Source organism: Dysgonomonas termitidis (assembly GCF_054657735.1).
Genome location: NZ_BAAHYD010000001.1, coordinates 173,015 through 288,357 on the forward strand (window position 1 = coordinate 173,015; position 115,343 = coordinate 288,357).

At 38.1% G+C, this 115,343-nt stretch carries 83 protein-coding genes and 8 pseudogenes; 57 read left to right on the forward strand and 34 right to left on the reverse strand.

The window, feature by feature from the left end; genetic code table 11:
- Positions 1 to 143: 143 nt before the first annotated feature.
- The 14 genes from ACYQ3L_RS00775 to ACYQ3L_RS00840 all read left to right on the forward strand — a co-directional run bounded on the left by ACYQ3L_RS00775 (position 144) and on the right by ACYQ3L_RS00840 (position 8,170).
- Complete coding sequence (locus ACYQ3L_RS00775; protein WP_379994575.1) at positions 144 to 623, forward strand: VOC family protein; 480 nt, start codon at positions 144 to 146, stop codon at positions 621 to 623.
- Positions 620 to 928 (forward strand): chorismate mutase, encoded by a 309-nt coding sequence (locus tag ACYQ3L_RS00780; protein ID WP_379994574.1) that lies wholly within the window; start codon positions 620 to 622, stop codon positions 926 to 928. Before ACYQ3L_RS00775 ends, ACYQ3L_RS00780 begins: the two co-directional genes overlap by 4 nt.
- Positions 929 to 983: 55 nt before the next feature.
- Positions 984 to 1,586 (forward strand): NAD(P)H-dependent oxidoreductase, encoded by a 603-nt coding sequence (locus tag ACYQ3L_RS00785; RefSeq protein ID WP_379994573.1) that lies wholly within the window; start codon positions 984 to 986, stop codon positions 1,584 to 1,586.
- On the forward strand, positions 1,587 to 2,069 hold the full coding sequence (locus ACYQ3L_RS00790; RefSeq protein ID WP_379994572.1) for a GNAT family N-acetyltransferase: 483 nt from the start codon (positions 1,587 to 1,589) through the stop codon (positions 2,067 to 2,069).
- Positions 2,062 to 2,832 (forward strand): class I SAM-dependent methyltransferase, encoded by a 771-nt coding sequence (locus tag ACYQ3L_RS00795; protein ID WP_379994571.1) that lies wholly within the window; start codon positions 2,062 to 2,064, stop codon positions 2,830 to 2,832. Before ACYQ3L_RS00790 ends, ACYQ3L_RS00795 begins: the two co-directional genes overlap by 8 nt.
- On the forward strand, positions 2,829 to 3,146 hold the full coding sequence (locus ACYQ3L_RS00800; protein ID WP_379994570.1) for a cupin domain-containing protein: 318 nt from the start codon (positions 2,829 to 2,831) through the stop codon (positions 3,144 to 3,146). Before ACYQ3L_RS00795 ends, ACYQ3L_RS00800 begins: the two co-directional genes overlap by 4 nt.
- Positions 3,147 to 3,313: 167 nt before the next feature.
- A complete protein-coding gene (locus tag ACYQ3L_RS00805) occupies positions 3,314 to 3,772 on the forward strand; it encodes a GNAT family N-acetyltransferase (protein ID WP_379994569.1) in 459 nt (152 codons plus the stop codon).
- A 237-nt stretch (positions 3,773 to 4,009) separates the two neighbouring features.
- Positions 4,010 to 4,597: a DJ-1/PfpI family protein gene (locus tag ACYQ3L_RS00810; protein WP_379994568.1), complete on the forward strand. Its 588-nt coding sequence runs from the start codon at positions 4,010 to 4,012 to the stop codon at positions 4,595 to 4,597.
- Between the two features lie 29 nt (positions 4,598 to 4,626).
- Positions 4,627 to 5,460, forward strand: a complete 834-nt coding sequence (locus ACYQ3L_RS00815; RefSeq protein WP_379994567.1) for a class I SAM-dependent methyltransferase — start codon at positions 4,627 to 4,629, stop codon at positions 5,458 to 5,460.
- Positions 5,461 to 5,605: 145 nt separating this feature from the next.
- Complete coding sequence (locus tag ACYQ3L_RS00820) at positions 5,606 to 6,172, forward strand: GNAT family N-acetyltransferase (protein ID WP_379994566.1); 567 nt, start codon at positions 5,606 to 5,608, stop codon at positions 6,170 to 6,172.
- Entirely contained in the window at positions 6,162 to 6,650 is a 489-nt protein-coding gene (locus ACYQ3L_RS00825; protein WP_379994565.1) for a GNAT family N-acetyltransferase, read from the forward strand. The genes ACYQ3L_RS00820 and ACYQ3L_RS00825 overlap by 11 nt, the downstream gene beginning before the upstream one ends.
- 112 nt (positions 6,651 to 6,762) lie before the next feature.
- A complete protein-coding gene (locus tag ACYQ3L_RS00830; RefSeq protein WP_379994564.1) occupies positions 6,763 to 7,269 on the forward strand; it encodes an RNA polymerase sigma factor in 507 nt (168 codons plus the stop codon).
- On the forward strand, positions 7,259 to 7,711 hold the full coding sequence (locus ACYQ3L_RS00835; protein ID WP_379994562.1) for a hypothetical protein: 453 nt from the start codon (positions 7,259 to 7,261) through the stop codon (positions 7,709 to 7,711). Before ACYQ3L_RS00830 ends, ACYQ3L_RS00835 begins: the two co-directional genes overlap by 11 nt.
- A gap of 48 nt (positions 7,712 to 7,759) precedes the next feature.
- On the forward strand, positions 7,760 to 8,170 hold the full coding sequence (locus tag ACYQ3L_RS00840) for a DUF5024 domain-containing protein (protein WP_379994561.1): 411 nt from the start codon (positions 7,760 to 7,762) through the stop codon (positions 8,168 to 8,170).
- A 115-nt stretch (positions 8,171 to 8,285) separates the two neighbouring features.
- Here ACYQ3L_RS00840 and ACYQ3L_RS00845 read toward each other — a convergent pair whose 3' ends face one another.
- Complete coding sequence (locus ACYQ3L_RS00845; protein ID WP_459952247.1) at positions 8,286 to 9,020, reverse strand: transposase; 735 nt, start codon at positions 9,018 to 9,020, stop codon at positions 8,286 to 8,288.
- Between the two features lie 335 nt (positions 9,021 to 9,355).
- Here ACYQ3L_RS00845 and ACYQ3L_RS00850 point away from each other — a divergent pair, with 335 nt between their 5' ends.
- The 3 genes from ACYQ3L_RS00850 (at position 9,356) to ACYQ3L_RS00860 (ending at position 14,115) form a co-directional block, all read left to right on the forward strand.
- A complete protein-coding gene (locus ACYQ3L_RS00850; RefSeq protein ID WP_380000425.1) occupies positions 9,356 to 11,758 on the forward strand; it encodes a TonB-dependent receptor domain-containing protein in 2,403 nt (800 codons plus the stop codon).
- A 312-nt stretch (positions 11,759 to 12,070) separates the two neighbouring features.
- Entirely contained in the window at positions 12,071 to 13,261 is a 1,191-nt protein-coding gene (locus ACYQ3L_RS00855) for an aminotransferase-like domain-containing protein (protein ID WP_380000423.1), read from the forward strand.
- Positions 13,262 to 13,341: 80 nt separating this feature from the next.
- Positions 13,342 to 14,115: a DUF6624 domain-containing protein gene (locus ACYQ3L_RS00860; RefSeq protein ID WP_380000421.1), complete on the forward strand. Its 774-nt coding sequence runs from the start codon at positions 13,342 to 13,344 to the stop codon at positions 14,113 to 14,115.
- Positions 14,116 to 14,143: 28 nt separating this feature from the next.
- Here the strand turns inward: ACYQ3L_RS00860 and ACYQ3L_RS00865 are convergent.
- From ACYQ3L_RS00865 to ACYQ3L_RS00880, 4 genes and pseudogenes are all read right to left on the reverse strand, one after another.
- Positions 14,144 to 15,561: pseudogene (locus tag ACYQ3L_RS00865) on the reverse strand (aminotransferase-like domain-containing protein).
- A 282-nt stretch (positions 15,562 to 15,843) separates the two neighbouring features.
- Positions 15,844 to 21,081, reverse strand: coding sequence for an N-6 DNA methylase (locus tag ACYQ3L_RS00870; protein ID WP_380000419.1), 5,238 nt, complete (start codon positions 21,079 to 21,081; stop codon positions 15,844 to 15,846).
- 305 nt (positions 21,082 to 21,386) lie between these two features.
- Positions 21,387 to 22,379, reverse strand: coding sequence for an aldo/keto reductase (locus ACYQ3L_RS00875; RefSeq protein ID WP_380000416.1), 993 nt, complete (start codon positions 22,377 to 22,379; stop codon positions 21,387 to 21,389).
- Between the two features lie 110 nt (positions 22,380 to 22,489).
- Positions 22,490 to 23,398 carry a helix-turn-helix domain-containing protein gene (locus tag ACYQ3L_RS00880; RefSeq protein ID WP_459952248.1) on the reverse strand — a complete coding sequence of 303 codons (909 nt, stop codon included), beginning with the start codon at positions 23,396 to 23,398 and terminating at the stop codon, positions 22,490 to 22,492.
- Positions 23,399 to 23,649: 251 nt separating this feature from the next.
- Here ACYQ3L_RS00880 and ACYQ3L_RS00885 point away from each other — a divergent pair, with 251 nt between their 5' ends.
- From ACYQ3L_RS00885 to ACYQ3L_RS00900, 4 genes are all read left to right on the forward strand, one after another.
- Positions 23,650 to 25,344, forward strand: coding sequence for a DUF3945 domain-containing protein (locus ACYQ3L_RS00885; protein WP_380000414.1), 1,695 nt, complete (start codon positions 23,650 to 23,652; stop codon positions 25,342 to 25,344).
- 32 nt (positions 25,345 to 25,376) lie between these two features.
- Complete coding sequence (locus ACYQ3L_RS00890; RefSeq protein WP_380000412.1) at positions 25,377 to 25,628, forward strand: DUF4099 domain-containing protein; 252 nt, start codon at positions 25,377 to 25,379, stop codon at positions 25,626 to 25,628.
- 81 nt (positions 25,629 to 25,709) lie between these two features.
- On the forward strand, positions 25,710 to 27,815 hold the full coding sequence (locus ACYQ3L_RS00895; protein WP_380000427.1) for a type IA DNA topoisomerase: 2,106 nt from the start codon (positions 25,710 to 25,712) through the stop codon (positions 27,813 to 27,815).
- Positions 27,816 to 27,833: 18 nt separating this feature from the next.
- Complete coding sequence (locus tag ACYQ3L_RS00900) at positions 27,834 to 28,148, forward strand: hypothetical protein (protein ID WP_380000410.1); 315 nt, start codon at positions 27,834 to 27,836, stop codon at positions 28,146 to 28,148.
- Positions 28,149 to 28,247: 99 nt separating this feature from the next.
- Here ACYQ3L_RS00900 and ACYQ3L_RS00905 read toward each other — a convergent pair whose 3' ends face one another.
- From ACYQ3L_RS00905 to ACYQ3L_RS00970, 14 genes and pseudogenes are all read right to left on the reverse strand, one after another.
- Positions 28,248 to 28,790, reverse strand: a complete 543-nt coding sequence (locus tag ACYQ3L_RS00905; RefSeq protein ID WP_380000408.1) for a hypothetical protein — start codon at positions 28,788 to 28,790, stop codon at positions 28,248 to 28,250.
- Positions 28,791 to 29,226: 436 nt separating this feature from the next.
- A complete protein-coding gene (locus tag ACYQ3L_RS00910) occupies positions 29,227 to 29,826 on the reverse strand; it encodes a hypothetical protein (protein ID WP_380000405.1) in 600 nt (199 codons plus the stop codon).
- Entirely contained in the window at positions 29,823 to 30,494 is a 672-nt protein-coding gene (locus ACYQ3L_RS00915; protein WP_380000403.1) for a hypothetical protein, read from the reverse strand. Before ACYQ3L_RS00915 ends, ACYQ3L_RS00910 begins: the two co-directional genes overlap by 4 nt.
- A 237-nt stretch (positions 30,495 to 30,731) precedes the next feature.
- Positions 30,732 to 31,571 (reverse strand): annotated as a pseudogene (locus ACYQ3L_RS00920) (TraM recognition domain-containing protein); the annotation flags it as partial.
- A gap of 107 nt (positions 31,572 to 31,678) precedes the next feature.
- Positions 31,679 to 33,493, reverse strand: coding sequence for a reverse transcriptase domain-containing protein (locus ACYQ3L_RS00925; protein WP_380002105.1), 1,815 nt, complete (start codon positions 33,491 to 33,493; stop codon positions 31,679 to 31,681).
- Between the two features lie 626 nt (positions 33,494 to 34,119).
- Positions 34,120 to 35,271: pseudogene (locus ACYQ3L_RS00930) on the reverse strand (YWFCY domain-containing protein); the annotation flags it as partial.
- Positions 35,272 to 35,758: 487 nt separating this feature from the next.
- A complete protein-coding gene (locus tag ACYQ3L_RS00935) occupies positions 35,759 to 35,971 on the reverse strand; it encodes a DUF1893 domain-containing protein (protein WP_379998394.1) in 213 nt (70 codons plus the stop codon).
- A complete protein-coding gene (locus ACYQ3L_RS00940; protein ID WP_379998392.1) occupies positions 35,961 to 36,089 on the reverse strand; it encodes a DUF1893 domain-containing protein in 129 nt (42 codons plus the stop codon). Before ACYQ3L_RS00940 ends, ACYQ3L_RS00935 begins: the two co-directional genes overlap by 11 nt.
- A 107-nt stretch (positions 36,090 to 36,196) precedes the next feature.
- The gene (locus ACYQ3L_RS00945; protein WP_379998390.1) at positions 36,197 to 36,940 is read right to left on the reverse strand and encodes a 3-keto-disaccharide hydrolase; all 744 of its coding nucleotides are present in this window, start codon (positions 36,938 to 36,940) and stop codon (positions 36,197 to 36,199) included.
- Between the two features lie 39 nt (positions 36,941 to 36,979).
- The gene (locus tag ACYQ3L_RS00950; RefSeq protein ID WP_379998388.1) at positions 36,980 to 37,894 is read right to left on the reverse strand and encodes an aldo/keto reductase; all 915 of its coding nucleotides are present in this window, start codon (positions 37,892 to 37,894) and stop codon (positions 36,980 to 36,982) included.
- A 27-nt stretch (positions 37,895 to 37,921) separates the two neighbouring features.
- Complete coding sequence (locus tag ACYQ3L_RS00955) at positions 37,922 to 39,307, reverse strand: aldo/keto reductase (RefSeq protein WP_379998386.1); 1,386 nt, start codon at positions 39,305 to 39,307, stop codon at positions 37,922 to 37,924.
- Positions 39,308 to 39,321: 14 nt separating this feature from the next.
- Positions 39,322 to 40,824 (reverse strand): 4Fe-4S dicluster domain-containing protein, encoded by a 1,503-nt coding sequence (locus ACYQ3L_RS00960; RefSeq protein ID WP_379998384.1) that lies wholly within the window; start codon positions 40,822 to 40,824, stop codon positions 39,322 to 39,324.
- Between the two features lie 569 nt (positions 40,825 to 41,393).
- Positions 41,394 to 43,784, reverse strand: a complete 2,391-nt coding sequence (locus tag ACYQ3L_RS00965) for a hypothetical protein (RefSeq protein WP_379998382.1) — start codon at positions 43,782 to 43,784, stop codon at positions 41,394 to 41,396.
- Positions 43,785 to 43,841: 57 nt separating this feature from the next.
- Positions 43,842 to 44,342 carry a hypothetical protein gene (locus tag ACYQ3L_RS00970; RefSeq protein WP_379998380.1) on the reverse strand — a complete coding sequence of 167 codons (501 nt, stop codon included), beginning with the start codon at positions 44,340 to 44,342 and terminating at the stop codon, positions 43,842 to 43,844.
- A gap of 1,286 nt (positions 44,343 to 45,628) precedes the next feature.
- Between ACYQ3L_RS00970 and ACYQ3L_RS00975 the strand changes: the two genes are divergently transcribed.
- From ACYQ3L_RS00975 to ACYQ3L_RS01005, 7 genes and pseudogenes are all read left to right on the forward strand, one after another.
- Complete coding sequence (locus ACYQ3L_RS00975) at positions 45,629 to 48,028, forward strand: glycoside hydrolase family 9 protein (RefSeq protein ID WP_379998378.1); 2,400 nt, start codon at positions 45,629 to 45,631, stop codon at positions 48,026 to 48,028.
- Positions 48,029 to 48,176: 148 nt separating this feature from the next.
- Positions 48,177 to 50,369 carry a family 20 glycosylhydrolase gene (locus ACYQ3L_RS00980; RefSeq protein WP_379998376.1) on the forward strand — a complete coding sequence of 731 codons (2,193 nt, stop codon included), beginning with the start codon at positions 48,177 to 48,179 and terminating at the stop codon, positions 50,367 to 50,369.
- Between the two features lie 127 nt (positions 50,370 to 50,496).
- Positions 50,497 to 51,459 carry a FecR family protein gene (locus tag ACYQ3L_RS00985; RefSeq protein ID WP_379998374.1) on the forward strand — a complete coding sequence of 321 codons (963 nt, stop codon included), beginning with the start codon at positions 50,497 to 50,499 and terminating at the stop codon, positions 51,457 to 51,459.
- A gap of 155 nt (positions 51,460 to 51,614) precedes the next feature.
- Entirely contained in the window at positions 51,615 to 55,097 is a 3,483-nt protein-coding gene (locus ACYQ3L_RS00990) for a TonB-dependent receptor (RefSeq protein ID WP_459952249.1), read from the forward strand.
- 12 nt (positions 55,098 to 55,109) lie between these two features.
- Positions 55,110 to 57,071, forward strand: coding sequence for a RagB/SusD family nutrient uptake outer membrane protein (locus tag ACYQ3L_RS00995; protein ID WP_379998370.1), 1,962 nt, complete (start codon positions 55,110 to 55,112; stop codon positions 57,069 to 57,071).
- A 44-nt stretch (positions 57,072 to 57,115) separates the two neighbouring features.
- Positions 57,116 to 57,835, forward strand: a complete 720-nt coding sequence (locus ACYQ3L_RS01000; RefSeq protein ID WP_379998368.1) for a DUF3823 domain-containing protein — start codon at positions 57,116 to 57,118, stop codon at positions 57,833 to 57,835.
- A 164-nt stretch (positions 57,836 to 57,999) separates the two neighbouring features.
- Positions 58,000 to 60,962 (forward strand): annotated as a pseudogene (locus ACYQ3L_RS01005) (glycosyl hydrolase family 28-related protein).
- Positions 60,963 to 61,464: 502 nt separating this feature from the next.
- Here ACYQ3L_RS01005 and ACYQ3L_RS01010 read toward each other — a convergent pair.
- From ACYQ3L_RS01010 to mobA, 9 genes and pseudogenes are all read right to left on the reverse strand, one after another.
- On the reverse strand, positions 61,465 to 62,022 hold the full coding sequence (locus ACYQ3L_RS01010; RefSeq protein ID WP_379998366.1) for a hypothetical protein: 558 nt from the start codon (positions 62,020 to 62,022) through the stop codon (positions 61,465 to 61,467).
- Positions 62,023 to 62,445: 423 nt separating this feature from the next.
- Positions 62,446 to 62,958, reverse strand: coding sequence for a hypothetical protein (locus ACYQ3L_RS01015; RefSeq protein WP_379998364.1), 513 nt, complete (start codon positions 62,956 to 62,958; stop codon positions 62,446 to 62,448).
- 202 nt (positions 62,959 to 63,160) lie between these two features.
- Complete coding sequence (locus ACYQ3L_RS01020) at positions 63,161 to 63,664, reverse strand: hypothetical protein (RefSeq protein WP_379998362.1); 504 nt, start codon at positions 63,662 to 63,664, stop codon at positions 63,161 to 63,163.
- A 785-nt stretch (positions 63,665 to 64,449) separates the two neighbouring features.
- A pseudogene (locus ACYQ3L_RS01025) lies at positions 64,450 to 64,746 on the reverse strand (RHS repeat domain-containing protein); the annotation flags it as partial.
- 60 nt (positions 64,747 to 64,806) lie between these two features.
- Complete coding sequence (locus ACYQ3L_RS01030) at positions 64,807 to 65,430, reverse strand: hypothetical protein (protein WP_459952250.1); 624 nt, start codon at positions 65,428 to 65,430, stop codon at positions 64,807 to 64,809.
- A 198-nt stretch (positions 65,431 to 65,628) separates the two neighbouring features.
- Positions 65,629 to 75,570, reverse strand: a complete 9,942-nt coding sequence (locus tag ACYQ3L_RS01035; RefSeq protein WP_379998358.1) for a SpvB/TcaC N-terminal domain-containing protein — start codon at positions 75,568 to 75,570, stop codon at positions 65,629 to 65,631.
- A 17-nt stretch (positions 75,571 to 75,587) separates the two neighbouring features.
- Positions 75,588 to 78,551, reverse strand: a complete 2,964-nt coding sequence (locus ACYQ3L_RS01040; protein WP_379998356.1) for a T9SS type A sorting domain-containing protein — start codon at positions 78,549 to 78,551, stop codon at positions 75,588 to 75,590.
- Positions 78,552 to 79,212: 661 nt separating this feature from the next.
- Complete coding sequence (gene mobB, locus ACYQ3L_RS01045; protein WP_379998354.1) at positions 79,213 to 80,511, reverse strand: conjugal transfer protein MobB; 1,299 nt, start codon at positions 80,509 to 80,511, stop codon at positions 79,213 to 79,215.
- Positions 80,508 to 80,912, reverse strand: coding sequence for a conjugal transfer protein MobA (gene mobA, locus ACYQ3L_RS01050; RefSeq protein ID WP_379998352.1), 405 nt, complete (start codon positions 80,910 to 80,912; stop codon positions 80,508 to 80,510). Before mobA ends, mobB begins: the two co-directional genes overlap by 4 nt.
- 819 nt (positions 80,913 to 81,731) lie before the next feature.
- On the opposite strand from mobA, the gene ACYQ3L_RS01055 reads away from it, so the two are divergent.
- The 3 genes from ACYQ3L_RS01055 (at position 81,732) to ACYQ3L_RS01065 (ending at position 83,645) form a co-directional block, all read left to right on the forward strand.
- Positions 81,732 to 82,496: a ParA family protein gene (locus ACYQ3L_RS01055; RefSeq protein ID WP_379998350.1), complete on the forward strand. Its 765-nt coding sequence runs from the start codon at positions 81,732 to 81,734 to the stop codon at positions 82,494 to 82,496.
- Between the two features lie 2 nt (positions 82,497 to 82,498).
- The gene (locus ACYQ3L_RS01060) at positions 82,499 to 82,924 is read left to right on the forward strand and encodes a DUF3408 domain-containing protein (RefSeq protein WP_379998348.1); all 426 of its coding nucleotides are present in this window, start codon (positions 82,499 to 82,501) and stop codon (positions 82,922 to 82,924) included.
- A gap of 121 nt (positions 82,925 to 83,045) precedes the next feature.
- Positions 83,046 to 83,645, forward strand: coding sequence for a hypothetical protein (locus tag ACYQ3L_RS01065; protein WP_379998347.1), 600 nt, complete (start codon positions 83,046 to 83,048; stop codon positions 83,643 to 83,645).
- A 296-nt stretch (positions 83,646 to 83,941) separates the two neighbouring features.
- Here ACYQ3L_RS01065 and ACYQ3L_RS01070 read toward each other — a convergent pair whose 3' ends face one another.
- From ACYQ3L_RS01070 to ACYQ3L_RS01090, 5 genes are all read right to left on the reverse strand, one after another.
- A complete protein-coding gene (locus ACYQ3L_RS01070) occupies positions 83,942 to 84,688 on the reverse strand; it encodes an HlyD family secretion protein (RefSeq protein ID WP_379998345.1) in 747 nt (248 codons plus the stop codon).
- Between the two features lie 24 nt (positions 84,689 to 84,712).
- On the reverse strand, positions 84,713 to 86,923 hold the full coding sequence (locus ACYQ3L_RS01075) for a peptidase domain-containing ABC transporter (protein WP_379998343.1): 2,211 nt from the start codon (positions 86,921 to 86,923) through the stop codon (positions 84,713 to 84,715).
- Positions 86,920 to 89,268, reverse strand: coding sequence for an outer membrane beta-barrel protein (locus ACYQ3L_RS01080; RefSeq protein WP_379998341.1), 2,349 nt, complete (start codon positions 89,266 to 89,268; stop codon positions 86,920 to 86,922). The genes ACYQ3L_RS01075 and ACYQ3L_RS01080 overlap by 4 nt, the downstream gene beginning before the upstream one ends.
- On the reverse strand, positions 89,237 to 90,541 hold the full coding sequence (locus tag ACYQ3L_RS01085; RefSeq protein ID WP_379998339.1) for a radical SAM protein: 1,305 nt from the start codon (positions 90,539 to 90,541) through the stop codon (positions 89,237 to 89,239). Before ACYQ3L_RS01085 ends, ACYQ3L_RS01080 begins: the two co-directional genes overlap by 32 nt.
- A 62-nt stretch (positions 90,542 to 90,603) precedes the next feature.
- On the reverse strand, positions 90,604 to 90,774 hold the full coding sequence (locus ACYQ3L_RS01090; protein ID WP_379998337.1) for a hypothetical protein: 171 nt from the start codon (positions 90,772 to 90,774) through the stop codon (positions 90,604 to 90,606).
- Positions 90,775 to 91,295: 521 nt separating this feature from the next.
- Between ACYQ3L_RS01090 and ACYQ3L_RS01095 the strand changes: the two genes are divergently transcribed.
- The 25 genes and pseudogenes from ACYQ3L_RS01095 (at position 91,296) to ACYQ3L_RS01215 (ending at position 114,477) form a co-directional block, all read left to right on the forward strand.
- Complete coding sequence (locus ACYQ3L_RS01095; RefSeq protein WP_379998335.1) at positions 91,296 to 91,589, forward strand: DUF4134 domain-containing protein; 294 nt, start codon at positions 91,296 to 91,298, stop codon at positions 91,587 to 91,589.
- A 42-nt stretch (positions 91,590 to 91,631) separates the two neighbouring features.
- The gene (locus ACYQ3L_RS01100; RefSeq protein ID WP_379998333.1) at positions 91,632 to 91,961 is read left to right on the forward strand and encodes a DUF4133 domain-containing protein; all 330 of its coding nucleotides are present in this window, start codon (positions 91,632 to 91,634) and stop codon (positions 91,959 to 91,961) included.
- Positions 91,958 to 92,881 (forward strand): annotated as a pseudogene (locus ACYQ3L_RS01105) (TraG family conjugative transposon ATPase); the annotation flags it as partial. The gene ACYQ3L_RS01100 and the pseudogene ACYQ3L_RS01105, both read left to right, overlap by 4 nt.
- A gap of 651 nt (positions 92,882 to 93,532) precedes the next feature.
- Complete coding sequence (gene ltrA / locus ACYQ3L_RS01110; RefSeq protein ID WP_379998331.1) at positions 93,533 to 95,194, forward strand: group II intron reverse transcriptase/maturase; 1,662 nt, start codon at positions 93,533 to 93,535, stop codon at positions 95,192 to 95,194.
- Positions 95,195 to 95,301: 107 nt separating this feature from the next.
- Positions 95,302 to 96,294: pseudogene (locus ACYQ3L_RS01115) on the forward strand (TraG family conjugative transposon ATPase); the annotation flags it as partial.
- Positions 96,295 to 96,646: 352 nt separating this feature from the next.
- A complete protein-coding gene (locus ACYQ3L_RS01120; protein WP_379998329.1) occupies positions 96,647 to 96,787 on the forward strand; it encodes a hypothetical protein in 141 nt (46 codons plus the stop codon).
- A gap of 103 nt (positions 96,788 to 96,890) precedes the next feature.
- Complete coding sequence (ltrA, locus tag ACYQ3L_RS01125; RefSeq protein ID WP_379998327.1) at positions 96,891 to 98,702, forward strand: group II intron reverse transcriptase/maturase; 1,812 nt, start codon at positions 96,891 to 96,893, stop codon at positions 98,700 to 98,702.
- Between the two features lie 109 nt (positions 98,703 to 98,811).
- A pseudogene (locus ACYQ3L_RS01130) lies at positions 98,812 to 99,396 on the forward strand (TraG family conjugative transposon ATPase); the annotation flags it as partial.
- An 18-nt stretch (positions 99,397 to 99,414) separates the two neighbouring features.
- Positions 99,415 to 100,119 (forward strand): hypothetical protein, encoded by a 705-nt coding sequence (locus tag ACYQ3L_RS01135; RefSeq protein ID WP_379998325.1) that lies wholly within the window; start codon positions 99,415 to 99,417, stop codon positions 100,117 to 100,119.
- Positions 100,120 to 100,152: 33 nt separating this feature from the next.
- Complete coding sequence (locus ACYQ3L_RS01140) at positions 100,153 to 100,599, forward strand: hypothetical protein (protein WP_379998323.1); 447 nt, start codon at positions 100,153 to 100,155, stop codon at positions 100,597 to 100,599.
- A 19-nt stretch (positions 100,600 to 100,618) separates the two neighbouring features.
- A complete protein-coding gene (locus ACYQ3L_RS01145; RefSeq protein WP_379998321.1) occupies positions 100,619 to 101,161 on the forward strand; it encodes a DUF3575 domain-containing protein in 543 nt (180 codons plus the stop codon).
- A 33-nt stretch (positions 101,162 to 101,194) separates the two neighbouring features.
- Positions 101,195 to 103,402: an OmpA family protein gene (locus ACYQ3L_RS01150; RefSeq protein WP_379998319.1), complete on the forward strand. Its 2,208-nt coding sequence runs from the start codon at positions 101,195 to 101,197 to the stop codon at positions 103,400 to 103,402.
- Between the two features lie 11 nt (positions 103,403 to 103,413).
- Positions 103,414 to 104,307: a hypothetical protein gene (locus tag ACYQ3L_RS01155; protein ID WP_379998317.1), complete on the forward strand. Its 894-nt coding sequence runs from the start codon at positions 103,414 to 103,416 to the stop codon at positions 104,305 to 104,307.
- A 47-nt stretch (positions 104,308 to 104,354) separates the two neighbouring features.
- Entirely contained in the window at positions 104,355 to 105,281 is a 927-nt protein-coding gene (locus ACYQ3L_RS01160; protein WP_379998315.1) for a fimbrillin family protein, read from the forward strand.
- A complete protein-coding gene (locus ACYQ3L_RS01165; protein ID WP_379998313.1) occupies positions 105,281 to 106,162 on the forward strand; it encodes a fimbrillin family protein in 882 nt (293 codons plus the stop codon). The genes ACYQ3L_RS01160 and ACYQ3L_RS01165 overlap by 1 nt, the downstream gene beginning before the upstream one ends.
- 94 nt (positions 106,163 to 106,256) lie before the next feature.
- A complete protein-coding gene (locus ACYQ3L_RS01170; protein WP_379998311.1) occupies positions 106,257 to 107,207 on the forward strand; it encodes a fimbrillin family protein in 951 nt (316 codons plus the stop codon).
- A gap of 61 nt (positions 107,208 to 107,268) precedes the next feature.
- Positions 107,269 to 108,210 (forward strand): fimbrillin family protein, encoded by a 942-nt coding sequence (locus ACYQ3L_RS01175; RefSeq protein ID WP_379998309.1) that lies wholly within the window; start codon positions 107,269 to 107,271, stop codon positions 108,208 to 108,210.
- Between the two features lie 90 nt (positions 108,211 to 108,300).
- Positions 108,301 to 108,930 carry a DUF4141 domain-containing protein gene (locus ACYQ3L_RS01180; protein ID WP_379998307.1) on the forward strand — a complete coding sequence of 210 codons (630 nt, stop codon included), beginning with the start codon at positions 108,301 to 108,303 and terminating at the stop codon, positions 108,928 to 108,930.
- Between the two features lie 2 nt (positions 108,931 to 108,932).
- Positions 108,933 to 110,015, forward strand: coding sequence for a conjugative transposon protein TraJ (gene traJ / locus ACYQ3L_RS01185; protein ID WP_379998304.1), 1,083 nt, complete (start codon positions 108,933 to 108,935; stop codon positions 110,013 to 110,015).
- Positions 110,016 to 110,050: 35 nt separating this feature from the next.
- Positions 110,051 to 110,674, forward strand: a complete 624-nt coding sequence (gene traK / locus ACYQ3L_RS01190; protein WP_379998302.1) for a conjugative transposon protein TraK — start codon at positions 110,051 to 110,053, stop codon at positions 110,672 to 110,674.
- Between the two features lie 12 nt (positions 110,675 to 110,686).
- The gene (locus ACYQ3L_RS01195) at positions 110,687 to 110,968 is read left to right on the forward strand and encodes a TraL conjugative transposon family protein (protein WP_379998300.1); all 282 of its coding nucleotides are present in this window, start codon (positions 110,687 to 110,689) and stop codon (positions 110,966 to 110,968) included.
- Between the two features lie 255 nt (positions 110,969 to 111,223).
- Entirely contained in the window at positions 111,224 to 111,571 is a 348-nt protein-coding gene (locus tag ACYQ3L_RS01200; RefSeq protein WP_379998297.1) for a hypothetical protein, read from the forward strand.
- A complete protein-coding gene (gene traM, locus ACYQ3L_RS01205; protein WP_379998295.1) occupies positions 111,549 to 112,856 on the forward strand; it encodes a conjugative transposon protein TraM in 1,308 nt (435 codons plus the stop codon). The genes ACYQ3L_RS01200 and traM overlap by 23 nt, the downstream gene beginning before the upstream one ends.
- Positions 112,857 to 112,902: 46 nt before the next feature.
- Positions 112,903 to 113,898, forward strand: coding sequence for a conjugative transposon protein TraN (traN, locus tag ACYQ3L_RS01210; RefSeq protein ID WP_379998293.1), 996 nt, complete (start codon positions 112,903 to 112,905; stop codon positions 113,896 to 113,898).
- 3 nt (positions 113,899 to 113,901) lie between these two features.
- The gene (locus tag ACYQ3L_RS01215; protein WP_379998291.1) at positions 113,902 to 114,477 is read left to right on the forward strand and encodes a conjugal transfer protein TraO; all 576 of its coding nucleotides are present in this window, start codon (positions 113,902 to 113,904) and stop codon (positions 114,475 to 114,477) included.
- Here the strand turns inward: ACYQ3L_RS01215 and ACYQ3L_RS01220 are convergent.
- Positions 114,474 to 114,758 (reverse strand): YciI family protein, encoded by a 285-nt coding sequence (locus tag ACYQ3L_RS01220; protein ID WP_379998289.1) that lies wholly within the window; start codon positions 114,756 to 114,758, stop codon positions 114,474 to 114,476. The genes ACYQ3L_RS01215 and ACYQ3L_RS01220 overlap by 4 nt on opposite strands.
- A 42-nt stretch (positions 114,759 to 114,800) precedes the next feature.
- On the opposite strand from ACYQ3L_RS01220, the gene ACYQ3L_RS01225 reads away from it, so the two are divergent.
- Positions 114,801 to 115,235: a TraQ conjugal transfer family protein gene (locus tag ACYQ3L_RS01225; protein WP_379998287.1), complete on the forward strand. Its 435-nt coding sequence runs from the start codon at positions 114,801 to 114,803 to the stop codon at positions 115,233 to 115,235.
- Positions 115,236 to 115,343: the final 108 nt, after the last annotated feature.

Genomic DNA, 115,343 nt, shown 5'->3' on the forward strand with positions numbered 1-115,343 from the left:
TTATAAACTTTTTACTAATTAAAATATAATATAATAAAACAGGGTTAACTTAGCAATCTTATGAGAATTGGGTATAAGAGGGTTGTAAATACGCTTTAGACAACAACTTTGATTTTGTTATAGAAATATTAAGAATATAAAATATGGATTTGAAGAAATGCACTCCGGTTCTCTTTGTAAAAAACGCAAAAAGTTCCCGTTATTTTTACGAAAAGGTATTGGGACTGACAGTTACAGCCGACTTTGGTGAACAAAATATTATATTCAAAGAGGGATTTGCTCTTTGGCAAATTTCTGAGGAAAATATAATTTCCAAGACATTGGGCGATGATAATATTTATGATGTAAACACTATCAGCCGCTTCGAATTATGCTTCGAAACGGAATGTTTGGAACAGATATATCATAGGTTGAAACAAAGTGAGGCAGAATTTTTACATGAAATCAATACAGAGATATGGGGTCAGCGAACGGTACGGTTCTACGATTATGACAGACATTTGATTGAAGTCGGAGAAGCAATGCATGTGTTCTTTCACCGTATTTATGAAGAAGAGGGGCAAAATCTTGAAGCTACAGCAAAGCGAACCTATACGCCTGTCGAAATATTAAAAAAAATTTGAATGAAGGTGGTGTAGTTTCCGGATGCGAGAGTCTTGAAGAAGTACGTTCCGGTATAGATCTGACGGATGAATTGATTGTAGCCCTTATTGCAAAAAGAGCTGAATATGTCAGAGAAGCTTCTAAATTCAAGAAGTCGGAACAGGCTGTGCAGGATAAACAAAGGGTAGAACAAGTCATTGCCTCTAAAAGAGAACTGGCACAGAAACATAACATATCTCCAGAGCTTATAGCAACAATATACCGGAATATGATTGATTATTTTGTGACAGAAGAGATGAAAATCTGGAAAGAAAGGAATAAATAGTTTGTATTTACAAAGCAGGATATAAAATAAACATAGGTAAAATTATAAAGAATATATGAAAATATCAGTCATATTGGCACATCCTTACAATGAGAGTTTTAACCATGCAATAGCGAGTAAAGTTACGCAAACGCTAAAAGGTAATGGTCATTTTATTTATTTCCACGATTTGTATGGGGAAAGATTTGAACCGGTAATAACTCCCGAAGAACTCATTTCCGATAAATCGGAAGATCCCTTAATTATTCAGCATTGGAAAGAAATAAAAGAAACGGATGGAATTATTATTATTCATCCGAACTGGTGGGGACAACCTCCCGCTATTTTAAAAGGTTGGATAGATAGAGTCCTTCGTGAAAATATCGCTTATACATTCCCTGAGGGAGACAATGGAGGAGGTTTGCCTATCGGACTTCTGAAAGCTAAAATAGGGTTGGTTTTCAACACATCTAATACACCTAAAGAAAGAGAGGAGAATGTATTCGGAGATCCTCTTCATAGAATTTGGAAGGATTGTATTTTTGATTTTTGTGGAATAACAAAATTCGATAGAAAAATGTTCCGCGTTATTGCAGGCAGTGCAGACCGGGAGCGGAAAAAGTGGTTAAATGAGGTTGTGGATATGGTTAATAAGTATTTTCCAAAAAAAATCCTATAAATGGCTGAAGTCAAATCAACAAATATGAATATACCAAAAGCCACAATATTCGATTTGCCGGATATATTAGAATTGCAAAAGACAGCATTTTGTCCTGTTGCAAATTTATTGGATAATACTGAAATCCAACCAATGATTCAGACTTATGATGAATTATTGCAGGAGTTTAATAAGGGTATCATTCTAAAATATGCACAAGATCATGAGATTGTTGGATCTGTGAGAGCTTATGTTGATAAGGAGAATGTTTGCCATGTAGGAAAACTAATCGTGCATCCCAATTATCAGAATAAAGGTATAGGAAAAGCGTTGATGGTTGAAATCGAGAAAAAGTTTACTACTTGTTCAAGATATTTGCTATTTACAGGAGAGATAACTCCCAATACATTATATCTTTATACAAAGTTGGGATATAGGGAAGTATGCCGAACATGTGATAGTGCATGTATGATAATAATGGAGAAATCGAATAGAGATGAGTAGTAATTATCAAGTTGGAGATTTAATTTACGATACCGATATTTATGATGGTATGAATACCCACATAAATGATTTGCAATTTTACAAGCGATGGTTACCTCAAAACAAGGATACCCAAATTCTTGAACTCTGTTGTGGTACAGGTAGACTTACTATTCCAATAGCAAAAGATGGATATGATATCAGTGGGGTAGATTACACTTCTTCTATGATCAGACAAGCGAAAGTAAAAGCCTCCAATGCAGGATTAAAAATTGAGTTTATCGAGGCTGATATTAGAATTCTAGACTTGAAGAAAAAATATGACCTCATTTTTATCCCTTTCAATTCTATTCATCATTTATATCACAATGAAGATTTATTTAAGACGTTTAGTATTGTTCAAAATCATCTCAAAGAAGGAGGTCTATTCCTGTTAGATTGCTTTAATCCGAACATTCAATATCTCGTAGAAGGAGAAAAAGAACAGAAGGAGATTGCGACATATACAACAGATGATGGACGAGAAATATTGATAAAACAAACAATGCAATACGAAAGAAAAACTCAAATCAATCGTATAGAATGGCATTATTTTATTGACGGAGAATTTGATTCTATCCAAAATTTGGATATGAGATTGTTTTTCCCTCAAGAATTAGATTCATATATAGAATGGGCTGGGTTTACAGTTATTCACAAGTTTGGAGGATTTGAAGAACAAATATTTGATGATAACTCTGAAAAGCAGATATATGTTTTAAAATGTAAAAATGAAACCGTATGAATAAATTATCAGACTTTATTACACCACCCAACCACATCAACTTTCTTTCTAAAAAGCTATTTGGGGATTGTGGTGAAATAATAAATGGCTCTATTGCTTATTTGGAACCAAATGGAGGTGGACCAACAGAGTTACATACACATGAACACGATCACTTGTTTATTGTAGTTAAAGGAGAGGCTAAAGTATTGTTTGATAACAATATTCATATAATAGCGGAGAATGATTTTTTTATTGTAGAAGGCTTTAAACCACACTCTGTATGGAATAATATTTCTGAAACAACTATAATGATTGGTATATCCCTAAAATAAATATAAACTGTATGCTAAAATACTGTGGAACTCAAGCCATAAATTCGGAAAAACTTATTTAAATTCGAATATGTTGATCGTTTATACTATTCAATACTCAAACAAGAATATATAAACCTGAACTAAGACAAATATGTTAAACGACGAGAATTTCATTCGAAAGTATAATGAAAGAAATAATTGAATTTAGACAGACAGGTTCCGAAAACGAAGATTTTCTAAAACTGGTTATTGAACTGGAAAAGCATTTGACAAATGCCGACCGGAAGGCTCATTCCGAATGTAAACAATACAATAATCTTGAAACTATAAAACATGTCATTATTGCATACATTGGTGGAATAGCAATTGGTTGTGGAGCAATCAGAGAATATGATACTGATACGGTTGAAGTAAAAAGAATGTTTGTATCCATAGCTGCAAGGGGGCAAAGTGTCGGAACCAAGTTGTTGATAGAATTAGAAACATGGGCAAAACAATTAGGATTCAAGAAATGTATTTTAGAGACCGGGAATATGCTGCCCGATGCTGTGAGGTTATATAAAAAGAACAATTATGTTCAGGTTCCAAATTATGGGCAATATAAGGATATGGAAAAAAGTATTTGTTTTTCAAAAGAACTGTAAATCAATAAATGTTAGAATCTTAACAATTTACACAATAATAAAGCATGTTACAGCATATTGGAACTCAAAGCATAAATACTTTTATGGCAATTTCAATATTCCATAGATAATGATATAATAGCTTATTGAATTTGCGATCCTAAAATTTAATCGTTATATACAAATCCGAAAGAAGCTAGTTCTAAATTGAGAATAGCAAAACTGATAGGTTTAAATAAATTGATAATTTTGAGAAGTATGCAAAATAAGAGAGTATTAGTATTTCTGGCAAAGGCATTTGAAACTATGGAATTTTCTGTTTTTATAGATATTTTTGGTTGGGCCAGAGTTGATTATGGACATCATTTGTTAGTTGATACTTGTGGCTTTACTGAAAAAGTTATAAGCACATTTAATGTACCTGTTTTAGTAGACAAAACCATTGGAGAGATAAACGTTGACGAATATGACGCTTTAGCAATACCTGGTGGGTTTGGGGAATTTGGGTTTTATGAAGAAGTGTATGACGAAAGATTTTTAGAATTAATCAGGGAATTTAATACAAAGGGTAAAATTATTGCGACAGTATGTACCGGAGCATTGCCTTTAGGGAAAAGTGGGATTCTTAAGAATAGGAAAGCAACTACTTACCACTTAGATAACGGTTATCGGCAAAAAGAGCTGGAAAAATTTGGAGTTATTGTTGTGAACGAATCAATTGTAGTTGATGGTAATATTATCACGTCTTATTGTCCGGAGACAGCTCCTAATGTCGCATTTGAATTATTAAAAATGCTGACCTCTGAAAAAGAAATGGAAGTAATAAAAAAAGCTATGGGGTTTTAACATAGTTGTATAAATACCAGAAAATAACGATGAAAAACTACTTAAATAAAGAATTGAATTATCTGAATCGTGATATTACAAATGTTTGCGATGAGTTAGGATTATGGGCATCTCCCTTCGGAGTAATGCTATTAGATAATTTCCCGATTAAGAATTATCAAAATTATTTGGATATAGGTTGTGGTACAGGGTTTCCTTTAATTGAGATCACAAACCGGATTGGGAGTGAATGTAAAGCTGTAGGGATCGACCCGTGGGGCGAAGCCGTAAAAAGAGCTCAAGGTAAAATAGACGTGTTGCAACTTGATAATATATCGGTTATCGAGGGTAATGCTGAAAATATTAATTTTCCGGATGATTATTTCGACTTAATAACTTCAAATCTGGGAATAAACAATTTTGAAAACCCTTCGAAAGTTATCAATGAAAGTTATCGTACCTTGAAACATGGAGGGATATTCTGTGCGACTACAAATCTTACAGGTACTTTCAACGAATTCTATAACTTATTCAGGGAAACCCTGTTTGAGCTAAAATTAGAAAAATATCTTTTGGGATTAGATAATCATATAAACCATCGGGGAACTGAGAAAAGTTCAGTAGAACTATTTGAAAATAGCAGATTTAAAATAATAAGAACAATAAAATCTGAATATCAAATGAGATACTATAATGGCTCAGCCTTTCTTAATCAACCCTTTATAATTATCGGTTTCATTGACGCATGGAGAAATATGTTTGAAGATACTCACAAACAGGCCTTTTTCGATGTTTTCGAGCGTAGACTGAATGAATATGCCAATCAACATGGAGAGTTAAGGCTTACAATTCCTATGCTTTATATTGAAGCACGAAAAGAATAAAGTATTGTTTGAAAACAAAACTAAGATACAGATAATAGCAGAGAATAATTCTTTTATTGTAGATTGCAACATGCTTCACTCCGTTTGGAATAATACATCTAAAACAATTATAATGATTGGTATAACTATAAAATAAATAAACAACATGCTAAAACACAGCGGAACTCAAGCCATAAATACGGAAAGACTTATACTAAGACAGTTCCAATATACAGATGACAATAATATGTTAAGTTTTTGGATCAGTGATCCTGAAATTCAATCGCTATATTCAGAGCCTATATATACGACAAAAGAAGAGGTGAAAGAGCTACTAGACAAGTATATCGATTCTTACCAAAGAACAGACTATTACCGTTGGGCTATCGTTGAGAAAGAGTCCGGAATTTGTATTGGACAAATTGCTATATTCTTGGTTGATAACAAGAATCATTTCTGTGAGATTGAATATGCATTAGGCAGTAAATTCCACAGAAAAGGTTATGCGACAGAGGCGGTAAAATGTGTTTTAGATTTTTGCTTTAACAAAGTGAATTTTCATAAGATACAAGTATGCCATAAAGAGGGGAATGCAGCATCTCAAGGAGTTATTCGAAAATGTAATTTTACTTACGAAGGAACATTACGAGATTTTTTCTATATGGACGAAAAATACATAGATCGCCTATATTATTCTATGTTAAAAGAGGAGTATATCAAAAATGAGTTTTAAATTATCCTTTCGATCAGCTCAAACAAGTGATTTGGAAAAGGTCTGCCAACTCCCACAAAATGAGGAGGAACTATTCTTTATGTTTCCCAAAGCAGACTATTATCCACTGTCTGTTGAACAACTAGAAGCAGTTGTGGCAAATCGCTCCGATTCAACAGTTATTTTGCTCGATTATGAAATTGTAGGCTTTGCCAACTTTTACGAGGTTAAAGAAAATAATTATTGTTCGATTGGGAATGTTATTGTCAGTTCTCATTTTCGAAACAAAGGGATAGGTAAATATATGATTGAAACAATGGAATCTATCGCATTGGAGAAATATAATATCAGAGAAATGTATATTTCTTGTTTCAATACCAACACAAAAGGAATCTTATTATATTCGAAACTAGGATATACTCCCTATGATATAGAAGAACGGCTGGATAAGGAAAAACAAAATGTAGCCCTGATAAAGATGAAAAAAAAGAGATTATAATTTATTTAATCTATTATATATTCAACAGGCTTAACATAAAATACAAATATTTGCTCCTGTTTTTTATTTCCGATGTTATGTTTTATGATTTCAGGTTATATAATAATATAAGATGGATAAAAAACAGTTTATAGAACAAGTCGTTTCATTGAAGGTAAAATTGAAAAATTATGCCTTCAATATGCTTTCGAACAAAGAAGACGCGGACGATGTTGTTCAGGAAGCCTTTTTAAGGCTATGGGATATGAGGTGTAAACTTGACAGCCACACGAATATATCTGCCCTATCCATTCAAGTGACAAAATTCATTTGCTTAAATGTAATTCGACAGAGAAAACTGCGAAGTAAATTGAATGATATATCAGTATTTAAGGAAGATATGTTTTTTCTTGAAAAAGAATTATCATATAAGGAAGATGCAGAGATCATCAATCAAATAATAGATAATTTACCACCGATGCAAAAGTCCCTTCTTAAAATGAAGCATCTTGAGGGGCTGGAAATAGATGAGATAGCTGCTATAACAGGGAGTGATCCTTCCGCTATACGAATGAACTTGTCAAGGGCAAGAAAAAAAATTCAGGAAATGTATTTCAAAGTTCATAATTATGGAAAATAAAGATATACATATAAAACGGTTACTGAAAAAGTTTTTCGATGGAGAGACGACATCAGGTGAAGAGGACGAATTGTATTGTTACTTTGATCAATCTAATATCCCGGAAGAGTTTAAAAAATATAAACCGGTGTTTAGCTATTTTTGCAATGATATTTCCAAGAAACTAAATACTGATTTATCCGGTTCAAAAGACTGGAAACAAAAGAAATCCGGAAACAAATTATTGCTGTATATTACAGGGATTGCAGCCACGATCCTGTTATTAATAGTAGTCAACCCTTTACTTAAGAATGAAACTCCATACAAGGGTAGTTATATGGTGGTGAATGGCGTCAAAACATATAGCATAGATAATCCGGAAGAAATAGAAAGAGAAATTTTGAATGAAATATATCAAAGAGAGAAAGAATTAGACAATATTGAACTGGAATCAGAGAAATAATTTAATATAGATAATAACATATCGCATTAATTTCAAAAAGCAGATAATATGAGATCATTTAAATATTTATTACCCGTTCTACTACTTGTATTTACGACTGTTAATCTTTCTGCACAATCAAATTTATTGAAATGGGTTGCAAAATGCGAAAGCCTGAAGGATGTAGAGACAACCGTTATAAACAGGAATAATCCTGATACCAGGCAATTAGAGCGAACTACGACAAAAATTGTATTCTCTGATAATGAAAGCCTGCTGAATGAATTATTTACGGCTTTTGATAATGATAAGTCATCTACAACAAAATATGCGGAAAAGAAAGAAAATGAGAAAATCTTACCTAGCAATTGTCGTTTTTTTGATAAGATACAGAAAACTGATACAAGATTTGTCTTTCATTTCGATGTTGGAGGACGAAATTTTGTATTAGTGACAGTACGATATAATTACGAAGAATAGCATCCCCATTCTATAATAATATCAGAAATTACTTCTTTATGTTAGTGAGTTTTTAACTCGCCGGTCATTTCTATGCTCTGATTTATATGAGCTAATTAATAATGCGAATCAGTATTTAAAAAATTAGATAAATAAAAGCGATGGCAATTTTACCCATCGTATGAACTAAAAGTCCGGATGTCGATCTGACTTTCTGCGCTCTTTGAATTTTTGTACGTTCATTCAACCAATTGAAGAATGATTCTATGGGTTGTCTGACTTTAGAAACAGCAGTAGAAAATAAGTCATTATATGCTTTGTTCCATTGTTTTTCTTGTTCAGACTGTCCTTTGACTGCTTTAACAGGAGTAAGCATTTGAATATTCTGCGTTTGCTTTTTATTATCATTAAAGTATTCAAAATCAGAATATATTTTATCTCCAAAAATCATTCGGTTAACTATCGTATCACCCCAGTTCTGTTTAAATACAGTCAGGTCGTTATCTTCAGCAGGAGTGTAGGTTATGGATTCCGGAAAAGGGATTGTCCCTTTTCGTCTGAATGCCAGAGCATGAAGCTTTAAACCATAGTAATATTGATTCTTTGTTGAACAATATCCTTTAGTGGTGATTTCTTTAGCAACCTTTGCTATTCTGTTTCGTCCTGCACAAGTGATTACAGGCATAGAATCAACCAGCGATACATCAAAATCACAATCTTTTGGCGTGAATGAACTTATCAATCTCTGGGATAATACCTTAAAACATTCATTCAGGCGGTTTAACCTTAAGTTAAATGTTTGATACGATGGCAATGAAGGAAACCAGGAAGATAGATACTCTTTTGTAAAAGAATGTATATCTTTGACCATGAAATACTTCTGACAACATCCTGCGAACAGGTAAATTGTCATTATTTCCTGATCAGTAAAAGATGGAGCATTGTTGTTACTGTACCGTTGACAGTAATATTTTAGCTCTGAATCGTATAAATCACAGATATACATATAAATTCTTATCAGTTTAAGCTCTTTCTTCTTGGGAATCATTGTTAAAGAAATGTGTGGTAATATTCCTTTAATTTAATGATTTTCAAGAGATTGAGCAAGTATTCGGTACGCTTATTTTATTGATAATTAATCTTTTAATTAAATAAATCAGCCAATAGTTGCAACTACTGATTCGCATTAATAAAATCAATATCAAGATGAAACAGAAGAATATCCTTTTGACTCTAAAAAAGTACAGAGTTATCATTTGTTGTATTTTTTTCTTTTGCTCCGCGGGGTCTTATTCTCAGACATTAACAAAAAATGAAATATATGGAAAAGTTATAGATGAGGGTAATATTCCGGTCAGTTTTGCTAATGTTATGATAATAAATCCAAAAGACTCATTAATCATAAATGGTTGTGTAACTGAGATTGACGGTTCTTTTCAAATCAATACCAGTTATCAGGGTGAAATTTTATTGAAGATATCGTTTGTAGGATATAATGATTTTTCACAAATCCATATTTTAGAAAAAGAATCTATTATCAATTGTGGCGAGATCTTATTAAAAACAAACGATCAATTGTTAAGTGAAATTACAGTAACAGGAAAAATACCTTTTGTTTCATATGATAATAATAAGATTGTCGTAAACATAGAAAACAGCATACTGAGCGATGCTGGTTCTATTACTGATATGTTGAGCAGGACACCGGGACTTATTTCAGATGTCGGAGGACAAATATCTGTTATGGGGAAAGGTAGTCCTATTATTTATATTGACAATAAGGAAGTTGTCAACAAAGACGAATTAAACACGCTCCAATCAAATGATATAAGTAAAGTTGAAATTATAAGGAATCCTTCATCCAGGTATAATGCTTCCGGCCAGCCGGTCATTATCATAAGGACAAAGAGATCAAGAAAAGATAATACGATGATTCAACTCTATAATAATTTGACTATCGCAAGAAAAGTGAGTGACAGGGGCGGTTTACAGATAACTCAGAATACAGGCAGATATTCAGGTCTTTACAGTTACTCATATGGCGTATATAATCAGAAGCAATACGCTGATTATTTCCAAACAATATATAATAAGGATTATGCAATGGATAATATTTCAAATGCCATTCAATCTTATTCCAACAAAAATCACAATCTTTTTGCCGGTATAGACTATCAGATCCGTAATAATGATTATTTAGGACTAAAATTTGCGGGAAGTTTCACTGATGATACCAGAGATGAATATAGAAACCAAAAGATTACTAAAAGTAATATATCCGAGAACATAATAAGAGATCTTAATTCTGTCAAAAATAAAAACGACGATTATTATACTATTGACTTCAATTATACAATGAACAGGGATTTTAATACACTGAATCTTAATGCAAGTTATGCACATAAGAAATATTCGGAAAAAACGAATATGGACGAGATTGATATAATTAGTACAGACTATGCGCGGTCTTTAATTAATTCACAAAACAAATATGATGTATATTATCTGTCGGCAGATTATCAATTTGAAGTTATGGGGATAACTTCACAACTTGGAGGTAAATATTCAAAAATAAAAAACAATGGATATAGTGAAAACCACAATCTGAATACGACTAAATTAAACTCTTATGACAGCAATATTACTAACGAAGAAGTTTCAGCAGCCTATCTTAATTTTAGTAAGAATATTAGAGGATTAACCATTGAAACGGGTATCCGCTATGAATATACAGACTCAAAAATTAAAACTTCAGAGAGCTTGGAGCATAACAGGCTGACCTCAAGTAAATTTTTCCCAAATATAGGGCTAAACTATGTTATTTCTCCTAAAGCTGAATTAAATATCAATTATAATAAATCCATTAGCAGGCAGCTTTTTTCACAAATCAATCCGAATGTGATTTATCTTGATTCGTTATCCTATATTATTGGAAATCCGTATTTAAAACCCTCATATTCCGATAATTTCGAAATTGGTTTAATTCTCTGGAAGAAACTTAACTTCACAACGAGTGTTGAAACAGAAAAAAATCCTATCATATTTGTCGGCATTAACGATGATAATAATACTGATATTACAAGATTTACTTATATGAATCTGAATAAAGCAAAATTTTATAATACAGGATTATCATATTCAATAACAAAAGGCAATTATACTTTAGCATTAAACTCTAATCTAATGTTTCCTGATATGACAATAAACTATATGAATAGAGAGAAGAAGATAAGAAAGATGATGTCCTCTTTTACATTCAACAATAGTTACAATATTCCAAATATCGATATTACTGTTTTTCTTAACTTTAATTATAGGGGACCGGGTGATTATGAAATCAGACGGTTTACAGAGCAACATAGCCTAATCGCAGGTGTTCGCAAAAATTTCTTAAAAGACAGGCTGAAAGCAACTATAACTATGTATGATATTTTTCATAAGAATAGTGGAGGTAACTACGATACGGAATATGGCAATATTTCAGAAGGTATGAGAATCAATCAGGATACAAGGTTTTTAAGGATTAGCTTGACTTATACTTTCAATAATATGAAAACACGTGTTAACAATAATTCTGCTAACCAAAAAGAATTAAATAGATTATATTAGTGTGAAATTATTCGCATACTATCAGGCGAATGTGCAAGAAGATCGTTTAATATCATGCAAAGGTCTTCTTTTAATTACTCACATCTCAATACCTATCCTGAATAACAATGGATGTCTGACTAATCCCTTTGATATGAGGTACAAAATTCGGACATTAAATCGAATTACGATATATACTTATTAAGTAAAATAGAAGGTGAGTATTTCTAGGGCTATTCTGTATCCATTTATATATCCAAATTTGTATCTGTTTTCACATTTCCCTTTTGATTTACTTTACAATATTTTAATTTTCAATTGTATTTAAAGATTATGCAGCTACAATTCGCAAAAAGAATGTCCGATATAAAAGCTTCGGAAATAAGGGAAATACTAAAAGTAACAGAACAGGAGGATGTAATCTCGTTTGCAGGGGGCTTGCCTGCTCCGGAGCTTTTTCCTATAGAGGAGATCAATGAAGTAAATCATATAGTTCTTAAAGAAGCAGGAACGAAAGCACTTCAATATACCACAACCGAAGGTTATGTTCCTCTGAGAGACTGGATTGCCAACCGTATGAATCCCCGTCTTAGTACATCATTCGATAAAGACAATATACTGATAACCCATGGTTCACAGCAAGGGCTTGATTTGTCGGGAAAAGTTTTTTTAGATGAAGGAGATATTGTTTTGTGCGAAAGCCCTACTTATTTAGCAGCAATCAGTGCGTTCAGAACCTATGGCTGTAAGTTTATAGAGATACCTACAGATGAATATGGTATGGATATGACAGCATTAGAAAATGTATTGAAAAAAATAAAAGGCATAAAGCTGATCTATGTGATACCCACTTTTCAGAATCCGACGGGTAAGACATGGAATACCGAGAAACGTAAGAAACTGGCTGAATTATCAGCAAAATATAATGTTGCAGTTATCGAAGACAATCCCTATGGTGAATTAAGATTCGAAGGAGAGCATCTGCCTTCTGTAAAATCGTTTGACACAGCAGGAAATGTTTTGTGTACAGGTAGCTTTTCAAAAATATTCTGTCCGGGTTTCCGCATTGGTTGGATTGCAGGGGATAAAGATATTATCCGTAAATATGTCATGGTTAAACAGGGTACAGATTTACAATGCAATACAATTGCCCAAATGGTTATTTCCGAATATCTGAAACGATATGATATAGATGAGCATATAGGAAAAATAGTAGAAGTCTATAAGAAACGTCGTGATGTTGCAGTAGAATGCATAGAGCGTTATTTTCCTCAAAATATAAAGTTTACGCATCCTGAAGGCGGTCTGTTTACATGGATAGAGCTTCCCGAAGCTATTTCAGCACGAGATGTTTTGGAGAAATGTTTGGAACAAAAGGTTGCTTTTGTTCCGGGAGGTTCATTCTTCCCGAATGAGAATCGAGAAAATACATTCAGGATCAATTATTCCAATATGCCGGAAGACGGAATAATAAAAGGACTAAAAATTATAGCAGAAGTAATAAAAGTATATATGAACAAATAACACCTTTTTTCAATATAAACTACGTTTTTATTTTATTTTTGTATACAAAAATGACAATTTCAATCAAAGTCAATTTTCTAATGAAAAAAATATTCATTTTATTTTTGTTTGTTCAAATTCCTTTTTTAGTGAAGGCTCAGACTTTATCTGAATTACAAGACAGTTGCTATTATTATATAGAACATAATGATACCCTATCCTTCAATAATGCTTATGTCAAAATCTTTAATATTTTCGAACAAGAAATGAATCCTGAGATATATTCATTAAAAAACGAACTTCGAAAAATGGGGAATAATGATCAAAGTATCAGGATATTGTTGATGGATTCACAGAAAAAGTATGGGGAAACCGACTTACGTACGAAAAATATTCGTAGAATAATGAATGGGATTGATAGCCTTAATGCCGGGAAGGTGACTCAAATCATCGATAAATACGGATGGTTAAGTAGTGATGATATAGGTGAAGAAGCAAGTGATGCTATTTTCCTTTGCATTCAACATTGTAGTGATGCAACCATACAAAATAAATATTTGCCTGTTTTGGAAGATGCTGTAAAAAAAGGGACTGTAAAAGGTTGGCAATATGCATTTTTAACTGACAGATGCCTTATGAACCAAGGAAAAACTCAAATTTATGGCACTCAAACCATTCTCTCAAAAGATAAAAAAACATATTTAGTTCCTCTCCAAGATATCGAAAATGTGAATAAATTACGGAAAGAAATAGGACTTGAACCCTTAGAGGAATATTTGAGAAGTTTTGGAGAAGACTGGTCAAAAGAAAAATATATGGAAGAGCTTCCCCGATGTAAAGAAATTTACGATAATTGGTATAAGAATAAAAAGTAAATTTTAAGGGAGGCAATCTTTTAGTCAACTAAAAACTGTTAAGTTTTTTGATAATATTCCCCAAACTTATCAAACATTCTTCAATGCCTGGATTCCAACGTTGTCCATAGCTTAGACGCATACAGTTCCGGTATTGGTCTTGTAGTGTAAACATACGCCCGGGGGCAATACTTATTCTTTGTTTCATAGCTCTATAGTAGAGCTTTTCCGTATCTATCTTTTTATTTAGCTCCACCCACATCATGAAGCCTCCCTGTGGTGTTATGATTTTGGTATCTTCAGGAAAGTGTTCCATGACAGATCGCATAAAATGAAGGCTGTTGGTATGTAATTCGTGGCGCAGTTTGCGTAGATGATTCTCATACCTGTCGTTTTCCATGAAGTTGGCAACAGCTTCCTGATTCAGAGTAGGAGTCGAAATTAAATGAATATGTTTCTGACGAATAATAGTTTCCTTAAATTTTCCGGGAGCAATCCATCCAACCCGATAACCGGGTGCTAGTGTTTTTGATACAGATCCACACCATAGCACAAGTCCGCTGTTATCGAAATATTTACATGGTTTAGGACGTGCATTTCCAAAGAATACATCGCCATATAGATCATCTTCAATCAAGGGGATATCGTACTCCGATAGCATATCTACAACTGCTTTTTTATGTTCATCTGGCACACAGCTCCCCATAGGATTACTGAAGTTACTCACAAGTAAGCATACTTTTATTTGTGGTAATACCTCCCGTAACGCATCAAGATCAATACCTGTGATTGGGTTTGTAGGTAATTCCAATACACGGAGTCCCAAGTTTGTCGCTAACTGTAATATTCCGAAATAAACAGGGCTTTCAACAGCGATTGTATCTCCTTTTTGTGTAATCGCAGATAAGGCTAATGAAGTAGAATTGGTAACTCCGGTAGTTGTTACAATGTCGTCTGCTACTAGATCCGCATTCCAACTATATGCAAACCGGGCTATATTTTTTCTTAACCGTATATTCCCTTGCGGATTTTCATATCTGTTTCCGCTACCGGGAAGTGAATGCATCGCTCTGATAAGTTCTTTGTTTAATTTTGCAATGGGTAACAAGGCATCTTCGGGAATACCGAGAGAAAAACGCATTATAGAGTTATCTTCTATGCTGCGATAGACTTCGGAAATCAAGTTTTCATTTCCTTTTCCTGCATATTTGATCGAAGGTTGGGTTGTTTCAGGAGCAGACAAGCGTAACGGCTTATAGTTGACATGTACCCTGATTTAGGACGCGAAATGATGAACCCACCTTTCTCTAATTCATAATAGGCCTGAATAGCTGTATTCAGGCTTACTCCATACTCATGGCTGATAGTGCGCAAGGATGGTAATTTATCTCCCGTTTTCCAGATGGCTAATTTTATCTGGCGGGCAATTGTGTCTGCAATTCCTTGATATAGACTTTCTTTTTTCATATCTGATCTGTATCTTTCAAAGATACCATAAATACATCTGTATCTATAGTTCTATCAAATATTTTCTATAAAGAATTATTACCAAGCTGTATTTTTTTAAGTACCTGTATGAGTTTTAACTTCCAATTGTATTTAAAGATTATGCAGTTACAAATGCAAAAAGGATGTTCGAAATAAAAGCTTCTGAAATAAGGGAGATATTTAAAGTAACCGAACAAAAAGATGTAATATTTTGATTTTTTTTCGGGCTATTAATTGTAATTATCCGGATAATATTTTCTTCTACATAAGTACTTCTACCTCTTCTGTTACGGTTGATGTTGCTTCATTTTGATTTTCAATTTCTCTAAGTTCGTTTTGTATTTTGCGCTCCAATGCTGCCAGTTCTGTTTTTAACCTGTTCAGTTCTTCCATTTTTTTCCATGGCGTATTGACTATTTCCTGCATAACAGCCGTATCTTTCTTTAGCTGGGATATCTCTGTCTGGAATTTAGGAATCAGACTATATATTTTATCGAGTGCTTTTATAAAATTGGTTACAGCAAGCATTGGGTCATGAGCCAGATCACCATTGTTATAGGTGTATTTGCATGCGCCTTCAATATAAAAACGGTTATACTTATATTTTCCGTTATCCATCATATCGGTTTTTACTAATATTATAAAGTTCAGGAGTGAACCGATCCTGACAAATTCACTTTTTGTATCTTTATTCCCGGCAATAAGTACAAGCCGTTGGCCAATCAGTTCCAGGGAATCATTGTATTCGAAGTTATCCAGTTTGACCGGATTGGGTCTGTTTCCGTCTTCATCCTTTGGCAGGTGAGTCTGCACTTCTTGCCAGTCTTTTTCTATACCTGCCAGACGCTCCTGCTTTTTTGCTAATTCGAACATATTGTATTTCAAACTCCATCCGGTAGATTCCAGTTGTTTGTTATAGTTTTTATGTTCACTTTCCAATACACCGATCTTACGCTCCAGTTTTATTTTATCCAATAAATCGGTATTACCGGAAAGGATTGCTACATACTCGGAATAATTCATATTGCCGTCTTCATCCATCGCTCCTTCGTCAATGGTACGTTTGCCCAGTGAATTAGTCTTGAGTTGTGTAATAAAGGTCTGTTTATTTTGTAACAGGTTGAACTTATAAGTATCCAGGCTATTTTCGGATGCATAAATGATATTATCGACTTTATTGCCGGCATAGAGTTTGGCAACCCGGTTTCCTTTGCGCGCTCCCCTACCCCCGCGTTGTTCCAGGTCCTTCGGAGTCCAGGGGATATCCAGGTTATGTGTTCCAATGGTAAAATCAGGAGCATCGACGCCAGTTCCCAAGCTTTTGGTATGACCAAACAGTATCCGTATAATCCCATGCTTAAAATCCGATATCAATGCGGCACGTTGCCTGATATTCTTTGCTTCCTGGATAAAACGGATCTCATTACTACGTATCTTATAATCTTCTACCAGCTTACGCTTTAATTCACTGTAGATATTCCACTCATTTGGTTTATCCGGTTTGAAAGTACCTATATCGCAAAATACAAACTGGGTTCCACGGTGATTATCGTATTGATAATAATAGTCAGCAATTTTTTTTGCCGCCTGAGACAATTTATTATCCGGGTGGTCATGGTATTTTTTCGGATTAATCAGACGCATATCTATGGATGCCTTTCGAGCAAGGTCGGTCACAATCAGCATACGGCCGGAATCTTTTTTATCATATTGAACTCCGGGACGTCCGATCAGCTCTCCGTCTCCGGACTTTGCAAATTCAATCAGTTTTAGTTGAAACTCTGCCTGCTCCGGTGTAGGATGGGTTGTATAGAGAACAATATTATTCTCGGGACGGTCAATATTGATACCCTTAGCTGTACGGTAGTCCGTTATTTCATTGTAGAAATTGGCCAGTTCCGGTACGTTTTTGAAATACCTGAACCTTTCTTTGGATTTGATCTCGTTGGTCACGGTAAACTCGAAATCCGAAATCTTTTTAGCATATACAGCCGCCCATGCATCGAATGTACGGATACCCTGTGCTTCCATTGCCATTGGACGCAGGTATTTAAACAGCAAGTACAATTCGACCAAAGAATTACTGATTGTGGTTCCACTTAAAAAAGTAGCACATAAATCCCTGCCATTACGATATTGCATTGTCCGCAAAGCATACAACAGGTTCAGTGCGCGCTGGCTTCCCTTGGGGTCTCCCAAGCCCGAAACATACCTGTAACGCGTATCAAAACGAAGATTTTTAAATTCATGAGATTCGTCTATCAGCATGTGGTCAATGCCCATTGTGCGGAAATCCACCACATTTTCATCCCTGCGGTCTTCCATCTTTTCAAACAGTTCACGAAGGGTAGATTTCAGGTTTTCCTGCCGTTTTTCCAATCCCTTTAGCATTCCTGCAGAAGCTGATATATTATTCAACCGTTCATAGACTCTCAGGTTCTCTTCAACGGAATCCAACTCTTTCTGGAGAATATCCCGCTGAATCTCCAAAGATTGGGGTATCTTAAAGAATTGTTCATGTGTCAGGATAATCACATCCCAATCATTGTTCTTTATCTTATGAAACAGGCTTTTGCGGTTTTTGGGTTCGAAATCCTTTTCAGATGGGTATAGTACCTTATCATTGGGATAAGCTTTCATATAAGTTTCAGCAATGGTGAAAATATTGGTTTTCAAACCGATGATCATTGGTTTATGAGCCATCTTTAAGCGTTTCATCTCATGTGCCGTAATGCAGATCGTCAGGGTCTTACCGGCACCCACCTCATGATCGACGATCCCCCCGTCATTGGACTTGAGCATCCAGACGGTATCGAACTGGCTGTCATAAGGTTTATCAATACCCAAAGCCTGAAGCTGTAAACCGGGGAAAGTCTGGAATTTTCCGTCATATTTAGGTTTAACACGTGCATTGAATTTCCGGTTATACAAATTGGCTAATTCCCCTTTAGTTTCTATCGGCAGGTCATTCAGGTAATCGGTAAAGCCGCTGCGGATTTCATCAATTTTTGTATTGGTCTGTTGGATGGCATCCAGATCGGGAATACGGATTTCCTGCCCGCTGGCATTATACCGTCCGGATGGCTTGGTAATTTTTGGAAACGTATTGACCAGTGCATGGGAAAGGATCGTCAAACCGCTGACATCATTACTGTCATCGGGTTTTACCGCATATTTCTCCCGGATTTCAACGGTATACTCATTATCCGCGGCAATATGGAAATTATCAATGTCAGCGATGTATTCAATCGTAATCTTTGTATTGAATATCTTGCTCACATATTCATTGTAATAAGAAACAGGGAGCCACCTTTCCCCGAAATTGAAATCAAGATCTGAGAACGGGATGGGTTCAGGGATGGCTTTCCTCAGTGTTTCCAATGATTTTTGGCTCTGTTCAAGATCATCTGCCTCAGGGTTTTCGTTTATATAAGCTTCTATTTCTTCTGATTTGACAATCACATCACCGGATATAAAGCAGGAAGCTATTTCATATTCACCCGATAACGGATTGTAATAGATAATACCTTCCAGCTCATCAATCAATATGTTGTTTTCCTTTCCGCTGATAGCAGACATATAATCCAGGTTGACAATCCCGAATTTATTAATTGAAGAAGCCAGGGCTTCATCCGCTTTTTCTACAAGGATTGTCTTATCAGTCATAAAAGCCACCGGATGGTAGAAGATACCGGCCAGCTGCTTCTTCCCGTTCTCATAGTATTCAAGTGTCAGGATTTCATCCCCGAAGATATCCTGTTGCAACAGCTTGTAATTATCCTTATTGTTTAGTTCTCCGTATTTAGTCGTAAATTCGATGTACCTGTTATTCAATGTTTCGCGTAATTCGGGCAGCTCTCTACGTTCTATTGTTTCTGTCTGATGCAAATGAAAATAAGCTTCACGTAAATTTATATAGGATACTAAACGGCCGGTCAGGTCCTTATTTATTTTTAATGGACTAAACAGATATTCTTTGTCTTCACATTGCTTCTTTTGATTCCACTTGGTTTTTATGGATAAGATACCGACCTGCCCTTCATTTTCCACTAAAACCCCATCTTTGTAAAAATCCATCAGGATACCCTCATACAGACGTGGTTCCAGGCTCTGAGTCCGGATTTCAATGGCATTCTCCGTTATATCGGTTAATGACAAACTAACAGATGTTTTCTGAAGGGACTGTGCTCCGGCTTTTGTCTTTTGTTTTTGGCCGATCTGAGTCCGTTCTTCCTCCGGTATGCCAAATAAATCATAGAGGCTGAATTCTTTTGTTGGGATTAGCTCCTCCTTAACTTCATTGTCTTCGATTATCTCTTCTTCCTTATCAGGTAATATTTCAGCCTTCAAATACGTGTTATAAAGTTCCAAATCCAGATGGATAGCACAATCTTCCCGTATTTTGTTATACAGGTCTGCGGATAATTCATCCATATCCCCCTCATACAGAAAATTAATTGCCGGATACCCGTATTGGTTTTTCCCGAGTGATACGGATGTATGCACTACCCGGCTGAAATCCATATAATAATTATTTATATTAACTTCCCCGAGTTTACGAATGCCCGTAAAACTATATTCCCGGATTGTCTGTTCGGTTTTACCGCTATTCTTCTGAAGGATGATTAAATCGCTGGGAGCCTCGGTATTGGCACTGTCGATAAAGAGATTATCAGGCAGGCGGATAGCAGTTACCAGATTACACCTGTCCATCAGCCATTTTCTCAGATAATCATTTTTAGGGGAATTCATAACACCCTGGGATGTAATAAATGCGATGAGACCTCCCTCGCGCGCAGCATCTACTGCTTTTATAAAGAAATAGCTGTGGATATCCTTACAGGAGCGTTTTTTATCTTCATCCTTACTGCCTGAGAATAAAGGATCATATACCCGGTAATCCCCGAAAGGGATATTGGAGCTTACAACATCAAAATAATCCAGAGAACGTTCATCGATCGTTTCAAAACCTTTATTAAAGATAATATCTTCAGATCTTAGCCGGGACAGGATATCGGCTGTCAGCAGATCCTTTTCAAAGCAGGTAACGGGTGAAGTACCGGAATCATTGAATGCTTTTACAAATGAACCGATACCGGCACTGGGGTCCAAAATACTCCTTGCATGTATTCCTGAATCGTATAATCCGTTCGCAATAGCCCGTGCGACCTGATCCGGCGTATAGAATGCAGTTAATATTGAACTGCGCAGGCTGTTACAATAATCCTTATATGCTGCATCAGATCCGCAGTGTTGCCGGATAATACTGTATAAGAGTTTTGTATCTTCAAACAGGCCTTGTTCTGATGCAGGCCATTTGTTCTTATCCTCCGGACTCTCACACGGTCGTAAAATGCATTTCAAGCCGCCAAAGCCGGAATACTTACTTAAAATTACCTTTACATCATCGTTTGCGTCTTTGCCTTCTTCCTTGAGCCGGAAAGATGTTTGGATAGCCAGAATGTTATCCTGTAAATGTTTCTTTTTACTATATGCCATAAAGCTGTCATTTAAATTTCAGCCGGCTTTTTTTGTCATGTTCCCGAATAGGCAAGGTTTTTTGCAGAAATACACCCTTTAGGGTGGAGATTTCTGTAAAAACCCGAAGGGCATGACCTTGCTATTCATTTGGGACATGACATAGCTTTGCGCGCTGAAATTAAATGGCTGCTTTTTCTCCGATTTAAATCAGAGAACCTAAATCTTCATATTGGAATACAGATGCGTATGGTTGTGGATAAAAAAATAAGCATGTACCGGATCAGGTACATGCTTATCTTCTAAGAATATGATTAGTTTAAGCCTTAATGATTTGTATATTTGAATTGTTCGTCAGTATAACGGTCTCCTACTTCGGGATATTTGGCCAGAATATCATCAATTGCGTTCAGGTCTGCTTGTGAAAGATTTACGTCTACGGCTTTGGCATTTTCCTCTAAATACTTAACTCTCTTTGTTCCGGGAATAGGAATGATATCTTCGCCTTGAGCCAATACCCAGGCCAGGGCTAGCTGGGAAGCTGTTATATCTCTTTGTTCAGCAAATTCGGCAAAAGCAGCTGCCAGTTTATTGTTGTTTTCGAGATTCTTACCCTGATACCGGGGAAGATGTTTGCGGAAGTCATTGCTGGCATCCATCTTAGATACATCTAATCTGTTTGTAATTAATCCTCTGGATAGAGGAGAATAAGGAATAAGTGAGATTCCCAACTCACGGGCGGTAGGTAAGATTTCACGTTCGGGGTCACGGGTCAATACCGAATATTCATATTGCAGAGCAGAAATAGGATGTATGGCATTTGCCTTGCGTATGGTTTGAGCTGAAGCTTCACTGAGTCCTAAATACCTGACTTTCCCTTCTTTTACCAAATCAGCCATTGCTCCGACTGTTTCTTCAACAGGAACATTGACGTCTATACGATGGGCATAATAAAGGTCAATCGTATCGATCTTGAGTCTTTGTAAACTTTTTTCAACAGCCTGCCTGATCCATTGGGGAGAGCAATCAACTTCTGCCCCTCCAAGTCTGGCCTCTTTATCGTACCTGAATCCAAATTTGGTCGCAATAAATACTTTATCTCTATTATCAACCAATACTTTCGATAGTAGTTCCTCATTTGCTCCGGCTCCATACACATCGGCGGTATCCCAAAAATTAATACCTAAATCCAGGGCCTTATGCAGAGTTGCTAAATTGTCCGCTTCATTTGTCGGGCCATAAGCGTAACTCATACCCATGCAACCTAATCCTAAAGACGATAATTGTTCGTCCGTTTTTGCGAGTTGTCTGTACTTCATGATTTTCTGTTTATTTATCTGTTTGATAATACAAAGCTATGTATAAAACGTACAGATGTTGTTGCGATATTCAAAGAAGATAGTATAAAATTCAAACAATGCAGATAAAATTATTTTGTGTGATTACGCACTGAACCCGGAGAAATACCGGTGTTCTTCTTAAAGAAATTATTGAAATAGCTGGGATGTTCGAACCCGAGTCCAAAGGCGATTTCAGAGACTGTCATATCCGTGTGGTTTAAAAGGGCATAGGCCTCTTTTATGATTCTCTCGGAAATGTGTTCCGAGGTTGTTTTTCCGGTGATTTCCTTGACTGTACGGTTCAGATGGTTAACATGCACCGATAGCTGACGGGCAAAATCGTTTGCTGATCGCATGCTAAGTGTATGCTCGGGTATATCCACCGGAAACTGTCTTTCCAGAAGTTCCATAAATAAACTTGATATCCGCTCCGATGCACTGCCCTGAAAGGCATTATTATTAGGGACTTGCATCTTCATCGCTTCATGGATGATCAGGTGAAGATAATTCCGTAGGATATCATATTTATGAATGTATTCGGAGTTGATCTCCTCGATCATTTTGCGATATATAGCAGCTATTTCATCAATTTTTTTCTCATCCAGAAAAAATATTTTATTATCTCCGATTCTAAATAACGGAGAGTCTGCAAGGCTCCGGTTGCGCTCTGAGGATTGTATAAAGTCCTCGGTGAACAGGCAATAATATCCTTCTTGCAGTTCACTTACTGCTTCCCATGCATAGGGAATCAATGGATTGGAGAATAGCAGTGCAGGACGGTCTATTAAGATCCATTTATCGGCATAGAATAACTTTCCATCCCCTATAATCAGGGATACTTTGTAAAAATCGCGTCTACTGTAACCTGAATTACTTGTGCAATATTTTCGTTCAAAGACATTGAAGTGTCCATATTCCGGAGGGATTCCCTTGTTTTGGAATGAAGGATCTTTTTGCTGCCTTGCATAAAAATCATTAATGTTTTCAAATATTTCCATATCTGTAAATATAATAGATTTTTCTTTCTTATAGAAACCACGATCCTCCTTTTTGTAAAACTTATAGTTTACATTATTTTTTGACAACTTATTTCAGGAAAAGACAGAAAACACACACACCTCAAATACGACAAATTACGACAGAATGCGACAATTTACGACAATACATTAACTAACAGCAATTTACCCGAAAATCACTTTTATATTTGATTCGGATTACATGTGATAAATTAATTTTTAAAGTATAATGTATGGCAAAAGAAATAAAGAATGAATCGGCAAAAAAAACACAACAACCGGAAGATAGCCAGGTTTTAGTTGTGGCTGACAAAAAGAACAAAAGCATCGAAGTCGTAAAAGATGCTGATAAAAAAAAGGGGGTTAAGACTGTCCCCCCTATCAAGGAAAGAGAAAATGAGTTCCTGAAGATCGGACATAATTCCGACCCTTCAGATATCCTGCTGACTACTGTTAAGAATTTCTACAGCCAGGCTCGTGATCCGACACAGTTTGCAATATATAAAATACCGTTCAAAACATTCGAATTATTAAAAAACGGCCTGCAAGGGCTATATAATCAATTTAATAATAATCAAAAAAAAGAATCTATGGAAAAAGATCAAAACAAGCAGGATACAATTCCTGAAAACAACACCGACAGAAAATACCGGTTTATGCCTTCACAGATCAACTTCGATCAATTAAAAGATTTAGGTATCACAAAAGAATACCTGGAGCAAAAAGGTTTGTTGGATCAAATGCTGCAAGGCCGGAAAACAAATCAACTGATTCCTATATCCATATCACAGGGAGGAGCCCATGTAACTACCGATGCTAAATTATCATTGCGCCAGGAACAGGATGGTTCTGTTTCCTTAAGAATACATGGGGTAAAAAAAGAGCCGGAACTGGACAGGCCATACTTTGGACACGTTTTTACCGAAGAAGATAAAAACAATTTACGGGAAACTGGCCACTTAGGGCGCGTTGTCGATCTATATGACCGCAATAATCAACTACACCCTTCTTTTATCAGTATTGATCCCCTGACCAAAGAAATCAGCTCTGTCAGGGCTAAAGGTGTATTTATTCCGGATGATGCCAATAACGTTAAACTTATGGATCATGAGAAAGAGGATTTGAGAAACGGGAAAGAGATTTTTGTTGAGGGAATGGTCTCGAAAGCCGGAAAAGAGTTTGATGCCTATCTTCGGGTAGATGCTAATGAAAGGAGGGTTACATATCGCTTCGAGGAAGGCTTATCCAATATCAAGAAAATTGGAGGAGTGGAACTAAATGACCAGCAAAAAACTGACCTGAAAGAAGGAAAAACGATTCTTGTCGAAGGTATGGTCAATAAGCAAACCGGAGAATTACGCGATTCTTATGTAAAGGCCACAGATCTGGAAACTGGGAAATTACAGTTTTCCAATTTCAACCCGGATTCTCCTGCCGAAAGTCGGGAGATTATCATACCTCGATATGTTGGGCAGGTATTATTAACTAATGAAGACCGTAATGACCTTAGTGAAGGAAAATCGATTTTCCTGAAAGACCAGGTAAGAGCTAATGGTGAGACTTATGACAGCTTTGTCCGGCTGCATCCTGCAACAGGTGATATACAACGCAGCAGGACTCCTGATGGTTTCAGTGAAGATGTAAAAGTTGAAATCCCGAAAGAAATATCCGGTGTGAAAGTGACTGCAAAGATGAAAGCCGAAATTCAGGATGGAAAAGTGGTGGAAATCAAAGGGGCGAAAGGAACTGACGGGTCATTTGTACCTACCTTCGTCAGGATCAATAAGGATACAGGACTGCTTAATTTCTTCCGGGAAAATCCCGACAAAGCCAAGAAAACAACAATCAATGGGGATTCGGCTGATACTAAAGCTCAGCAAACAGCGGCTAAGGATGTGAAGAAATCGAAATCCTCAAAGATTAGTTAGTTCCTGAACACTCCTAATAATTTATATGCGATATGCACAAAAAGAAACCATTGGTATTTCCAGAAGAGACAGTAAACTGGAATGAACTGGAAGCGATAGGTATCTATAAGGATGACCTTGAAAAAAAAGGCGAGTTGGAATCGTTATTAAATGGTGAAAAAACAGGCTCGATAAACCTTCATCTGATGTTAAACGGGATAAATATCGACCTGGATGCCACCTTGCAACTGATCCCGCAAGACGATCTATATATCGTTGAAGTCAGGGGTATCTCTCCCGAATAAGACTATAATCATTTATTATTTAGTTCATTAACCGGATTCTCCATATTGTATATGGAGAATCCTTTAAATCTCATTGTTTATATGATAGCGATTATTACCGAAAAACCCAGTGTAGGACAAGATATTGCACGGGTTTTAAATATAACTGAAAAGAAGAACGGATACATGCAAGGTAATGGATATATGCTCACATGGGCGTTCGGGCACTTGATAACACTCGCATATCCCGAAGATTATGGGATAGACAGTTATAACCTGAACAGCTTGCCAATATTACCCGAACCTTTTAAATTGATCCCCCGGAAAACAAAAACAAAAAAAGGTTACCAAACCGATGGTACTGCAAAAAAACAATTGGACGTTATTAAATCGGTTTTCTCCGGATGTGATCGTATAATTGTAGCCACTGATGCTGGTCGGGAAGGAGAACTTATATTCAGATATATCTACAATTATCTGAAATGTAAGAAGCCATTCTCTCGTTTATGGATAAGTTCACTGACTGATAATGCCATTAAGGAAGGATTTCGCCATCTCAAAGACGGCACATGTTACGATAGTATATACCTTTCAGCTGAAGCAAGGAGTAAAGCGGATTGGCTGATGGGTATCAATGCCAGCAGAGCTTTATGCATTTGTTCCGGGGATGGTAATAATTCTCTGGGAAGGGTGCAGACTCCGACTTTAGCCATCATTTGCAAACGTTATCTCGAAGTCCTAAACTTTAAACCGGAACCTTACTGGCAACCGGTTATCAATGTCCAGATTGGCGAGTCTCCTCTATATATCAATACGACTTCACACTACCTAAAAAAGGAGGATGCCGAAAGTATATACCAATTTCTGAAAACCTATTCCACGGTCAAAGTAGAACGGATCGAAAAGAAAACAAATAACCAACAACCGCCCTTATTGCATGATCTGACCAGCCTGCAGAAAGAAGCTAATAAATGCTTTTCAATGACAGCTGATACAACCCTTAATATTGCACAAAAACTTTACGAGGCAAAATTGATCTCTTACCCCCGTACCGGGAGCAGGTATATCCCCAAAGATATATTTGAAAAAATCCCGGAACTGATTGATTCCCTTAAAGAACACCCGGATTATAAAAATCAGGCAAAGTTATTATCTGCAATGAAAACAAAGCTCAATATGAATACAGTGGATGACAAGAAGATCACAGACCATCATGCACTGATAATTACGGAAAATAAACCGGCTAAACTGATTGAGGACGAAAAGAAAATATACGGGTTGATTGCCCAAAGGATGCTTGAGGCGTTTGCCGGTGTTTGTAAAAAATCAATTGTGGACATCGGGCTTGCTTGTGACGATATCAAATTCCATATCAAACAAACATCAATAGAAGACAAAGGTTGGACCAATCTTTTTGGGGCTGATCCGGATAACAGGGATGAATCCGGAAACATTATAGACTTGTCTTCGATTAAAGAAGGTGATTATCTGCAAATTCTGGGACATAATTTAGTTGAAAAGAAGACTAAACCGAAAGCCTTGTATAATGACTCAAGCTTGCTGGGAGCTATGGAAGCTTGCGGTAAAGATATTGAAGATGAAGAAGCCCGAAAAGCAATCAAAGATGTAGGCATCGGTACGCCGGCAACCAGGGCTTCCATTATTGAAACTTTGATGGATAGAGGATATACAGAAAGAGATAATAAAAATATAATTCCTACAAAAAAGGGGTTGGACCTTTATAAAGCAATAAAACTGATGCGCATTGCAGACGTAGAGATGACCGGAGGTTGGGAAAGCGGGCTTGCTAAAATTGAGGTAACACCTGATTATTATAACTCTTTTATGGGCGGGATATTGATATATACCAAACAGGTCGTAGATGAAATTACCAGTGTTATAAAAGCTGAGAATACAAAAAACGAAACTCCTTATGTTTGTCCAAGATGCAGGCTGGGTAAAGTTACATTTTATAACAAAGTAATCAAATGCAACTATTCTAAATGTAACCTGACCCTTTACCGTGAGCTTTGCGGGAAAAAACTAACCGATAATCAGCTAAAGGAACTCTTTAGAACAGGAAAATCGCCTCTGATTAAAGGGTTCAATGGTAAAAACGGGAAAGCTTTCGATGCTTATATTAAATTCGACAGTATCGGTAATTTTCATTTCTCTTTTCCCGATAAAGAAAATCGGATTAAAAAATAACTGTCAATTTCCCATCTTATGAAAGATATCAGTTTAAGAAATAAGGTCATGGCAATATTCCTTGATAAAAACGGGAAGATTTTCCCGAATGCAAACGATGATTGTAGCCAAATCTATTTTTGTGAAATTCCACTAAAAGGAGATATAGTTTGTCTTGAATTGGATATTCACGATGCATTAATAGATGAAGATATAAAGTATCTTATCCCATTTCTTGAGGAATTCTATCCTGAACATAAAGGAGCCTGTTATAAATTTGAAGTACAACAAAGATATGTAAGTAGATCCGGGGGAGAATCTTGGGTGAGTATCTTTTTAAAGTATATAGGTTAGTATTGACCGCAGTTCTTCTATATATTCGCATATTTTTGGAATTTTGAATTCAAAAGAGAGGCATCCGTGACGGACACCTCTCTTTCTTTAATACATATATTATTTCCTTATTTGTTTCTGTCCGGTAATTTTACTTAAATCCGGAAGAAAATAAAAGATATCTGTGCGTTCCTGCCTTGGGTTACCTGCAGGGAAAACATATGAATAACGACATTCCACAGGTTGTAACAGTACCTTATCCACGTTTAATCCATCATAACGGCTTTTAAAATTCAATTGTTTTACAGAATCTATACTATTGTTTAATTGATCAATCGTATTCATAAATCCGTCAATAATGACCTGTGATTTGAATCTTGCCTTTTTCTCTATTTCCATGTATTCCAAAGACATTTTTAGGAGTGTCTCCTGCCTCTTTATATATGCCTTATTATCGTCTTCAAAGGTATTTTTTAAGAAATTAATGCTATCAGAAACAGTTATCGGTGGTAATTCTTTTATTTCGATTGATTCGAACTGGCAGTCGGTAAAAACACCTTGTTTATTAGTTTGAGCATACTCACGGATTAATTTTTCATATTCATTTTTTTGTGAACATGAAAAAATAGAAACAATAATAAAAATAAATAGCAGCTTTTTCATAAATATATTTTTAAGGGATAACTTAGTATTTTGGGTATAAAAATAGATAATTTATATTTAATACATACTATATGTATAGCATTTTATTTATCGAAACTTCATTGTTTATTTTCTTTAATGGCCTCCAAGTTAGTCAATGAATTTATCAGGTTCCGGACTCAATTACAGCTTAAAATTATTTTATAAGTTATTTTTCAATATCTCAAGTATATAAAGTCATTTTTAATAAATCTACATATAATAAGAAACTTAAATAATTCCACGCATTATATAGTGGACGGAAAAGATTTATTCTAATCACTTATATCAAAGATATATAGGCAATATGTTTGTAGACTTATAAGATACCCTTTCTTTTATCCTGATTAAAGTATAAAAAAAACCGCAAGAATATATTCTCACGGTTACTGTTGATTGATAAATAATAATCAGATCCTTAATTAAAATACATATCGGGGGTTATAGTCGTAATCTTCTTCCCTTTCTCTTTCATCTCATAGAACTTCTTCAATCGTTTACTCATTGTTGAGTCATGCTCAACATTCTGGTCGCCATCACTCTCTTCGCTTTCAGCTTCTTCTCCTTCTGAAAGTAATTCACCTTTCTTTTTACTAATAAATTCTAGGATTTTTTTCTTCTCTTTTTCGAATTTCTTGTTGGACTGATCTATAGGATTAAGGCTTACACGGGCTGAGATTATTCCGACCTTTATTTTTAAATCCATAACGTATGTTTTACCTTCCTCCAGGTTTGCATCTACATAAAATGTATTTTCTCCTTTGGCTATAAATACATGTTCTCCGGGATCACACTCATAGGCAAAATATTTTTTTAATCCCAGTTTTCCCAGAAATATATCACCGTCATAAATACTGAATTTTACCAATAAAGCCGCCGTTTCACGCCTGGCAATATATACCATGCATTTACCTTTGCCTGGTTTAGCCAGTATATCTTCTGTCTGCATTGGTTCCGTCTCCTGCGCAAACGTATTTGCAGACAGAAGAATAAATAAAAGGAATAGTAATTTTTTCATTTTGTTCTAAAGCTTAGAAATCCTGTAACCATTAAACTTGAAACACTCATCCTGTCCGTTACACCGTACATCTCAAATGAACCTGCGGTAACAGACAATTTCAGGCCTGTGCCGACGTTTTCGCTCAGGCGGTATTCACAGGCAATATTAGCATTAATACCAAACACCGTTTTCTCTATTTTTGCATAGCTCCCACTTATTTCTGCATCTCCCGAATAAAATATAGGGCCAAAACCCAAACCAGAATAGAAACCCCATTTATTATTTATGTAACGGCCGTTACATGTTGCCCCAAGGAAAAACATTTTATCCGTTTCTCTCATATTTATATTCTTCATATCGTCACTACTGTATCTGGTGAAACTTCCATTTAACCCGATCCCAATGAATTCATGAAAATAATATTGGGTTTCAATGTCCAAATTATAGCCATGTCTTAAATCGGAGGTAAAATCTTTGACAGCTTGGTTTCCGGCATCCAAATTCTCTCCAAGCCAGTAAGCATAGCCTCCGCCAACAGTAAAGCGAAAATTCTTATAATTTTCATTTTCCGTAGTAATATTACTGCTTACTTTTCTCGAAACCAGCCTTCCGGAATTCTGTGCTGATAAATACACTGTGGAAAAGAACATGAAAAGGAATGAAATAAATAAAATACATTTCTTCATAATAATCTTTCTTAGGTTTATATTTGTGGTGTTAGTATTTATTTCAGGTTTAACAATAGAACGTGTCAAATCTAATAATATTTTTTATAATACTATATATATATTATTATATTTAATACTCATTTAATTTTTAGAAAATATAGAACATCTATATAGATTATATTATTTGAAGTTTTTTCAATGTCGATAAAAAAAGCTGCATCATTTATACAGATGCCACAAATAAATTATATGGGTTTATTTTGTTTCTTTTTTTAAGTTCCGATTTTCAAACTCGTCAATAATAATTTGATTTACTTCAATCTTCACCCGTTTATAGTTCATATCAATTTGTTCCTGCATCCGGTCTACGCCATTTGCATCTACAAAGTTTACAATTTGAGGAATTGGAATATACCTGCTGGTTTCTGACTTTACAGTATCATTATCGATAATTATCTGTGCATGAAAGATTTTCTGATCAATCCGTTCATCGAAATTATCCGAAACAGAGCCGACAAACATCCCCTGTGTAAGGTTGGAAATCTTTGATGCAGGAATCAATGAATCGAGCTGTGTATTGATAGAAGTAGATATATCCTGTCTGCTGATTGACATCGATTGACGTTTTTGCAATACTTTTCCAAACCTTTCCGACAAGTTTTTAGCCGTATCCCCTACTACCTGACCGGAGAATATATTTCCAACGGTATTCTGGATCACTTTGGCTTCTTTATCGCCATAATCTCTGATTAGCTGGGAATAATCCTGGAAACCCAGGCACACGGCAACTTTATTGCTTCTGGCCGTAGCAATCAGGTTATCCAAACCTCTGAAATAGATAGTTGGTAATTCATCTATAATAACCGAGGACTTCAATTGCCCCTTTTTATTAATGAGTTTTACAATACGGGAATTATATAAACCCAAAGCTGCGGAGTAGATATTCTGCCGATCCGGATTGTTCCCGACACAAAGGATTTTAGGTTCATTCGGGTTATTGATATCAAGTGAGAAGTCATCACCCGTCATAACCCAATAAAGTTGTGGCGAAATCATTCTCGAAAGAGGAATTTTTGCACTTGCAATCTGGCCATAGGCTAAGCACCCGGCGCCTTGCCACTTTTCACGGTGGTAGGTTTCCAAGCACTCGCCTCCGAACCGTACGTACACATTCCTGCGTATACGGCTCTCCATTAATTCATTCAGTCTAATGTACCTGCGTGTATCTTGTGATGGCATTTTATACATACTGCTAACGTTTTTCGTTTACGAGCAATCATCTTAACTTCCCATTCGGATTTGCCTTTCAGGTCTTTGAGTTTACGGACGTGGTGCATTTCGAGTTCGTCGGTCGAACCGCAAAGTTCACAAACTCCGGCTTGCAGCCTCGTTATAAGTCCATTTCGACCTCCTGTTATAGCAATCGTGTTAGGAAGACTGTCATTTAGATTCACATCAGGTGTTTCGTTACGTTTGAAACCTTTGTCGTAAAATTCTCGATAAAAAGTGTGCCCCCTCTTATTGGTGTAAGGAATAGCAAATACACCTTTCTTTTTGTATTTTGCTATTATCTTTTTCTTGGAAGTACGGTATTTGCCTGCATACGTTTTATACATGCTGTACTCCATGATATTATAGAAGGAGTCGATAATACAGCTATTATTTGCGATTGAGTAATAATTGTAGAAGCCTATGATTTCCGAATTATACTGGCTAATGATTTCCAGATCATCCAGATTTCTCATATAGCTACGTCCTGTGGGCTTCCAAAACTCCGTGCCATTTTTCTTAGTGATTTTCACTGCGTTATAGGCTAATAGTTTGTTTCGCATCACTTCGGTTGTTACATAAAGAACGATCTTGTGATCGTAGCTTCTGACTAGATGCCCGTTCTTATCCCTATGGGTATCATTGGAATTGCGTACAAAGATGTCGTATCCAAGAAATTTAGCTGATTTCTGTGCATTGGTTATCAGTGTCTTTTCGTCCGACAGTTCCAACTTTAAGACATTATACAAATAATTTTTGATATCATCTTTAATTTGTTTACAGTCTTCTTTACTTCCAATAACGCTTATTAGAAAATCATCTGCATATCTCACATATTTCAGACGTTTGATATTGCTATCCATTTCATCACCAGCAGGATATTTCAGGCGTTCTTTTATTATTTCTCGTATTTGCTCATTAAGCTGTTTTCTTTGTGTTTCATCGTTTACATTTTCGAGTTTCTTTTTCAGCTTTGCTTTCTGATGTCCAAGTCTTTTGGCAATAGGATTTTCTTTTCTCCTTGTTCCCTTATCAAATCTAAGGATATATTCTTTCATGTATTTGTCAAACTTGTCTAGATAGATATTAGCCAAAATTGGGCTGATAATTCCACCTTGCGGAGTTCCACTATACGATTTGCGAAATACCCAATCCTCGATATATCCGGCATTAAGGAATTTACGGATAAGTCTTATGAACCTATCATCTGCTATGCGCTCTTTCAGCATACTAATCAGTATTTCGTGATTAATATTATCGAAGAATCCTTTAATGTCGCCCTCGATAAACCACCTTGTACCATTACACGAATTCTGAATGCTTTTTAGAGCAGTATGGCAACTCTTCTTAGGTCTGAACCCGTGAGAAGATTTCTCAAAACTACCTTCATAAATTGCTTCCAGAATAAGTCTGATTGCCTCTTGCAGAAGTTTATCATAAAATGCAGGAATGCCCAAAGGACGTTTCTTTCCATTTTTCTTTGGAATATATGTCCTTTTGGAAGGATAAGGATGATACGTTTCATCTTTTAACGTATCAATCAACTGTTTAACTTTGGATATACTAAAGCCGTCAATGGTTTTCCCATCGACACCTTTGGTCATGTTGCCTGGTTTAGCATAAATGCGCTCATAGGCAAGATAATACATTTCCTCGTTAAACAGAATCCTGTACAGCCTTTCAAACTTGTAAGTCAAGTCGCTGCTGTGTTCGGTTAGACTGTTTAATACTTTTTCCGGATTTCTCATGTCTCTCACAATTTCCTTTAATCATATTAAACTGAATTAACTGCCCCCCTTCGCCGTGCAGTTTTACCTGCGTGTACAAGGCTTTCCCTTGCTCAGACTACTACGGAGGCTCTGTTACCATGTCGGATATTCAGGGGCAGACCCCATAGCCTTACAACTGGCTTTCCGATTTAGGTAATCCCCGTTTAGGTACACAATAACATAATCTGAAATTCAGATTAGTTTGGCAGATAGATTGTCGGATACGACTTTCGTCCTTTACTATGTATGTAGTTGCGTCGTAGTAAGTTCTTTTGCTCAAAGCCCCTGCAAGGTGAGCTTGAGTACCACGATATGACGGGTTTCGATTCTTTTGAAATCGTATAACTACCTTACGTCAAAGCCTAACCATCTGACCGCTCAGACTATCGTTCAATCAATACAGACTTTATCCTCATATCTATCGTTTCATCTAGCCACTCAGTCGAGACAGGGTAGTTTGTCCACTTGTGGCGTTCCCGAGCATGCTACACTCCCCGTCGTCTTTCGTTGACGGATAAGCCGGGTGATGATAGGTTATTTTTTCAAAGAACGCGAACCTAATCTCTTGCCAAAGAGATATTTATTGAGTACCCTTACGGGCGCACTTGAAGCTGATCTTGAGCACCTCCCTGCCATGCATCCATAAAGGGGCTGAGATAATTTTCGAGTTCCGGATATGAAGTTAATATGGTAAAGATATCGGCATACTGTTTATTTAAAAACTCTATTGCATGCGGAAATGTACAGTATTTACCTCCTTCATAGATTTTTAAATACCAGATGATAGAGGCCAATAATATGATAGGGGATTCGACAAAGAAATCCCCTTGTTTTTGTATCCAGGTGCGGTTCAAATTCAGCATAATAGTATATGCGGCCTCATAGGCATCAGAAATGTCTGTCATAAATTCAGGATTAATGGGATTACAACGGTGTGACTTACGCGGATTATCGAAGTTGATAACAAAGAACTGAGGCTTTATACTGTAACAATCCATATTGTTGATAAGTGTATTATAGGCTATAATACTCAAGTCATCAAATTTATAATCATAGATATACATCGAAAATCCCTTCTTGATATGTTGTTTTATATAATTATTGACTACGGCGTATGATTTTCCTGAGCCGGGGGTTCCTAATACGATAGTTGCCCGGAAAGGATTTACAACGTTGATCCAGCCATCGTTCCACTTCTTTTGATAATAAAATTGGGTAGGAAGGTTTACTGAATATTCATTCTCCATTAGCCGTGTCTCCTGCATAAATGATTCATTTTCTGTATTGAAAACATCTTCCATCAGGTTATTTTTCAACAAACGGCTAATCCATAAACCGGCTATTAGAAGCAATATAAAGCCAAGAGATAATGTAAAAATATACAATGCTGCATTAGCTGAAAGAGGTAATGGAAGGCTTAAAATCCACCAATTCAGAAAAAAGAGGATAAAACCGAAAAATAAACATACATAGATTTGGTTCCATGTTATTTTTTCGTTTTTCACCCCTTTGGTACCTAAGCACGACAGAGCCAGAAAAACAACACTGAATAGTTTTGTCCAAAGAATATTGGAAAACAATCCTGCTGTTCGTTGGAAATTTAACAGGATTCGGTCAACTACACCAATATTAATACCCCATTTAACAATACACTCGTAACAGAACCAATAAATATTTATCACTACAAATAATATACTAAGAGCCCGCATAAATTCCATTACTTTAGCAAGCCCCCTTAAATCATCTTCATTCTGCATAATCTATGATTTCGTTTATTGAATAATTATTCCGTAAAAAAAAGAGGTATATTAATTGAAGGATTCTTGTGTCGTAATTTGTCGTATTTTGTCGTAATTTGTCGTAATTTGTCTACCGGATTTATAACATCTTACACATTTGGCATTCCATATTGCAAATAAGATATAAAGAGAAATAAGCATTCTATATTAATAATCTTTGCAACATCAAGAGTCGTTCTTGTTATGCAATAAATTCAAGAATATTTTTTATAGAAAATAATCGCACTTAAATAAAATAACAATTGTTCAGTATTATTTAAATTTAATTTCAACTTATACAAGGCTTACAAATATGGCATATATGTAATAACTTCTCATTCATTAAAATAATTAATTTATGGTTTTTAATCATCATTCTCTCCTTATTTCTAATTATTAAAATAAATATTAAATTTTTATACTATATATATAGTATTTCAATAACCTTGATAATAAAGATATCTGGTTATAACAATAGGTTCAAAATATAATTCTGAATCTTTATTATAAAATCTTCTATCAAATGAAAGAGTTCAACAAAAGAATCAGTACGGCTACAAAGATTTTCCAATGGCCAAATACCTGATTTATCACGGTTCTCAATAAAAGGGATGATTTTGCAATATTTAACTTCAATACCTCTGTTTTTCAGCAATATAATTGCCGGTTCACTGATCACTTCCGTTTACTCTACTAAGTGCCAGAAGTGCCTCTGCCCCTTTACCTACTACTTTATCGGCAATAGAGGCACCATCCAGAAACAGGAAGTCGCTTTCAATCAACTCATACAAATCCATTACCCCTGCTTTATAAAAGTGCAGATTTCATCTCTATTTGATATCACACAAGAGTATCCTCCTGTATGTAATAATTCAAGAATACTATTCATATAATATTCCTTGCTTTATTTTAATGGAAGTAATTCTATTGTTTTGTAATATATTTCAGCCCCTTCCAACTGGAAAAGAATTTTACCCTCAGTTGTACTCAGGTTATAGGCATGATTGACTAAATGCCCATTTACATAATGTTCCGATTTGTCATCATAACAAATAATTTCTATTGTATTCCACTCAGGATTCGGATTTTCGAAATTTTCTGTTTTGATAATACGCTTCTGTGTTCCCTCCATTTTGCTTGTATTGGGTGAATCGGCATTGCTTCCGCCCACACACCAGTAATCGCCACAATCATTCTCCTGTATCTGACATTCTATGGATGTCGGCCACAATTTGTCTTCCGCATCTGTTGGAAAGTGGTACAATATTCCACTGTCACGCGCGTCCTCAAGGCGGGGCGGATATTTTTTTTCTCCCCAACGAAAAACTACACACAAATAATAATTTTTGTACGAGTTGTTTGTGCAGAAGTAACCCATTGGTTCGCCTGCAAGGTGAATAGTCCCGTCGACAACATTAAACTCTTTCTCCTCATCCTTATTTATCCCGTATTTGGGAGTATATATATACCATCCGTCGAAGTTTTTACCATTAAACAGGGATATCATTTTCGCTGTACCATCATTGACTTTGGTAAACAGAGCCTTATCCTTGTGATTTTTAATAATGCCGGGAACTGATTGTCCCTGATTACAAGCTGTTAACAGCAACACAAAAAATGACAGAAAAAAAAGATTTTTATTCTTCATCTGGAAAAAAGTTATTTTTTAAGTTATCTAATAACACATTTAATGCCATTCAGGAAACTGAGTGGTATTCAAATCCAATCCGGCAATTTGCTTCAAGTCGTCATCATCCAGCTTAAAATCAAAGATATTCAGGTTCTCCAACATATGCGCCCGTTCAGATGTCCGGGGAATAGTTATTATACCTCTCTGGATAATCCACCGCAAGGCTATCTGGGCACTGCTTTTATTATGTTTTTTGCCGATAGCAGAGAGGACGGGATTCTTAAAAATGTCGTTACGCCCTCCAGCCAAAGGCGACCAGGCTTCCATTTGCACACCTTTTTCTTGTAACGATGCCTGTTCTTCTGCCTGATGGAAGAATGGATGACATTCGATTTGATTAACCACGGGTTTGATCTTCGCATAAGAAAGCAGTTCTTCGAGTTGTTCGGTCGTGAAATTGCTTACTCCGATAGCTTTGATTTTTCCTGCCTCATAAAGTTCTTCCATTGCTTGCCACGAACCTTTTATATCTTCGTAAGGGCGTGGGCGGTGGATAAGATAAAGGTCTATATAATCTACTCCCAATTTCTTCAAGGATGCTTCAAAGCCTTTCTTTACTTTTTCGTATCCCATATCATCCACCCAAAGCTTTGTGGTAATAAAAAGCTCTTCACGATCAATACCGCTTTTTTTAATCCCTTTTCCTACCGATTCTTCATTCCCATACGTCATGGCCGTATCAATCAGGCGATAACCGACAGAAATAGCTTCTGCCACACTGTTTTCAGCTATTAAACCATTGAGGGAATATGTTCCAAATCCTATAATAGGCATATTTACACCGTTATTAAGTGTAATAAACGGAACCGTTTTAGCACTCGTATCACCACCGGTCATTTCCGATTGGGCAGAAGAGACTAAAGGAAATATCAATAATGCTCCTAAAATAATTGTTTTTAGTGTGTTATACATTGTATGTGATTTTTAATGATTAATAAATCAAAACTCAATGCTCTGCTTCAGTTGTTCTGCATACAGGTCGACACGACGCATTTCCTGCGTAATTTTTATACCTTGCGGACATTTCGGGAGGCACTGGTCACATTCTATACAGTGATTAGCCTGTCTCAGTTTCGGCACACTGCGGTCATACCCGACCAGGAATTCCCTCCGTGCCCGGCGATAATTTTCATCGTTTGAATTCTTCAGTATCTTTCCGGAACTTACGCAACGGTTATAGTGCCCGAAAATACCCGGAATATCCAGTCCGTAAGGACAAGGCATACAATACTGACATTCGGTACATTGAATATATTCCGAGTCGATAAGTACTCCCGTAGCCTCCTCCAATACTTTATTTTCCTGTTCGGTGATTGGCGCTAAAGGCGAGTAAGTGATAATATTCTCCTGTAAATGCTCCATATAGACCATGCCGCTCAGTACGGTCAGCACATTCTCGGGTGTTCCCGCATAACGAAAAGCCCATTGTGCCGCGGTATCCTCCGGGCGTACATTCTTCATTAGGGTAAGCGCTTGTGCCGGAACCCTGGCTAAACGCCCTCCCAAAAGCGGTTCCATAATTATAGCAGGGATATTATGTTTTACCAATTCGCCATATAAGTATTCGGCATTCACGTTCCTCACCCCGTCGGCATGCTGCCAATCCTGATAATTTAGCTGTATTTGCACGAAATCCCATCGGATATCCATTGCCAGCGCGTAATCATATACCTTTACATCTCCGTGAAATGACCAACCTAAATTACGGATACGACCTTCGGCCCTTTCCTTCAGAAGGAAATCGAGCAATCCGTTATATATATAGCGTACCTTGAATTCCTCAATACCATCGCGGCCTCCTCCTATCGAATGTAACAGGTAATAATCAATATAGTCTACCTGTAATTCCCGCATCGAATTATGATACATGGCAATTCCGCTCTCCAATGTATTATTCCGGGATGATTTTGTGGCAATAAAAAATTTATCGCGGGGATGGCGTTTCAGGGCGATACCCGTAGCCGCTTCCGACCAGCCCCGTATGTATACCGGCGCCGTATCAAAATAGTTGACCCCGTGAGCGATGGCATAATCCACCAATTCATTCACGGCATCCTGATCAACTTCTTCACCATTCCCGTCCGCCCGTTTCCGAAGTGGCCAGCGCATGCATCCGTAACCCAGGAGTGATACCACATCCCCCGTAATCTGGTTGGTACGATAAGTCATTTTATCTGTCGGTACTTCGCCCGAAGCACCATCTGCTGCCGACACTATATCTTTAGGCTTACAACCTACTAAGGTCGCGGTTGCAACAGCGGCTCCTATTCCCCCTGCTTTCAGAAAATCACGGCGGCTTATTCCTTCTTTATTTTTGTTTTTCATAATGAATCTATTGTCTAAATCGAATGATGCCTCACATTTCCTTCTACATAAATTGCGCTGAAAGGCCGCGCCGGACATAAGTATTCGCAAGCGCCACAACCAATGCAAAGCGCTTTATCGACCACAGGAATTTTCAATGATTTATTATTGTCCGGATCAAGAGCTATCAGAGTAATCGCTTTCGTCGGACAGTGACGTTCGCAATCGGTACATTGCACCTTGTCCGTATTCACAACGCAATTATCTCTGATCCAAAGCGCGTGTCCGATAGATATGCCCGTTTTATCGGCAATCGTAACGGGTTTTATTGCCCCGGCAGGACAAACCTGGGAACATTCTGTACATTCGGGACGGCAATATCCTCTTTCATATGACATTTCGGGCTGCATGAATGTATTCAATTTATTTGACGGTCGCAGAACACCGTTAGGACAAGCCGATACACAAAGCTGGCAAGCTGTACAATGATCCTTCATATTTTTGGCGCTTAATGCGCCCGGAGGTACAACAGGAGCTTTCCGGTCCGGTATTTTTTTATCTTCAATGGTTGCCAATCCGCCATCTACTTTCAACTGCTGGGCTCTTACGAAATTGGTTACGGTAAACACTGTTACCAGAGATATGATATTACGGCGTGACATTCCGCCTTTTTCGGTAGAGTCGGTTAAAGGCTTTACTATCGATTCTTTTTTCTTTCCTACCCATTGTGGGGCATATTCCATTGCTCCGAATTTACATTTTTCGATACAGGTAAAGCAAGTTACACACCGGCTGGAATCTATATTCCTGTTTTTTACGTCTATACACGAAGCTTTGCAGTTGCGGGCACATAATCCACATCCGCTACATTTATCTTCAACAAAAGACAACCTGAAAAGAGAATACCTGGAAATAAAACCCAGGAATGTACCTACCGGACAAACAGTATTACAATAAGTCCGCCCGTTACGCCATGCCAGGATAATTAAAACAGCAAAAGTGATTACGGCAACGAATAAAGCCGTAATACTTTTCAGCCAGACATCGACCGAATAAAACGTATAGCTATCTATCCGTTGTGAAAAATAAGCGAGAAGATTATTGCCCCATTGATATAAAGGGGCAAATAAGCCGGAAACAATACGGCCGTATGCACTATACGGCTCCAATATGACAACGACTGAGCTGATACCTGCTGCGATAGCTATAATAAACAACGCCAATATCCCGTATCTTAACCACGAGATAGCCGTAGAATATTTGAAACGGTTCTTCTTACGTTTTCCAGCTACCCATGATATGATATCCTGGAATATTCCTAACGGACAAATCACCGAACAATAAACACGTCCGAAAAACAGGGTCAGTAAAACAAGTGTCAAAACAATACCCACATTCAATGCCAATAATGCCGGTAAAAACTGTACCTTGGCCAGCCATCCGAACCATCCGTGAAGTGTTCCTGTAAAATCCAGAAACAACAGGGTTATAAAAACAAAACAAAATACGGCAACTGTTACTCTGATTTTTTTTAGCATAACTTTATCTCGAGAATATATTTTAACAAAGGTTACCTGATAAGGGTTATGTTTATTATTGAACAACCGGTTTATAATATGTCATATACCGGTTTACCTTATAAATACATCTTTTGTCTGAGGATGCACTTATTGGATGTCTCAAATTTAATAATAGAATATTTTGGTTATCGCCCATTTTCTATTAAAACGAATAAAAAGGCAGCCAACACGAAAAAAATAATATCTCACGGGAAGGTTACGGAAAATTATTATATTTTATTGATTATATAACCTTTGACATATAATTCTACGGGAAATCCGGCTCCGGATAATGAATACCGGAATATATAAACAGTTCTTCTTCACATGCCTATTTATTATTCCTGTGGCAAAGGAATTCATTGAAATCCTTATAGAGTGCTGAATCTTTAAACAATAGCAAATATTAAACTGTAATAATTTTGAGTTTAGAACAACCTAGTAATTTTTAACAATAAAATTCGAATAAATAAAAGACCGGAATTCAAAAAATCGGCTTCTTTAAAAAGAAGCCAATATAATAAAAGATAATGGTTCGCTTCTTCTTTTTAATTTATCTCCGAAAGAATTACGTCAATATTATCAGAAGCATTTTTAAGAAAATCATTAAGACTATTTTTTAATTGATTTAATCTCTTTTCCAGTTTTATTTCATGGATCCCTTCAGTTATTCTAATTTTGTTTCTTATAATCTCGATATTAAAGTTATTGCTTGTAGTCGCATAAGGCAAATCCATATAAGCTTGATTTGCAGAAAACTTCCTGTCCCAAGGTTGTAAAGTATCAGTAAGAATAGCAAAATATGCAAAAGGAGATTTAAGAAGATCGGTTTTATAGTATTTGTTTTCTAATTCCGATGGATAAAGATTATGTATTGCTATAGCAAAACAAGATTCTGTTAAAATGTCAAATCTTTTATAATTCTTCTTTTGATCCCATTGACTAATATCCGTGTTGATTGCTAAGTTTTTTAAGCGCAGTAAGTTTATATCTGATTGATTGTGAGACAATATAATCTCATATATATTTAAAATCTCAATCATTACAAGGGCACTGTATATACCATGATCATAATACTTACCATTTCGTTTACCATGAATAGGCCTATAATTATTCAGAATATGTTCAAAGTCGCCAAGTTCAACTTCTTTCATTTTTTTGTTAATTGCTAAAAAAAATGGATCTTTTTCCACAGAACTAAAAAAAGCTTCCGTATCTATAGAATTGGTCTCATACTTAATTAAGAAAGTTGGATCAATCTCGAATTTAAGCTTAGTGCCTAAATTTTCCCTTATTGATCTTATAGCAACAACAAGATTATTATTCGCAATAATATCTCCACTTATATGTGTAGATATATTTGCGATCATAGTTTCATAGTCTCCAAAAGCATCACTAAATATTTCTCTTACTGTTTCATCTGCATCTTTCTCAGTAAACTGAAAATACTCTTTTTGAGGTAGTTTGTTTTTTAGTAATTTGTTTAATACACTTGATATTAAATCGGGGATATTATTATTCAAATTTTGAATTTCCTGTAATAAACCATCAATCGCAGATGAATTTATTGAAGGATCATCTTCCATATATTTATAATAACCGGCTAGTTTATACAGTACTAAATATATTTCAAAGCAATATTGTTGAAATTCATTTTCAGTCGTAATTAATTCTAATTTGGATTTTGTCAAATTTGCTAAATGTTCTAATGCTTCTTGATAGTCCCGCTTTTCTATATCTGAAAATAAGTAATCAAAGAAAACGCTTATTTGTTCAAATGGATTTGCATAAAAATATTGAATGGTATAATTTTTATTGTAATGCAAGTCTTCAAAAGGAAAAGAAGCCAACAGCATCGGATTATTGTTTCTCTTTTTATAATATTTAGTAAGATACACAACATGAGATTTGTCTTGCTTGCCTTTCTCATTAGCTGAATCTTTTTCTGTATCTAAAATTTCTTCTTCTTTTTTCGAAGAAACTGTATTGGTGGGAATATATAAAACTAAAGGATAATTATTAGAATCAAACAATACAGCACAGATGTTTTCTTTAGGAAATATATTGACAATATTTCTTAATGTTTTATAGCCATAAATACCGGCTAGTTTCTTTGCATTACCCCACTTAGTAGGGCTTAAATCATCAATAATATCTTTATTTTTTCCATCAATTTCTTTAACAACAGCCTTTTCTGTAATTTCTGTAGATGCTTCTTCCTGGATTTCCTCAATTAAATAATTACTAACCAACAGGCCAAAGGATTCTTCATTATGAGCGGTATTTAAATTATTGATAGCAATTATTTTTGACAAGCTTTTAAATACTAAATCTTTACCAAGTGACTTTGATATTTTTTCGAAAGCTTTAATATATTTCTTTTGTTTATCTTTAAAAGAGTCGGTGTTATTTTCAATCCCTAGATAATATTCAAAGGGATAAGCAAGATCATGATAAAGAACAAAATATCTCCAAGCAATAATTACATCTTTCTTCGCTGAAATATTCATTGAAGAATCTAAAATCTTTTTTTTGCTCCTTTTCAATTGAAATAGTTTAGTAACTTTCTCATTTATAGGCGTATGATAAAAATAGAGATAAACACCTAAAATATAAGAATGTACTAAATGTACAAAATGATCCCTTTTTATGTAATTATCTACTTTCTCGTGTAAATCTCCTGAATCCATATCAAGGATATTAAATAATAATCTAGTTGGAGGTGAGAAATGAGAATCATAGGTAATGCATAATAATATATCTTTAGCAAGCGTTATCTGACGTTCTGTATTCTCTTCTTCCAAAAAACTTATAAACAATTCTTTGTTTGGAAAAATGAAATCATGTAAGTACAAAAAGTCATTTTTACCTTTAGGCGGATTCGGAGAAGTGAATAACGCCTGTTTTAATGTCCCTCGAATATTCTTTTTTTGTTTCATGACATTTCTTTTATTTTTAGCTGAATTGGGAAAATATTAAGATGCCATTTTTTTATCTTATAGAAAGTAGTTTTTTACCTGTTCAGTAAACAGATATGTTGCAGATTCTTGTCCATCAGTCATCTTTTTAATGGACTTCGATAAAGAAGTGTAGAGCTTACATGTAGAATTAATTCTTGCTCTTCTTTTTCTTCGTTTCTTATTACTGGTTATCTTCTGTTGCAATCCTTTGCCTCTTGATAATATATTTGATATTTCTTTTTCAATTTCTTTTTGTTTATACATTTCTTTTCTAGCTGCATTATCCAGGTCCTTGCCAAGGTCAATAATCTCTTGTTTCTTTTCTTTTAAACTTCGATTAAAACTACTAATTAACAACTCATAGTGATTGTAATCAAAAAACTCACATTTATTTGTTTTTTTATTGTCTGGGAATGCAGTCCACAACCTATTTAAAATAAGCTGTAAACTTGTACTATAAACGTCAGATAGTTGTTTTAAGTGAGAGCAGTCCCAAAATAGACCTTTTAGTTTTTTTTTACGTTCTGAACCAGCCATAGTGTTTCTAACTATTAGTTTTAAGAAGATTAATTTATGAAATTTTCAAACATTTAATCCTTTTAATCAACATTGGATTATTGTTTCTACCTAATAAGGCATTTGATTCAAAAGTAAAAGTTATATTCAAGAATAACAAATATTTTTATTGAAAATTCATGTTGATTCATTAAAAATCAGCACTGAATTTCAACCAATTACAATCTACAGGAAGCCTTATAGACCATATTACAATATCGTTGATGACTAGGTTTTCTCTTATGCAAAAGGAATTATTGATAAAGAGTGTAAAACTGTATCCGAAAATATCTTGAGATTCTTTAGACGCTAAATATTTAGAATATTTAAAAAAACAGTAACAAATTCTTTAAGAGAAAATCTTTTTACGATCATCAAAGAACTACTTCCCAAATAGTCGGAGTGATAAATTGGTCGGAAAGACATATTTCATACTTAGCTGGTCTCGGTACATTTAGCCTTAACGATGGTTTTATCACTGAAAATAGGAATGGCAATAAATCTTGTATCAGTGATAACAGAATTAAAACTTGAACCGGATAGCAGAAATGCAAAATCTATTACTGATAACTGTCTGTTTTGTAGAAAAGGAACTTGCAGAGCATGTGTCAAAAGATGCCCGGTAGGAGCTATCACTACAAGCGGACACTACAAGATTAAATGCCGTATCCATGTGTATGGAGAAGAATCAAAAAAGTATGCAGTAGAACATGGAGGGAGTATAAAAAATCGGCTCAGGATGCGGACTTTGCTTCACAAATGTACCATGCGAATTTAAAATACCTAAATAGATACAGAGATATCTATTTTCATTCAGCATAAAAACTGGACTTAGGTCTGATTATCAATATTCAATCTAAAATTTTATGCTTATAAACGATGTTTTAAATATGAGGTTTTTCATCCTATTGGCTGAACCTTCATGAGAAGTAACTGACAAAGAAATGCATCTACCTATGCACAGCTTATTAAACATATAGGCACTGTGTTTCTCTATCTATAAAATAACATTAAGTTTTTTCGATGTTCGGAAAGGTGGATGAGTAGCCGAAAATGGAGATTTTAAAGATCTTATTGTAGCTTCAGATACAGATATAAATAAAAAGTCAGGTTTAAGCAGAAATAATGGAACTTTCTCTATAAGATGATAACCCTAAATAAAAACAAAATTTTATTTAGGGTTATTTCTTTATGAATCGTTTTATATATGTAAGGCTATTTTAAACATTGCTTTCAGCCTTTTTTACGAACTTAAATCTATATCTACTATGCGTCCATTCATTTTCATCGCTTTTTCCATATTTATCTCTATGACTGTATCCGCACAATGCCAATATATACCAGATGTGGGATTGGCAAAACAACTGGAAGAAAGCCGGAATCTTCGTTCTACATTTAAGGCCGATCCGTCCAATGCCGCCCTTACCCGCTGGTATGGTAAAGAAGTGATTTCTTCGCGGATACTGCCACTGGCAGATGATTTCGAGTCTCTTAGACATAAAGGCCCCGGCACAATACAGGTTGATCGCGAGATGACCGTTTCCGGCAAAGGGAGCATTCGTCTGGATACTCCCGTATCGTTGGACGTGAAGAATCCAAGTAACCGTAATTATGGAATGCCGGAAATTATCCGGCCACTAGATAATGAAGATCTGCATGATTATAACCGCTTTTCTGTTTGGGTTTACGTTGATGCTCCGGGCATTTACCTTGCTTTTACCGGATTTACGCTTTACAACGAAGGCGTGAAAATAATGCCAGTACCGGGACGTTTTGAAGGACAGCATTTTGAAACCGTTTATCCAAACAAATGGCAACGGATCGTATGGGAGATACCAGATCTGTATCGTGACAAGGTAACCGGACTTTCGGTTAATATTATGATGACAGGTGCTCCTGCTGGCGCAAGCGAACAGATGAGCTTGTATATAGACGATATGCGTCTGGAAAAGGTAGAACCTGAAAATACACGTGGCTTCACTCTGCGTAAGAATGCCATCGCATATAGCCACAGCGGTTATAAGCACGGCGCACGCAAGCAGGCATTGGTACAGAATGTAAAAGACGTTTCATTCAGGCTTCATGACGAAGCTACCGGCGCCGTAGTCTATGAAAGCAGGGGCAAGGCGATGGAAAACGGCTTTGTACTGCTGGATTTCAGTGACTTTGAGCAGCGTGGACAATATACGGTTTCTATTGGTAATATTACATCCAAACCCTTTGCTATCGGCGATGACGCTTATCTGGCGACCGCATGGCGTACGCTCAACTTTTTTTATGCTGAACGTTGCGGCTACGATCAGCCGGGTATCCATCAGGAATGCCATCTGGACGTGCTTTGTATGCATCCCGACGGACGCAGTATCAGCGTGGCCGGTGGTTGGCACGATGCAGCTGACATGACGCAAGGTATCGGCAATACAGCTGAAGGTGGTATTGCCATGCTGGAAATGGCTGCCGCTGTGAAAGGAAAGGATCAGGTATTGTACGAACGTTTACTTGAAGAAGCCCGATGGGGACTGAACTGGGTGATGCGCACCCGATTTGGCGACGGTTATCGGCAAGGAGGGCTGATTATAGGTATCCATACGAAAAATATACGGGGAGACAAGGATGATATGGAAGCTATTGCCCGTAATTCTCCATCGGATAATCTGATGGGCGCCTACTATTGTGCATTGGCTGCCCCATTCTATGATACATCGGACCCTGTATTTGCCCGTTGGTGCCGCAATTGTGCAGTAGAGGATTTTGAGTTTGCTATGGATATAATCAATACCGGTCAACCTGTAAACAATAGTATGGAGTTATCCGCTCTGGCAATGACTGTTTCCATGTATATGTATCGTCTCACAGGTAAGCAGTCTTATATCGATTATGCGGCCGGTTTTGCACGCACGGTAATGAATTGCCAGCAGTTGGAACGCCGTAAGGACTGGACGATGCCGCTTCATGGCTTCTTCTATGAAACGGCAGATAAGAAACGTATCCAGGCCTATTACCATCAGAGTAAAGAGCATCTGCCCGTACAGGGACTGTCTATGCTACTTACTGATGTTCCCAATCACAAGGATGCTGCACAGTGGAAATCTTCTTGCCAGGCATACGCGGACTACCTGCATGACATAGTCGAAGTGATGACACCTTACGGAATCCTGCCAGGCGCAGTATACGAGGTGGACAATACAGACTACTCTAACCTTTATCACGAAGGGGAACAGGTAGGTTTGCCCTCGCTGGAAGAATACAATGCGCAGGTAAAAAATGGTATCAGGCTATCCAAAACGTATTACCTGCGCCGTTTCCCTGTAGCCTACCAGTTCAGGGGTTTCCATGCAGTTCATATGGGTAAGGCCAAAGCCGCTTTTATTCTGGCTCGCCTGCTGAATGATACTGAACTGAAGTATATCGCTACCCGTCAACTGGAATACATTATCGGCTTCAATCCCTATGCCGCCAGCACGATATACGGTGATGGTTACGACTACCATCCGCTTTACGGAGCATATGCCGGTGATGTTGTCGGTGCTGTACCTGTAGGCATAGAAACTTTCGAGAACGATGACGAACCCTATTTCCCAACCCAAAATAATTGCACCTACAAAGAAATATGGACGCATACTACCGCCCGTGTACTATGGCTGGTGGCCGAATTGTTTAAGGAATAGGAAAGAAAAAAGTGCGATTCACAACTTGTTAGGGCCAAAGATTCATTTCCGGTCATGACTTCTTGACTACTATTTAAATGATAGTCCCTGTATAGTTGATATAGAATGTAATAAATACGATCCATACCTTAATTATAATTCTAAGAAAATGAAAAATATAATGTCTTTATTCAAAATGCTCCCCAAAAAGACTGTAGTAATCATTGCTTCTGCCTTATTTCTTTCAGTCTCTTACTCTTATTCCCAAAAGATAAATCAGGTGAATGTTATACCTCGTCCTGTACATATGACAACAGGGAATAAATTCTACAAGATAAATAAGATAGCGGAACCGGGTCAATCCGAAAAGGTGCGTTATATTATTGACGAACTATTCGATAAAGATAAACCGGAAGGGTATAGATTGGATGTTAATGAGAAGGGTATAACCGTCAAAGCGGGAACCGAAGCAGGTTTATTTTACGGCCAACAGACGTTGCGACAGCTACTTACACCTGAAGGTATTCCGTATATATGCATAGAAGACGCACCGCGTTTCCCATATAGGGGGCTTCATCTGGATGTATCGAGAAATTTCTTCCCGAAAGAGTTTGTGATGAAAATGCTTGACGCAATGGCCTTTTATAAGCTTAACCGATTTCATTGGCATCTTACCGATGGCGCCGGATGGCGTATCCTGATAGATAAGTATCCGAAATTAACCGCTAAGACAGCTTTTCGTAATGCCCCTGATTTTATGAAATGGGAAGAAACCGGGCATAAGTTTGTCGACGAAGGAACACCTGGCGCATATGGAGGATATTACACAAAAGAAGATATCCGTGAAGTAGTAGCATATGCACAGGCAAGGCATATAACGATTATCCCTGAAATTGAGATGCCGGGGCATTCTTCGGAAGTATTTGTCGCTTATCCTGAACTGTGTTGTTCCGGCGAAGCCTATAAGGACGGAGATTACTGTATTGGCAATGAGGACTCTTTTATATTCATTGAAAATGTACTGGCGGAGGTTATAGAGCTGTTCCCTTCGGAATATATCCATATCGGTGGTGACGAGGCATCTAAACGCGCGTGGAAGACCTGCCCGAAATGCCTGAAACGAATGAAAGAGGAAGGGTTGCAGGATGTGGACGAACTGCAGAGTTATATGATCCGGCGTATAGAGAATTTCCTTCATTCAAAAGGACGCAAACTGATTGGCTGGGACGAGATTCTGGAGGGAGGTATAGCTCCTGATGCCACTGTTATGTCATGGCAGGATGAGAAGGGCGGGATAAAAGCGGCACGGCTGGGACACGATGCTGTAATGACGCCTCAGAATTATTTATACTTCGATTTCTATGTAGCCGACCCCAGGGCAGAACCTTATTCCGCAATCGGCGGATATACCCCGCCCAAACGTGTGTACAGTTATAATCCGGTATTGGCAGACTCGCTTACCGAAGCCGAACGTAAACACATCATAGGCGTGCAGGCAAATACATGGACAGAATACATCCCAACCACCGAACATGCCGAATATATGATATTTCCCCGCGCGCTGGCCTTGTCCGAAGTAGCTTGGTCGCCACAGGAAACACGTTCGTGGGAAGATTTTAAACCTCGTATGAATGCGCATATTCCGGTACTTCTGGGAATGGGGATAAATGCGTTTCCACTTTCCTGCGATATAGATATTGCCATGCAGGTAGATACTATAAATAAGCAGATTGCTGTTATGCTGGATGCTGAAAAAGACCCTGCAGAAATACATTATACTACCGATGGCTCTATTCCTACAGCATCGTCTTCCCTGTACAAATATCCGGTAATCGTGAAAGATTCGGCAGTCATCAAAGCAGCCATATTCAAGGATGGGAAGATTCAGGGAGGAAAGATATCTGAAAAACGAATCGACTATCACCGGGGTATCAACAAACCGATCCGTTACAATAATGAGTTATCTTCCAGATATATGGCCGGAGGAATAAATGCGCTGCTCGATGGTTACCGGGGAGGATGGACTTATTATGATGACAGATGGCAAGGCTATACCAGTTCGCTGGATTGTATAATAGATATGGGAGAAACGACAGATATCCATAGAGTATCCTCACGTTTTTTACAATTGACCGGTCCTTCTGTATTCCAACCACAGCAGGTAGAACTTCTAACATCGACCGACGGTGAGAACTTCCTATCGCAGGGAATTATTCCGTCCACCGTATCCCGTGATGAAAAGAAACTGACTTTTAAAGATTATACTTTCACCGGTAATTGGAAGGCCCGCTATATCCGGCTGAAAGCCAAAGAAGATAATGGTCATATATTCATTTTCACCGACGAGATTGTAATATGGTAGCCGACCCATGAAGTGATATATAATAATAGTTCTGAACAGTAACAGGTTTGTAAACCTGATTTCGTTTTAAAATTTAGGGTTATTTCTTTTTGATTCATTTTATATATGTAAGGCTAAAGATAAAATAATGCATAAAGAGTTGTTAAAGAAATATATAGAAGGAAATTACCTGACAGATGATGAATGTGAAACAGTTGTCAGCTGGCTGGAAGAATCACCTGAAAATATGAATGAGTATAAAACTCTTCACAAGATATACGATGCATTTCTTTGGAATAGGTATGGAGAGAATTATAATATTCTTTCCGGAATTCAGCTTAAAAAAAGAAGTATAAAAAGGCAACTTATAATTCTTTCCCGCTATGCAGCGGTATTCCTCATTGCTGTATTGGGCTGTTATATTTTCCTTACCTATTTTGGTGCACCGGAAGCTGTAAGAACAGAAACTGCTAGAAATACAGTATTTGTTCCTCCGGGGCAAAGAGCTGAAATTACGCTTACAGATGGAACCAAGGTATGGTTGAATGCCAGGACAAGGTTTATCTATCCTGAGAAATTTGACCCTGATCACAGAGATGTATATCTGGATGGGGAAGCCTATTTTGAAGTGGAAAAAGATGAAAAAAGACCTTTCACCGTAAGGACGGATAATTATAACATTAAGGTATTAGGTCCTGAATTTAATGTCATAGCTTACAAAGGCTCGGAGCTGTTTGAAACATCCTTGCTGGAAGGTTCGGTAGAGGTGAAATCACATGATGAAAAGTCATCATGTGTACTTTCACCTGATAACATTGCCTATACTGAAAATGGAAAGTTGAAGACCGCTCCGCTCATTGATAAGAATTTTCTACTATGGAAAGATGGTATTATTTATTTTGATAATGAAACGGTACTCGAAATAATGAAAAAGCTGGAACTATATTTCGATATTAAGATTGATGTGCAGAATAAGTCCATAATTACGCACAGATATTCAGGGAAATTCAGGACTAAAGATGGTGTAGAGCAAGTGCTGAAGGTTTTGCAACTGAAGCATATGTTCAAATACACACGGGATGATTCTGCCAACATTATTAGTATTTTATAAGAAAAACGACTAAAAACCTTAAAACCTAATATGCCTATGAAATAACCAAAAGAAAAACAAGTGCCCGGAAAATGCTGTAACATTCCCCGGGCATAAAGACCAATACCAGACTAGTGATAAATTAATCTTAGTACTAACCTTAGATATACAAAAGTATGAAAAAAAAATTGTATCCGGAATCTAATTACTTCCAAACACATTTAAAACGAGGACTACGAATTATGAAAATCAGTTTTCTCTTTTTATTTATTTTCACAACAGCGATATTTGCGGAGGGAGCGCATTCACAAATTGCACGAGTAAACATCCAGAAACAGAGCGGAACTCTCAGGGAGGTTATCAATGAAATCGAAAATCAGACGGACTATCTGTTTGTTTACAACAAGAGTGAAGTTAATATGAATCAGCTGGTAACTGTAAGTGCCAAAAACCAGTTGGTGGCAAATGTACTTTCTAATATCTTCAACAATACGGATATTGTATATGCAATGACGGGCAACAACATTATGCTGATGAAAGTTGAAAAAGTATTGCAGATACAGCAGGATGGAAAGCATATTACAGGAACCGTAACCGATGAATCAGGAGAACCTCTGATCGGGGTTAGTATACGAATCAAAGATACGGCCACTGGTACAATAACAGATATAGACGGCAAATTTACAATTCAAATATCCGGAGAGAATACAGTGTTAGTTTTCTCTTATGTCGGTTTTAAAAATCAGGAAATAGTAGTAGGCAACAGAAATGATATATCCGTCGTGTTAGTCGGTGATTCCAGTGATCTGGACGAAATTGTTGTTGTCGGTTACGGCGTACAGAAGAAACAATCACTGACAGGAGCTGTGACGGCTATCAATTCTGACGAAATTATGACTACAAAAACCGAAAATCTGATTACAAATGTTCAGGGAAAGATTCCAGGCTTGCTCATCCGTCAAAAAACTGGTGAGCCGGGGACTTTTGACAACATGGTCAGCATTCGCGGATATGGCGACCCCTTAGTTGTTATCGATGGTGTGACCCGTGACGGTGGTACTTCAGAACTTGCCCAGTTGAATGCTGATGACATTGAAAGCATATCAGTTTTAAAAGACGCTTCTGCTTCCATTTATGGGATGGGTGCGGCCAATGGTGTCATTCTTGTCACTACTAAAAAGGGTGTTGCCGAGAAGCCCCGGATTTCTTATTCAGGCCTTTTTGGTCTGAAGAACGCTACTGGAATGGAATCTACGGTAGATGCCTATACTTATCGTCTGATAGCCAACGAAATGGCTCGTAATGGTCAACAGCCTGCCGCCTATAGCAATGATGTCCTTGAAAAATATAGAACTGGTGCACCGGGTTATACGGATAATGACTGGCTTAACATGTTCATGAATAATTTAGCATTCCAGCAGAATCATACTATTTCAGTGAGGGGTGGTTCAGAGAAGACAAAATATTTCGCAAGCTTCGGGTATACGGAAGATAATGGTTTACTGAAAAGTGGTATTCAATACTACAAACGATACAATCTGCGTAGTAACCTGACCACAGAGATAGTAAAAGGTATAACACTGAATATTGATATATCCGGTCGCATGGACGAGACCCAAAGACCCCGTGAAGATTTTTTGTGGACTTACAAGACTTTGGTTGTAAACGACCGGGGTATCGGCTGGCACACCATGGATAATCCGACACACCTCTCTAATATCGGCCCGGAAGGCAAAAACCCTTATGCTCTTGTTGATCCTGAACAGGACGGCTACCGTCGTGGCAAAGGTTTGACTTATTCTGCAGATGTAGAACTAAGTTGGAAAGTGCCATTTGCAGATGGTTTGATTGTAGGTATTCTGGGATCATTTGACGGGAATAACCGTAATAATTCCACCTTACAGAAATCTTATCCATTGTATGATTATTTTACAGACGCACCTTCCGGTAAATATGGCAGTGATAATTATTCCAATACAATGGGAATCTTTCAGAAAGTTTATGGTCGTGGACAGGCCAACTATTTGCGTTCTTTCGGCGAGCATAATATAAATCTTCTTGGCGTTGTAGAACTGTCAAGCACCCGTTACGACGAATTGAACGGCGCCCGTCAATACACCGAACTATTCACTAACGATATATTGAACCAGGCCAGCGCAAGTACGGCTTCCAATAGCGGTTACCGTAACTATACGCGTAGGGCAGCCTATCTGATGCGTGCAAATTATGACTATGCCGGCAGGTATCTGCTGGAAGCAGTCGGCAGATATGATGGGTCATATCGTTACGCTCCGGCCAAACGTTGGGCTTTCTTTCCATCCGTTAGTGTGGGCTGGCGTATTTCCGAGGAAAAATTCATCAAGGAAAATGTTCCTCTCATTACCAACCTGAAACTTCGAGCCTCATATGGAGAAAGCGGGACAGATACGGGTGACGCATTCCAATACATTTCTGCATATACGGCTTCGTCTTTGGGCTATGTATTTGATGGCAACAGCCAAGTGGTAGGTATGAAAGCTCCGGGTATGCAATCAGACCAATTGTCATGGATCACTTCTAAAATAAGTAATATAGGTCTTGATTTTGATTTTTGGAATGGCAAACTGAATGGTACGGTTGAATTCTTTCAGCGTAAAAATGATGGATTACTCGGCAGCCGTATCCAGACTATTCCTAATACGTTCGGTGCGGATTTCCCGCAGGAAAACATCAATTCCAATATGAATATGGGGTTTGAGGTGTCATTAGGAACAAGAGGCAAGATAGGAAAAGACTTCGAATATCAAGTATCTGCCAATCTTACATATGCCCGTGTGAAGACGTTACACCAGGAGCGTGGTGAATTCTCAAGTTCCATGGACAGGTGGCTGAATGGCCAGGAGAACCGGCTTCAGGGAGGGATATCTATGTACAAATACAATGGTCAATATACATCTATCGAACAATATGAAACTGCACCTTTGATGGGTGGAAGTCAAGGCAACTCTATGATGCTGCCGGGTAGTTATAAGCTAGTAGACCTGAACGGTAATGGGATCATAAGCCGTTGGGGAGATATGAGTGACCTTGTTATGGAATTTTGGGGTAATTCAACCAGCACCGGTTCATTGAATCCGCCTCTCCAATACGGTTTGGTGTTGGCAGGCTCTTATAAAAATTTTGATGTCAACATGCTTTTTCAGGGTGCTTCCCTTTTCTCCATATCTTATCCCAACGATGACGTATGGGGTTATCTGGATAAGACTAATCCGACTCTGATTGCCAAATATATGGACCGCTGGCATACAGTCAATCCGACAGATGATCCTTATAATCCTACAACGAAGTGGGTATCTGGTTTCTATCCGGCGCTTCGCAAAAGTAGCGGCGGAACTACGGAAAGCGGTAACTATTGGGCTTACGGCATTGACGTCTGGAATCCGGATGCTACTTATCTTCGTCTGAAGAGTTTGGAAATAGGATATACTTTATCTAAATCGTTGACCCAAAAAATGGGTGTTGGTAGTGTGCGGTTGTTCGTCAACGGTTCTAACCTGCTTACATTTTGTAACCGTCAATTGAAAAATGCTGATCCTGAACGGGAAGAGGCAGCTTGGTCTGCCAGCTTGGCTTATCCATTGATGAGAGCATACAATTTTGGACTAAACATTAACTTTTAATACAGTAGAATCATGAAAAAGCATATTATAACAGGATTGCTATGTGCAATGATAGGACTGTCCGCTTGCAACGATTTTTTAGAACTAAAACCGCTTGATAAAGTATCGGGGGACCAGTTGACACAGACTCCGGGCGGGTTGAAGGCGCTCCTTGCCAATATATATACCTTGATACCAATGGAAGACTTTTCATATCGTCCGAACGAAGGCTTTAATCTGCATAACTATAATGGTGTTAACGGAACAACTAATATTGCAATGTACACGGATGAAGCTACCCGTAGCGACGGGGATCAGGGTATAGGTCCAGAAGGATTCACCTATTGGCCTTACGGTGATATCCGTCAGGTAAATTTATTTTTAGATAACATTGCGATAGCAAAGAATAGCAATTCCATTACAGTAGATGAAGCGGAACGTCTGACCAGTGAGGCCCATTTTATACGTGCTTATATCTACTTCGGACTAGCAAAACGTTTCGGAGGCGTACCTCTGATAGACCATGCACAGGATGGGGATTATACACCTGGTGACGCATCCAAACTTTTTATACCGCGTAGTACTGAGTTGGACACATGGAAATTTGTTCTGAATGAATGTGATCAGGCTATTGCTCACTTGCCGGAAACGGTTACTAAAGACGATGGTATTTTCCGCGCTTCCAAATGGGCGGCATACGGATTGAAATCAAGAGTCGCACTTTTTGCCGCATCAGTGGCGAAATATTGGAATAATGCACCGTTAACAGGAGATGCTGTTACTCAGAAACTGGTGGGTGGTATGAGTGTATCCGATGCTGATTTTTTCTATCAGGAGTGTATCTCTGCTTCAGAAGCCATTATAACTCTATCCGGTAAATCTCTGTATAAGCCGAATCCTACTTCACCGGAAGAAGCAGTTAATAATTACCGACAATTATTCCTTAACTTCAGTAACGACGAAGTAATTTTCGGTAAAGCATATTTGGATGGTACTATTTATTCGAACCAGGGACATAATTATGACCGGAACTATATTCTTGCTCAGGTGAATACGGGAGGGTCTATTCGTTTCGGGCGTTTTAACCCTACTCTAAATATGGTGGATCTATACGAAAACTATACGGATGACGGAACGGGAATGAGCGCGAAGATTGTAACCCGTACCGATGGCAATGAAGTTATTGTTTCCGGAATAAATACACCAAATGCGCTTAATCTGTCAGTTCCATACAAAAAATATAACGACTTGTACGAACCATTTAAAGATAAGGATGCCCGTTTGCTCGCAAGTATCATTGTCCCAGGTACCAATTATGCCGGTACGAAAATTATTCTGCAAGGAGGTATTGTGAAACAAGACGGTAATTATGCTGTTTATGCGAATGACCAGGCTCAGGGTAAAGATGGAAAGATTTATTTCGGTTATGGAGCGGAAGGAGCTACCCAGTATTCTGGGTTCGCCGCGTTAGGTGGTTCGGAAGATTCTAACTATTCTACTACTGGCTTCTCTATCCGTAAGTATATGCAGGAGGGTACTGTGCCAAGTGCGGATATGGGATCTACTACTTCTTATATTGATATGCGTTTGGCAGAGTTTTATCTGAATTATGCAGAGGCTGTTGTAGAGAGTGGAAAAGGAGATGTGACTATTGCCGCAAGATATATCAATGATTTGCGCCATAGGGCTGCACATACGGATAATATACCTTTGACACTGGATAATGTGCTGAAAGAACGTCGCGTGGAGATGGCATTCGAAGGTCATCGCTATTGGGATTTGGTACGCCGCAGAGAGTTTCATAAACTCTTTAATGCTACAAGCCGTACTGTGCTGGTTCCAATGGTCGATCTCCGGGAAAGTACTCCTAAGTATATTTTTGTAAGGGCATACTTTCACAAGGATGAACAAAACAACGGTCGTACGTTTCAACCGGGAAGTTATTATACTGATATACCAGGAATAGCAACCAACGGTCTGGTACCGAATCCGTAATGTTTAAGACAATAAGTTATTCAGTTAATAAAATTATTCAGTTTATGAAAAAAATATTTATATTCATTTCTTGCTGTCTGTTCACATTCGTTTCTTGTGAAATAGACAATTACGACGGGCCGGATGCTTCTATTCACGGCCAGTTCCTTGATGAAAAAACAGGAGAGCCCGTAGGTACTGATATCGAAAATGGCAACTCTATTATTGTACGGGAACAGGGTTTTACCAATCCGCAAGACCAGTACTGGTATATCATGAATACTGGAGAATATCGTGATAACCTGATCTTTGCCGCGACGTATGATGTAAGGTTTGAAAACTGTAACTTTTACCCTTTCAGGATAGATAATTTTGTAGTGAAAAAAGGGAATAATACATATGATTTTCAGGTAACCCCATATATTCGCATAAGAAATCCGAAAATCATGAAAAACGGTAATACCGTCACAGCCACGTTCTCCCTTGAAGCAGGTAATCCGGAAGTAAAAGTGAAGGAAGTCCAATTGTTCGCATTCTCAGATCAATGGGTGGGAAATAGTGTAAAGTATTCTTTAAGTGGCGGTAGTGATAAGGCTGTAATTTCTCCAAGTGAAATAATTAATTCTTCAAAGGCTTATACTTTGACGATTGACTTGGCGGAAAATGCCAATTCTTTCAAGTATACAGGAAAAAATTACTATTTTCGTATAGGTGCGCTGGGTGAAGTATCCGGTGTTGGGACTGTACGGCATAACTACTCTCCGCTAGAAGTCATAATGTTCTAAGCGCATAGCAGAAGAAGACGTTCTGCCATCATACAGGACGTCTTTTTTTACCATACAATTAATATTTTCCGCAGTAGTGCTGAACAGATATTTAGTTGAAAAATATTTTTTACTAACGAAGCACTGCTTCGATAAGTCAAATTTTTAAGTTTAAAAATAAAATCATGAAGAAACTGAAAATCATTTTTTTAATACTATTAGGAGTAGTATGTACACAGCTTTTCGCGGTACAGCCTAATTCTATATATTCCCAGAAACCCAATGTCCAGAAGCTTTCTATTTTACTCCTGAAAATTATCAGATAAAGGCAGATGGAAAGTCGGATGTGTCCGATGCCCTGCAAAAAGTTATTAATCAGATTAAGAGAGAGAAGAACTTCGGCATTCTTTTTATTCCCGAAGGAACATACAGGATAAGCAAAACAATCTATATCCCGGGAGCTGTCCGCCTGATTGGATATGGAACGAATCGTCCCGAATTTATTCTTGCCGGAAATTCTTTGGGTTTTAAGGACGAAAAAGTAAAATACATGTTCTGGTTTACCGGAGGATTGGTGGAAGAGGGAAAGGTTCCTCACGACGCCAATGCCGGAACTTTCTACAGTGCTTTTTCCAATATAAACCTGCGGATAGAAGATGGAAATCCATCTGCAGTAGGGTTGCGTACACATTATGCCCAGCATAGCTTTATATCACATGTGGATATTCATATAGGAAAGGGTAAGGCAGGCATACACGATGTAGGTAATGAAATGGAGAATGTACGCTTCTTTGGTGGCGATTATGGTATTATGACCCGTAAAGCCTCTCCCGGGTGGCAGATGATGATGGTGGACACCTACTTTGAAGGACAGCGTAAAGCCGCTATTCGCACACAGGAGGCAGGACTAACCATCGTAAGGCTTACTGCAAAGAGTGTTCCTGTTGTTATCGATATTGATGAAAACTACATGGAAAAGCTCTTTATGGAAGACTGTATCTTTGAGAATGTAAAAGATAAGGCTATTATAATCAGCAATGAAAATAATGCAGTAAACCAGATAACCTTACGGAATGTATTCTGTAAAAATGTTCCGGTTCTCGCTCATTATCGCAGAAGCGGGAAGCAGACTTTAGGTCAGGGAAATCTTTATCAGGTAAAAAATTACCGCCATGGGCTGGATATGGATAATATGTCGGCTAATCCTGAAATGAAAACAATAAGTGACATTGTACCTGTTCAGCAGATACCTGGTATAGAAAAGGATATTCCTGCATTGCCTGATGTCTCAAACTGGATAAGTATCAAAGATTTGGGGGCAAAAGGGGACGGCGTAACAGATGATACACAGGTTTTTCTCGATGCAATCGCTAAAAATCAGAATATATATGTTCCGCAGGGCTGGTATATTATATCAGAATCTCTTGTATTAAAAGAGACTACAAATCTGATAGGACTTAATCCGGTGGCTACACAACTGATACTGAAAGAAAGTACACCTGCCTTCAGTGGATTCGGAGCGCCGAAGCCTTTATTGGAGACACCTTCAGGAGGTAAAAATATTGTAAATGGTATAGGGTTAAATACAGGAGGTTATAATTACCGTGCTGTAGGTTGCAAATGGATGGCAGGTGCGGGCTCTTATATGAATGATGTTAAATTCATCGGTGGACATGGTAGTATGTCACGTGGGACGGAAGCGCCATGGTCTTGGCCGAAGAGGGGAATAAGTTCACCGGTTAGCCCTGTAGCCGAACAGGGAAAGGATTATGCCTGGGATAATCAGTATTGGAGTCTTTGGGTTACCAATAGTGGCGGGGGTACATTCAAGGATATATGGACTGCCAATTCATACAGTACCAGTGGACTTTATGTGAATGATACCAACACACCAGGAAGGATATATGCTATGTCGCTGGAGCATCATGTGAGAAATGAAGCACGCTTTAAGAATGTTTCCAACTGGAAAGTCTATGCGTTCCAACTCGAAGAAGAGAGCCGCGAAGGAGAATTCTGCCAGCCGCTCGAACTGGAAAACTGTTCGGATATGGTTTTTTCCAATCTTTATATGTTCCAGGTTATACGTGTCAATACAGTATATCCGTATGCTATACGTACGTGGAACTGTAGAGATGTGGAATTACTCAATGTGCATAATTATGCCCAGACAAAATATACAGCAGGATTGACACTATATGATGTAAATACAGGGATACAGGTGCGACCTTGGGAGTTTAACCGCCTGTATATTACAGGAGAAGAGCAAAAAGAGAAAACCGGTAATAAAGTGGAACAACTTGCCACTGGTTTTGAATTCGCACAGGGAATGAGCAGTGACAGCAAGGGAAATATCTACTTCTGTGAACAACGTCTCCGTCGTGTGTATAAATGGTCTGCCGAAACAGAAACAATTTCTCTGATTGCCGATTTCCCATGGGAGCCACTAGCTACAGCATGTGATTCGAAGGATAACCTGCTGGTAATATTTAAATATAATCCTCAACCTGGTTATCTGGTTGATGGTAAGCAGGAAACTGTTGCTGACCTTCCTGATGCTGGTGGTACGTCTTTCAGTGGTTGGGGCAATTCCGGCTTTGGTACATGGGTATATTCTGTTAACCCCGACAATCCGGAAGAAACAATTAAGCTATTGCCTAAAGTCCCTATGGGGTCAGTAAATAATATACATAAGGCGCTATATCCGTCAAACAGATGGAGAGATTTTCACGATTTCAATACAGTGGTTACATATAAGCCTGAAGAATGTTTTGTCGCACCTGATGGAGTAACCATTATACCTTGTCAGTATGATCTTGCCCGTAGTTGTGGTGTGCTGGAAGCTTTTCCCGGAAAACCATTTTATTCTTCCGATGAATACGACAGGAGAATGGTAAGGATGTCTGTTGACAGTTCTGGTAACCTTTCGGATATGAAATACTTCGTTGAAAACGGAGAATTCGGTTCGGCAACAGATGCAAACGGTAACCTGTATGTAGCGGATGGTCAAATATTGGTTTTCGATAAAGAAGGGAATAAGATAAACCAGATTAATATACCTGAGAGGCCTCTTACAATGGCTTTTGGAGCAAGAGATAAAAAGACCCTTTTTGTAAATTCATATAAGTCTTTATATAAGGTGAATATGTAAAACTTTGGTTATGGCAAAAACTTATTTTGTTCTAGTTTGCAGTAGATAAAGGGCTATTGAATATAACTTTTTGCTGTAGTATTGTCCTGCTGGATTTGTAATAGAACTATGTTGTAAGTTCTGGTTTTAAAGTTTGTAATGAACATCATGCCGGCCATAAATGGCTAATTGTAATATGTATGTAGAGGGGGAAAATTAAAATACAGTTTTCTCCCTTGCTTATAATACCTTTCCCCTTACTGATAGTTCTGTTTCTCCCTTTCAGTATTACATATACAAGGTTATCATTGGCTTCATACTCATAGGATACTCTGTTGCTGTACATGCTGTTTCTTGCTTGTAATGTCATGCAAGTAATTATAGGACATTTGTTTACCTCCTTTCTTTTTTTGTTTTGTAAATACACCCTGCCAACTTTTCTGACAGGGTGAATTTATTAGAAGTTATTACTATCATCATCAAGGCAATGCCTTGCTTTTAACTCCGACAGTTTAAATCAACTTTATTTTAACAAGAATAATTCATTTTCTCTATGAATTTTATGTTTCCATTCATTTTCTTCATTTGTTTCCATTTCATTTAGAATATAATTTTCTCTATTTGCTTTTAACAATAGATACTCACATACTGGGAAGTTTCCTACTTCCCAAATTCTTTTATATCCTATAAGACCAAAATCCTTATATATATTATCTAATGACAAAAAGATATTGTCAAAAAGATCATTAAATACAACCATATTATCCCAAAGAGTTTCCTTATAGTTAGGATTGCCTGTTGATGTTTTTATTATTTTAAACTGAATACTTGAATCTATAGAACTCATTGAAATAGACCATAAATACTCAATAAAGTCATCTTCCCATTTTATACAACTATTATAAGGGAAAAAGCTTTCTTGTTTTTCATTTACAAAATGATAAATATGGAAAAGGCTTGTTAATAGATTTTGAAATCCATCATTTAAAACCCCACTATGAGCAATTTCAATCTGATTAGAATCAGATTTTAAAAATGCTTTTATATACAATTGTGTTACTATCTCAAATCTAATTTTCATATTTTATGGATTTATAATTCTTATTATATCGGCATTCTCAGCTACAGATAGAACCCACCCTCCTAAAACTTGGCCAACTTTAACCGAGCCAACATCTTGCTTCATAATAATACAGCCCTGTCTCTTCGTCCAACTCTTTGGCATTATACAGATACGGCATATTCCATGTATTGCTGCGTTACTCGATAAAGACCTCTCTGAATAGTTGCAGGAATTCTATATTTTCTGTTTTTTTCGTATTGCATTTAGTTTATTACCCCTCGTGGTTTATTATGTGGATAAAATTCTTCAAGAAAAACCAAAGATTTTGATCATATAAAAGGACCAATAAAAATAGTATCGTCCTTTTTCATTATTTCATACTATACAAGCGTGCAACAGCAAGGGTTGCAAACCGAAGGACTAGAAATGTACTTAAAAATCCTAATCCCAAAAAGAATAAGGTTTATTATACTTTTTTGTTATTTCATTTTCATCTCCAATAACCATTAATTTTCCTTCTTCTGAAATATTATAGATATTTTTCTCATAGCACTCAATTACAGTCTTTATCCATGTAAATAGAGAATCATAAATAGGGACTGGCTTAGAAGAAAAAGTAATATTAGGACAATAATAAAATATTGAACCGTATGTCTTAGATTTCACCGATAAATCTATCATAATAGGATCATGTTTCTCCCTTGCGGTATTTACATATACAAGGTTACCATTGGCATCATACTGATAGGTATGGTCTTTCTTAATCTTATCCTGATTTTCTGATCCTTCGGTACGGTAATTCTCGTCTTTCAGGTTGGCTATCTGATGTGGTTTCTGGCTGTTGTACTCATAGGTCAGATCATAACCTGCTTTCAGCATTCCGTCAAATTGGATACCCTGTTGCTGTATATGCTGTTTCTTGCTGGTGATATTATGCAGGTTATCATAAGCCATTTTTTACCTCCTTTCTTTATTTTGTTTTGTAAAATTTGCCCTGCCAATTTCTGACAGGGCGAATTCATGTTATAAACTATTAATCCTTTCATCATCAAGGCGGAGCCTTGCTTTAAATCCCAACGCAGATGGAGCCTACGCTGAACGAGGGTTTCATATTATAATTCTATTTGGAATGAACTAATGTATGAACTATACATATCTACTGATTTTTTTTTATATTGTATAAGATAATAAAAATGTTGTTATTGCTAAATATTTTAGTAATTCTACCTTTCTGAGGTTTACGTAAATATTCTCTTGATATATAGATATATGGTTGGCTACCTGCATTCTTGTAGAAATCTTCATTATCTATATAAAAATCATTCAAAGAACCATCCTCTATTCTTTCTTTTTCTTTCTCCCCACTGTTTATGATAATAATTTCATTATTTGAGTAGTAAAAATACAGAATGTTATTCCTGATAGAGTAAGATACAATACCTTTTGGCAAGTAAATATTGTAATTATTCAGTAATAATATTTCTTTATCTTTTGATAATTGTACAGTTGGATTATAATTCAGTTCATTATAATTAGTATTTGAAGTTAAGATAATGCCCTTATCACCTGTGCCCATATTACCGATTTTTGAATCAACAAACGGACTTTTGCATGAAATAACAAGTAGAAAGAAAAACACACACAATATATTATATTTCATTATATACTTTTTTGAAAGGATGTGTCAAAAGTCTTTTTTAGTTCTTCTTTTATTCGGATTAATTTCAAATATCCAATTCTCAAAGACTAATAAATGACTTTTGACACAAACCTCAATTTCTATTTTGCTTTATTTATTTTTTTCATTGCATCTTTAAGTGATCCCCAAGAAATTGTAGTAATGGAACCTTCGGAATTGTAAAAACCTATGGTTTTTACATCTTTATATTTTACAGAAACTCCACCAACACTTGATACCGAACCCGTACCAAAACTGTTACTATAATCTCTTTCTTGAACATATCCCATAATGAAAGATGGTTCTGGATAGTTATAACCTTGCGAACCCTGAGATTGCATGTCTGAACCAGAGGGGCTCGGTGTTCCTATATTTATAATATTCCCAGAATCATCATAACCAAATGGATGTAGATGCCCGTCTGCATATGCAGTTCCGCCTCGATTTTCCAAGTCCATAGTTGCTGTTACCCAATCTTTACCTACAATCTTACCTGCATCTTTACCTTCAACGATTACGGATGGGCCTACATTACTCCTTTTAAAGCCTTTCTCAATACCTTTCTTATCGCTATCTCCAAATTCATAGATTTTATCAATATTACTCATCTCATCATTGCTAAAAGGTGTAATAACATTACCTTCATCTATGGATCTATTAATTGCATCCATATCTTTTTTCTCTTGAGTTAATACGACTTTTTTTAATCCAGGATTATCATTAGTTTGTTTAACTTTATCACCTTTCAAATTAAAATAATCTGTTAATCCTTTTGGATCAAATCTATTCACTGGATTCAGAGAACAATAATGATAAGGGGTTTTGTTCGGGTGTTTCTCCTGCAACGGGTCGGTAGACAGCCATAGGCTTATTCTCGGGTCATAGTAACGTGCCCCATAGTAGTACAACCCCGTCTCCTCGTCTAACTCTTTGGCATTGAACAGATAAGGGGTATCCCATGTATTATTCCGTTCTTCAATAAACACTTCCCCGAAAGGCACATACTCTATATGCTGAACAATTTCTCCATCTAAATCAGTTATCAAAGAACTACTACCCAAATGGTAGGAATTTAAATCCCATCGGAAGCTAAGCCTTGTGCTTAAATCAAAAATACCGAGACGCTATGTCGAACAAGGAGAACTTTTCATAGATAATAAATCATCCCATTTCATTTTCATTATTAATTTCCTTTTTATGGGTTCAAATGGACTTCTGAGTGGGTTCAATATCTTGTCAATATATAAATACCCATTTTGGACTTCTAAAATCCATAACTTTAGTTCTTTATTACCGCCATCTTTATATAAGATATTAAGGCCATTGCTCCACCAAGTATTGCATGAAAATCCTAAATTATTCTCTTTTATTATTTCTTCTATCGAAGAATAATTTCTTTGTTTAAGTGCTTTATTTAATAAGCCAATATTATCTATGTACAAATATTCAACTTCATTATTGGATGTTTTTGATGATACAAATTTAGAAGTAGTATTCTCTCCATGTAAAAATAAAGTATCTCCTTCTATCTGTATTTCTAATATTATTTTTTCCCAATTTTGGTTTTCACCTTCTATCTTATAATATAATGAATCAGACTCTAAAATATTAAAATAATGAGGCTCAGTTTGTCGAATATAATTTAGTGCTACAATTTTATTTATTTCATATGTCCAATTATTCAAAATAGAAATATAGAAACACTGAAGGGTACTGTCTTCACACTCACAAGGAAGTTTATTATTCATTCTTTCTATATATTCTACATTTATCCAATTTGAACTTTGCGGATATACTGATAATAGAAGAATGGTAAAATTACATAATAGAATTATCCTTTTCATATAAGTATGAGTTACATATTAGTTTGGTACTTATTTTCTTTTTGTAGCGCATTTAAAAGACTGTTATAAGATTTTTAAATGCGCTACAGCATTGTTAACTTGTTATTTTTTAACGGTCTCTTTACTTGATCTAACCTCTGAAACTGTATAAGTGAGATTTCTTTGTGACATAAAACCTTTTATTATTCCTGTTTTGGTATTTAATGTCAAGTTATTAACATCATTTTTCCCCTTATAAGATGCATTATCTAAATAATTAAATTTAATGACACCATTTTCATCTTTGCTTACTGATCTAATAACAATGAAATGACCTGTTGATTGATTGGCATTTCTTTTTTCAAGAGCAAAATATCCTCTCGAATCAGCTTGTTCAACACCAACTATTACGGGTTTTCCATCGTACAGATCAGTTTGTATTTTTATAGCTCCTCCGATGGGGTCAGTTTTTAGATTAGGGTTATACCCTTTATCTGTTTTTGTATCAATAGCAGAAGTTCGTCCAAGAGGTGTATATCCTGCATTTAGGAGTTGTTTTTTTGCAGCTGTATAACAGTTATCAATATACGGAACTAATGGAGCATCATTTGTTACATCTGAAACATCATTGAAGTAATCAGCAAAAGCAATACTATTATCCATTAAAGCTTGTATCGACTCTTCAGACGCAGATTTAATATAATTTAAAGCATCATCTCTCGTTAATGAAGTTGAATTAAGGACTCTTACATCATTATTCTCACCAACTTTTCCTAGTTTATTGCCTTCAGTATCATAATATACTTCTTTCCCGTCCGGATCAACAAATTTTACTGGATTTTGTATACAGTAAGCATAAGTACTTACACTTGGAAACTTCTCCTGTGCGGGATCTGTTGATAACCAAAGGCTTATTTTCGGATCATAATACCTCGCTCCATAATAATACAACCCTGTTTCTTCATCCAGTTCCTTTGCATTAAAAAGGTACGGCGTATTCCACGTATTGTTGCGTTCCTCGATAAAGACTTCTCCGAAAGGCACATACTCTATATGCTGAACAATTTCTCCATCTAAATCAGTTATCAAAGAACTACTACCTAAATGGTCGGAATGGTAATAATACTGGTACAACTCAGGATTATCATTCTTGCTTGGATCGAAAGATTTCAGTTTCGGGCTATCACCACAGCAGAATCCGCCACCGTTCACATAATCGTCATTATCCGTCCCGTAATACGGTACTTCAAAGTTAGCATAATTATCCTTAATGGCTTGTTGTGATTCTTTGTATTTGTTCTTATAGTCTACCGTAATATTGCTTATACCTGATCCTGCGTATTCTATTCTGCGTGGATCTTGCCCGTAGCTATCCAGGTCGCCCAGTTTAGATACGATTCTTTGTGAGCCAATATAAATATGCTTGGTGTACTGCCCGCCTTTGCTGATAACCAGATACGGATTGATATATGCCGTAAAGTTAGCCGTTTCGGTTCTGGCTCCGCTGAATACATCATTCACATATATACCTTCGTCATCGCCGCTTGTCTTAACCACACGTTCTCCCGATGCATCATACCAATAACCTGAGATAAAGCCGTTGTCATTAATTGCCTGTAAACGGTTTTCTTCGTCCCAACGTAGTTTGCGTTCATTGGCTTTTTCTTCCGCCTGTCCGTCCTGTTTCTCCCTTGCGGTATTTACATATACAAGGTTACCATTGGCATCATACTGATATGTATGGTCTTTCTTAATCTTATCCTGATTTTCAGATCCTTCAGTACGGTAATTCTCGTCTTTCAGGTTGGCTATCTGATGCGGTTTCTGGCTGTTGTACTCATAGGTCAGATCATAACCTGCTTTCAGCATTCCGTCAAACTGGATGCCCTGTTGCTGTACATGCTGTTTCTTGCTGGTGATATTATGCAGGTTATCATAACTCATAGCAAGGGTATAAGATGCCAATTTGTTATCTGCTCCGCTATAAGTTCCTGTTGCGCTTTGCAGACGGTACAGTCCGTCGTAGTTGTAGGTATGGCTCATTTGCCCGCCCATACCCGTTACAGGCGCAGGTGCGGTATTGATGACGCTCAACACATTATCTACCTTATCATACGAATAAGCATTGTTCATAATCTGCTTACGGGTTTCTTTTCCTGAAATTACCATCAGGTTGGAAAGCCTTCTGCGTTGAGGATCATAGCTGTAATTTGTCTCGGCTCCGTTACAGTATTTCATGTAGATGCGTTGCTCGAACTTGTCATAGCCCAGTTTATTCACGTAAATATATGAGTAAGCTTTTTCACCTTTCACACTTTCCAGTAATCCTCCCGTATTGTATGCATAGCTGATTTTCTCCCCGTCGGGATAAACCATTTGTTCCAGACGGTTCCAGCTATCATAACTCCACTGAGTGATATAGGTAGCGATTGCCTGGTTCGGAATAATTACAGTACGGCGAACTTGTTCTATATTCCCTAAACGGTCATAGTAAAACTCCTGTGCCCCTGTCGCATCTTCCTGCAACATAAGGCGTCCGACACGGTTCTCTTTGGCATTCTTATTTCCATAGTGATACTTCACATTATTTTGCGGATTATCGGGATAATTGATTGCCGTAAGACGTGAGTAATCATAGTCGTAAGTAATTTCCTTATTTTCCGATGCCAAATTGGCGGTTTGCTTGCTTAACAGGTTACTTACATTATCGTATTTGAACGATGTGGTTCCCGAAGCCGGGTGTGTTACATGTATTCGTCTGCCTGCCATATCGTAAGCCGATACAGTTTCATTGTTGCCATTATCGATAGCTTTTAATAACTGGTTAATCGGGTCGAATTCAAAACGGGTGGTTATAGTTCCGTCAGGGCCTGAGTATTGCTCGGTCTTGACAGTCAATCCCGAACCGTTAGTAAAGGTCGATTGTTTTCCTCCCATGGCATCGGTAACGGTAGTGACTAATGTTCGGCTGCTGTTATCCTTAGCATAAGCCATCAGCGATTCGCTGTTATCGGGAAGGATGGTCCTGACAGCCCTGTCCATAATGTCGTAATGGGTCTTGGTCGGAGTTTCCGTATCAAATGCAGGGTTGAAAACAGTCTTACTTCCCATTGTTTCAGTAACCGGATAGAAAGCTTCGCGCACACGCCCGAACGGGTCGAACTTGGCACGTCCGCTGACGATCATTACTTTCTGATCCTGTGGAATGGTTCCGTTTGTTGTGGTTGTTACCACGCCGTCTTTCTTTACCTGCAGGGCTCGTCCGAATCCATCTGCGAAGGTTACAGTCTCCAGGTCATCATTCGGATGTTGGGGATCGTAATGTTTGGTGACGGCATAAGCCGGAGATTTAATACCTCCCGCGTTTTTTTCGACCTGCGGATGGTATTCGAACTTGATGGTATACGGTGCGCCTTCCGCTTGTTCATTCGGGGCGGTTACGGTTTCGATACGTCCCAGATAGTCGATAGCCGACTCCATGGTATAACCGTTCATATCACGGGTTACCAAAGGAATGCCATAGCGGTAATCATAGTTTTCCATCTCACTCCTGTAGCCGAAAGCATCTTCGACACGCTCAACATACATATTGTAATCACGGTCATACAGGTATTTGTAGAACATACGCTGTCCTTTTGAGTTGGCAGGGAGTGTTTTCTGTTTGATATTGCCGTATTTATCGTATGTAATGTCTATTTCGGCTTTGTTGCCTCCTTCATCGAGGGTCTGGGTCACTTTGGTCAGGTGATTGGCATAGGCAAGATCATAGGCTGCTTCCGTCTGACGGTAGAGTTTGCCGTCCGATCCTTTTACCTGCACTTTTACAGGAAGCCCCAATATATGCTTGGCTGTATTATTGGTATATTCAACCGATGTCTGGTAGTTGAATGCCCCGGTGCCTGAGTTGCCCAACGTACCCTTGTCGCTGTATTTATAGTTTTTCAGGTCACCATAGTTACCGTTCAGGTAATATTCGTAATAACTTTCGTTGGCTGTCATGCCGTCTGCCTGTCCTTCGTATACGACCGATTTGGTGTATTTCAAAGGTGTAAAGGTTATGGCACGGTCTGAACAGATACTATTATCTGCTGCAAAGTTATATGTATCAGCAGAAGCGGATACCTTATAACTGTGGTATTCGTTCACACTTTCCGAAAATTTATTACCTGCTGCATCTTCCACTGCCGAACGGACTTGATTTCCGGCAGTGTACACTGAGTTTACATCGTATTCCTGTATGGCCTTACGGTAAACCTTATCGGTTTCATACGCTTCGGTATCAATATTCTTTGTGATTACCTTACCGAAGCCTAAAAACTCGCGTTCGTGGCGTTCCTGTTTACCGTCTTCATAGTCGAAGACAGTCTTCATATTGGCTCCGTCGTCTAAAATACCGTCGTTTACTTCCACCGATTTCATGACCCATTTACCTCCGGGATGATCATAAGTAGCATGGGTACGGGCATAATCGAGGGTAAAGCTACCGCCAAGCGGATTATTGACTGTTTTTAGCTTGTTGGTACGGGCTATAGTGGAACGATAAACGGTCATTTTACCATCTTCATCGGAAGACACGATTTCAGGATAACCGTCGCCATCTATGTCACGGATATCATATAAAGAGCGGCTCATGCTCTGGGCAATACTTCCTCCAGGATTGGTAACTATCTTAATTGGAGTGAGAGGAATTATAATTCCAAAAGTCACAGCCGCATTGGCAGATTCTGACGTCGAAGCGGTTTTATTTATCCGTTCCATCCCCGTCCATGAAAACTCAGGGGAGAATCCGTTTCCTGTATTAAGCGAAACGTAGACATTCCCACCATCTTCCCTCACTTTATCAGGCAGGCCGTCCGAATTTACATCTAAAAGCATATAGTTGACACTACTGGTGGTAGTTGTTATACCGAATCCTCCGGAAAAACTGGATTGCTTGATATCATACCCCAAACCACCACCTGCGCTGATAGTCGTACTTTTACCTTCCTGTATTTTATCAAGGTTCCAGTCTACGGGATCCGTAAATCCATAACCAAGATTAATTTGCACGGTTTTATTCTCATTAATTTTGTCAGGTAAACCGTCACCATTCACATCGACAAGAGTATAACTGGTCTCATCGTTATTTAGCGAGCCATCCAGTGAGCCGGATGCCTTCAATTTGTTCGTTCCGTTTTCAACTGAAGTCTTTGCAGCATTACTGTATGCTGTTATTTTACTCCACAGGCTTCCTGAACTGGTTCCAGATGATTTTTTTTCCGTGCTTGTGCCTGCTGGAATAGTACCCGATGATGTATTTGAATTTGACAGTATTATACCGCCTCCGCCAGCACCACCCGACTTGCTGCCGTTTTTACTGTAATGCGTATAGTTACCGTTTAGAATTTCTCCATCAAAGCCTCCTTTTACATTGGTATATTGAACCTGATTTTCTGTAATTATATCAGGAAAACCGTCACCATTCATATCGGTAAAAGATCGCTTGTTATTCTCCCAACCGGAAGCAGTACTTATATTTCCGGAAACAGGCCCGATGCCGCCTCCCAGAAAGTAACCTGTACTGCTACTCTTGCTTTCAAGTACCGGTGCACTTGCTCCGGAACCTTCAATACAATTACCCGTTTTAACGTTTACATTACTGAAATCAGCCAGTGGATTGGTTAGAAGCACATCTTGTTCCCCAAGGCGTGAACTGGACATAAGAGAACCGTTTATGTAATTATCAGGTGTTTGCCCCATCCAGTACTTTTTGCCGTCACTATCAGGTGACATCGGCATAAACACCATTTTCAGGGGATCTGCCGCCTCTTCAGTCTGAGGCAAAACTAACAGGGATTCTTCGATAGGGTTACCATAACGGCCATCTGCTGCATTATAAACAAATTGTCCCCAACCACGGTACATAATACCATAACCATCATTGCCTCTTACGGTAAATGTATTTGCAGTTACTGTTGAGGTCACGGCATTAGCTGTTATTACTGCTTGCGGAATTCCCAGTTGAGCGAATAACCCGGCATCGGCAATATAATATTCAACCCAGATTGTCCCTGCGGAAGCAGCCAGTGAGCTAATACCGGAAGCCGGAGCTACAATTCCATTGGTTATGGTTACCTGCTGTTTTGCCAATAAACCTGTTACATTTTTCACGGCCATTAGTAATGTTCCGTTTATAGATGAATTCGGTAATGAAGTAAGAGCAGAAAATTGAGGTTTAATACTTAATGTTCCATTGGCAGCCAAAATGTAAGGTTGCCCCTCCGATAACATAGTCGAGTAAGCCGGATATGTAACGGTTCCTGTTGTATTGACAGTTGATCCGTCGATTGAATAAGCTATTACCGGAGACCACTTGATATATTCGATACCAACATTAGTCTCTGAAACGATCAAAAATTGCAGATTTTCCCCGGCGATTGAATTGGCTACGTTAAAAGTGAGATTTCCGTTGTATGTCTCATCCCAGTTGAAAGTCCTTTCATAGACGGTAACTTGCTGATAAGCTGGATTCGCAATAGCATTTCCCTGCCCGTCATCGATGGTTTCATCTGTAGAAAGGACCGCTTTTAAGGTAATATTATCGGATGTCACCGGTTTTATGAATGTGCCGGAGATTGTCGCAGAAGACGCCGATGGGATATAATTCGGAGATTCAATACTTATATAATCCGTTTCAGATAATTTAAAAATGGTTGTGCCCTGTCCATTCGGGTTCGTTTGATTGGTACGGTCCGTATAGCTAATAACAGGAGACCATTTTACCTGATCGAATGCTCCGTTGGCTATTTCATTTGCTCCGGACTGTACACGGAAATACACTTTTTGCCCTTTGGTAACGGAAATATTATTTACATTGGCAGGATAAGACATAAAATCCCCTTTGGCTATAGATTTATTCCATCTCTCTGTACTGCCGGATTGAATAGCTACCCGCACACCGTCCGCTTTTTCATATTCTTTTTCATCATATCCTGCCTGCGGAGCCTGTAACTGAACATTACCTTCCACCTTAATTGTTCCTGCAAACGGTGCTTCCCAGACACGAACTACATCCTGTAATGGAGAGTTTGCTATTATTTCAGCCTGTTCAACAGGATCGACTTCCGTATCACTGAGGTCTATTACACCTCCTCCTGATATAGGGCTGGGTGTATCTCCGCTACTTAAAGTAAAAGTTGGCACGGCTTTGTTATTGTTATCAATAACAATATGATTGAAATACACTTTACCGTCTATAACTATGTCCAAAAGACCGTCGTTATTTAAGTCAGAAAAATATATATCGGTTTTACTGGTTGTTTTGCCAACGTCCGATCCGGTGGATACATAAGGTACATATGCTTTAGGGCCTAAAGTGTTTGTAGTGGCTTTCGTCCTTGAAAAGTTCGATATACCAGCAATCTTTATTTCATCCCCATATTTAAATTCAGTATCTGAAATTTGCGAAATATTAGGGCGGTAGTATATGGATTTGTCTTTTTTGTATACTTTATCAGGCAAGCCATCCCCATTGATATCTACCAGCGTTACCAATCCCTGTGTTGTTGAATTTGTACGGCTATAGCTGGCACCGGCGGACAACTCCTTGCTGATAGGGCTTCCAATTCCGACACCGACATACGCAGATATAGTAGTGGAAGTTGTTTTACTTCCGCCTAACGCTGTTGCCTTATCACTGAATCCGGGTGCACCAAGAATAGCTACCGGATTGACAAATCCCGCATCTATACCGTCATTATTCAAATTCCAGATTTCAGCATCCGTCTTAAATGGTTTATACCCATTTTTCGAATCCACATCATCGTAATAATCCATCGTATGCGAAGCAAATGCAGTTCCGTAAGCATCAAGATGCGTTACCTTATCAAGAATATTGGTATTGAAAGCTCTCTGCTTGTAAGTGAAAGTATAACTTCTTAGTGTTTGTCCTTCAAAGGCAATTTCCACTTTATTGAGTAATCTATTATTCGATGTCAGGAATCCATAACGCGCCGAATTACTTTTTTTATCTTTCTGGGTTGTACTGGTCAGGCTTACTACCGTATGCGGGTCTTCACCTTTATTACCGGCCCGCACCTCTTTCAAGTAGATGGCTTTGGCGGTTAAGCCCCCTCTTACCGGTTCGTCTACCGCCTCATAGATGTATTCGATATAATCTCCGTGTAATTCTTCAACACGCGATAATTTCCATTCTACAATAACTTCTTTGTTTGTGCTTAAAGTTTTTGCAGTACCTTTCAGTACAGCTCCATATGTATACTTAGTCCCCGATTTATCGGTTACTTCCCATGTATAATTACTTGGAGAACTTCCTTTACGTATTATTTTCGAGAACGTACCTTCATTTCTTGGATAAAACTGACGGTCTGTTTTACGATTGATCTTATCGCCTCGGTGGGCCACAGAACTTTCTCCCGAATCATCCATCGTCATCAGCATACTGCCATTAAACGAGTAGGTTTCGGTTTCATTTACTTCGTCATAACGGGGCACTCCCCAACGCGTATCTATTGAAATTGAAGGGGTGCTTAAATCCCATCCTTCACCCAGCCATCCGGCTCCCCCATCGGAGTTGTATTGAATACCTAATGATGGAGACATACCGTTACGAGCGGGAGGCATTTCAAAGTTGTAGCTTAATCCTGCCGATCCCCTGTTATTGGCCGCAGGAGGTGCAATCACCTGTACTTTTGCCGTAGGGTCTGCCGCTTTGATATCATTCATCATAGTCGGTGCAAAACCCTGCGTTTCGGGTGATTCAGGTGTCTGGATCACTCCGTTTATCATATCGGTGAAGTGAGTCGTTGTCGATACGATCAGTTGGTTTTTCTTATCGATGGTATCACGTTTAAGCGCCACCCAGTGTTTTGAACCGAGGTCGAAGTAATAGGTTTTAATATCGTCTTCGGTAAACCCATTCGGTATCCTGGTTCGGTCATATTTGATCGTCACTTTAGCTCCTTCAGCAAAATGTTCTCCATGAGGAAGAAATCGATACCCTTTGTGTGTTGCCGTAACATTACTCATCCCCATATCCAGGGCAGCAATATCGATGTGACGCAACGTAGAGACTGTGATATTCTTTGAATCTGTCAGTAGGGCTGAAGAGTCTACCTTCAATAGCGCCGTTTCAAATTGAATATTATCAGCTATGCCTTTTTTGAATGTTTTGGATATTTGTTTTACATTCTGTCCTAAGGCATATTCAATATCCATATTGGTTCCTGATGTAATTATAATCTGTTTTGTCAGTTCTCTGCCATCAGCGTAAACCGCTTTGACATCTATCTTACGGCTATTATTCAACGGTACGATTGATTCAAAAGCCCCTTCTACTGTAGTAACGGGTTTGTTGTCTACATAATACTTGGTTTGTCCGGCATTCTTATCCTGAACATATCCGCTTATATAGGCTTTGTTGTCAAAGTTTGTTCCCGAACTGATGACAATCAGAGGGGAAGTATTAGCCCCTTTTTCCACTTCTATGGAAAGGTTGCTTACTTTGTAACCGTATTCTGCATTTTCCGGCAAACTGAACTGAATCCGGTTTTCTCCTTTTTTCAGCCAGTTAACATTCAGTTGTTCCCGTTGTAGAGAGGTTTTGTCTGAAAATTTAACCAGATAACCACCGGTGGCAAGGCGGTCATTGACACTACGCGGAATATTGGTAAAATCAGAGACCCCTTCCAGTTGATAACTTAGCCAGACGATATCTTTATCTGATAGCTCGCTGTTTATATCGACAGTGAAAATATTATCGGAAGGGTTGTCTAGGTGCTTGCCTGCATAAGACCCTATTATACCTTCCTGTAGAGAAGATACGAACTGTATTTGAGTTGTTTTTGCCGTATGTTGTAAATCTTTTGTTTCAGGATTTACTTCCGTTTCAATGGATGCCTCTTTTTTATCTGTTTTTGGCGCAGTCGGACTTTGTCCTCCTGTAACCTCTGAAAAGACAGGAACATCCTTTTGGAGGCTCCTGCCGGAGAAGACCACTGCCCCCAGTATCCCTGCACTGATTGCCAGTGCACAGAATAATGCATATCGTTTTTTCTTATGTATCATAATGTCAGTTTTACTTATTATTGGATTAGCAGTTTCTTGGTATATTCACCATTGGTTGTGATAGCCTTGATGATATATACTCCTATAGCCGGTACATCCAGATCCGCTACCTGTATTCTCTGGGGTGTAGTAAGGTTCTTCTTTTGGATAAGATTTCCATTCAAATTGAAGACAGTAAATGAAACTACATCCGGTTCTTCAAATTCAATTTCAGCTTTGACCGTCATAGAGCCTTGTATATAGGATAACTTGAGCTTGTCTTCTGTTTTTTCTTGTAGTGTTTCCGGCTGTAGTTGTACAGAATTGGTACCACACGGGTCATTCAGGGTCAGTGTATAGGTCAGCGAAGCCCCGTCGGAGTGGGATATTTTCATATTATCCATCCTTGTCCAGTTATAATCCGCCAGGTTGAAGAAGCCAGTGGCATTGACATTAAGTATTTCGGCAGGGCCGAAACCTGTGTCGATCAGCCCGTAGAATTTCAACAGGTAATCCAGCAAAGAAATACTACCTGTAGCGATTTGTGTACCGTTCTTCTTATATTTTAATCCGCTCATGGTTTTCTCAATTCGGATTACATCTCCTATTGCCAGGGTGGTGACCGGAGAAGTGGCTGCTTTCCCGTTAGTTACGACATAGAGTTTGTCCGCCTGCTTTTTCAGACCGTAATGGATAATATTCTTCGTATTATTTACATCTTCTATAAAAGTGGTATATCCGATCATATAAGTATCGGTGATGTTGGAGATCGTCCACTCGAGTGCTCCTTCAAAAACAGGTAAGCAGTTGGTCGTTTTGGCCCGTGTTGGTTTTATTGCCGGATCGATATTCTCTAAATTAAAGCCTCCGGCTTCCGATATTTTCAATTCGTAATTTCCTCCCTTAAGCCCGGTCAGATGGATAGTATAGCTGTTTTCCCGGCCTGATTTTACAACTTGCCCTGTTGCCAGATCGGTCAGGGTATAGATGAAAGCGCGGATTCCCTGTTTAATCTGAACGGTGATTTCTCCATTGGACTGGTTACAGGCCGGATCGGTAATTACAATTTCTCCTGCCAGGCCGGATTCGCGATAGGCGAAAGTAAACACATCACCTGTGTTTAGGAACACATTGTTGAAGATCGCCTTTTGACGTGAGATGTCAATATCATCCACCTCAATCATATCTACCGTATTCAAATCAAAATTACCCGTTCCGGTATGGTCTATCAACAGGAAACTGCGCCCTTTGTCATTATCCTTGAATTCAGAAGCACGGTTCGAAGAATAAGACAACTCGATACGATTTCCTGTATCGACAAAACCTCCGTGACGGATATCGACCTGCGAGTCAAAAGTGCCGTTGGTAAGGCAGACGGCCCCGTAGAACTGTTTGTTTATATCTTGTGGGGTAATAGTTATTTCACTAGCCGGGATTCGTTGCCCGTCAATCCTTAGACAGATGCTGCTGTCGTCTTTCTCCAGTTCCAGTGTAGAGTAAAAGATAAGGGTATAGATGGATGTCTCGCTGACTACTCCCGATACAATAGGATAGACTTTACTACCGCTTATATAATAGCCGTAATCGTGGCTGCCAGGAGAGAGAAGGGTTTGATTATTCCCTAACTTGATATACAGGTTTCCGGAGAGGGATATACCGGAAACGCCTAAATAACCTTTTGTATCAACCAATGGCTTTTGTGTAAAGGCTGTTCCCTGAGAATTGCCTGAAGAGGGTTTCCGTAAAGTGGTTACAAAACCTTTGACAGTAGAACTCAGGTCCGTTACCTGCCATTCAAGTTGCTTGTCGGCCTGATTAGTGGCTGTTATATTTGTCCTGACAAGCCATTTGCGACTCATGATTTTCATACCCAGGACCCCTTCTATTTCTTTTAATTTGACTGAAGCGTTATTATCTCCCCAGAATATATACTCCCCATCTTTGGTTTTATTGGCAAACTGCCTGCCCACAACCAGCAAACGGGAGGCTGAACTCCGGTAATTGGGATTACCCAGGTGATAATAGTCGTTCAGGTCGCTATAATTAGGGAGTTCCTCAAAACTGGTGCCCGATTCCCTTTGATAGAGTCCGCTTGCATTATCACGGTAAATAGCCGTAATGCGGTTATTATAAGTAGGTTCAGCATCGTAATCCCAGAGTAGCTGTCCGTTGCTGCCTATAAATGATACCGGAAGCGACAATCCGTATTTTATAGCCAGGTAACTGTCTACCTGCCTTCTTTCCAGAGGAGCCAGCAAACGGTTATAAGCGATCAGCTCGGGTATATATCCGGTAAAGGCACGGTTCTCGCTGCTGCTCAATGAGAATCGGGAATTATTGTTGACATTATTTGAACTGTAGATTGAGCCAAATGTTAATACGGCCTTATCCCTTTCACCCCATAAACCTGTTGAAGGCGGTACACTGCGGTAATATGCGGCAATACGTAAGGATTTCTCGTGGAAAACATTCAGGCTGCCTTCAGGATCGTTAGATGAATACATCAGGTCCATACCCTGGCTTTCCCCAAAATCGAACTTACTTTTTCCACTTTCGATACTGGGGATAATTTTGTTGGTAGTTACAAAAACACCTTGTCCCGGCCGGCCGTTGAGCCCGTAAAGCAACATCTCCTTATCAAAGTTTGCATTGGGTGCGAAGACACCGATAATTGTTGCCTGAGACAGGTTGGTGCGTTTAAGTTGTACTTCCCGGCTTTTTGCATCAAGGAGTTTGTTCAGGCTCAAAGCAGGATTACCATTGTAGTGGCGCACGGAAGAATTAGTAAATTCGTCTCCGTAGGACGCACCCCGGGAATCATAAACGTTCAGGTGCAGGGAATCACCGCTGAAATCCTGCCAGCGGTAATTACCATTCAGGTCTGTTCCTGCCGGCTTGGTACGAAACCAAAGCTCAGGGCTGCCGACTCCTCCGGGGGACTGCGCAAGCAGGCTTCCGGAGCATATCGCCAAAATTAATAATAGGGTAATTTGTTTCCTCATAAGGTAACAGATATTTGAATTGAAAAAAAAGATAATTAATATGGTTGTTTATATTATTAACCGGTGTCATATTCCTATCTATAAGTCTATAAATTATTCTGTGCTGGTTGGGAAAAATATAAGTTGAGTAATTTTGTCTGTAATATGTTAATGAATCATTTTTTATTAATGCATAGAAAATTTATAATTATTTATATTCCATAATATTTATACATATATATATTTTTAATCATTATTATTTTTAATATTATAAATTACAATATATTAATATATATAGTTAGTATAATTTTAAATTCAATTTAATACATTCTTTATCATTTATTTATATAAACTTATTGTTATATATTATATGCATTCATTTAAAGTAAATTTATAAATTAAAATACTATACATATATTCAAATGTAAATGTATGTATTAATATTATAATTATATGCAAATAAATACTAAAATTTATCTGATAATTTTTTATTGGTAGATTCGGCTTTTTAATAGACATCATAAAGCATAAGCCAAAAGACTTATGACTATCAGTTATTTACAAATAAACATCTCTTCTTCAGATTACTAAAAGAAACATTCACATATAGCTGATATTCATTTAAATAAATCCTTATTGGATATAAACTCTAATGAAAAATTCCAGAATATTGTAGCCTATGTCAGATTTTCCGTCTCTTTTGTTTTTTCCTTCGTTTAAGTTTTTTCCTAAAGACTTCCTCTTCGGGATCATAGCCGGAATTATCCAGATAGAATGTTCCAAAAATTTCATCTACCGAAACCGGGATTCTTTGAGTTGTAGAGAATTGGGATTCTTCACCGTTGGCAGGTTGCTCAGTTTCCTTAGAATTGAGGGCATACAGACCGAACAACTTATCGAAAGCGTTGGCCGAAAATCCTTTTCCCAGTCTGGAACCATTAAACACCATCCGGTGTGTATGATCTATAAATGTTACGCCGTAAATACGTCCTTCCTCATTCTTCCGGAAAAGGACGTCAATATTGTTGTTTTTTAAAATAGATTTAAATTTGGTATCATTTCCAGCATGCTTCATTGCATCTGTGATGATTTTTTTAGAAATTCCATTTACATACAGTTTTTTGTCTTTAACCAGTTCTGAGGTCCTCTTTATCTTTTTCATTAATGCTTCATAACCGGCTATTTTACCAATGGCTGATGATTTAATAGGATTTCCGACAGGAGTTCCGTCTTCTGTGGCAGCACAATATATGAGCCCATTATAATAATTACCGCTCTCCTCTCCTCTTACATGTTTTACATGTATATTGAAAAAAGACAATAAAGCGTTGAACTCTCCAAAGGATTGATAGTGGTAATCCTCGATCAGGCTTTTTACGTTATTACTTATCTGCCTTTTAATGTCACCCCTTATATAATCAACTTTTTTAAGATATAATGTGTTGTCTTCACTCTTTTCATTAGATAATTGCTTTAACTTGTACTTTATTTCCAAGTCCCGGCAAATCTTCATCGAACGTATCTTTTCCATACGGTCGTTTAGCTTCACTCCATCTTCATTGATTCTCAGTGAAACAATATGAATGTGCTTTCGGTCAATATCTGTATGGAGGTAAACAATATAGGGTTGATCGCCATAACCCAACTGCCTCATATAATCGTCCGATATTCTGGCTAATTTATATTCATCCAACACATCTTCCAGGCTCGGATTTAGAGATACATGCATCACCGGCTTCTTTGTACGTTTGTTTGCCTGAAGGTAAGGTTCGAATGATTGTAAAGTTTTATTGAACAGGGCCTCCTGGCTTTCGTCTCTGGGGACTATCATTTTATGGGTATGAATCACCTTGGCTTCACCTGCATCCACCTTATTTTGGTTGTAAGAAACGGCTCCATAAATAGAAGATCCGGAAGTTATTTTTGCTATCATTGAATCGTAGTTTTTCCAGTTGAAGAGTATCGAAAAGAATAATTTCATTCTTTTTTAGCCAAATATTTTTTTTCAAATTCATCTGTTAAAGCGAACAGTTGTTTTGTTATAGAAATCAGTTCGATAGTAGTTTTCTCCAGTCTGTAGAGCATTGCCAAGCCCCTTTTCTCACCAAAATTCGATTTAATGGCTTTCACTAACTGGTTATAATTATTGCCGACAGCCTGGTATTGGGTATAAAAAGTGGTCAATCTCATGTAATAATCCATCGTGGATTTATCAACTTTCACAACTTTCATTTCACGGTTCAACATGACAGAAATGATAAACAATGACAGATTTTTTTGTTCAGATTCCCTGAACATCCGCATCAGTCTCTCATAATCGGAGGAGTTCATCCTGAAATTAACCTTATGTATTGCCGGGTCTTTGGCTGTTTTCCGTCCCATAACTGATTATATTTAGTTTATCAAACACTTCACAAAACAATGTTATGATTTCCGACTTTGGAGGAAATCATCCCCCATCCAGCAGGTGGGGGCAAGTTCTGTTTTTGTATGGCAAATTATATTTGTCGTACAAAAACACAACTTGCTAATTGCACGGGCAATTGAATCTACTTTACAGTAGATTGGGCTACTTCGTAGATTTAGCGTTATTTCCTTAAGTGAGGAATGTTGATTTTTCATATAGCATTTTATTATTTTACCAATAGTAAGATTTCTAAGTATATTAATGTTTCCTTTTATACTGGCACAGCACAAAGTTACTATCATATAACACTAAATACAAGACTGTTACATACGACAAATCATGACAGAATGCGACAAATTACGACACAAAGATCAAAGTGGATTAATATTCATTCATTTTGCAGATAATTAGATTAGGGAATGATTGGATGATCAACTAAACCCGTAGTTGGATTATTGGGTAATTTGGTAATCAGGTTATTGGATTTTACGGTAAAAGGATAATTAAATCATTTAGTTATAAAATTACAAGGTCATTAGATTATTCAACCATTATGTAATTATGTAATTCTCTAATTAATCAATCAGATTATTAGATAATCTAATTAAAGAATAATCTGATAATTAGAAAACCTATTCATCAGACAATCTGTAAATTGATTAACCAGATTATTAAATAAATAAAGAATCTGATTACCGATTATTCTAATGATTAGGTAATTAAATAAATTGGTTACAAAATTATTATACCATTAGTTTACAGTAATTTAATATATTAATTTAAACTTTTCACCAATGAATAAAGAAACATTGTACATTGCTATCAGCAATCAAAAAGGAGGGGTCGGGAAATCAGCTTTGACAACAATTATGGCCAGCTACCTGCATTACAATAATATGAAGAATGTGGCAATCATAGATTGTGACTACCCGCAACATTCAATTTTCCGTATGAGGAATAGTGATATTGAAACGATAAACAGCAATCCTGAGCTGCAGGTGGCATTGGAAAGGCAATTAGAGGTAACTAACCGGAAAGCCTATAAAATAATTAATGCGATTCCGGACAAGGCTTTGACATATGCACAGGAGATTATTGACTCCAGCGCTGAAAATATAGATCTGATCCTGTTTGATTTACCGGGAACGGTTGACAGCAGCGGGATTCTGAATGTTATATTTAATATGGATTACATATTTGTGCCTATTATTGCAGATAAGAGGGTTTTGCAGAGTAGTCTTACCTTTATAATGTCTGTTACAGAATATAAGAGAGCCTCTACCCTACCCCTGAGGTTAAAAGACATTATAATGTTTTGGAATAAAGTTGACAAAAGAGAAAGCACCGAGTTATATGATTTCTTTAATAAACTCATGCTCGCAGAAAATTACAGATTGCTAAAGACACAGCTTCCGGATACGAAGAAATACAATAAAGAGCTTGCCTTAGACAGGAATATCGTATTCAGGTCCACCTTTTTTCCTCCTGACAAGAAATTATTAAAATACAGTAATCTGGAAGAGTTCGTTTCTGAAATAAGTAAAATCATAAATTTATAATTATGGGAAAGAGAGAAGTCGTCAATGTTGACGAAGATATTATAAAGAAAATGATTGCAGGGGATATACCGACCCATTCGTTCGATCAGTTAAGCCAGCAGGATTCCAGCCTAAAAAAAGAGACTGTAAAAGAAACTGATGCTGACATGAAAGAAGAAAATATCCCAAAAGTCAATCGCAGAAAAAAGACAAAAAATGACTATCAGAATGTATTTCTTGTCCGGCAACCGAATATGAGCCATAGACAAACCTCCATCATACTGGGAGAAGATGTTTATACCTCAATTCAGAAAATACTAAAGGTCACTGATGGCATCAGTCTCGCCAATTTTGTTAACAATGTATTAAGGCAGCATTTTATTGAATATAAAGATGAAATCATGGAATTAAGACGCAATTTTATGTCTGACCTGTTTGAAAATGAATAATATGAAAACATTTAGTTTGTATATTGTATTTGTAATATATACTATAATCCATGTTTTGTGCAGATGGATATTACTTATCATAAAGTATATTTTCAGATTTTTCTTGTATATAAGCCTGTATATGGTAAAAATCCGGCAAAAAGTATTTATTAATCAATCGGCCGGAGTCAACATGATTAACAAAGAAAATGTGAAAATTACCTCAAGAGTGGAACCGAATGAAATACCTGTAAACAATAAAGCGATTGTTGGTGAATCCAAAACCGGATTCATAAAAGAATTGCCTGTCTTAAGGCAAAGACAGGAGCCTTCCATCCTACCTTTTAAAAGTGAGCAATTACAAATAATAGTTGAAGAGGATGACGAATATCATGAACCTGATATTGTTGATTTTGAAGTGGAAAAACCTTCGGATTTTTATAAAGATGATCTGGATGACTTCGACGAAGATTATGGCAATGATTTTGAAGATTCTACGATTTCAACCGGTGTCAGTTTCGAAGAGTTATCCAGGACAATTGAAGTTTTAAAGAAAGATGAACAGACTGATATTGAAAAAGAAAATACCGTGAATGTATTAAATCAGATAGAAGGTACTGAACTCTTTAATTTTATAACAATTAATAATTCCGTTTATAATCATGCTAAAATATTGATGAATCCTATCAACAATAATCTGACATCTTCTGAGACATTTGACATAAGGAAATTTATTAACTAATTCTTTCAGTAAAAACATTTAATAATACAAGGGGAGAATCAAATTTCTCCTCCTTTTCATAAACCAAGCATATTGCATGATATTTTAATATAAAGCCGTAGATATCAGAGCATTTTTTTTACTCATCCTATTCAATACTACTAAAATTGCCCCAATAAGCCAAAAGATAAACATACCAGGCTCACCGACCATAACTAGCGGACGGTGAGCCTGTCAAATTACAACTATTCAAAAACTGCAATAATTATGATAAACAGAAATTATCAATCAACGGAAAAAATATTATTAATCAACTTCTATTTAAACTTCAATATTCTTTTCAGAACTGGAATGTCTGATATAAGAATTTGCCCGATACCTTTGATATTAGGGTTAAAATCAGGAAAGGAAGAATCATGGAAAGCGGGCTTATATCCGGGAAATTCCATCTCAATTTTGTACATGTCTTTATTCTTTCCCCTATTTATAGATGAAGAAGGATAAACTTTGGTTATATGGCCTTCCAGGCGATCATCAATGTAAGGGGTTGTTGAGGTAAGTATAAAACCTACCGGTTGCCCGCTATCAATCCGGGCAATATCATCTTCTGTAACATAAGCTGTTCCATATATAGATTTTATGGAATCCGGAATGATGGTATAAATATGATCCTCTTTCCTGAGAAAATCACCGTGAGATGTATCAAATAAGACTTTCCCATCGAAACTGGCATAGAAGCTTATAACTGAATCTACACTTGTTTGGATATAACATACCTGTTGTCCTTGTCTTACATGGATCGTTGGTGTAGTCATAAATACATTCCCGTCTTCCGGCATGGTTATACTCTGGTAACCGGGACGACAGAACAATTCCACTTCAACCCTCTTATATTCCCTGTATGGCAAGAAATAAGCGGCAATCATCAATGAGATTAGGATAATGGAAATTACAAAAATCCCTATCCTTAGAAGTAAAGGAGGCACTTTTCCTACGATATTGCGGACTTTCCCACTGCGCAATTCGATGTCCTTGTTTCTGTCTTTCGCTTTATCTGTGTCCATATTTAAATTGTTCTCCGTCATAATTCAATTTCCCAGTTCTAGTTGGTTCTTTACCAGATGATAATACTTTCCTCTCAAATTAGTCAGTTCTTCATGAGTTCCCCTTTCCACAATTTCACCATTATCCAGAACGACAATCTGATCTGCATTCTTAACTGTACTAAGTCTATGGGCTACAACTACGACTGTTTTTCCTCTATAGAACTCATTCAGGTTATCAAGTATAACTTTCTCATTATTGGCGTCTAACGCATTGGTAGCTTCATCCAGAAATATAAACTGAGGATTTTTATAAACGGCACGGGCTATCAAGATGCGTTGCCTTTGTCCCTGGCTTATTCCCTGACCTTCTTGTCCAACGATTGTATTATAGGCTAACGGTAAACTGGAAACAAAATCATCTATGTTTGCTATCTGTGCGGCTTCCCTTAATCTTTTTGTGTCTATCTCATCTTCTGAAACTGCTATGTTCTTAGCAATTGATTCTGAAAAAATATAACCGTCTTGCATTACTGCTCCGCATTGTGTACGCCACCATGTCAGGTTGAATTCATTCAAAGGCTTGTTGCCTACATCTATTATTCCTTCTACCGGAGAATAATTGCCCAACAGCAGTTTTATTAGAGTAGTCTTACCGCTTCCACTAGCTCCGACAATAGCTGTTACCTTCCCTTCTGGTATTGTCAGGTTGATATTATTCAGGACTTTCTTTGAATAAGGCCCTTCATATTGGAAGACAAGATCTTTTATCTCTATGTCTTTTAGGATATCTGGCTGTAGGCTTTTTATGTTTTTGTCTTTGTTTTCCTCATCGTCTTTATTATGGATCTCGCTCATCCTTTCAAGGCTGATACTTACATCCTGCCACTGGTAGATAAAGTTCATTATTTGCTCAACCGGAGAATTAAGCTGCCCGATAATATATTGTACCGAGAGCATCATACCGAGCGTTAATTCCCCATGGATGACTGCGGTTGCCGCCAATATGGTTATCAACAGGTTCTTCACTTCATTGATACAGACACTTCCGGCTTCCTGTGTCTGCTGCAGGGACAAAGCCTGCGTATTCACACCGAACAGGTCGGCTTGCGTATCTTCCCATTCCCAGCGTTTGCGCTGCTCGCATCCCTGCAATTTGATTTCCTGCATACCATTGATCAGTTGGTATGTTTTACTCCGGTTTATGGCTTGCTGTTCAAAAGTTTTATAATCCAGTATTTTTCTTTTTTTCAGGAAGAATAGTATCCAGACGCCGTACAGGATGCTACCCAAAAGGAATACGAGGAATATCTTCAGATTATAAATAAACAACACAATACCGAAAACGACAAAACTGAATAATGAGAACAAAAGGTTTAAGGATTGGGCCGTCAGAAAACGCTCTATCCGGCTATGGTCTTCTATGCGCTGTAACAAGTCTCCAAGCAGTTTCGTATCGAAAAACTTCATAGGAAGTTTCATCAGTTTGATGAAAAAGTCAGATATAAGAGATATATTGATGCGGGTACTGATATGAAGCAGAATACGTCGGCGAATAAAGTCAATGCTTGTACGCCCGATAATAAGCATTAGTTGCGCCAGAAGGATAAGCCAGATAAAACTGATGTCTTTATTCCCGATACCAATATCGACTATAGCTTGTGTCAGGAATGGGAAGATGAGTTGCAGTAAACTGCCAACCAGAAGTCCGATAATGAGTTGTCCGAAGAATTTTCTGTAGCGGTTGAAATAGGAGGAAAGGAATTTCAGCTTTCCGCTTGCTTTTGCTGGCTTTTCCCCTTTTTGCTTATAAAACTGTTCTGTTGGCTCCAAAAGTAAGGCTACCCCTTTTTCTTCCCCATTTGTTTTTGTGCTTATCCAGTGTTCACTAAACTCCTTCTCATTATATTCTAGAAGTCCTTTGCCGGGATCGGCAAAATAAAAGACGGTGTCTTTTCGTTTTTTCTCTACTCTATATAAAACGACAAAATGGTCTTGATTCCAATGAAGGATGCAGGGGAATATAACTCTATTCTTTAGTTGCTCAATATTAAAACGGCCTCCAGAGGTTTTAAACCCAATTTGTTCAGCAGCCTTACTTACGCTTAGAAGAGAAACACCGTCCCTTACCGTAAAAGTTATATCTCTTAAATAATCCAGACACTGTTCTTTTCCATAATATAAAGATATCATTTTAAGGCAAGTAGGGCCACAATCCATTGAGTCAGACTGTATATAAATTGGGAATCTTTTCATAACCTATTCTGTTCTTCTTTATTTCCACTTACTGATTTATATTTTGATTTTCCTAATTGATAACTTATTCCTAATCTTATATATGAATAATCGCCGTCCCACACATTAAAATTATTTCCGTATAAAACAGATCTTTGTTTTGAAATATAAGTTCTGAATATATCATTGTATGATAGATTTACAGTCATTGTTTTTGCAAGAAATGATTTTTTTAACGAACCATATAAGTTCCAATTCTTCTTATTTTGTATAGTCCCGGAACTACCTCCTCCATTATAATCCAAAGCTAATTCCATCTCTACATCGTAAGGTAAAGAGATAGAATTGTTAAGATTGATAAACCAACTAATTTTATCATTATATTTAGAAGTATTGTTAGCTGCATATTTATAAAAATCCTGCCATCCTGTGCCAAAAAAAGAGAAACTCCACCACTTAGTGACATTTTTATTATAAGTTACAGAGAATGTATATGTATGTGTATTCTTTCCATTTTCAAACCTGACATTCGTTATATGTGGAGAAAGCTCATCCTGATAAGCCATGAAATAAAAAGGATTAACTAAATAGCTATATCCCAGTCTTATATTCAATGATTGAAATGGATTTATTGAAAATTGGAATGAATGTATTTTTGTCGATTTTAAATTTGGATTTCCTATACGGTTCATTAGTGAATCAACTATCAAACTTGGATCTAAGGCGGAAAGTGAGGGACGACTAATTCTATTCGAGTATGCTAATCCAATATATGAATCATTATTGTAATTGTATCTGATTAACGCACTAGGGAAAAAGTCGAAATGTGTAGTATCAATGAATAACATATCACCTTTTAAACCTTTTCTGTAATTATTTTCCCCCCTTATACCCAATCTCATATTAACCTTTGGGCTAATATCTGCACTAAAATTTATATAGCCTGCAACATTTTTCTCTTTAGAATCATATGCTTGTATAATATTTGTACTTCCAGATTGATTATTTGTATTTTTTGAATCAATAACATAATATTTTATTCCTGTATCCATTAACCATTTTTTTGATATCTTTTTCTGATAGTCTGCTTTTATCGAAAAAATTGTTGACTTTCCTTTATTAAAATTGGTATTGTAGTACGGAGATTCATTATCTAATAAATTATAATATACCTGATTACTTCTATCGCTATAGATTGTATAATCAGTTATTATATTTAATGATTGACCAAGCGTATCTATATCAACATTATAATATATCGTATTATTAATTTGTCGGTTGTTTCCTTCAGTTACAGAGTATGTAATAAAGTCATTCAATGATTGATTTGAATTTGTTGTAAATTGATTTTTGTTGAAACTATCGTTTCTATAATATCCATCCAATTGGTAACCTATTTTCTGTCTATCTGAAATATTAAAGTCAGTAGAGAATCTATACTGATGACGGTTTGATTTTGAAAATCCTTTAGCAAATGAAGATATGGTATTGTTTTTTCCGGCTGATCTATAATTATCTTCAAATGTTCTTGAAGTATTGTCATAATATCCATAATAGGAGTTTACAATCATTTTTTTATAACTTATTTGCCCTTCGGTATATATATCACCACTTAATCTTCGAGCTTGTATTAAGTCTCCTCCTGCTCGATAATAATAAAGGTCTGATCTTTTTTTGGTATTAATAATAACAACAGCATGCCCATCAGCGTCATATGCAGAAGATGGATTATCAATTACTTCGATTGACTTTACATCTCTTGGGTTTATCATTTCTATCTCTTGCAATGATTTTGTCATTTTCCCATTGATATAATATACAGGCGTTCCTTTTCCGGCTACACTTATGCCATCTCTATTTCTAATTAGTCCCGGTGTTTTTTGTAACATTTCGAGACCATTTAAAGCATCGCTAAGAATACTGCCCGTTACATTGACGACCATTCTGTCAGCCTTATTTATAATCGTCGGTATTTTTGAAACAATTTCTATTTCTTTTAAAACTATCTCATCTAACATAATTTCACCAATATCAATATTATCGTTAAGACTGGATAGGGAAATATTTTTATAAGCATTTTTATATCCTAAACTTGATATTCTAACAATTATTGATTCTTCCAATTTCTTAATAACCAATTCAAACTTATCAGAGTCATAAAAACTTGCACCAGATATTAGTGTTGAATCTTTTTCATTAAATATATCGACTATAAAATAATCCAGTTTATAATCAGACTTTGCCTTAACTATTCCAGATATTGTTTGATTTTGAGCACAAATACTTTCTGATATTAAGAAAATAAAAATATTTAATATACTTAATATTATATATTTATACACTTTGTGAGATTTTACGTTTTTCATAATGAGATTCTAATAGTATTTCTAAATTCTCCTTACGGCTTGAGCATAGATTATAATTAGTCCCATTTTTAATGTTCTCTAATCTTAACCATTCACAGCCACCACTACATATTGGGAAAATATTACAATTTTGACAACTAATGTCATCAAACATTGTGGGTCCAGCTAGATATTGGGATAATACATTTTTATTAGGTATCATTTCTTTATCAAGAAATCCTACAACTTTATCTTTTACACCTATATCGTTCCAACATTTATATAACTCTCCTTTAGGTCCGACTACATAATAATTTAAATTTGTCGCACCACATCCTCCAATATGTAATTGAGAATAAAAATTCACAGGGATATTGTAATTCTTATATAAATCTATATAAAACTGTACCTGTGAGTTTGTCGATATCATATCACAACTAGTACAACCGTCGCTAAAGTCTTGGACAAATGCAGGGTATATACCAATATTATTATCTTTCCATCTTTCTCTAACCATATTATTTAATGCAGTATATCTGGATTTATTTGTTTCGTCAAGATTTACCCGTATAGATACAAAAGTATCCGGGTTATATTTCTTAAAAATGTCAATATTATGGATAATTTTATCAAATGTTCCCTTTCCATTAGATAAAACCCGTCTGCTATCATGGGACTTTTTATCTCCATCTAATGTGATTTGTATATAATTGAGGTTATAATCCTTGAAAAAAGCTGAATTTTCTTCATTTAAAAGATAACCATTCGTTATCATTCCATGTCTTCGTATTGGTATATTTTCATCTTTGATTTGTTTTAGTATTCTTTTTATAGACTTTATACCAAGTAATGGTTCTCCACCATACCAAGTAATATCAACTTCATCTATATTTTTATGTTTCTTTATAAAACTCACCAAATCCGTCTCTATTTTTTCATCCATAAATATTGGAAGTCTATTATGTTCATAACAATAAGGACAAGCAAAATTACAATAAGTAGTAGGCGCTATTGCCAAGCCCAATGTTTTATTAGTAAAACTTCGAAAATAATACATCAATCGCTTCTCATAAAAAAAATTATTATCATTTTCTGATGTTACAATTTTTGCCATTACTAATTGTTTTATCAAGTCATTCTCTAAATTATTGATGTACTTATTGTCTAATTTAACTCTTTCTAGCGTATTATATAACTCTTCGGTCAGTTCTGCAAATGAGTTTGTTTCGGCATTAAAGAGAAGGAATCCGTATTTAGAAGATTTAAACAGATAATTATATTTTGAGTAATACATAATGGAAATTGTTTATTAGTTAAACATATAAGGATGATGCTTTGCATCATCCTTATTTTCTTTTAGCAAATTGCTAGTTGATCTTCTGCGGCACTAGCACGTGCATTACAAGAACTTCCTGTACAATGAACACCACAAGCTTTGTCTTCAGCTTTATAACCTCCACGGATTTGTTCCATATCAAACTGGTTAAGTTCCTCAGGATTTTCAATGAAATTAATTGAATTTTTCATTTTATTTTTCAATTTAAATATACCTACTCTATTCAAAGATATAGAATATCCTCAAGGCTTTTCGACATCCGCCTTTCCTTGTCGCGCAACAATTATATTTTTATTGTATTACAAATTTCACTTCAAGATATGGATTTAAGTAAATTATATACTTCCCAATATTTAAGCTAAAATTATAACTGTTTTCATTTAAAATATTTTTTTTATTATAGAAAAAGCAACAATAACATACTATACGTATGGTGTTTTTTTTGTAAATATAATAACTAAAAAGAAATAATTCGTTCTTTTTTCAATTATTTATTTAGACTTTACAGAACATTCATATAGAAGAAATAAACTAGTCAGAATTCATTCAATATAAACCGTCATTTTATTCATCTTACAGACGAGATAACATGTAATACTACGACAAATTACGACAGGACGCGACAATACGCGACACCTTTGTATTTCATCATCTTACCTACAATATTTTTGATATCGCAATTCATTTTTGTCTAATTAAAAACTTATTTGCGATGAAAAAAATCATTCTTTTTTATGTAATGCTGTTTATTGTTACGGGTGCTTTTGCCCAGGGTAACGGCATGCAGGGAATCACCGATGCAACCAGTATGGTAACATCTTATTTTGATCCGGCTACTAAGCTAATTTATGCAATCGGAGCTGTGGTCGGGCTTATCGGGGGGGTAAAGGTCTATTCAAAATTTTCGTCAGGAGACCCGGATACTTCCAAAACAGCGGCATCCTGGTTTGGCGCCTGTATCTTCCTGATTGTAGCAGCTACCATCCTGCGTTCATTTTTTCTTTAAGGGTCGCAGACCCTCTTATTAATCTTTTAATAACGAGAAAGAATGGCTGAATACACAATAAATAAAGGGATTGGAAAACCGGCGGAATTTAAGGGTCTTAAAAGTCAATACCTTTTCATATTCGCCGGAGGGCTGTTGTCGGTATTCATTCTGTTTGTAATCATGTATATGATAGGCATCAGCCAGACGGTATGCATCGGTTTCGGAGTGGTAAGTGCAAGTATACTAGTGTGGGGAGTTTTTCACCTCAATGAAAAATATGGAGAACATGGCCTGATGAAAAGAATGGCTCTAAAAAACCATCCTCGCTATATTATCAGCCGTATTGCTTTTATACGAATTTTCAAAAATGCTAAATCTGCTAAATTATGAGAAATACGTTAAAAGCAGCTACCCTGGAGAGTAAGTTCCCGTTGTTATCGGTCGAAAAGGATTGCATCATTTCAAAAGACGCGGACCTGACAGTCGCCTATAAAGTGGATCTCCCCGAATTGTTTTCCGTAACCTCGGCTGAATACGAAGCTATGCATGCGTCCTGGCTCAAAGCAATAAAAGTATTGCCTAACTATTCGATCGTATACAAATAGGACTGGTTTATACAGGAGAAATACCAACCGGAAATACAAAAAGATGGCCTTAGTTTTTTAAGCAGGTCCTTTGAGAGGCATTTCAATGAACGTCCCTTCCTGAACCATACATGTTACCTGTTCCTGACCCAAACTACCAGGGAAAGAATGCGAAGGCAGAGTAATTTCAATACCCTCTGCCGTGGGTTTCTCGTACCAAAGGAAATGCAGGATAAGGACACGGCTATAAAGTTTCTGGAAGCGTGCGAACAGTTTGAACGAATCATCAATGACGGCGGATTTATAAAAATGGAACGATTGAGCAAAGAGGACGTAGTAGGGACAGACAATAAACCGGGTATAATAGAAAAATATTTCTCTTTATCTCAGGAAGAAACAACCTGCCTGCAGGATATTGATCTTCAGGCCGCCGAGATGAAGATAGGTGACAAATACCTTAGCCTGTATACACTTTCTGATGTGGATGACCTGCCTTCTGTAATAGAAACCGATATCCGGTATGAGCGTTTGTCTACCGACCGGAGTGACTGTCTGTTATCTTTTGCTGCTCCTGTTGGGGTTCTTTTGACATGCAACCATTTATACAACCAGTATATATTCATTGATGATCCGGAGGAAGACCTGAAAAAATTTGAAAAGAATGCACGCAATATGCATTCCCTGTCCAGGTACAGCAGAAGCAACCAAATAAACCGCGAATGGGTGCGACACGAAGTCGTGTGAGTAACTGTTCGACAAACTGTTACAAGCGAGTAACAGTTTGATTGAACCCGTTGTTTCGCCAACGGTAGCCCAGGGGCAGATGCACCAATAGCAATACAACTGTATCAAGCTGTCCCAGTAAGGTAGCCCTTCCGAAAGGAGCAGTCAGAACCGTGAGGGGAAGGCAATAATCGCAAGTATCATGCGGTTAGGGAGCTTGGCTTGGGTGGTATGGTTAACATAAGTGAATCGTCATTGAAACACCGTAAGGTTGAAGAAGCCAAAAGATACTGATAGGCTTTAGCCCAAAATGGGAAGCAGTCGGCTATTCTTTTCCATTCTAAGAATACGCGAACATAGCACTGTCGGTGTAATAGACGGAACCTAACCCATCCAGTTACTTCATACGGAACGTGGTAAGCCCGTATTTCTCCTGCCTAAAGTAGGTAAGCAACCCGTAAGGGAAGCCGAATGGAATGCGGGTATAGGATTGCGGAAAAAGCGAATGCCATCCTTGTAATGAGGTGGATATGTAGTTGAGTCACGGTTCATGTACTGAACAAGGCAACATCACACAACACGAAAGTGGGCTGACTTCTGCTATAGGTAATTCTTTACAAGAAACTTTTAGAACTTTTTTAAGTAGGAAAGCAAATGAACGAAATTAAAAAATCGTGTGCATCAACTGACCAGCAATGGAATACTTGGGACGACATCAATTGGCTCAAGTGCGAGATTGCGGTTAAAAAGCTACAAGCACGTATTGTAAAGGCTCATAAAGAAAGCCGATATGGTAAGGTGAAAGCCTTGCAGTGGACGCTTACACACTCGTATTATGCCAAAGCTTTGGCTGTAAGACGGGTAACTTCCAATAATGGAAGTGATACGGCAGGCATTGACATGGTCACATGGAAATCACCTGATGCAAAATTGAGTGCGATAGCCGATTTGAAGAGAAAAGGCTATACACCCCAACCTCTCAGACGGGTACATATTAAGAAGAGTAATGGAAAACTAAGACCGTTGGGAATACCAACAATGAAGGACAGGGCAATGCAGGCATTGTACTTAATGGCGTTAGACCCCATAGCAGAAACAACTGGTGACAGCCATTCTTTTGGATTCAGGAAAGAAAGAAGTACAGCAGATGCCATACAGCAATGTTTTATCGACTTATCTAAAACGGTATCTCCGCAATGGATTTTGGAGGGAGACATAAAAGGTTGTTTCGATCATATTAGTCACGAATGGCTATCTAACAATATCCTAATGGATAAAGTAATATTACATAAATGGCTAAAATGTGGCTTTGTCTTCAACAAACAATTGTTTTCCACGGAAGAAGGAACTCCACAAGGGGGAATTATTTCCCCTACTCTTGCAAATATGGCTTTAGATGGACTGGAAAAGCTACTGAAAGATAATTTCAAAATAAACCGTACCAAGAAAAACTATTATACACCAATGATAAATCTGGTACGCTATGCTGATGATTTTATTATTACTGGAATCAGCAAAGAATTACTGGAGAATCAGGTAAAACCATTAGTCGCTGAGTTTCTTAAAGTAAGGGGACTTACCCTATCTGAAGAAAAAACGAAGATTACTCATATAGAAGAAGGGTTTGATTTTCTTGGGTTTAATATCAGAAAGTATAAAGGTAAGTTTATTACTAAACCATCAAAGAAAAGTCGAAAGAGATTTTTAGACAAAGTTCGTGAGATTGTGGATAAGAACAAATCTATCAAACAGCAATCCTTGATAAGATTATTAAATCCTGTCATAAAAGGATGGGCGAACTATTATAAGGGGTGTTCTGCGACAGAAACATTTCAAAAAGCAGACACACAAATATTCCACAAATTATGGCGGTGGTCGAATAGAAGACATCCCAAGAAAGGTAAACGATGGGTAGCAAACAAATATTATCACACGGTACGTGGTAGAAGTTGGACTTTTGCGGTAGCCTTGAAAAGTGAAGATGGAAATAAGTTCCATACACTAACAAGACTAACGAACACAAAGATAAAACGTCATGTCAAAATCCGTAGTGAAGCCAACCCTTATGATGCCGATTGGAAGGACTACTTCGAAAAACATAAGACCAGAAGGATGCTCTCTCATTTGGATGACAGGCAATTCATATACCGCTTGTGGGAGAAACAAATGCAGTGCTGCCCTGTATGTGGAAAACACATCACAAGGGAAACACCTTGGAGAATCGTGGATATTCCACTGAAATCCAAGAAGGTGAAAATCTTAGTTCATGACAATTGCAGACGTATCACAGACAGAAATAAATGGAATCTATTATGAGCCGGTTTTATAATAAAAACTTAGAATTGCTTGAGCCGTATGAGGGGAAACTCTCATGTACGGTTCTTAGAGGGGAAAGCTCCCGTAAGGGAGCCGACCTACTCGACATCGAGGAATACCTCAATGAAGCCCATAGCTATGGATTGACCTCTGTGCGTTGTCATTGCAATGTCATATCATGGAGCGACGACAGTGACGAGCTTAAACGGATCAAGAATGATGTCGGTTCAGGACTGGCTTTGATGGAATGTAAACCCCGTCATAACACAGTTGACCTGCCTGCCCTTTTTTGGGCAGGTATACCGGGCAATCAGGCGGATTTCCCTTCGGAAGAAAGTTTCTATACATTTCTGGATCATGCCCTGTGTTTTTTTACAGAAGAAACGAATTATAAGAGTTCGTTATCTCCGTTCGGCATAAAGATGGTAGACCGGATAACCGGTAAGCCCCTGCATCTGGATATTTCGGATCTGCCGATGAAGAAAGGGATCATCACTAACCGCAACAAGTTTATACTGGGGCCTTCGGGAAGTGGGAAGTCATTTTTTACCAATCATATGGTACGCCAGTACTACGAACAGGGTACACATGTATTGTTAGTCGATACGGGTAACTCTTATTTGGGACTATGCAATCTGATAAATAATAAGACAGATGGAAAAGACGGAGTTTATTTTACGTATACCGAAGAAAATCCGATTGCTTTCAATCCTTTTTATACGGACGACGGAGTCTTTGATATAGAGAAGCGGGAATCTATTAAAACACTGATACTGACTTTATGGAAACGGGATGACGAATCACCTACAAGGGCGGAGGAAGTGGCTTTATCGAACGCGGTAAACCTGTATCTGGAAAAAATCCGGTCGGACAAAACCATTGTCCCTTCTTTTAACACATTCTATGAATTTATATGGGATGACTATATAAAAATCCTGGAGGAGAAGAAAACACGGGAAAAGGATTTTGATGTCTATAATTTCCTGAATGTACTGGAGCCTTATTACCGGGGAGGGGAATACGACTACCTGCTGAATTCTGAAAAGCAACTCGACTTACTTAATAAACGATTCATTGTCTTTGAGTTAGATAATATAAAAGGTGCGCCCGTCAAGGCTGCATAAGAAATGTCCTTTGGCAAGGACTAGGTAAGTGTTCTTTGAAAAACCTATCATCACTCGGCTTATCTGAAAGGGAAATTAACCGGACAGGGAGTGTAGCATGCCGAGAAAGCCATAAGTCAGCCAGTTATCAGGTTGCGACTGAATGGGGTGATGAAAAGACAGTTATGAGGATAAAATCTGTATTGATTGAACGATAATCCAAGCGGTATTATGTTGTACCTGCGACGTTAAGATAACTATACTCGTCGTACTGTGGTTCACTTTTTCCAGTCCTTGAGGAGGGAGTGCAAGGAACTAATCACAGCGCAACTACAATATGTAGTAAAGGATGAAAGTCGTATCCGACACTCTGTCGCGCCAGAGACTATGTATAGTCTCACAGTTCTTTATGTATGCAAACGGGGATTACCTATACCAGAATGCCAGTTGTAAGGCTATGGGGTCTGCCCCTGAATATCTGGAGTGGTAACGGAGCTTCCGTAGTAGTCCGAGCAGGATAACGACCTGCACATGGCGAAGGGAGGCAGCTAAAAGTAGTTTTAATACAATTAACGAAAAATGTGAGAGACATTATGAGAAATTCAGAAAGAGTATTAAACAGTCTTGCGAAACACAGCAAGCATTCAGCCTACAAATACGAAAGGCTCTATCGTGCTTTGTTCAATGAAGAGATGTATTATGTTGCCTATCAACGCATCTATGCAAAACCAGGCAATATGACACCAGGTTCGGACAATAAAACTGTTGACGGAATGAATCTGGATCGAATTGCAAAACTGATACAATCGTTGAAAGACGAAAGTTATCAGCCTCAACCCTCAAAAAGAACGTACATACCAAAGAAAAACGGGAAAGTACGTCCGTTAGGAATACCAGCTTTTGATGATAAGCTAGTGCAAGAGGTAATAAGAATGATTCTTGAAGCTATTTACGAAGGACAATTTTCAAATTGTTCTTATGGCTTTAGACCCAAACAAAGTTGCCACACCGCATTGGCTCAAATTCAAAAGTCTTTTAATGGGGCAAAATGGTTCGTGGAAGGAGATATAAAAGGATTTTTCGACAATATTAGTCACGATGTAATGATTGATATTTTGAAAGAACGCATTTCCGATGAACGATTCATTCGCCTGATAAGAAAATTTCTAAATGCAGGTTATATCGAAGATTGGCAATTCCATAAAACCCAAAGTGGAACTCCACAAGGTGGTATCATTAGTCCAATATTGGCTAACATCTATTTGGATAAACTGGATAAGTATATAATGGAATATATCCGAAAATTCGATAAAGGGGAAAACCGCAAAGCAAATAAGGAGCGTATTCAATATGAGTATGGAAAGAGGCTTGCTGTAGCGAAACTAAAAAGTGTAACTGACAAAGATGAAAGAAAAATCATCATCAAACAGATTAAAGCTTTTGACAAGGAAAGATCCTTAATCTCATGTGGAGACGAAATGGATGGCGATTACAGACGGATGAAATATGTGAGGTATGCAGATGATTTTCTGATTGGAATAATCGGGAGTAAAGAAGACGCAACAAGAATCAAAGAGGATATAAAGAATTTTCTTCAATCCAAACTGAAACTTGAACTGTCTGATGAAAAAACCTTGATTACTCACTCTGAGAAATCTGCCAAATTCCTCGGATATGAAATCTATGTCCGCAAATCCAATCTGACCAAAAGGAACAAAGCTGGTCGTCTTATGAGAGCCTTTAATAAAAAGGTATATCTAAAATTGACTACGGATGTGATGAAAAAGAAATTGCTCGAATATGGTGCGTTGGAAATCAAAACTCACAATGGTAAAGAGCAATGGAAACCCAGAGCGCGTGTTCAATTTATAAATAACGATGACCTTGAAATTTTGGACAGGTATAACTCTGAAATCAGAGGTCTCTACAATTATTATTCAATAGCTAATAACGTTTCGGTGATGAATGCCTTTAAGTACATTATGGAATACAGTATGTACAAAACTTTTGCCTGTAAATATCGGACATCTGTTGTAAAGATTGCCCGTAAGTACAAACAAAACAAAGTATTTACTGTACACTTTAAGAATAAGAAAGGGCAAAACAAAATCAGAGTCTTTTACAACGAAGGTTTCAAACGAAAGAACCCAATTCATCATTCATGGGTAGATAATCTCATATCGCCATTTAGCACAAGTACAACTAGTTTGGTTGATAGGCTAAAAGCGAATGTATGTGAGTTATGCGGAGCAACAGATAGAAAATTACATATGCATCATGTAAGAAAGCTCAAAGGTTTAGATAATAAGAAACCTTGGGAAAAACACATGATTGCAAGACGTCGAAAAACTATCTCGCTTTGTACAAGCTGCCATAAATTGACTGACATTGGAAAGAAAGACTGATACTTTGGCGGAGAGCCGTATACGCTGGAAGGTGTACGTACGGTTCGGAGGCGAGTTCTTGGAAACCGACCATAGCAATATGATACGGCGCTGGGTACTTAGCCTACATAATAAAGTCCTTTTTCCGATCGTCACTATTATCATCATGGAAACCTTCATCAATAAGATGCGGAGGCTGAAAGGGGTTCGTAAGCTAATATTGCTGGAAGAGGCATGGAAAGCCATTTCCAAAGAGGGTATGGCTGAATATTTAAAGTATCTTTTTAAGACCGTCAGGAAGTTTTTTGGAGAGGCAATCGTTGTCACTCAGGAGGTTGAAGACATTATCTCCTCTCCTATCGTCAAGGAATCCATTATCAATAACTCGGACTGCAAAATCCTACTCGACCAGCGCAAGTACATGAACAAATTCGATGCAATACAAGCCATGTTGGGGCTAACCGATAAGGAAAGGGCACAGATACTATCTATCAATATGGATAACGATCCCTCCCGTAAATATAAAGAAGTATGGATTGGATTGGGAGGAATGCAATCGGCTGTATACGCCACGGAAGTTTCGATGGAAGAATACCTGACATATACGACAGAGGAAACGGAAAAGCTGGAATTGTTTCAACTGGCTGATAAATTGGGTGGAAATATAGAACTGGCTATCAAGCAGCTGGCAGAGAATAAAAGGAGTAATAATTAACAAATTAAGATTAAAGGTATGGAATCAAAACATATGGAAACAGATTATGAAGCGGCGCTGGAACTTCAGGTAGAACAATTCCGGATGCTGCACAGGATAAGCCGTATATGGGCGGTTAAAAGCGAACCGGACATTCCCTGCTTCGAAATTGAAATGGAGTGTGACGGATCTTACAGACTGTCTTTTATGGACAGCAAGGAGAAAATAATATCCGAACCTTACCCGGTGCTGGCTGATAAGGATATGAACCTTGTATTGCCCGGGAAACGCTGCGTGATAGGTTATAATCCGCAAACAGGGGAACTGTCGTCCGGGGAAACAGTATACATACCTTTCAAAAGCCGTATCGAGACTGAAGAGGAATGGCGGGAGCAGCTGGCGGACAGGCTTACCGAACCCGACGACCCGAAGGAAAAAGAGTCTCTTGAGTATAACAGGAAGATCATACTGGGCTGGCTATGCTGTGAATGGATGCCGGAGAACAAAAGCAATGTCCCCAATATCCTTATCTCCAGGAGCATCCCCTCGGAATATGAGGTGCGTTTCCTGAAAGAGGGAAAAACGGTGCTGCCGGAAGCTTGCCTTATCAGGCAGGAATACGAGGCTTTCTTTTTCGAACTGGAATGCATCCGTGTCGATATCACCTATTTCCCCGCTATAGACCGGATACTTGTGGGCGGTACTTATTACACCCGCGTTGCTCTAGAACGACAGGTTATTTAAAGGGAATATTAATAACGTCAAAAACAAAAAAATATGTTCGGATTTTTCAATAAAACAATACATATAAGAACCCTTACGGGATTACTGCTCCTGCAGAATGATTTACTCAAAGACCTGGTAAATATCGTCAAGAGCAGAAGCTGCTGGCAGGAACATACAGATTTCAAAACCGTACCCGATGCAATATGCGGTGAATGGGGCGGAAAGGATCTGGGGATCTGCCTGTCGATAAGAAATGAAAATAACAATTATTTCGTTTCTATCCGTGATCTGAATGGCCAGCCGGAAGATTACAGGGAATCTTATCCTATCAGGGAATACAAAGACACCTGCTATTTCATTCTGGATTCATATGCCATTTTTATAGAGCATGATCAGAATAATAAGCAGTTACGTATTTGCGGAAATCTCTCTATGGTACGCATGGCAGCTGACAGGGCATCTTATCCTGCAATCCCCCTTGATATTAATCCTAATTAACAACACTGAAAAAGGAAATATGAAAACTATAATATTCAAATACATACTGGTTTCAATTCTTTTTTTTTCATGCAGTGGATTACGTGCCCAGTTCTATTCGCTGGGCACGAATATCCCGGCATTTGGAATGGCAACGATCAATGCGGAAGTCAGTATGACATTGGACCGAAAATGGTCACTACACCTACCTGTGTACTACAATCCGTTCGTATTCAAGGATAACAAAAAATTGCAAAACTTCACAGTGATGCCGGGAGTACGCTACTGGCTATTGGAATCCTATGTGAACGGATTTGTCGGGGTCAATGCCATCGGCTCCAAATACCATATCACATGGAAGGACAGCCGCTATGATGGAAAAGCATTCGGAATGGGAATCAGTGCAGGCTATGCATGGCTCTTATCGCCGCGCTGGAATCTGGAAATTGAAGGGGGTATCGGGCTTGTATGGGCGGACTATTCCGAGTACGAGTGTGAGGAGTGCGGACGGCAAAAAGGAGAATACTCGCGTTGGGTGGCTGTCCCCAACAAGCTCGCCCTTTCATTCATCTATTTATTCTAAGGTCGCAGACCTTTTTATTAATCTAAAAAAGTTATGAATATACGAATAATAACATATCCTTTCTTCTATTTGTTTTGGGCACTAATACTGCTGATTGTATCCCTGTTCTCATCTTGCGGTACGCAGCGTATGGACAAAGAGGCCCGGGCCAATATCCATCTGCCGGTACAGCCCGTGGAAGAATCAAAGGAAAAGGTACGGGATATGAAACTGCCTTCGGTCATCGATATGAAGGACCGGTTTGGAAATAAAACAACTTATGTACAGACAGAAAAGGATAAAGACGGAAATGCGCAGTTGTCGGTTCAGCTAAAAGAAGTGACCGTAACGGCAAAAATGAAAAACGTACCGGAACGTTTCGGGAAAGTTGACGTCGATTTTATTGTCTCGGTACCCGAAGAACTGATAAACAGCCGGTGGCAACTGAACCTGACTCCGCATTTGATTAAAGCGGACAATATTTCGGATTTTGAAGACCTTGTTATCAGCGGTGATGATTTCAGAAAGTTGCAGCAAAAACAATATGCCGAGTTTGATAAATATCTTTCAAAAATCATCCCTGACAGCCTCTTCGATGAATACTTTGTCAGGACCGGAGCTTTTCACCACTATATAGACCGTTATAACCGGTCTGAATTTATGCGTATACGCAAAGACTCTTTGGATCATGCAGGCTATTCAAAGTATAAGGCCCGGCTGAACAAGCGTTATGAGTTTTTCAACGGGAAGATGTATCGTAACCGGAATTGGCTTAAAAAGCAAATGAATTTTTTAGGAATAAAAGAGCATTACGAATACTTCGGTCAGGATACGGTACATATAGCCTCTGTTTACAACAAACGATACAACCAGATCGTAAACCTGCTGCCGATGTTCCATCTCTTGCGAGAGTTCTCTCCGGAATATACTTTGTGGAAATACCGTAAGGACAAATATGCTACCGGATTTATTAACGATTACAAGCCTGTAACGGCTGCCGATTCGGTCTTCTTAAAAAAACGATTCCTCAAAGACCGTCAGATTGCCAAAAACCAGAGCTTGATCGACAACAAACATATCGCTTTTGCTGAAATGGTGAAGTTCCCGAAGAACGAAAAGGCACGGCTCGATACGGTCATCTATAACAAAGGTAAGTTTGAATATTATTACAGGCAACAGGTTATGGCTGACGAAGACAGCCGCAGGATGAAAATCTATCTGGACGGTTTCGCCCAGTCGATTAGTGGTGACAGCCACCTGTTGCAGCATTCCGATACACTGGATTATATCGTATCGTCCATGATACAGTTTCTGGATACCACTCCCCGCTATATGCTGAAAATTATCGAACGTAAAGCCCTGTCTACACTTCAGGCCAATATCACCTTTAAGACAGGTAAGTACAATATGGATATTGATTTGGGTGATAACCGTTCTGAACTGGACAAGGTGCAGGATATGCTGGATAAACTGACGGAAACGGGTGAGTTTGTCATGGATAGTATTTCGCTTATTGCGGGCTGTTCGCCGGAGGGTTCCTACCCTTCCAATATGCTTTTATCGAAACGGCGTGCCGAGTCCATCGGTAATTATCTAAGCGGAGGGCTATCGGGAATCGAAGGGATAGCCGGGATGCTGAAACCTTATCCCAAAAGGGAAGACTGGCAGGGCTTATCCCGGTTGGTAGCGGATTCTCTGGATAGTGAAAACAGACAAGCTATTCTTGAGCTGATTGCTTCAGAGAGTGATCCGGACAGGAAAGAGTTGGATATCCGCTCAAAATATCCTGCCGATTACAAGTATATCCGCGAAAAGCTCTATCCGTATTTGCGGGCTGTCGATTTTACCTTCCATGTACATCGCAAGGGGATGATAAAAGATACCATTCATACTACAGAACCCGATACGGTATATGCCAGGAGTATGGAGCTGATGAAAAAACGCAGGTATGCCGATGCCCTACAGATCTTGCATGACTATAACGATTACAATACAGCTATTTGTTTGATGAGTTTAGGTTACGATCAGGCGGCATACAATATACTATTGAATGAACCTGAAACGGCAAACAGCGAGTACCTGCTGGCTATTCTTGCCTCACGGCTGGGTAAGACTCAGGAAGCTGTTACTCGCTACCTGCACTCTGTGGAGCTCGATCCAACTAAACGCTGGCGGGGAACGCTCGACCCGGAAATCAACAGGCTGATTAAGGCGTACAATCTCAATCAGGAAGAGGATAGCGATAACGAAAATAACGATTAATGAAAATGAGTATGAAAAATAGAAATTATCTAAAATGGATATTGTCTTTTATCTGCTGTATGTTTTTGACATCCTGCAGTCTGATCGATTTTTCGGAGGATTGTACTTATTATGGGGATGTGGAAATCCGGCCGGACTGGTCGGGATTGGAGAAAGGGGAAACGAAACCTTTACTGACAGACATCTATCTGCTATCGCCACAGCGTAATTATACGTATAGTATTACATCCGATACATTGGTGACAGGCATTCGGGCAGTAAGCTACAAGGTGCTGGCGTGTAATGCATACGGATTGGAAGACATCAGTTTCTCGGGTATGGACTGCCCCGAAACGGCACAGGCAGAGGTAAGTACGTATAAAGAGAATGATAGGCTATATACGGTTCTGGCCCCGGCTTTGTATGCAGCAAATGCTGATTTGACGGTGATTCCTTTTGAACGTGTTGTCAGTGAGCCTGTATTAAAACCGGCTATACGTCAAATCAATATTGATTTTGTAGTGGTAGATAATTCGGGCGTGGGTGTCAGTTCTATCAACGGAGAACTTTCCGGTATTGCCTATAAATACGGTTTTAAGCGGTTGGATGAACTCGGATCTTCGGCATGGCTGGCGTTTGGTTCAGTCCGTAATGAAGAAAAAAGCAATGTATTCTTCTCTGATTTGAGAGTATTCGGGGTCAATCCCGACAAGCAGGCTACAGGCAGGATAGATAACCTGATGGATATTGCCCTGCAAACTTCTGACGGCAACATATACAGGGAAGCCATTGACCTGACAAATGTCTTTAGCGGATTTACCACGCGGATTATCAATATAACCATTGAGATCCGTTTGGGGCTGATAGATATGGAAGTGGAGGTTACCGGATGGGATGTCTCGGATGGTGGAACTATTGAACTCTAAGGTCTCAGACCTTTTTATTAACTATTTCATAACTAATCAATACGATTATGAAAAAGATTTTAATAATAACGGTATTATTCTTTTCTGCTCTTGCTCTATTCTTTTCCTGTTCGGACGAGAATCTGCCGGATGGCGGTGGTTCCCTGAATGAAACGGAACTGCACCTGAAATCGGTAGCGGTTTATAACGAAAGGGGCGGATCATTGAGCGGAACAATCAGTGAATTTACAAACGGCGATGCGATCGGGCTGTACCTGCAGGAATACCACAGGGGATATCCTTTTCCCCATGCAGTACGGGAAAATTACGGATGGCGGCTGTCGGAGCCGGTATTCTTAAGCAGTGAACCGGTACGCCTGTTCGCATACTATCCGTTCAGGCTGGAAGACCATGCGAACCTGGAGGCTAAACAGGTAGAGGTGGAGCATATCAGTCAGACCGATTATATGCACGGGCAGGCAGAAGGAGACTATGTAAGCCGGGATAAGTCTTATGCGGATATAGTGATGAAGCATGTACTGGCTTTAGTACAGTTTAAATTTATCAGGAACAATTATCCGCATGACTGCTCCGTGCAAAGGGTTTCGATCAATAATGCGGACGGGGTATCACAACTCAGGAGCAAGGGGGTATTAGACCTCGAAAGCGGAGAGATAGCAATTCTGGATGGCTATTATGACAAAGCCGCCATTACGCCCGAGGATATGAATTTCTATGAGCCATATTCCGGCGAAGAAGAGTTTGCCCGTATTCTGGTCATGCCCATCGAACCTGTAAGGAATGACGGAGACCTGTTCTTTGAATTCGAGATCGACGGACGGATCTATACATGGCCTGTCAAAGCAGGTACTTGCTGGCAATCGGGAAACAAATATACCTATGAGGTGGATATGGTTCCCGTGGCAAGGTCACTTAAATCTTCCGGAGAAACAGGAAATATCAATGTAGTATTAACCCAAACAAGCAGGTACTAATGAAAAAGAAATATCTTTTTACAATCACGATGCTACTATCCCTGTTTTGTGCTTGCAATGACTCGGAGAGTTGGATAAATGAAGGATCTGAAAAATTCTTATCTGTTGCAGAAGTCGGCTTTTCTCTAAAATCATCGGATGGTACATCGAAATCCTTCTTTGAAGAAGGGGATGAAATCGGCTTACATATAAACAGTCCCCAAGGGACAGGCTATAATAAGCTGAATTATAAAAATAGTTCATGGGTATTACAAACACCTGTATCCCTTGCTGAAAATAATACGGACATATATGCTACTTATCCTTACGATCTTCAAAATAATGTGGCTACCTCTTTTGAGATAGAGCATACCAGCCAGACGGATTACCTGTATAGTGAAAGGCACAGCGTCAACAGCTCTAACCCGGTACTGTCCCTTACCATGAAGCACGCACTGGCACTGATTGAATTTGAGTTCGAGTGGATGGATGTTTCCCAAGCCGCAAAGCTGGATTTTATCTCCATTCAGGGACAAGGCCTTTACAGCAGAGCCAAGTTGGACCTTATTACCGGAAGGATGGAACACCTGGAAGGATGGAACGATCCGGCGATAATTTACGGATGGCAACTGAATTCCGATCATTTTTATGACGGGTCAAAAGTGTCATTGATGGTCGTGCCCGTCGATCAGGTAGAATGTGACGGGGATATTTTGGTCGACTTTTACACGGATAACCTGAAAGCACACTGGCCCGTACCTGCCGGAACCAAATGGGAAAGCGGGAAGAAATATAGCTATAAGGTACTGGTTCAGGAACGCCTGCTCGAAATCTTAGATGTACGGATAGAGGATTGGATAGATGCGGGAACAGACGGGATAAGCCTGCCCTGGTACGAATAAACAATAATAATAAATAACCCGAAGCTGCCTAATGGGAATAAGGCGCCAAAAACTGTGAAGCAGCTTATTTATAAACAACTAATTTTTTAATAAGATGAAACGATTATTTATAGCAATGGCGGTAGTCTCCGCTACAGTATTTGGTTTTTCAAGCTGTAACAATGAGGATGAAGTTGTTAACCCGTCACAGGGGCAGAAAGTGGATTTACGCATCCAAACGGAAATAACTTCTGCTGAGACAGGTTTGCGTTCCACAAAAGCCGCTTTAAGCAGTTTTCCTGAAGGATCGGCTCTAAGCCTGTTTGTAACAAACGGGACATTGGGAAGTGACTACCCGCAAGGGCCGTATAACAATGTGAAGGCAGAATACAAATCAGGCAAATGGGAATTGACTCCTAGTGTTAAACTGGGAGAAACTCCTGCTGCCGTATTTGCTTTTTACCCCTACGGTGCGGCTTATACAAACGGCACAGCCAATATGAATATATACCATACCAATCAGATGGACTATATGTATGGGACCAATGCCGAAGGACAGGGTAATATTAACAGGGACAATCCGAATCTGCATTTACGTATGAAACATGCCTTGACATTACTCCGGTTCAATATCCGTAAGATGAATTATCCCGGTGAGGGTAAGCTGACACGGATTGAAGTGGCGAACATCAGCGGAAGAATTGACCTGAGAAGTGCAGCTACGCTTAATATTGCTTCGGGAGAGATGACCTATATAGACAGATATTATGATCCTGCATTTATTGAAAATGCAAATGGACTATATACCATTACAGAGGATGAAACTGCAAGTCCGCAGGAAGTCCTTGTTATGCCTGTAAATAAAACATCTGCCGACGGCAGTATTTTAATTCGTTTTTTTATTGACGGGGCCATTTACAACTATAAGGTTCCGGTAAATACTTCTTGGAAACAAGGCACAAAGTACCTGTACAATGTCACTTTCAATGGTACGGAGCTGGTAATAGACGATATTATCATCACAGAATGGACGGAAGGTGCTAAAGGGGAAATAAACCTGTACTAAAAATGAGGCAGAATGCCGAATATCCACTAAAAATTAAAAAACAATTTTAAATTATTTCGAAATGAAAACAATATTAATTAAAAGCATATTCCTTTCATTATGTATGATATGGTTTACTGGCTGTAATCAGGATGATGCGGTGGAAACCATAGGTGACAGTTCTTCACAACTGGTAATAAAAACAGGTTTGAGCCAAATGGCAAGTCTTCTGAAAAGCGGGCCCGTTTCCGATTTTCCGGAAGACAGCAAGCTCGGACTATTTATAACAAATGGAAACCTGGGTGATGACTATTCGTCTTCCGCTTCGCGAAATATCCTCTCAACACTGACCGGGGATATCTGGAAACAAAACCCGGCGGTAAACCTGTATGAGCATAATGCAACGATATTCGCCTATTACCCGTATAACAGTAGTAATATCAACGGGGTGGAAATACCTGTACAAAGCGGACAGACAGACTACATGTATGGAACACATACTCCGGGACAGGCAGCCATCAACAAGGATAACCGGACGGTAAACCTGACCATGAACCATGCATTAACTTTGGTGCAATTCAATATTTATAAAGCCAATTATCCCTGGCAGGGAAAGCTGGTAGCAATCCGCATTTACAATGCTCCGGACAAGACTGTTGTTCATTACAGCGGAAAACTGAATATACAAACCGGAGAAATTTCGGATCTGGCTGGAACAGACAGGACGGTCCAGATAAACAGTACATCTCTTTTGATGATCCCCGATGATAAATCAACGGATGAGAAAGATTATATGAAACTTTTACTAATTCCGACTTTACCAACATCATTACGGGGAGAGGTTATCATTACTTTCGATATCGACGGGAAGGAATTCTCTTGGGAAGTACCTGCCGGGACACAGTGGAAACAGGGAACTAAATATACATACGACGTCTTGCTCAACGGGAATGAACTACGTATCGGTGAAGTGAAAATTGCCGATTGGATAAACGGGACAGGTGGAAACGCTTTTCTTGAATAATATGAATCTTTAAATAAACCAGTGGGCTATACCTTCAGAACATAGTATAGCCCCTGATTAAACAGCTATTTAATAATTAAAATCAGCAACATGAAAACAAAGATTTTTATGTTGTGTGTGAGCCTTTTGCTCTTCACAACAAATATGCATGCACAATGGGTGGTAGCAGATCCCTCCAACCTGGCTCAGGGAATAGTCAATACGACCCGCCAGATTGTTCAAACGTCCTCGACGGCCTCTAATATGTTAAATAACTTTAAAGAAGTTCAAAAAGTATACTCCCAAGGCAAGGAATATTATGACGCATTAAAGTCTGTAAATAACCTGGTTAAAGACGCAAAAAAGGTTCAGAAAACAATCCTTTTAGTTGGTGAAATATCCGACATATATGTTAACAGTTTCCAGAAAATGCTCTCCGATCCGAACTTTAGCATCGAGGAACTAAATGCAATAGCCGAAGGTTATGCTATCCTTTTGGAAGAAAGCAGTATTGTCCTGGATCAGATTAAGACCGTCGTCAATATTTCGACGCTGTCATTAAGTGATAAGGACAGAATGGATGTCGTGGACCATTGCTATAAAGAAGCCCTTAATTACAAAAACCTGGTCAATTATTATACCAATAAGAACATAGGCGTTTCCTATCTCAGAGCCAAAAAGAAAGGCGAAACCGAGCGAATTCTCTCCCTATACGGAAATGATAACCAAAAATACTGGTAATTATGGACTTCGATAATTTACATCAGATTTTACGACAGCTATATGACGATATGATGCCTTTATGCGGCAATATGGTCGGGGTAGCTAAAGGAATTGCAGGGCTGGGTGCATTGTTTTATGTCGCATACCGTGTATGGCAGTCATTAGCCAGGGCGGAACCCATCGATGTGTTTCCTCTACTTCGCCCTATAGCCATCGGTATTTGTATTATGTTCTTTCCTATAATTGTTATCGGAACAATAAATAGTGTGATGAGTCCCATTGTACAAGGTACACATGGCATGTTAGAAACACAAACCATGGATATGAAACAATATGCAGAGCAACGTGACCAACTCGAATATGAGATTAAAAGACGGAATCCGGAGACGGCTTACCTGGTCGATGACGATGTTTTCGAAGCCAGACTCAGTGAGCTGGGCATTACCGATGTGGGATCTAAGGCGGGATTATATATCGACAGGGGGATGTTCCAGTTAAAAAAATGGCTGCAACAAGCCCTTAGGAATTTACTTGAACTATTATTCCAGGCAGCTGCTCTTGTAATTGATGTAGTCCGGACCTTTTTCCTGATCGTCCTTGCCATCCTGGGGCCTATTGCTTTTGCCTTTGCAGTATGGGACGGTTTCCAGTCTTCCCTGACCGGTTGGCTGATGCGCTATATATCCGTATACCTGTGGCTGCCGGTTTCCGACCTGTTCAGCAGTATCCTGGCCCGTATACAAGTATTAATGCTCAAGAATGATATTATTCGTATGAGGCAAGACCCGGACTTTTCACTGGATTCTTCTGATGCAATTTATATCATCTTTATGATTATCGGGATTATCGGATATTTCACTATTCCTACGGTTGCAGGATGGATTGTACAGGCCGGAGGCGGAGGTGCCATGAGCAGGGGTATTAATACTGCGGCGATGAAAGGGGGAGCATTTGCCGGAGGTCTTGCCGGAGCTGCCGCTGGTAATATTGCCGGGCAGGCAGGTAAAGGTGTAGGGGCTATCGGCGGAAAACTCAAACAGGGAGCAGGAGCTTTGGTCAGAAGTATAAAAAACCGCAGACAGAACAGGCAAAACAACTCTTAACAAGCAATTATCAATTCTATTAAAACAATTAGAATATGCAGTTTAAATCATTATTGAATATAGAAACCAGCTTCAGGCAACTCCGGGTTTTTGCCATTATATTTATTTGCCTCTGTGCAGGTATTACAGGCTACTCCATCTATAGCGCTTACGATTTTGCCGAAAAACAGCGGCAAAAGATCTATGTGCTGGACAATGGGAAATCCCTGATGCTGGCTCTGTCACAGGATTTGTCACAGAACCGTCCGGTTGAAGCACGTGAGCATGTCAAACGGTTCCATGAGCTGTTCTTTACCCTGGCTCCGGAAAAAGGTGCCATCGAAAGTAATATACAAAGGGCTTTGTTACTGGCAGACCGCAGTGCGTTCAACTACTACAAAGACCTCTCGGAAAAGGGTTACTATAACCGGCTTATCTCAGGAAATATTATCCAGAATATACAGGTAGATAGTATCATCTGCAATTTCAGCGTATATCCGTATGATGTAAATACTTATGCCAGGCAAATGATTATCAGGGAAAGCAACATTACCGAAAGAAGCCTGGTAACCAACTGCAAACTGATGAATTCGTCCCGTTCGGAGAATAATCCGCATGGATTCTTTATCGAAGGCTTCGAGGTGAAGGAAAATAAGGATATACGGGTTATTAAACGCTAAAATTTTCAGGCTATGAAAGAAAGGATAAAGGAAATAGGCTATGCCTTTGAAGATATCTTCAAAAAGATAGTCGGGGAAATTACTCCTGAAAAAAAACTTGTCATTATCCTGTCCATATTGCTTGTCGGAACCCTGGCCAATTTATATATGACTTTCAGGGCTATACAGAGTATGGGTAGTAATAACGGTAACAACACTCTGAACATCCGTCATATCGGACAACCGGAAATAATAACATCTGATAATACATATCCCGGTGATTCACTGAAAGGAGGTTCTGATGAAACGGATTAATTGTAATAAAATCTTACGGAACTGGATACTGCTACTGTTTTGCTGTACGCTGACAGGAATCTTTCTGGACATCCTGTTTTCAGTTCCTGTTAACAGGCAGAAAATCTCTCTAGGTATTGACTCCAATACCCCGGAGGAAAAATATTTACCTGAAGAAAACCCCTCAAAGAGTGCTTTTGACAGTATAAGAAATGAGTATCTGTTAAGCTGCGGACTAGATCCTGACAGTATTATAAATCTTTAAAACGACTAATTATGAGCTTTAACAATGAACAAAACATCAAACGAAGGATAGGTATCCTGACAATCCTTATTCTGCTTGTCTGCGGTGGGGTTATATGGGCAGGAATAAAATTATCCGATATGTATGACAGGAGTGTATTCCTGTTTTGGGACTACAGGGATCAAATCGAAAGGATCGAGGAAAATATCGATAAGAAATTCAATACGATTATTTTACGGATCGACTCTTTAAACCCGACTGAGCTAATTGATAGCCCGGTTAACTCTTTACCGGAAGATAAAAAAAGGATTGAACAGGATAGCATCCGCAATATTTTAAATGATATACTGAAATATTATGAACAACAGGCAAAAGCTTAAGAAATATGCGGTATTCGCCCTGATGGGCATTGCCTTTGCCGCATGCATCTGGTTGATTTTCAAACCATCGTCAGATGAGAAGGAGAAAGAGAAGCTGGGTATCGGTTATAATGATAAGATTCCAGACCCGACCAATAACGAAATCATTGAGGATAAAAGGGATGCTTATGAACAGGCCAGCCTCAAAGAGAGGAATTCTAAAGATATGGTGAACCTGCAGGATTATTCATCCATGCTCAAATCCCGGGAGAATAATAACGACGGGATCGATTTACCTGAACAGGAATTAAAACCTCAGCAGCAATCAGAAAGGCATGCTGCTATCGGAAACTCGGTTTCCTCTTACAGGGATATCAACCGGACTCTGGGCACATTTTATGAAAAACCGGCCTATGATCCGGAAAAAGAGGAAATGAAGAAAAAGATGCAGGAACTCGAGGATAAGCTTACTGAAAAAGAAAGCAAGCAGTCCTCAATGGATGAGCAGATCGCTTTAATGGAGAAATCTTATGAACTGGCGGCAAAGTATATGCCACAGACACAGACTGCCGGTAATGTTCAATACCCGAATGAAACGGCTTTTACTGAGAATATCAGCGAAGGCCTGAGTGCGCAGGATATGAAAAATAAGATTGTCAGATCATCTAAGAACGGAAATGAAAAGGTGACGATTTCTCCAGTCAGGCAGGCTCGCGACAGGACAGTATCGGCTTTAAGGCAGGATTACTCGAATGACGAGTTGATAACCTTGTATGATCAACCCAGGAATTTCGGGTTTAATACGCTTAAAAGTCAGGAAAGCAAAGCGGATAAGAATACAATTAAGGCCTGCATACATGGTGACCAGACGGTAATGAGCGGACAAAGTGTATTTTTGAGGCTATTGGAAGCGATTATTATCGATGATGTGACCATCCCTGTCAATACAATCCTCACAGCCAACGCCAACCTGCAGGGAGAGCGGCTCGGTTTACAGGTATCATCCATAGAATATGATGGAGCTATCTATCCGGTTAAGATAAGTATTTATGATACGGACGGTACCAAGGGAGTATATATACCTGCTTCTATGGAACTGGATGCACTTAAGGAAATTGCCGCCAATATGGGCAACAGTATGGGACAAAGTTTTACCATGACTCAAAGCGCAAGTGCACAAATCGCTTCCGACCTGACAAAAGGTGTTATACAGGGGGCATCACAGCTTTTTGCCAAGAAAATAAGGATGGTAAAGATAAATCTTAAAGCGGGCCATAAGGTTTTACTCTATCCTGAAAAACAGTGATCGATTTAAATAATCCAATAAACATTTAATTAATAAAAATAGGCATATGAAAAATTTAATTATAGCATTATTCTTAGCGGTATTATCCATACCGGCTTTTGCACAGAATACAGAAGAAAACAATCCTGTTACGGAAAAGCAGGCACAGGAATCTCCCGAATCGGACGGTATAAGAACAGGAATCAACCCGTCTTCGGGTGACTTATATTACGGACTTACCCGTAAGATCATGTATGACCGGATGATTCCGCCACACGGCATCGAGGTCACTTTTGACAAGACTGTTCATCTGATATTCCCCTCCCCGATTGTTTATGTGGATCTGGGTTCTGCCAATATTGTTGCCGGAAAAGCGGACGGAGTGGATAATATCCTGCGTGTAAAAGCTGCGATCAGGGATTTTTCGACTGAAACGAATTTTTCGGTAGTCACCGATGAAGGTAGTTTTTATTCGTTCAATGTCAAATATGCGGATGAACCCCAAAAACTGAATATCGAGCTGAAAGATTTCACTCATGACGGGGAAGCCGTCAACCGTCCGAACAACTCGCTGGATATTTATCTCTCTGAATTAGGCAAGGAAACCCCAAAGCTGGTCAAACTGATCATGAAGTCCATTTATGACAATGATAAGCGTATCTATAAGCATATCGGCAGTAAAAAATTCGGTATCCAGTTTCTATTGAAGGGTATTTATGCCTATGACGGCATGCTGTATTTGCATACCCAGATTAAAAACTCAACAAACGTGCCTTATGATATCGATTTTATCCGCATGAAAATTGTCGATAAGAAAGTAGCCAAGAGGACTGCCGTGCAGGAAACCCTTATTGTCCCTGTTCGCGCCCATAATTATGTGACACGGGTGAACGGACAGGCTGTGGAACGCACCGTACTGGCTATTCAAAAAATCACGATACCCAACGGTAAACAGCTCGTATTTGACCTCTATGAACAAAACGGAGGGCGAAACCAGTCTTTTGTCATTGAAAACGAAGATCTGGTCAGGGCCGAGCGTATCAATGAACTTAAAATAAGATAAGTTATGAAGATCAGGATATTAATTACAGTATTGTGCCTTGCCTTTTTAGGGCAGGCACATGCCCAGCGTTATCTTCCGGGAATGAAAGGGATACAGGTCACAGCAGGGGCAGTAGATGGCTTTAAGCTCAGCAAACAGGACGGACAGGCATTTTCTTTGGGTGCTGCACTGGCTACTTATACCAGGAGCGGGAACAGATGGGTATTCGGTGGGGAATATTTACAGAAAAACCACCGGTATGGGGATATGTATATTCCCGTTTCACAGTTCACCGGGGAAGCCGGACATTATTTTAAGTTCTTATCTGATAATTCCAAAACAGTATACTTATCTCTGGGAATTTCATTATTAGGCGGTTACGAAACAGTCAATTGGGGGAAAGAAGTGTTGAAAGACGGAACGACTATCCAAAACGAAGATAATTTCCTTTATGGAGGAGCTATCACTCTTGAATCGGAAACCTATCTGGCTGACAGGCTCGTTTTGCTTGTCGGAGCCAGGGAACGGTTTCTGCCCTCATCCTCCGTTGCGGATTTTCATTTCCAGTTGAACGTGGGTGTAAAGTTTATTATCAATTAGATAAGCCGCTGAAAACCATCAGCGTATTTGGTTGGAAGAAATTCGATAATATCATAGGTTGCAATCTTATTGATATAAAAAGGATCGGCTTTCATTATTTCTAAAGCATGCTCTTTTGTTACCGCCCTGCATAGGATAACACCTCCGGTACGAGGTTCCTGAGGTCCTGAAGCAATGAAATGTCCTTCTTTATAATTTATATCCAGGTAAGTGCGGTGCATACCCAGATATTTTTCAACCTCATTAAGCGGTTTTTGATAGGTTAGAATGAAAATAAACATAGCGATCAATTTTGACGTAAAATTAAAAAATTATAAATCAATATGAGAAAAATAGCAGCATATATAATATACACGATACTGATTGCATGTATCGCATGTGCCTGTAGCAGCGATCTTGATCTTAAGCAGTCTTATGAATTCAAGGTTACTTACCTTCCGGTACCCCAAAAGCTCAAAGTCGGAGAAACTGCCGAAATCCGGTGCCAGATAGAACGCAGCGGATATTATAAAAATACGGCATACAAACTTCGTTATTTCCAAACTGATGGGGAGGGTACATTACGGCTCGACGACGGAACCATATTCCTGCCAAACGATTATTACGACCTGGACAGGGAAACATTCAGGCTCTTTTTCACCGCCGGATCGGAAGAGCAAAACAACATCGACATTTACTTCTTTGATTCAGAAGGAAATAGCTTCACGTTAAACCTTAGTTTCAACTATGACAGTAAGGACGAGAACAATAACGAATAAACTAGAACTGAAAGATGAATGCAACATACTATTTTTTAGTAGCTTATCAGTTTATATCATGGATATGGATGGCTGTAAGCATACGGAATGCTCCTACGGATATTGAGC

Excerpts from the sequence above, each read along its gene's own strand:
- ACYQ3L_RS00970 (WP_379998380.1), bottom strand. The coding sequence starts at position 44,342 with ATGGCTGGTTCAGAACGTAAAAAAAAACTAAAAGGTCTATTTTGGGAC.
- ACYQ3L_RS00910 (WP_380000405.1), bottom strand. The coding sequence starts at position 29,826 with ATGAAAAAATTACTATTCCTTTTATTTATTCTTCTGTCTGCAAATACG.
- ACYQ3L_RS00925 (WP_380002105.1), bottom strand. The coding sequence starts at position 33,493 with ATGAGAAATCCGGAAAAAGTATTAAACAGTCTAACCGAACACAGCAGC.
- ACYQ3L_RS00940 (WP_379998392.1), bottom strand. The coding sequence starts at position 36,089 with ATGGATTTGTATGAGTTGATTGAAAGCGACTTCCTGTTTCTGGATGGT.
- ACYQ3L_RS01140 (WP_379998323.1), top strand. The coding sequence starts at position 100,153 with ATGTTCGGATTTTTCAATAAAACAATACATATAAGAACCCTTACGGGA.
- ACYQ3L_RS00855 (WP_380000423.1), top strand. The coding sequence starts at position 12,071 with ATGCAGCTACAATTCGCAAAAAGAATGTCCGATATAAAAGCTTCGGAA.
- ACYQ3L_RS01085 (WP_379998339.1), bottom strand. The coding sequence starts at position 90,541 with ATGTATTACTCAAAATATAATTATCTGTTTAAATCTTCTAAATACGGA.
- ACYQ3L_RS01165 (WP_379998313.1), top strand. The coding sequence starts at position 105,281 with ATGAAAAAGAAATATCTTTTTACAATCACGATGCTACTATCCCTGTTT.
- traJ (WP_379998304.1), top strand. The coding sequence starts at position 108,933 with ATGGACTTCGATAATTTACATCAGATTTTACGACAGCTATATGACGAT.
- ACYQ3L_RS01010 (WP_379998366.1), bottom strand. The coding sequence starts at position 62,022 with ATGAAAATTAGATTTGAGATAGTAACACAATTGTATATAAAAGCATTT.
- ACYQ3L_RS01180 (WP_379998307.1), top strand. The coding sequence starts at position 108,301 with ATGAAAACAAAGATTTTTATGTTGTGTGTGAGCCTTTTGCTCTTCACA.
- ACYQ3L_RS00990 (WP_459952249.1), top strand. The coding sequence starts at position 51,615 with ATGAAAAAAAAATTGTATCCGGAATCTAATTACTTCCAAACACATTTA.
- ACYQ3L_RS00775 (WP_379994575.1), top strand. The coding sequence starts at position 144 with ATGGATTTGAAGAAATGCACTCCGGTTCTCTTTGTAAAAAACGCAAAA.
- ACYQ3L_RS00825 (WP_379994565.1), top strand. The coding sequence starts at position 6,162 with ATGAGTTTTAAATTATCCTTTCGATCAGCTCAAACAAGTGATTTGGAA.
- ltrA (WP_379998331.1), top strand. The coding sequence starts at position 93,533 with ATGAACGAAATTAAAAAATCGTGTGCATCAACTGACCAGCAATGGAAT.
- ACYQ3L_RS00840 (WP_379994561.1), top strand. The coding sequence starts at position 7,760 with ATGAGATCATTTAAATATTTATTACCCGTTCTACTACTTGTATTTACG.
- ACYQ3L_RS00995 (WP_379998370.1), top strand. The coding sequence starts at position 55,110 with ATGAAAAAGCATATTATAACAGGATTGCTATGTGCAATGATAGGACTG.
- ACYQ3L_RS00895 (WP_380000427.1), top strand. The coding sequence starts at position 25,710 with ATGATAGCGATTATTACCGAAAAACCCAGTGTAGGACAAGATATTGCA.
- ACYQ3L_RS00955 (WP_379998386.1), bottom strand. The coding sequence starts at position 39,307 with ATGAAAAACAAAAATAAAGAAGGAATAAGCCGCCGTGATTTTCTGAAA.
- ACYQ3L_RS00985 (WP_379998374.1), top strand. The coding sequence starts at position 50,497 with ATGCATAAAGAGTTGTTAAAGAAATATATAGAAGGAAATTACCTGACA.
- ACYQ3L_RS00790 (WP_379994572.1), top strand. The coding sequence starts at position 1,587 with ATGGCTGAAGTCAAATCAACAAATATGAATATACCAAAAGCCACAATA.
- ACYQ3L_RS01090 (WP_379998337.1), bottom strand. The coding sequence starts at position 90,774 with ATGAAAAATTCAATTAATTTCATTGAAAATCCTGAGGAACTTAACCAG.
- ACYQ3L_RS00850 (WP_380000425.1), top strand. The coding sequence starts at position 9,356 with ATGAAACAGAAGAATATCCTTTTGACTCTAAAAAAGTACAGAGTTATC.
- ACYQ3L_RS01075 (WP_379998343.1), bottom strand. The coding sequence starts at position 86,923 with ATGAAAAGATTCCCAATTTATATACAGTCTGACTCAATGGATTGTGGC.
- ACYQ3L_RS01015 (WP_379998364.1), bottom strand. The coding sequence starts at position 62,958 with ATGGCTTATGATAACCTGCATAATATCACCAGCAAGAAACAGCATATA.
- traN (WP_379998293.1), top strand. The coding sequence starts at position 112,903 with ATGAAAAATTTAATTATAGCATTATTCTTAGCGGTATTATCCATACCG.
- ACYQ3L_RS00915 (WP_380000403.1), bottom strand. The coding sequence starts at position 30,494 with ATGAAGAAATGTATTTTATTTATTTCATTCCTTTTCATGTTCTTTTCC.
- ltrA (WP_379998327.1), top strand. The coding sequence starts at position 96,891 with ATGAGAAATTCAGAAAGAGTATTAAACAGTCTTGCGAAACACAGCAAG.
- ACYQ3L_RS01070 (WP_379998345.1), bottom strand. The coding sequence starts at position 84,688 with ATGGACACAGATAAAGCGAAAGACAGAAACAAGGACATCGAATTGCGC.
- ACYQ3L_RS01040 (WP_379998356.1), bottom strand. The coding sequence starts at position 78,551 with ATGAGGAAACAAATTACCCTATTATTAATTTTGGCGATATGCTCCGGA.
- ACYQ3L_RS00900 (WP_380000410.1), top strand. The coding sequence starts at position 27,834 with ATGAAAGATATCAGTTTAAGAAATAAGGTCATGGCAATATTCCTTGAT.
- ACYQ3L_RS00875 (WP_380000416.1), bottom strand. The coding sequence starts at position 22,379 with ATGAAGTACAGACAACTCGCAAAAACGGACGAACAATTATCGTCTTTA.
- ACYQ3L_RS01150 (WP_379998319.1), top strand. The coding sequence starts at position 101,195 with ATGAATATACGAATAATAACATATCCTTTCTTCTATTTGTTTTGGGCA.
- ACYQ3L_RS00950 (WP_379998388.1), bottom strand. The coding sequence starts at position 37,894 with ATGTATAACACACTAAAAACAATTATTTTAGGAGCATTATTGATATTT.
- ACYQ3L_RS00845 (WP_459952247.1), bottom strand. The coding sequence starts at position 9,020 with ATGGTCAAAGATATACATTCTTTTACAAAAGAGTATCTATCTTCCTGG.
- ACYQ3L_RS00975 (WP_379998378.1), top strand. The coding sequence starts at position 45,629 with ATGCGTCCATTCATTTTCATCGCTTTTTCCATATTTATCTCTATGACT.
- mobA (WP_379998352.1), bottom strand. The coding sequence starts at position 80,912 with ATGGGACGGAAAACAGCCAAAGACCCGGCAATACATAAGGTTAATTTC.
- ACYQ3L_RS01035 (WP_379998358.1), bottom strand. The coding sequence starts at position 75,570 with ATGATACATAAGAAAAAACGATATGCATTATTCTGTGCACTGGCAATC.
- traM (WP_379998295.1), top strand. The coding sequence starts at position 111,549 with ATGAACAACAGGCAAAAGCTTAAGAAATATGCGGTATTCGCCCTGATG.
- ACYQ3L_RS01055 (WP_379998350.1), top strand. The coding sequence starts at position 81,732 with ATGAATAAAGAAACATTGTACATTGCTATCAGCAATCAAAAAGGAGGG.
- ACYQ3L_RS01120 (WP_379998329.1), top strand. The coding sequence starts at position 96,647 with ATGAAAGTCGTATCCGACACTCTGTCGCGCCAGAGACTATGTATAGTC.
- ACYQ3L_RS00815 (WP_379994567.1), top strand. The coding sequence starts at position 4,627 with ATGAAAAACTACTTAAATAAAGAATTGAATTATCTGAATCGTGATATT.
- ACYQ3L_RS00830 (WP_379994564.1), top strand. The coding sequence starts at position 6,763 with ATGGATAAAAAACAGTTTATAGAACAAGTCGTTTCATTGAAGGTAAAA.
- ACYQ3L_RS00805 (WP_379994569.1), top strand. The coding sequence starts at position 3,314 with ATGAAAGAAATAATTGAATTTAGACAGACAGGTTCCGAAAACGAAGAT.
- ACYQ3L_RS01175 (WP_379998309.1), top strand. The coding sequence starts at position 107,269 with ATGAAAACAATATTAATTAAAAGCATATTCCTTTCATTATGTATGATA.
- ACYQ3L_RS01200 (WP_379998297.1), top strand. The coding sequence starts at position 111,224 with ATGAGCTTTAACAATGAACAAAACATCAAACGAAGGATAGGTATCCTG.
- ACYQ3L_RS01080 (WP_379998341.1), bottom strand. The coding sequence starts at position 89,268 with ATGAAAAACGTAAAATCTCACAAAGTGTATAAATATATAATATTAAGT.
- ACYQ3L_RS00890 (WP_380000412.1), top strand. The coding sequence starts at position 25,377 with ATGCACAAAAAGAAACCATTGGTATTTCCAGAAGAGACAGTAAACTGG.
- ACYQ3L_RS00980 (WP_379998376.1), top strand. The coding sequence starts at position 48,177 with ATGAAAAATATAATGTCTTTATTCAAAATGCTCCCCAAAAAGACTGTA.
- ACYQ3L_RS00785 (WP_379994573.1), top strand. The coding sequence starts at position 984 with ATGAAAATATCAGTCATATTGGCACATCCTTACAATGAGAGTTTTAAC.
- ACYQ3L_RS01225 (WP_379998287.1), top strand. The coding sequence starts at position 114,801 with ATGAGAAAAATAGCAGCATATATAATATACACGATACTGATTGCATGT.
- ACYQ3L_RS00965 (WP_379998382.1), bottom strand. The coding sequence starts at position 43,784 with ATGAAACAAAAAAAGAATATTCGAGGGACATTAAAACAGGCGTTATTC.
- ACYQ3L_RS00835 (WP_379994562.1), top strand. The coding sequence starts at position 7,259 with ATGGAAAATAAAGATATACATATAAAACGGTTACTGAAAAAGTTTTTC.
- ACYQ3L_RS00960 (WP_379998384.1), bottom strand. The coding sequence starts at position 40,824 with ATGCTAAAAAAAATCAGAGTAACAGTTGCCGTATTTTGTTTTGTTTTT.
- ACYQ3L_RS00870 (WP_380000419.1), bottom strand. The coding sequence starts at position 21,081 with ATGGCATATAGTAAAAAGAAACATTTACAGGATAACATTCTGGCTATC.
- ACYQ3L_RS00800 (WP_379994570.1), top strand. The coding sequence starts at position 2,829 with ATGAATAAATTATCAGACTTTATTACACCACCCAACCACATCAACTTT.
- ACYQ3L_RS01220 (WP_379998289.1), bottom strand. The coding sequence starts at position 114,758 with ATGTTTATTTTCATTCTAACCTATCAAAAACCGCTTAATGAGGTTGAA.
- ACYQ3L_RS00880 (WP_459952248.1), bottom strand. The coding sequence starts at position 23,398 with ATGGAAATATTTGAAAACATTAATGATTTTTATGCAAGGCAGCAAAAA.
- traK (WP_379998302.1), top strand. The coding sequence starts at position 110,051 with ATGCAGTTTAAATCATTATTGAATATAGAAACCAGCTTCAGGCAACTC.
- ACYQ3L_RS00795 (WP_379994571.1), top strand. The coding sequence starts at position 2,062 with ATGAGTAGTAATTATCAAGTTGGAGATTTAATTTACGATACCGATATT.
- ACYQ3L_RS01195 (WP_379998300.1), top strand. The coding sequence starts at position 110,687 with ATGAAAGAAAGGATAAAGGAAATAGGCTATGCCTTTGAAGATATCTTC.
- ACYQ3L_RS01020 (WP_379998362.1), bottom strand. The coding sequence starts at position 63,664 with ATGAAATATAATATATTGTGTGTGTTTTTCTTTCTACTTGTTATTTCA.
- ACYQ3L_RS01000 (WP_379998368.1), top strand. The coding sequence starts at position 57,116 with ATGAAAAAAATATTTATATTCATTTCTTGCTGTCTGTTCACATTCGTT.
- ACYQ3L_RS00820 (WP_379994566.1), top strand. The coding sequence starts at position 5,606 with ATGCTAAAACACAGCGGAACTCAAGCCATAAATACGGAAAGACTTATA.
- ACYQ3L_RS00810 (WP_379994568.1), top strand. The coding sequence starts at position 4,010 with ATGCAAAATAAGAGAGTATTAGTATTTCTGGCAAAGGCATTTGAAACT.
- ACYQ3L_RS01135 (WP_379998325.1), top strand. The coding sequence starts at position 99,415 with ATGGAATCAAAACATATGGAAACAGATTATGAAGCGGCGCTGGAACTT.
- mobB (WP_379998354.1), bottom strand. The coding sequence starts at position 80,511 with ATGAAATTATTCTTTTCGATACTCTTCAACTGGAAAAACTACGATTCA.
- ACYQ3L_RS01160 (WP_379998315.1), top strand. The coding sequence starts at position 104,355 with ATGAAAAAGATTTTAATAATAACGGTATTATTCTTTTCTGCTCTTGCT.
- ACYQ3L_RS00860 (WP_380000421.1), top strand. The coding sequence starts at position 13,342 with ATGAAAAAAATATTCATTTTATTTTTGTTTGTTCAAATTCCTTTTTTA.
- ACYQ3L_RS01095 (WP_379998335.1), top strand. The coding sequence starts at position 91,296 with ATGAAAAAAATCATTCTTTTTTATGTAATGCTGTTTATTGTTACGGGT.
- ACYQ3L_RS00945 (WP_379998390.1), bottom strand. The coding sequence starts at position 36,940 with ATGAAGAATAAAAATCTTTTTTTTCTGTCATTTTTTGTGTTGCTGTTA.
- ACYQ3L_RS00905 (WP_380000408.1), bottom strand. The coding sequence starts at position 28,790 with ATGAAAAAGCTGCTATTTATTTTTATTATTGTTTCTATTTTTTCATGT.
- ACYQ3L_RS01060 (WP_379998348.1), top strand. The coding sequence starts at position 82,499 with ATGGGAAAGAGAGAAGTCGTCAATGTTGACGAAGATATTATAAAGAAA.
- ACYQ3L_RS01145 (WP_379998321.1), top strand. The coding sequence starts at position 100,619 with ATGAAAACTATAATATTCAAATACATACTGGTTTCAATTCTTTTTTTT.
- ACYQ3L_RS01030 (WP_459952250.1), bottom strand. The coding sequence starts at position 65,430 with ATGAATAATAAACTTCCTTGTGAGTGTGAAGACAGTACCCTTCAGTGT.
- ACYQ3L_RS01155 (WP_379998317.1), top strand. The coding sequence starts at position 103,414 with ATGAAAAATAGAAATTATCTAAAATGGATATTGTCTTTTATCTGCTGT.
- ACYQ3L_RS00885 (WP_380000414.1), top strand. The coding sequence starts at position 23,650 with ATGGCAAAAGAAATAAAGAATGAATCGGCAAAAAAAACACAACAACCG.
- ACYQ3L_RS01100 (WP_379998333.1), top strand. The coding sequence starts at position 91,632 with ATGGCTGAATACACAATAAATAAAGGGATTGGAAAACCGGCGGAATTT.
- ACYQ3L_RS01065 (WP_379998347.1), top strand. The coding sequence starts at position 83,046 with ATGGTAAAAATCCGGCAAAAAGTATTTATTAATCAATCGGCCGGAGTC.
- ACYQ3L_RS01215 (WP_379998291.1), top strand. The coding sequence starts at position 113,902 with ATGAAGATCAGGATATTAATTACAGTATTGTGCCTTGCCTTTTTAGGG.
- ACYQ3L_RS01170 (WP_379998311.1), top strand. The coding sequence starts at position 106,257 with ATGAAACGATTATTTATAGCAATGGCGGTAGTCTCCGCTACAGTATTT.